97 protein-coding genes and 4 pseudogenes are annotated in these 106,830 nt (G+C 40.2%); 46 read left to right on the top strand and 55 right to left on the bottom strand.

The genetic code is table 11. From position 1 onward, the window contains the following. Window positions 1–93: 93 nt before the first annotated feature. The gene (locus tag ICL16_RS21070) at window positions 94–375 is read left to right on the top strand and encodes an Hpt domain-containing protein (RefSeq protein ID WP_238360881.1); all 282 of its coding nucleotides are present in this window, start codon (window positions 94–96) and stop codon (window positions 373–375) included. On the opposite strand, the gene ICL16_RS21065 is transcribed toward ICL16_RS21070, so the two are convergent. Further along, entirely contained in the window at window positions 324–758 is a 435-nt protein-coding gene (locus tag ICL16_RS21065; RefSeq protein WP_190831597.1) for an ATP-binding protein, read from the bottom strand. The genes ICL16_RS21070 and ICL16_RS21065 overlap by 52 nt on opposite strands. Before the next feature lie 108 nt (window positions 759–866). Between ICL16_RS21065 and ICL16_RS21060 the strand changes: the two genes are divergently transcribed. Beyond that, entirely contained in the window at window positions 867–2,030 is a 1,164-nt protein-coding gene (locus tag ICL16_RS21060) for a PP2C family protein-serine/threonine phosphatase (protein WP_190831595.1), read from the top strand. Window positions 2,031–2,048: 18 nt separating this feature from the next. Here the strand turns inward: ICL16_RS21060 and ICL16_RS21055 are convergent. Next, window positions 2,049–2,315, bottom strand: a pseudogene (locus ICL16_RS21055) (alpha-isopropylmalate synthase regulatory domain-containing protein); the annotation flags it as partial. Between the two features lie 47 nt (window positions 2,316–2,362). On the opposite strand from ICL16_RS21055, the gene ICL16_RS21050 reads away from it, so the two are divergent. Beyond that, entirely contained in the window at window positions 2,363–2,506 is a 144-nt protein-coding gene (locus ICL16_RS21050) for an FCD domain-containing protein (protein ID WP_202895648.1), read from the top strand. A gap of 58 nt (window positions 2,507–2,564) precedes the next feature. Here the strand turns inward: ICL16_RS21050 and ICL16_RS21045 are convergent, their stop codons facing one another. The 5 genes and pseudogenes from ICL16_RS21045 to ICL16_RS47770 form a co-directional block, all read right to left on the bottom strand. Further along, entirely contained in the window at window positions 2,565–4,451 is a 1,887-nt protein-coding gene (locus ICL16_RS21045) for a hybrid sensor histidine kinase/response regulator (protein WP_190831594.1), read from the bottom strand. A gap of 16 nt (window positions 4,452–4,467) precedes the next feature. Next, on the bottom strand, window positions 4,468–4,911 hold the full coding sequence (locus ICL16_RS21040) for a response regulator (protein WP_190831592.1): 444 nt from the start codon (window positions 4,909–4,911) through the stop codon (window positions 4,468–4,470). A 126-nt stretch (window positions 4,912–5,037) separates the two neighbouring features. Further along, on the bottom strand, window positions 5,038–7,059 hold the full coding sequence (locus ICL16_RS21035; protein WP_190831589.1) for a response regulator: 2,022 nt from the start codon (window positions 7,057–7,059) through the stop codon (window positions 5,038–5,040). 94 nt (window positions 7,060–7,153) lie between these two features. Further along, a pseudogene (locus ICL16_RS21030) lies at window positions 7,154–8,338 on the bottom strand (hybrid sensor histidine kinase/response regulator); the annotation flags it as partial. 45 nt (window positions 8,339–8,383) lie between these two features. After that, window positions 8,384–8,827: pseudogene (locus tag ICL16_RS47770) on the bottom strand (GAF domain-containing protein); the annotation flags it as partial. 413 nt (window positions 8,828–9,240) lie between these two features. Here ICL16_RS47770 and ICL16_RS21025 point away from each other — a divergent pair. Further along, complete coding sequence (locus ICL16_RS21025; protein ID WP_190831587.1) at window positions 9,241–9,729, top strand: molybdenum cofactor biosynthesis protein MoaE; 489 nt, start codon at window positions 9,241–9,243, stop codon at window positions 9,727–9,729. Between the two features lie 182 nt (window positions 9,730–9,911). Beyond that, window positions 9,912–10,223, top strand: a complete 312-nt coding sequence (locus ICL16_RS21020) for a hypothetical protein (RefSeq protein WP_420485291.1) — start codon at window positions 9,912–9,914, stop codon at window positions 10,221–10,223. A 4-nt stretch (window positions 10,224–10,227) separates the two neighbouring features. Here the strand turns inward: ICL16_RS21020 and ICL16_RS21015 are convergent, their stop codons facing one another. From ICL16_RS21015 to ICL16_RS21000, 4 genes are all read right to left on the bottom strand, one after another. Then, a complete protein-coding gene (locus ICL16_RS21015) occupies window positions 10,228–10,521 on the bottom strand; it encodes a DUF2103 domain-containing protein (protein ID WP_190831582.1) in 294 nt (97 codons plus the stop codon). Window positions 10,522–10,525: 4 nt separating this feature from the next. Next, the gene (gene clpS, locus ICL16_RS21010) at window positions 10,526–10,852 is read right to left on the bottom strand and encodes an ATP-dependent Clp protease adapter ClpS (RefSeq protein ID WP_190831579.1); all 327 of its coding nucleotides are present in this window, start codon (window positions 10,850–10,852) and stop codon (window positions 10,526–10,528) included. Window positions 10,853–11,005: 153 nt separating this feature from the next. Continuing rightward, window positions 11,006–11,713 (bottom strand): PstS family phosphate ABC transporter substrate-binding protein, encoded by a 708-nt coding sequence (locus ICL16_RS21005; RefSeq protein WP_190831577.1) that lies wholly within the window; start codon window positions 11,711–11,713, stop codon window positions 11,006–11,008. 141 nt (window positions 11,714–11,854) lie between these two features. Beyond that, window positions 11,855–12,586: a PstS family phosphate ABC transporter substrate-binding protein gene (locus ICL16_RS21000; protein WP_190831574.1), complete on the bottom strand. Its 732-nt coding sequence runs from the start codon at window positions 12,584–12,586 to the stop codon at window positions 11,855–11,857. Window positions 12,587–13,263: 677 nt separating this feature from the next. Here ICL16_RS21000 and ICL16_RS20995 point away from each other — a divergent pair. Together ICL16_RS20995 and ICL16_RS20990 are read left to right on the top strand one after the other, a co-directional pair. Continuing rightward, a complete protein-coding gene (locus ICL16_RS20995) occupies window positions 13,264–13,803 on the top strand; it encodes a pentapeptide repeat-containing protein (protein ID WP_190831571.1) in 540 nt (179 codons plus the stop codon). Window positions 13,804–14,005: 202 nt separating this feature from the next. Further along, window positions 14,006–17,587, top strand: coding sequence for a two-partner secretion domain-containing protein (locus ICL16_RS20990; RefSeq protein ID WP_190831568.1), 3,582 nt, complete (start codon window positions 14,006–14,008; stop codon window positions 17,585–17,587). Window positions 17,588–17,734: 147 nt separating this feature from the next. Here ICL16_RS20990 and ICL16_RS20985 read toward each other — a convergent pair whose 3' ends face one another. Together ICL16_RS20985 and ahcY are read right to left on the bottom strand one after the other, a co-directional pair. Further along, complete coding sequence (locus tag ICL16_RS20985) at window positions 17,735–19,747, bottom strand: FAD-dependent oxidoreductase (RefSeq protein ID WP_190831565.1); 2,013 nt, start codon at window positions 19,745–19,747, stop codon at window positions 17,735–17,737. A 346-nt stretch (window positions 19,748–20,093) separates the two neighbouring features. Next, window positions 20,094–21,371 (bottom strand): adenosylhomocysteinase, encoded by a 1,278-nt coding sequence (ahcY, locus tag ICL16_RS20980; RefSeq protein WP_190831563.1) that lies wholly within the window; start codon window positions 21,369–21,371, stop codon window positions 20,094–20,096. 320 nt (window positions 21,372–21,691) lie between these two features. On the opposite strand from ahcY, the gene ICL16_RS20975 reads away from it, so the two are divergent. The 5 genes from ICL16_RS20975 to ICL16_RS20955 all read left to right on the top strand — a co-directional run bounded on the left by ICL16_RS20975 (window position 21,692) and on the right by ICL16_RS20955 (window position 24,958). Next, a complete protein-coding gene (locus ICL16_RS20975) occupies window positions 21,692–23,308 on the top strand; it encodes a mechanosensitive ion channel family protein (RefSeq protein WP_190831622.1) in 1,617 nt (538 codons plus the stop codon). A gap of 90 nt (window positions 23,309–23,398) precedes the next feature. Beyond that, window positions 23,399–23,626 carry a hypothetical protein gene (locus ICL16_RS20970; protein ID WP_190831561.1) on the top strand — a complete coding sequence of 76 codons (228 nt, stop codon included), beginning with the start codon at window positions 23,399–23,401 and terminating at the stop codon, window positions 23,624–23,626. A 30-nt stretch (window positions 23,627–23,656) separates the two neighbouring features. Next, window positions 23,657–24,064, top strand: coding sequence for a PIN domain-containing protein (locus ICL16_RS20965; protein WP_190831620.1), 408 nt, complete (start codon window positions 23,657–23,659; stop codon window positions 24,062–24,064). Between the two features lie 116 nt (window positions 24,065–24,180). Next, complete coding sequence (locus ICL16_RS20960) at window positions 24,181–24,441, top strand: hypothetical protein (protein ID WP_190831559.1); 261 nt, start codon at window positions 24,181–24,183, stop codon at window positions 24,439–24,441. A gap of 145 nt (window positions 24,442–24,586) precedes the next feature. Continuing rightward, window positions 24,587–24,958: a hypothetical protein gene (locus tag ICL16_RS20955; protein WP_190831618.1), complete on the top strand. Its 372-nt coding sequence runs from the start codon at window positions 24,587–24,589 to the stop codon at window positions 24,956–24,958. Between the two features lie 5 nt (window positions 24,959–24,963). Here the strand turns inward: ICL16_RS20955 and ICL16_RS20950 are convergent, their stop codons facing one another. Further along, window positions 24,964–26,100: a glycosyltransferase family 4 protein gene (locus ICL16_RS20950; RefSeq protein ID WP_190831557.1), complete on the bottom strand. Its 1,137-nt coding sequence runs from the start codon at window positions 26,098–26,100 to the stop codon at window positions 24,964–24,966. A 108-nt stretch (window positions 26,101–26,208) separates the two neighbouring features. Beyond that, a complete protein-coding gene (locus ICL16_RS20945) occupies window positions 26,209–27,357 on the bottom strand; it encodes a glycosyltransferase family 4 protein (protein WP_190831554.1) in 1,149 nt (382 codons plus the stop codon). Window positions 27,358–27,844: 487 nt separating this feature from the next. Here ICL16_RS20945 and ICL16_RS20940 point away from each other — a divergent pair, with 487 nt between their 5' ends. From ICL16_RS20940 to ICL16_RS20920, 5 genes are all read left to right on the top strand, one after another. Beyond that, entirely contained in the window at window positions 27,845–29,998 is a 2,154-nt protein-coding gene (locus ICL16_RS20940; RefSeq protein WP_190831552.1) for an NHL repeat-containing protein, read from the top strand. Between the two features lie 19 nt (window positions 29,999–30,017). Then, window positions 30,018–30,788, top strand: coding sequence for a PIG-L deacetylase family protein (locus tag ICL16_RS20935; RefSeq protein ID WP_190831550.1), 771 nt, complete (start codon window positions 30,018–30,020; stop codon window positions 30,786–30,788). 100 nt (window positions 30,789–30,888) lie between these two features. Further along, a complete protein-coding gene (locus tag ICL16_RS20930; RefSeq protein WP_190831548.1) occupies window positions 30,889–31,953 on the top strand; it encodes a glycosyltransferase family 4 protein in 1,065 nt (354 codons plus the stop codon). A 62-nt stretch (window positions 31,954–32,015) separates the two neighbouring features. Continuing rightward, window positions 32,016–32,966: an NAD-dependent epimerase/dehydratase family protein gene (locus ICL16_RS20925; RefSeq protein ID WP_190831546.1), complete on the top strand. Its 951-nt coding sequence runs from the start codon at window positions 32,016–32,018 to the stop codon at window positions 32,964–32,966. Continuing rightward, the gene (locus ICL16_RS20920; protein WP_190831544.1) at window positions 32,966–33,910 is read left to right on the top strand and encodes a glucosamine inositolphosphorylceramide transferase family protein; all 945 of its coding nucleotides are present in this window, start codon (window positions 32,966–32,968) and stop codon (window positions 33,908–33,910) included. Before ICL16_RS20925 ends, ICL16_RS20920 begins: the two co-directional genes overlap by 1 nt. 43 nt (window positions 33,911–33,953) lie before the next feature. On the opposite strand, the gene ICL16_RS20915 is transcribed toward ICL16_RS20920, so the two are convergent. The 25 genes from ICL16_RS20915 to ICL16_RS47765 form a co-directional block, all read right to left on the bottom strand. Beyond that, window positions 33,954–34,196 carry an acyl carrier protein gene (locus tag ICL16_RS20915; RefSeq protein WP_190831541.1) on the bottom strand — a complete coding sequence of 81 codons (243 nt, stop codon included), beginning with the start codon at window positions 34,194–34,196 and terminating at the stop codon, window positions 33,954–33,956. A gap of 30 nt (window positions 34,197–34,226) precedes the next feature. After that, window positions 34,227–35,420 carry an MBOAT family protein gene (locus tag ICL16_RS20910; protein ID WP_190831539.1) on the bottom strand — a complete coding sequence of 398 codons (1,194 nt, stop codon included), beginning with the start codon at window positions 35,418–35,420 and terminating at the stop codon, window positions 34,227–34,229. A gap of 112 nt (window positions 35,421–35,532) precedes the next feature. Further along, the gene (locus tag ICL16_RS20905; RefSeq protein WP_337907098.1) at window positions 35,533–36,948 is read right to left on the bottom strand and encodes an O-antigen ligase domain-containing protein; all 1,416 of its coding nucleotides are present in this window, start codon (window positions 36,946–36,948) and stop codon (window positions 35,533–35,535) included. Then, window positions 36,938–37,909 carry a glycosyltransferase family 2 protein gene (locus ICL16_RS20900; RefSeq protein WP_190831536.1) on the bottom strand — a complete coding sequence of 324 codons (972 nt, stop codon included), beginning with the start codon at window positions 37,907–37,909 and terminating at the stop codon, window positions 36,938–36,940. The genes ICL16_RS20905 and ICL16_RS20900 overlap by 11 nt, the downstream gene beginning before the upstream one ends. Window positions 37,910–37,972: 63 nt before the next feature. Next, on the bottom strand, window positions 37,973–39,139 hold the full coding sequence (locus tag ICL16_RS20895; protein ID WP_190831533.1) for a glycosyltransferase: 1,167 nt from the start codon (window positions 39,137–39,139) through the stop codon (window positions 37,973–37,975). A 43-nt stretch (window positions 39,140–39,182) separates the two neighbouring features. Continuing rightward, window positions 39,183–40,175 carry a glycosyltransferase family 2 protein gene (locus ICL16_RS20890; RefSeq protein ID WP_190831531.1) on the bottom strand — a complete coding sequence of 331 codons (993 nt, stop codon included), beginning with the start codon at window positions 40,173–40,175 and terminating at the stop codon, window positions 39,183–39,185. A gap of 105 nt (window positions 40,176–40,280) precedes the next feature. Next, the gene (locus ICL16_RS20885; RefSeq protein WP_337907097.1) at window positions 40,281–41,432 is read right to left on the bottom strand and encodes a glycosyltransferase family 4 protein; all 1,152 of its coding nucleotides are present in this window, start codon (window positions 41,430–41,432) and stop codon (window positions 40,281–40,283) included. A 38-nt stretch (window positions 41,433–41,470) separates the two neighbouring features. After that, a complete protein-coding gene (locus ICL16_RS20880) occupies window positions 41,471–42,649 on the bottom strand; it encodes a glycosyltransferase family 4 protein (protein WP_190831528.1) in 1,179 nt (392 codons plus the stop codon). Between the two features lie 208 nt (window positions 42,650–42,857). Next, a complete protein-coding gene (gene hepA, locus ICL16_RS20875) occupies window positions 42,858–44,723 on the bottom strand; it encodes a heterocyst formation ABC transporter subunit HepA (RefSeq protein ID WP_190831525.1) in 1,866 nt (621 codons plus the stop codon). 139 nt (window positions 44,724–44,862) lie between these two features. Further along, a complete protein-coding gene (gene hepC / locus ICL16_RS20870) occupies window positions 44,863–45,603 on the bottom strand; it encodes a heterocyst development glycosyltransferase HepC (protein ID WP_190831523.1) in 741 nt (246 codons plus the stop codon). A 640-nt stretch (window positions 45,604–46,243) separates the two neighbouring features. Next, a complete protein-coding gene (locus tag ICL16_RS20865; RefSeq protein WP_190831521.1) occupies window positions 46,244–48,478 on the bottom strand; it encodes a polysaccharide biosynthesis tyrosine autokinase in 2,235 nt (744 codons plus the stop codon). A 35-nt stretch (window positions 48,479–48,513) separates the two neighbouring features. Next, the gene (locus ICL16_RS20860; protein ID WP_190831518.1) at window positions 48,514–49,602 is read right to left on the bottom strand and encodes a glycosyltransferase; all 1,089 of its coding nucleotides are present in this window, start codon (window positions 49,600–49,602) and stop codon (window positions 48,514–48,516) included. A 157-nt stretch (window positions 49,603–49,759) separates the two neighbouring features. Beyond that, window positions 49,760–51,070 (bottom strand): NAD(P)H-dependent oxidoreductase, encoded by a 1,311-nt coding sequence (locus tag ICL16_RS20855; RefSeq protein ID WP_190831515.1) that lies wholly within the window; start codon window positions 51,068–51,070, stop codon window positions 49,760–49,762. A 36-nt stretch (window positions 51,071–51,106) separates the two neighbouring features. Further along, the gene (gene rfbC, locus ICL16_RS20850; RefSeq protein ID WP_190831513.1) at window positions 51,107–51,679 is read right to left on the bottom strand and encodes a dTDP-4-dehydrorhamnose 3,5-epimerase; all 573 of its coding nucleotides are present in this window, start codon (window positions 51,677–51,679) and stop codon (window positions 51,107–51,109) included. A gap of 77 nt (window positions 51,680–51,756) precedes the next feature. Beyond that, window positions 51,757–52,599, bottom strand: coding sequence for a phytanoyl-CoA dioxygenase family protein (locus ICL16_RS20845; RefSeq protein ID WP_190831510.1), 843 nt, complete (start codon window positions 52,597–52,599; stop codon window positions 51,757–51,759). 5 nt (window positions 52,600–52,604) lie between these two features. After that, window positions 52,605–53,600, bottom strand: coding sequence for a glycosyltransferase family 2 protein (locus tag ICL16_RS20840; RefSeq protein ID WP_190831508.1), 996 nt, complete (start codon window positions 53,598–53,600; stop codon window positions 52,605–52,607). Window positions 53,601–53,612: 12 nt separating this feature from the next. Next, entirely contained in the window at window positions 53,613–54,584 is a 972-nt protein-coding gene (locus ICL16_RS20835) for a glycosyltransferase family A protein (RefSeq protein ID WP_190831506.1), read from the bottom strand. 210 nt (window positions 54,585–54,794) lie between these two features. Continuing rightward, window positions 54,795–55,826: an NAD-dependent epimerase/dehydratase family protein gene (locus tag ICL16_RS20830; RefSeq protein ID WP_190831504.1), complete on the bottom strand. Its 1,032-nt coding sequence runs from the start codon at window positions 55,824–55,826 to the stop codon at window positions 54,795–54,797. Between the two features lie 110 nt (window positions 55,827–55,936). Then, window positions 55,937–56,800 (bottom strand): glycosyltransferase, encoded by an 864-nt coding sequence (locus tag ICL16_RS20825; RefSeq protein ID WP_190831502.1) that lies wholly within the window; start codon window positions 56,798–56,800, stop codon window positions 55,937–55,939. Window positions 56,801–56,929: 129 nt separating this feature from the next. After that, window positions 56,930–58,162: an L-2-hydroxyglutarate oxidase gene (lhgO, locus tag ICL16_RS20820; RefSeq protein ID WP_190831499.1), complete on the bottom strand. Its 1,233-nt coding sequence runs from the start codon at window positions 58,160–58,162 to the stop codon at window positions 56,930–56,932. A gap of 75 nt (window positions 58,163–58,237) precedes the next feature. Next, window positions 58,238–59,011 (bottom strand): glucose-1-phosphate cytidylyltransferase, encoded by a 774-nt coding sequence (gene rfbF, locus ICL16_RS20815; protein WP_190831496.1) that lies wholly within the window; start codon window positions 59,009–59,011, stop codon window positions 58,238–58,240. Window positions 59,012–59,359: 348 nt separating this feature from the next. Further along, window positions 59,360–61,537 carry a tetratricopeptide repeat protein gene (locus tag ICL16_RS20810; RefSeq protein ID WP_190831494.1) on the bottom strand — a complete coding sequence of 726 codons (2,178 nt, stop codon included), beginning with the start codon at window positions 61,535–61,537 and terminating at the stop codon, window positions 59,360–59,362. 96 nt (window positions 61,538–61,633) lie between these two features. After that, window positions 61,634–62,416, bottom strand: coding sequence for a PP2C family serine/threonine-protein phosphatase (locus ICL16_RS20805; protein ID WP_190831492.1), 783 nt, complete (start codon window positions 62,414–62,416; stop codon window positions 61,634–61,636). A 46-nt stretch (window positions 62,417–62,462) separates the two neighbouring features. Beyond that, on the bottom strand, window positions 62,463–63,137 hold the full coding sequence (locus ICL16_RS20800; protein WP_190831490.1) for a vWA domain-containing protein: 675 nt from the start codon (window positions 63,135–63,137) through the stop codon (window positions 62,463–62,465). A gap of 120 nt (window positions 63,138–63,257) precedes the next feature. Continuing rightward, a complete protein-coding gene (locus ICL16_RS47765; RefSeq protein WP_420485290.1) occupies window positions 63,258–63,443 on the bottom strand; it encodes a hypothetical protein in 186 nt (61 codons plus the stop codon). A gap of 322 nt (window positions 63,444–63,765) precedes the next feature. On the opposite strand from ICL16_RS47765, the gene ICL16_RS20795 reads away from it, so the two are divergent. The 3 genes from ICL16_RS20795 (at window position 63,766) to ICL16_RS20785 (ending at window position 68,073) form a co-directional block, all read left to right on the top strand. Next, a complete protein-coding gene (locus tag ICL16_RS20795) occupies window positions 63,766–65,124 on the top strand; it encodes a response regulator (RefSeq protein WP_190831487.1) in 1,359 nt (452 codons plus the stop codon). 93 nt (window positions 65,125–65,217) lie between these two features. After that, a complete protein-coding gene (pheT, locus tag ICL16_RS20790) occupies window positions 65,218–67,662 on the top strand; it encodes a phenylalanine--tRNA ligase subunit beta (protein ID WP_190831485.1) in 2,445 nt (814 codons plus the stop codon). A 141-nt stretch (window positions 67,663–67,803) separates the two neighbouring features. Then, window positions 67,804–68,073 (top strand): YciI family protein, encoded by a 270-nt coding sequence (locus ICL16_RS20785; RefSeq protein ID WP_190831483.1) that lies wholly within the window; start codon window positions 67,804–67,806, stop codon window positions 68,071–68,073. Here ICL16_RS20785 and ICL16_RS20780 read toward each other — a convergent pair. The 3 genes from ICL16_RS20780 to ICL16_RS20770 all read right to left on the bottom strand — a co-directional run bounded on the left by ICL16_RS20780 (window position 68,070) and on the right by ICL16_RS20770 (window position 69,472). Beyond that, the gene (locus ICL16_RS20780) at window positions 68,070–68,507 is read right to left on the bottom strand and encodes a type II toxin-antitoxin system VapC family toxin (protein ID WP_190831481.1); all 438 of its coding nucleotides are present in this window, start codon (window positions 68,505–68,507) and stop codon (window positions 68,070–68,072) included. The genes ICL16_RS20785 and ICL16_RS20780 overlap by 4 nt on opposite strands. 9 nt (window positions 68,508–68,516) lie before the next feature. After that, window positions 68,517–68,861 (bottom strand): hypothetical protein, encoded by a 345-nt coding sequence (locus ICL16_RS20775; RefSeq protein ID WP_190831479.1) that lies wholly within the window; start codon window positions 68,859–68,861, stop codon window positions 68,517–68,519. Window positions 68,862–68,968: 107 nt separating this feature from the next. Then, window positions 68,969–69,472, bottom strand: coding sequence for a 2TM domain-containing protein (locus ICL16_RS20770; protein WP_202895646.1), 504 nt, complete (start codon window positions 69,470–69,472; stop codon window positions 68,969–68,971). Between the two features lie 198 nt (window positions 69,473–69,670). On the opposite strand from ICL16_RS20770, the gene ICL16_RS20765 reads away from it, so the two are divergent. Further along, complete coding sequence (locus ICL16_RS20765; protein WP_190831476.1) at window positions 69,671–70,375, top strand: ROK family protein; 705 nt, start codon at window positions 69,671–69,673, stop codon at window positions 70,373–70,375. Window positions 70,376–70,678: 303 nt separating this feature from the next. Continuing rightward, the gene (locus ICL16_RS20760; protein ID WP_190831473.1) at window positions 70,679–72,481 is read left to right on the top strand and encodes a serine/threonine-protein kinase; all 1,803 of its coding nucleotides are present in this window, start codon (window positions 70,679–70,681) and stop codon (window positions 72,479–72,481) included. 67 nt (window positions 72,482–72,548) lie between these two features. Here ICL16_RS20760 and ICL16_RS20755 read toward each other — a convergent pair whose 3' ends face one another. Next, a complete protein-coding gene (locus tag ICL16_RS20755; RefSeq protein WP_190831471.1) occupies window positions 72,549–74,624 on the bottom strand; it encodes a serine/threonine-protein kinase in 2,076 nt (691 codons plus the stop codon). 125 nt (window positions 74,625–74,749) lie between these two features. Between ICL16_RS20755 and ICL16_RS20750 the strand changes: the two genes are divergently transcribed. After that, window positions 74,750–75,451, top strand: a complete 702-nt coding sequence (locus tag ICL16_RS20750; RefSeq protein ID WP_190831469.1) for a rhomboid family intramembrane serine protease — start codon at window positions 74,750–74,752, stop codon at window positions 75,449–75,451. Here the strand turns inward: ICL16_RS20750 and ICL16_RS20745 are convergent. Next, window positions 75,437–75,871 (bottom strand): nuclear transport factor 2 family protein, encoded by a 435-nt coding sequence (locus ICL16_RS20745; protein ID WP_190831466.1) that lies wholly within the window; start codon window positions 75,869–75,871, stop codon window positions 75,437–75,439. The two genes, ICL16_RS20750 and ICL16_RS20745, sit on opposite strands and share 15 nt — an antisense overlap. Window positions 75,872–76,057: 186 nt before the next feature. On the opposite strand from ICL16_RS20745, the gene ICL16_RS44880 reads away from it, so the two are divergent. The 5 genes from ICL16_RS44880 to ICL16_RS20720 all read left to right on the top strand — a co-directional run bounded on the left by ICL16_RS44880 (window position 76,058) and on the right by ICL16_RS20720 (window position 79,042). Further along, window positions 76,058–76,228, top strand: a complete 171-nt coding sequence (locus ICL16_RS44880) for a hypothetical protein (protein WP_202895645.1) — start codon at window positions 76,058–76,060, stop codon at window positions 76,226–76,228. A 33-nt stretch (window positions 76,229–76,261) separates the two neighbouring features. Further along, window positions 76,262–76,720: an aspartyl protease gene (locus ICL16_RS20735; RefSeq protein ID WP_190831464.1), complete on the top strand. Its 459-nt coding sequence runs from the start codon at window positions 76,262–76,264 to the stop codon at window positions 76,718–76,720. 21 nt (window positions 76,721–76,741) lie between these two features. Beyond that, window positions 76,742–77,053 (top strand): type II toxin-antitoxin system RelE/ParE family toxin, encoded by a 312-nt coding sequence (locus ICL16_RS20730; RefSeq protein WP_190831610.1) that lies wholly within the window; start codon window positions 76,742–76,744, stop codon window positions 77,051–77,053. Beyond that, window positions 77,019–77,264, top strand: coding sequence for a type II toxin-antitoxin system Phd/YefM family antitoxin (locus ICL16_RS20725; protein ID WP_190831462.1), 246 nt, complete (start codon window positions 77,019–77,021; stop codon window positions 77,262–77,264). The genes ICL16_RS20730 and ICL16_RS20725 overlap by 35 nt, the downstream gene beginning before the upstream one ends. Before the next feature lie 626 nt (window positions 77,265–77,890). Further along, complete coding sequence (locus ICL16_RS20720) at window positions 77,891–79,042, top strand: CHAT domain-containing protein (protein WP_190831453.1); 1,152 nt, start codon at window positions 77,891–77,893, stop codon at window positions 79,040–79,042. A 131-nt stretch (window positions 79,043–79,173) separates the two neighbouring features. Here the strand turns inward: ICL16_RS20720 and ICL16_RS20715 are convergent, their stop codons facing one another. After that, a complete protein-coding gene (locus ICL16_RS20715) occupies window positions 79,174–79,674 on the bottom strand; it encodes a papain fold toxin domain-containing protein (RefSeq protein ID WP_190831450.1) in 501 nt (166 codons plus the stop codon). Between the two features lie 93 nt (window positions 79,675–79,767). On the opposite strand from ICL16_RS20715, the gene ICL16_RS20710 reads away from it, so the two are divergent. Both ICL16_RS20710 and ICL16_RS20705 read left to right on the top strand, forming a co-directional pair. After that, the gene (locus ICL16_RS20710) at window positions 79,768–80,034 is read left to right on the top strand and encodes a ribbon-helix-helix domain-containing protein (RefSeq protein WP_190831448.1); all 267 of its coding nucleotides are present in this window, start codon (window positions 79,768–79,770) and stop codon (window positions 80,032–80,034) included. Next, window positions 80,031–80,330, top strand: coding sequence for a type II toxin-antitoxin system RelE/ParE family toxin (locus ICL16_RS20705; protein WP_190831444.1), 300 nt, complete (start codon window positions 80,031–80,033; stop codon window positions 80,328–80,330). The genes ICL16_RS20710 and ICL16_RS20705 overlap by 4 nt, the downstream gene beginning before the upstream one ends. Before the next feature lie 76 nt (window positions 80,331–80,406). Here ICL16_RS20705 and glgB read toward each other — a convergent pair whose 3' ends face one another. The 3 genes from glgB to ICL16_RS20690 all read right to left on the bottom strand — a co-directional run bounded on the left by glgB (window position 80,407) and on the right by ICL16_RS20690 (window position 83,608). After that, complete coding sequence (gene glgB / locus ICL16_RS20700; protein ID WP_202895644.1) at window positions 80,407–82,698, bottom strand: 1,4-alpha-glucan branching enzyme; 2,292 nt, start codon at window positions 82,696–82,698, stop codon at window positions 80,407–80,409. Window positions 82,699–82,904: 206 nt separating this feature from the next. Then, entirely contained in the window at window positions 82,905–83,237 is a 333-nt protein-coding gene (locus ICL16_RS20695; RefSeq protein WP_190831606.1) for a hypothetical protein, read from the bottom strand. 131 nt (window positions 83,238–83,368) lie between these two features. After that, window positions 83,369–83,608: a hypothetical protein gene (locus tag ICL16_RS20690; protein WP_190831440.1), complete on the bottom strand. Its 240-nt coding sequence runs from the start codon at window positions 83,606–83,608 to the stop codon at window positions 83,369–83,371. 470 nt (window positions 83,609–84,078) lie between these two features. On the opposite strand from ICL16_RS20690, the gene ICL16_RS20685 reads away from it, so the two are divergent. From ICL16_RS20685 to obgE, 7 genes are all read left to right on the top strand, one after another. Continuing rightward, the gene (locus ICL16_RS20685; protein WP_190831437.1) at window positions 84,079–84,732 is read left to right on the top strand and encodes a hypothetical protein; all 654 of its coding nucleotides are present in this window, start codon (window positions 84,079–84,081) and stop codon (window positions 84,730–84,732) included. A 9-nt stretch (window positions 84,733–84,741) separates the two neighbouring features. Then, window positions 84,742–86,577: a peptidoglycan D,D-transpeptidase FtsI family protein gene (locus tag ICL16_RS20680; protein ID WP_190831434.1), complete on the top strand. Its 1,836-nt coding sequence runs from the start codon at window positions 84,742–84,744 to the stop codon at window positions 86,575–86,577. 171 nt (window positions 86,578–86,748) lie between these two features. Beyond that, window positions 86,749–87,858, top strand: coding sequence for an iron-containing redox enzyme family protein (locus ICL16_RS20675; RefSeq protein ID WP_190831431.1), 1,110 nt, complete (start codon window positions 86,749–86,751; stop codon window positions 87,856–87,858). 133 nt (window positions 87,859–87,991) lie between these two features. Next, a complete protein-coding gene (locus tag ICL16_RS20670; RefSeq protein ID WP_190831428.1) occupies window positions 87,992–88,687 on the top strand; it encodes a class I SAM-dependent methyltransferase in 696 nt (231 codons plus the stop codon). A gap of 138 nt (window positions 88,688–88,825) precedes the next feature. After that, entirely contained in the window at window positions 88,826–89,563 is a 738-nt protein-coding gene (locus ICL16_RS20665) for an alpha/beta fold hydrolase (protein ID WP_190831426.1), read from the top strand. A gap of 668 nt (window positions 89,564–90,231) precedes the next feature. After that, complete coding sequence (locus ICL16_RS20660) at window positions 90,232–90,921, top strand: Mo-dependent nitrogenase C-terminal domain-containing protein (RefSeq protein ID WP_190831424.1); 690 nt, start codon at window positions 90,232–90,234, stop codon at window positions 90,919–90,921. 73 nt (window positions 90,922–90,994) lie between these two features. Further along, complete coding sequence (gene obgE, locus ICL16_RS20655) at window positions 90,995–92,026, top strand: GTPase ObgE (RefSeq protein WP_190831422.1); 1,032 nt, start codon at window positions 90,995–90,997, stop codon at window positions 92,024–92,026. Between the two features lie 46 nt (window positions 92,027–92,072). On the opposite strand, the gene ICL16_RS20650 is transcribed toward obgE, so the two are convergent. Next, window positions 92,073–93,185, bottom strand: coding sequence for an acyltransferase family protein (locus ICL16_RS20650; protein WP_190831420.1), 1,113 nt, complete (start codon window positions 93,183–93,185; stop codon window positions 92,073–92,075). Window positions 93,186–93,303: 118 nt separating this feature from the next. Between ICL16_RS20650 and ICL16_RS20645 the strand changes: the two genes are divergently transcribed. Continuing rightward, window positions 93,304–93,762, top strand: coding sequence for a peroxiredoxin (locus tag ICL16_RS20645; protein ID WP_190831418.1), 459 nt, complete (start codon window positions 93,304–93,306; stop codon window positions 93,760–93,762). 49 nt (window positions 93,763–93,811) lie between these two features. Here the strand turns inward: ICL16_RS20645 and hpf are convergent, their stop codons facing one another. Next, a complete protein-coding gene (hpf, locus tag ICL16_RS20640; RefSeq protein WP_190831415.1) occupies window positions 93,812–94,471 on the bottom strand; it encodes a ribosome hibernation-promoting factor, HPF/YfiA family in 660 nt (219 codons plus the stop codon). A gap of 528 nt (window positions 94,472–94,999) precedes the next feature. Here hpf and lipB point away from each other — a divergent pair. Then, window positions 95,000–95,647, top strand: a complete 648-nt coding sequence (lipB, locus tag ICL16_RS20635) for a lipoyl(octanoyl) transferase LipB (RefSeq protein ID WP_190831405.1) — start codon at window positions 95,000–95,002, stop codon at window positions 95,645–95,647. Here the strand turns inward: lipB and ICL16_RS20630 are convergent. Beyond that, on the bottom strand, window positions 95,628–96,374 hold the full coding sequence (locus tag ICL16_RS20630) for an amino acid ABC transporter ATP-binding protein (RefSeq protein ID WP_202895643.1): 747 nt from the start codon (window positions 96,372–96,374) through the stop codon (window positions 95,628–95,630). The two genes, lipB and ICL16_RS20630, sit on opposite strands and share 20 nt — an antisense overlap. Before the next feature lie 25 nt (window positions 96,375–96,399). Here ICL16_RS20630 and ICL16_RS20625 point away from each other — a divergent pair, with 25 nt between their 5' ends. Further along, window positions 96,400–97,947 carry an ABC transporter permease subunit gene (locus tag ICL16_RS20625; RefSeq protein ID WP_202895642.1) on the top strand — a complete coding sequence of 516 codons (1,548 nt, stop codon included), beginning with the start codon at window positions 96,400–96,402 and terminating at the stop codon, window positions 97,945–97,947. 114 nt (window positions 97,948–98,061) lie between these two features. After that, entirely contained in the window at window positions 98,062–98,340 is a 279-nt protein-coding gene (locus tag ICL16_RS20620) for a type II toxin-antitoxin system Phd/YefM family antitoxin (protein ID WP_190831403.1), read from the top strand. Between the two features lie 11 nt (window positions 98,341–98,351). Here the strand turns inward: ICL16_RS20620 and ICL16_RS20615 are convergent, their stop codons facing one another. Further along, on the bottom strand, window positions 98,352–98,918 hold the full coding sequence (locus ICL16_RS20615) for a thermonuclease family protein (RefSeq protein ID WP_190831401.1): 567 nt from the start codon (window positions 98,916–98,918) through the stop codon (window positions 98,352–98,354). A gap of 120 nt (window positions 98,919–99,038) precedes the next feature. Between ICL16_RS20615 and ICL16_RS20610 the strand changes: the two genes are divergently transcribed. The 4 genes and pseudogenes from ICL16_RS20610 (at window position 99,039) to ICL16_RS20595 (ending at window position 104,725) form a co-directional block, all read left to right on the top strand. Then, window positions 99,039–101,258 carry an NACHT domain-containing protein gene (locus tag ICL16_RS20610; protein ID WP_190831391.1) on the top strand — a complete coding sequence of 740 codons (2,220 nt, stop codon included), beginning with the start codon at window positions 99,039–99,041 and terminating at the stop codon, window positions 101,256–101,258. Between the two features lie 88 nt (window positions 101,259–101,346). Next, window positions 101,347–104,271, top strand: a complete 2,925-nt coding sequence (locus ICL16_RS20605; RefSeq protein ID WP_238360879.1) for an NACHT domain-containing protein — start codon at window positions 101,347–101,349, stop codon at window positions 104,269–104,271. Between the two features lie 9 nt (window positions 104,272–104,280). Further along, a pseudogene (locus ICL16_RS20600) lies at window positions 104,281–104,507 on the top strand (type II toxin-antitoxin system HicA family toxin). Then, window positions 104,504–104,725: a type II toxin-antitoxin system HicB family antitoxin gene (locus ICL16_RS20595; protein ID WP_190831389.1), complete on the top strand. Its 222-nt coding sequence runs from the start codon at window positions 104,504–104,506 to the stop codon at window positions 104,723–104,725. Before ICL16_RS20600 ends, ICL16_RS20595 begins: the two are co-directional and overlap by 4 nt. A 114-nt stretch (window positions 104,726–104,839) precedes the next feature. On the opposite strand, the gene ICL16_RS20590 is transcribed toward ICL16_RS20595, so the two are convergent. Continuing rightward, window positions 104,840–105,196 (bottom strand): hypothetical protein, encoded by a 357-nt coding sequence (locus tag ICL16_RS20590; protein ID WP_190831387.1) that lies wholly within the window; start codon window positions 105,194–105,196, stop codon window positions 104,840–104,842. Window positions 105,197–105,381: 185 nt separating this feature from the next. Between ICL16_RS20590 and ICL16_RS20585 the strand changes: the two genes are divergently transcribed. Further along, complete coding sequence (locus ICL16_RS20585) at window positions 105,382–106,128, top strand: ferritin-like domain-containing protein (protein WP_190831385.1); 747 nt, start codon at window positions 105,382–105,384, stop codon at window positions 106,126–106,128. A 111-nt stretch (window positions 106,129–106,239) separates the two neighbouring features. Here ICL16_RS20585 and ICL16_RS20580 read toward each other — a convergent pair whose 3' ends face one another. Continuing rightward, window positions 106,240–106,719: a peroxidase family protein gene (locus ICL16_RS20580; protein WP_202895641.1), complete on the bottom strand. Its 480-nt coding sequence runs from the start codon at window positions 106,717–106,719 to the stop codon at window positions 106,240–106,242. Window positions 106,720–106,830 lie beyond the last annotated feature (111 nt).

The raw sequence follows: 106,830 nt of genomic DNA, 5'->3' as shown, positions 1-106,830 counted from the left end.
CTTCAACAATTTCCGGAATCGGTTATTAGCTTGCTTTGGTGATTAGAACAGCTTATCACCATATATACGGGAGAACCATTGGAGTTATTACAAATGTTTGTTGAAGACACTCAATCTCATTTAGAAATAACTTCATTGGCGATCGCCAATCTTGACTTTGAGCTTCTTGCGAAAGAAGCTCATCACCTTAAAGGTTCGAGTGCCAACGTCGGAGTCAATACTATGCACATAGCCGCAGAAAAACTAGAACATCTGGCTCTCAAACAAGAGCGTAGAGGTACTACTGAATTAATCTGTGAATTAGGGGAATTTATCAATCGTATTCAAGCATTTTTAACATCTTCTTCAAAATACTTACTCATAAATAAACAGTAACGATTATCCGTTGTGCGTTCATAACTGAGCTTGTCTGCCAGCACTGACATAATTTTCAAACCACGCCCACGATCAAGATCGTTTTCTTCTAACTCTGTTGTTTCTTGCAATTTCTGCTCTAAGTTAAAAGGTTCACCATAAGACCAAATGCGAATTTCTATATGATCGTTTAATCGTACTGCTTCAATTTCTACCGGAGTTTCAATGGGCAAATTTTTGTGGGCATGTTCAACAATGTTAGTAAAGCCTTCTATAATTAAAGTTTGACAATGCCACCAAATTTTCTTATTAGTCAAAGGTGGTTGGTTGATTTGCTCAAACCATGACAATATCTGAGATGAAGCAGTAATATCTGTATTAACTTTTAGATGAATTTTATTCACTTTTAACCACTAAACCTTTTGTGCAAAAAATAGTCTTGAATTTAATTTAACTGATGCGATGATTTATTGTCACCTGACTCCTGACTCCTGAATTCTTCTTTGTAATTTATGTTTAAAATCTTGATTATTGATGATGATCCGATTGTGCGGGCAGATCTGAAAAAAACTCTACAGAACCAGGGTTATGATGTTACTGTAGCTAGCAATGGTAATGAAGGAATCACACAAGCACAACAGATACGCCCCGCCCTGATTATCTGTGACTGGATGATGTCACAGCTAGATGGATTAGAAGTGTGTCGTCGAATTAAGGTAGACCCAGATTTAGCAACTACTTTTTTTATTCTGCTGACTGCTAAGGGCGCAGCTCCAGGAGAAGAGGAAGATCGAGTGAGGGGACTTGATGCCGGAGCGGATGAGTTCGTTTCTAAACCAATAGAGATGAATGAATTGAAGGCAAGGGTACGAGCAGGGCTAAGAATACACCAGCTATATCAGGATTTACACAACCAAAAGCAAGCTCTACAAACTCAAAAGCAAATTTTGGAAGCAGCAATTAAAGAAGCAGCCGATTATGTGCGATCGCTTTTACCTTCACCACTGCTGGGATCGATAACTACAGAAGCACTGTTTATTCCATCAGTACAGCTAGGGGGCGATTGCTTCGACTATTATTGGATCGATGATGATCATCTGGGAATTTACCTGTTGGATGTATCGGGACATGGGGTTGGCTCAGCTTTACTGTCTGTCTCTGTACTCAATGTCTTGCGATCACAATCTCTACCAAAAACTAACTTATGTCAACCGAGCAAAGTCTTAAATACACTTAATCAAGCCTTCCAAATGAGTAACCACAGTGATAAGTACTTTACAATTTGGTATGGAGTTTATCATCGCAACGAACGTAAGCTCGTTTACGCTAACGCTGGGCATCCACCCGCGATACTGTTATCTGGGACATCACCACCAACCCTACAGATTAGACAACTAAACTCTCTAAATCTGCCCATTGGCTTTTTACCTGAAGCTGAATTTGAGGATCAGACAATAGAAATCTCAGAAAACAGCACTTTATACATCTTTAGTGATGGTGCTTACGAAATTCATCAACCTAATGATAAAATTTGGGGTCTAAATGCTTTTATTAATTTACTCAAATCTAGTCAGGTCAATCATCACAATCTTCAGCAAGTACTAGCATATATTATGACATTAAACACCAAAGCAACTTTTGATGATGATTTATCTTTGCTAAAAATTAACTTTTAGCAAAGATAAATCCAGTGTCTAATTACCTATCTTATGAGACAAGCTCTGTGTGGAGGATTGCAAATAACGATAAAGACGATTTAGCGCGTTCATATATGCGTAAGCTGCGGCTACCACAATATCAGTGTCGCAAGCCTGTCCAGAGAAAATAGATTCCTGATGTCTCAGGCGAATTGTGACTGTTCCTAGCGCATCGATTCCTGCTGTCACAGATTGGACGGAAAACTCAATTAGTTGATTGGGAATTTGTACAAGATTAATTACTTTATACACAGCATCCACTGGACTACAGTAGCCGACAGTATCGGGAATATTGATAGTAGTTGCACGAGATGCTATCGCAAAAAGAACATTATCAAATCTTAGATGCTTGTCGTCAAAGGGATAGCAAAGCTGCTATTAAACTACTCAAACGACACATTGATACAGCAGGAAAGCAGTTAGTTGCATACTTGCAAACAAAAGTTCAAAGCTAATCTGCTACTCTTTCTCTGCGTTCTCTACACTTGGCGTGCAGAGAACGGGCTGTAATTGTTATTTTGAACTTTTAACAGCACTAATAGTTTGTAATAATTGCTTGGCGGTAAAGGGTTTGGATAAAAAGGCTTTGACACCTATATCAGTAATGGCACTAATCTTTTCGCTAGAAGCTAGTCCACTGACGGCAATAATTTTGACAGCAGGATTAATTTTTTGTAATGTGCGGATGGTAGTCATGCCATCCATAGAGGGCATAACCATATCTGTTAAGACAATCGATATTTGTTCGCGATATTCTGCATAAAGAGCGATCGCTTCAATGCCATCACTTGCAGTTATCGCTTTATAATTATGAATTTCTAGAGATGTTTTAGTTACATCGCGAATAGCATCTTCATCATCCACAACTAAAATCAATTCTCCGTTACCATTAGGCAATTCTCGTTCTTGTTCTTCAGGAATTTCTGCTGCTTCTTGAGCAGGTAAATACACTTTAAATTCGCTACCTTGTCCTACCTCACTATATACATGAACAAAACCACCGTGTCCTTTAGTAATTCCTAAAACAGTAGAAAGACCAAGTCCAGTACCTTTTCCAACTTCTTTGGTAGTATAAAAAGGTTCAAATATCCGATCTAATATGGACGCAGGAATTCCCACTCCAGTATCAGCAACAGTAATGACAACATAATGACCAACATGAGCATCAAAATTCATTCTGGCATAATGTTCATCAACGAAGAAATTTTCGGCAGAAATTTGCAAACTACCGCCATTAGGCATAGCATCACGAGCATTGACGCATAAATTCATTAGTACTTGATGCAGTTGGGTAGCATCACCAGAAACAAGATTTAGATTTGGCGCTACATTAGTGGACAATTCAATAGATTTGGGAAAAGTTTGTTTAATAATTTGCTGTATCTCTCTAATCAAATGCTTTAATTGTAGCAAAGAGCGATCGCCCTCCATCCCACGAGTAAAAGAAAGCACTTGCTTAACTAAATTTGCTCCACGTTTAGCGTTAGTAATCAAGATTGGTAGTAATCGCTTACTCCGCTCATCTTGAAGTTGAGACTCCAAAAGTTGTCCCGTCATCAAAATCGGTGCAAGCACATTGTTCAAGTCGTGAGCAATGCCACTTGCCAAAGTACCAATACTCTCCAAACGTTGAGCGCGTAAAAATTGTGCTTCCAGTTCTTTTTTTTGTGTAATATCAGTATTTACTACTAAAATTGACTGTCCTTTCTTTTCAAATTCATGTACTAACGTCCAACGGCTTTCCACAACTATTTCTTTACCTGATGTAATTTTTTGGTGCAATTCACCTTCCCAAGCACCATTTTGCAAGAGAATCTTGAGAGCTTGTTGCAATTGCTCTAAATTTTTTTCCTGCCAAAGTTGAGAAGTTTTCTTACCTAATGCTTCAGTAATTTTCCATCCATATAAACGTTCAGCTGCTTTATTCCAAAATAAAATTATATTTTCTAAATCACAGACAAAAATTGCATTAGTAGCAACATCTAGTAAAGCTGCTTGTTCGCGAATCTTTTTTTCTGAACGCTTGCGTTCGATCGCATAACGAATTGAACGTTCAAGTAAAGGCGCAGTTAACTGACTTTTTTCTAAATAATCAGAAGCGCCCGCTTTCATTGCCTCAATGTCTACTTCCCGATCTCCTTGACCGGTGAGTAAAATAATTGGGGAAGAACAACCCATAGAGATTGCTTCTCGCAACAGTTCCAATCCATTGCGCCCACCTAGACGATAATCAACCAGATAGACATCAAATTGATTTTGCGCAATTTTTTCTGTCGCTGCTTGATAGTTATCGACCCATTCTAATTTACAGCCAGCTAAGCTACTGAACCAATCACGAGTAAGAACATAATCATCTTCATCATCATCAACAAGAAGGACTCTGATTGAGTTTTTGTTCATTTCTGCCTCCCACTGCTCATAGCGGCAGTTCAACAATTTCAAACCAGTATTTTCCTATCGCCTTCATCACCTCAACTAAGCCTGCAAAGGTTACCGGCTTAATAATGAACGAATTTGCACCCAAATTGTAAGTATAATCAATATCTTCTTCTGCCTTAGAAGTTGTCAATATCACCACAGGAATTTGCCGCAGTATTGGATCGGCTTTGATCTCTTTGAGTGCTTCTCGACCATCTTTTTTCGGCATATTTAGATCTAACAAAATTAAACTAGGGCGAGGCGCATCACGATTTTCTGCATATCGACCACGCTGATAGAGATAATCCATCAACTCTTCACCATCATTAACAATGTGTAGCTTGTTAGCTAATCGACTTTCTGTTAATGCTTCACGAGCCAGCATACAGTCGTCCTCATCATCGTCAGCCATTAAAATTGTGATGGTTTGCCGACCCTTCACTCTAAATTGTCTCCTTTGTACGGATGATATAATTAACTTATTATTAAAATGCCATAAATAGCTAGGGACGTGTTAAAATTGCAAAACTTTTTATGGTAATGATAGACTTTGTCTATCAAGAAAAAATCAGGGATCAGCATTAATTGGTAGTGTAATCATAAAACGTGCGCCTTTTTCTGGTGTACTGCTAGCTGTGATATTACCGTGATGACGTTCAACGATTTTCCGACAGATAGCCAAGCCTATGCCAGTGCCATCGTATTCAGTACGACTGTGTAAACGTTGAAAAACGTTGAAAATACGATCAAGATATTTTTCATCAAACCCAATTCCATTATCCTCCACAATGATTTGGCATAATTCAGCACCATCATCCCCTTTCATAGATTTACTAGAAATTTTGACCATAGGCGGTTCTTGTTTACGGTGGAATTTTAAGGCGTTACCAACGAGGTTTTGCATCAACTGACGCATCTGTAAAGGATCGGCTTGAATAATGGGTAACTCGTTTACCTTTACACATCCTTTAGTTTGTTGAATTAGCACTTCTAAATCACACAAAACCTCTTGTGTTACTTGTTTTAAACTTACCCAAGTAAAAGGCTGCGCTCTAGTAGTAACCCGCGAAAGAGTTAACAAATCTTCAATTAAAGCTTGCATTCTCTTGGCTGCATTCTGCATTCTTTCGAGGTAATCACGTGCCTGTTCATTTAATGCGTCACCACAGGAGACTTTCAAGCGATCGCCGAAAGTCTTAATTTTACGTAGTGGCTCTTGTAAATCGTGAGAGGCGATAAAAGCAAATTGTTGTAGTTCCTCGTTGGAACGGGTTAATTCTTCGCGCTGACGAGTTTCTTGTTCCAGAAGTTGAGCTTGAGCGACAGCAATGCCCATTTGATCTGCTAGTTGTCGCAAAAGCTCAGTTTCCCAACTTTTCCATTCACGTGGACTAGTGCATTGATAAGCTATTAGCAGCCCCCAAAGTTTATTTTTGAGCAAAATAGGTACAACTAAGTAAGCTTGAACAGAAAATTGTTGCAAAAATTTTAGATAGCAAGGTTCTATGCCTGCTTGATAGATATTAGAAACACCGCTAATTCGTCCGAGGCGATATTTTTCGATGTAAGTTTCTTGAAAACAAGGATCGCAAATGTTTTTCCCGATAATAGCGGGAATGTCAGGAACTACTGCTTCTTTGACTACCTGCCCTGAGCCGTCAGAAAAGAGCCGAAAAATTAATACACGGTCTGCTTGTAGTAACTTTTGCACTTCCGCTACACTGGTTTGTAGAACTTCATCAATTTGTAAAGAAGTGCGAATTTTCAGAGTAATATCGGCAAACAATTTTGAGCGCATGGCATGAACTTCTAGCTCTTCTTCTGCTTGCTTACGTTTAGTAATGTCCATATTGACACCAGTCATCCTTACGGGAGTGCCATTTTTGTCGCGAAAGATGAACCCTTTGCAAGCTTGCCACCCAACTGTGCCGTCACGCCAAACTACCCGAAATTCAATATCATATTCTGCCCCTGTTTGGATTGTTTTCATGACACTCCGCTTCACAAACTCCCGATCTTTGGGATAAACACATCTCATGAAAGATTCCAAACTATAATCTTCTAAAAACAGCTGATCTTTGAGATTAGACGACCAAGTCACTTGATTATTGAGGATATCCCAATCCCAGGTATCCATACGGGCTGCTGCTAATGCCATGCGCAGTTGTGTCTCTTGTTTCTGTGCCTGTTCAGTTTGCTGTTTTAATTCCGCCATTGCATGGTGGGCTTCGAGGAGACGGTGTACTCTTTTAATTAATACTTGCCATTGAATTGGTTTGCTAATGTAATCTGTTGCACCAACAGCAAAAGCCTGCTCTACATATACATGGTCGTAAATACCCGTAATCATTAATATAGGTATGTTAGTACGATCAGGAAGCGATCGCAGCTGAGCGCAACAGCTGATCCCATCCATAATTGGCATGATTACGTCCAATAGCACTAGATCTGGTTTAAGCCGAGTATAAACGGCTAACGCTTGTTCGCCATTTGAAGCGGATGCCACTTGGTAACCTGCTTGTTCTAGCAGTGTGCGCAGTTGCATCCGCGTCAAATCGTCATCGTCTACAACCAAAATCAGATCAGCCATAAAATTATGAATTATTTTGAATTATAAGTTACAAAGTTTTAAACATTGTTTTAATTCATAATTCATAATCTAGCATTCTTAACTCTTAGTTAACTTATTTGTGAACGGTACTGTTAATAACTGTATGCAATGTTTTCAATAATTCTTGAGCCGTATAGGGCTTAGGCAAAAATGCTGTTACCCCAGATTTTTGATTTATAGGTAATTGTTCACTTGTTGTCAATCCACTCACAGCAATTATACTTAGTCGTGGATTCATCTTCTGCAAAGTGCTAATTGTCGTTGCACCATCCATAGTGGGCATCATCATGTCGATAATTGCCGCACTAATTTTATCTTTATTCTGAGCATATATGGCTAACGCTTCTATTCCATCACTGGCAGTAATTGCTTTATAATTATTATCCTCTAAAGAAGCTTGAGTAATATCCCTAACAGCAGGTTCGTCATCTACAACTAAAATCCACTCTCCATATCCGCTCTTGTTTTCTAACTCTTCTACTTGTTGTGTCGTGGCTGTCAAGACAGCGGGAAGGAAAACCTTAAATGTTGTACCTTGGTTTAGAATACTTGAAACGGTAATAAAACCACCATGTCCTTTAACAATACCCATGACTGTTGACAAACCCAATCCTGTACCTTTACCAAACTCTTTTGTGGTAAAAAATGGCTCAAAAATTCTATCTATGAGTTCATTTTTAATCCCCAATCCCGTATCAGAAATAGACAAAACTATATATGAACCCACTTTAGCTTCAATATGCATTTTGGCATAATGTTCATCAATATCAATATTATGAGCAGCAATTTGCAAATGTCCGCTTTTGGGCATGGCATCACGAGCATTGAGACATAAATTCATCAACACCTGATGCAGTTGAGTACTGTCGCCAGACACATGCCATAAGTTTGACTGAATCTCTGTGCTAATTACAATTGATTTGGGAAATGTTTGTTCGATAATTTGTTTCATTTCCAAAATCAGGTGTTTGATCTGTATTACTGTGCGATCGCCTTCCATGCCCCGCGCAAATGACAACACCTGCTTCACTAAATTAGCTCCGCGTTTAGCATTGTTTTCTAGTATCTTTAATATTTGACTACTACGCTGATCACGATAGGTGGATTGGAGTAACTGTACTGACATTAAAATTGGTGAAAGTACGTTATTTAAATCGTGAGCAATGCCACTTGCCAGCGTTCCGATACTCTCCATTCTTTGCGCACGGAGAAATTGATTTTCTAACTGTTGTTTTTGTGTAATGTCTTGAGCGATAACTGATATATCTTGTCTTAACTCGATTTGTTTAACTATTAAACGGCTGATTGCTAGTAGTGCTTCCACCTGTTGATCGTTAATTTCTCGTGGTACGCGATCAACAACACACAATGTCCCAATTGCCTGTTCCGACCCTACAATCAAAGGTATACCAGCATAAAATCTGACAAATGGTTCACCAGTTACAACAGGAGAATGAGCAAACTCCTCATCAGCCAAAGTGTCAGGAATAATTAAAACTTGACCCTTATGAACACAAATGGGACAAAACCCAACAATGGGCATCTCCTGTACATCTATTCCAACCTTGGCTTTAAACCACTGACGTTGAGCGTCAACAAAGTTTATAATCGCGATCGGTGCCGCACAAGTTTGTGCCGCTAAAAAAACTAGGTCGTCAAAAACTTGTTCAGGAGAAGTGTCAAGAATATGATACTGATGCAAAGCTTTAAGTCTAGCTGCTTCCTGATTACACAATAGAGTTTTCATCATAATTTCCTACTATTACTCAATTACAACTTCCCCTGTATCGTCTCAAGTTCAACAGCTAGAGGGCGTGTAAGATTTTTGCCAAACAATACTCTGTCTGCTGTAAGTCGCCATCAGAATTTCAGCAATTGATTTTCAATAACTTCATTACACCACTATAGTAATATGTCTTAAGGAGGATGACGGAGGAAATATTTAAATTCAGTAAATTTACTGAGGTATAATAAAATTCACGTAGTTAATAAGAGTTTATTCCGGTTCTAAATTTTTTTTACCAAGTCGAAATACTACGATAAGTTGATTGCAAAGTGTAATGGCTTTGTATAAATTAGTAGGGATTAACTTAACAACAGAGAATTTGGATTTACTTCTCAGTAAAAGTGTAACTTTTTATAAAAATTTGATATTATACCATGAGTTCAATTTTGATCACTACTGCCACCCCTAAAAAACCAAGCCCTAAAGATTGCTTTGCCATTACTTTTGCGCCACTATCTTTGGAGTTGGTATACGCATCAGCTGACGACTCATCCAATGGTGCAGTGGTGGTGATGAGTGGAATGGTTCGGAATCAAACTGAAGGTAAACCTGTGGTTGCCCTAGAATATCAAGCTTACGAACCGATGGCTTTGCAAGTGTTTTATCAAATTGCTGCTGATATTCGCTCAAATTGGAACCAAGTGAATCGCATCGTGATTCATCATCGGGTTGGGCGGTTGCAAGTGGGAGAAATTAGTGTGTTAGTTGCCGTGGGTTCTCCTCATCGCCGAGAAGCATTTGAAGCTTGTCAGTATGCTATTGATACTCTTAAGCATAATGCTCCTATTTGGAAAAAAGAACATTGGGCAGATGGTTCTAGTACTTGGGTAAGTATTGGTGCATGTGAGACACAAAATTGTTAATGATAGGAGTCAGGAGACAGGAGTCAGGAGTCAGGAGTCAAATAAATTATCAATTTTTTGCATTTGTTTACATAATTAGCAGTCATCTATTTCAGTTTGTAACTATTTGGATATATCACATGGCTATTCCTTTAGACTGATCTTCTATAGAAAAGTTTTTGGGATAAACACAAATGCAACCTATGAATTTAATTTGCCACGATTCTGTTGTTGCCCTGTCGTTTTTGGCTTGTATTGCAGGTCTGTTTCTACTTTGGGATTGTAAACAGAATAAAGCTAATATTGAAGAAACAGAGAGAGTTTTGTTTAGAATGAGCTTTTCTTACTGGTTGGTTTATTGCATAACTTTTGGTATTCAGAAAATGGTTGTGACAGATTGGGAAATTGCGATCTTGTCTTTGAAAATCACTACAGCTTTGTCATACTTTTTAACATTTTCTTGTATTGTTAGTTTACCGCTACACAAACTAGCAGTGCGACGTGTAGAGGATTAGTTAGCTATTTCAATAGAGCGATCGCAATTGCTTGTTCAAGTTGCTCCGATGCTAACGTAGTCAGGATAAACACCTCTTGCACCGATTTACCATGACGTGCAATTACCTTAAAACCCCCCCGAATTGGTACAGATACCCGCAATTGTAACTGTGGACAATGACCTCTGACTCTCCCAAGTACCCCTGGAGTCACAGTTTGAATTCCATCGTTTTGCACTAACCTTTCTAAAACCGGGATCAGTCCATGAATGTGGGTAGAGTGATTCCACACTAGCCTGCCCTGGGAGGGTTTACTCATATATTTAAGCCGCCTCAAGCGGAGCCATTGTTAAACCAGCACGACGTAACTGTTGATGGTAAAGTTCTGCTGGTTCTTGAGGACCTACCCAAACAATTGCTTGACCTTCGTAGTGTACCTGATTAGTCAAATCCCAAGCGCGATCGCTCGTCATCCCCGGAATATACTTCATCAAGCACTCAGCCACATGCTGAAAAGTATTAAAATCATCGTTTAAAACAATCACTTTATAATTGGGATACGGCTTTTGGGTAACTTGGGTAGACCGTTCAGGAGCCACAGTAGGTGTCGTCGCCATCCCCCAGACAACTGCTGAAAGTCTGGTATCCATAAAATACTTAGCCAATATTCAACAAAACTACATTACAAGTAACTAGTTTAGTCTATCGCCTATGAGTAGTGAGTAGCGATCTTGAAAAAACGACTTACACAACTAAATTGCATAAGTCGCTTTAATCTACTTAATTCTGAGTGAAATTTTAACCTACAGAGGGTTGTATCCTAGTGCAGAAACTAGATCGGGGGCTTCAATAATGCTGTCGATGAATGCGCTTGCTTCAGCATCATCGCTTCTGAACAATGCATAAGTAGGTCCAATAATTGGGCTACCTAAAGCAGAAGGTAGAGCAGCTATGTTCGCTTGTTCAGCATAACCAATCGCTCCTGGTGTGGATGCGACTGTATCAAGAACAGCACCGGTGCTGCCTACACCAATAGCGCCAGGAACGCTGCTGCCATCAGCACCACAAACACTATTGACGATGAATTTTGTACCACTGTTGTCAGAACGGAAGACAACGGTGATGGGTGTGCCGTTACTGAAGGTGGTAACTTCGCCTCTGATAATAGCGCAGAACTGATCTTGAGAAAGACCAGTGTCTCCACCGTTAACAGGCGCTTCAATTCTCAAATTTGCTACAGGTCTAACAGTTTCTCCTGCTTGAGGCTCTACAGGAATGTCTGTTGCACCAATCTGAACATTTCCAGATCGGAATTCATTAACGCCAGCACCACTGCCAATTGCTTGATAATCTACTACACCAAAACCTCTGTACAGTTCAGCAGCGGCGGTTGAACCTGCTGCTGTTTGTGCAGAAGCTTTTTGCGCAGGCTGAGCAACAGAAATACCAACTGTTAAAGCTGCTACAGTTGCTGCTGTAGCAAATAAGCGAGAATTTAACTTTGCTAACATGGTTAAGTACTCCGATATTCAATTAATAAAAAGGACTCACGCAAACAACTGTGTAAGTCCTTTCAATCTGCTCATGCTACCTTAACTACATAAGATTACTAGGTAGCAAGTCCAACACAACTGAAACCTAAGGTTTAATTCTTACAGTGGGCTGTATCCTAATTCTGAAACACGACCAGGTTCAGCAAAAATTCTGTTCAAAAGCTCGCCAACAGCAGTAGACTCGTAACCTTCTCTTACCAAAGCATAAGTAGGACCGATGAATCTTGCGTCTGTAGCAGAAGGTAGACCAGCTAAGTTAGCATCTTCAGTGTAGCCGATCGCACCGGGTGTGCTGCTAACTGCACTAATAACGCCGCCGGTGTTAGGTACACCAATAACACCGTCACCGGGTTGATCAACGGTTGCACCACAAGTTTGGTTAACGATGAACTTAGTACCACTGTTGTCAGTACGAACGACAATGGTGATAGGTAGGTCAGGACCACCTACTTCACTGTAGTTGGTGATTTCTCTTCTGAAAATAGCACAAACTTGATCTTGGCTAAGACCGCTAACGCCTACCCCAGGATTAATGGGAGCAGCGATTGTTAAACCTGCTACAGGTACTAGAACTTCTCCAGCTTCAGTAGCTACAGGGATATCGGTTCCAGCAAACTCAACATTTCCAGCACGAAACTCATTAATACCAGCACCACTACCAATTGGTCTATAGTCAGCACCAAAACCGCTGTATAAGTTACCAGCAGCAGAGGAACCAGCACCAACCTGTGCAGAAGCTTTTTCAGCAGGCTGAGCAACAGAAATACCGATTGTTAAAGCTGCAACAGTTGCTGCTGTAGCAAATAAGCGAGAATTTAGCTTTGCTAACATTGTTAAGTACTCCAATGTTGAAAATTTTAGACGCTACCCAGAAGACAGCTTTCATGCGCTTTCTTCTACCCGTAGTTCAGATTAAGCTGCCAATGTAAAGGTTGTTTAATAGTTGATTTATATTTCATTTATCAAATTGCTTGGTTATTTTGTATTTTCAAATACAAAATAATATATAAATTTAGCTGATTACTTAATTTTTTGTTTTTAATAAATAAATATTTGGTTTAAAGATGAAAGTTAAGTAATGTTTAAAATACTTTAGGAAAAGAGTAATAAATATTTAATCAAAATTTATTAATTTAAGAAAAGATTATCTTGAATTTATAAAAAAGTCTGATATAGACAGCTAGTAGTAGGTTATCTTTGCTTAAAATAGATTAATAAAAGGTTATAAGATGTTTATAAAATTTTTTTGGCATAAATACTATAGATGAACAGCATCTTTTAGCTAGTTATTCGCTAACTAGAGCATACTAACTCAATCTAATGGAGTACTTCTGTAGGTCAAGCTACTTGCTTCAAACTTCGTGCCATAGTAAGAAGCCGACGAAATAACCAATATGTAATGCTTGACAAAATGTAAATTTAAACAGCTTGCTCAACACTTAAGTAGCGAAGGACAACCTAAATTATTACATTATCTAAGTATAAAAAAATTCACGGAGAAAGCAAGGATGAAAGCAGAAGAACTACTGGCAGAATATCAGAAAGGCAGAAGAGACTTTACTGCAATCAACTTGAGCGAAGCATCTTTGCCGGGAGCTAATCTTAGTGGTGTCATATTAGACAGAGCTATTCTCGATGGAGCTGACTTGAGACAAGTAGATTTTAGTCAAGCCAGTTTGGTTGAAACAGATTTAAATGGCGCAAACTTAAATCAGGCAAATTTAACCGGGGCTAATTTGAGTGGAGCCATTTTGGATGGAGCTATTCTCGAAGAAGCAATTTTGGAAGATGCAAACTTGAATCAAGCGGATTTAACGATCGCCAAGTTAATTGGCGCTCAATTGCGTGATGCTGAGTTACAAGACGCCAACCTGAATGCAGTTTCATTAAAAGAAGCAGATCTTAGTCATGCCAATCTCGCATCATCAGATCTATCCCAAGCAGATTTAAGTAAAGCCCAGTTGAGCGAAACTAATCTGAACCAAGCCAATCTAGATGGTGCAAATTTGGCAGGAACAATTTTAGATGAAAATAAGGCTGGGGAATAGTATTATTTTAACGCAAAAACAAATACTCTTCTCGCACACGAGAAGAATGGAGGATGTAGTATGCATCGAATGTCAATTGCAGCTTTACTCGTACTAGCAAGTGGCAGGAAAAAACTATAAACTTTTATAAAAGCATAACTTCCAGTCAGGTGGCAGACAGTTTAATTAAGTAAGAAAAAACTGCTGTCTACTTAGGGATGCAATGCTACGAATTAGCACTAACGGTTCAATTGGCTTAACAGCGCCAAGAATTGCCAGCTTATTTACAATTGCCATAGTCGTATTGCATTCATTTGTTTGTGTTAATTGTGCTAATGCCCAAATAGTACCCGATAACACGTTACCCAGTAATACCATCGTCACTCCCTCAGGCAATACCAGCATCATTGAGGGAGGAACTAGAGCAGGAAGCAATCTTTTCCACAGCTTTGAGCAGTTTTCAGTACCCAATGGTAGTACAGCTTACTTTAACAATGCCGTTGACATTGAGAATATCATCACTCGCGTCACGGGTTCGTATATCTCTCACATTGACGGTTTAATTCGTGCGTCGGGTTCAGCAAACTTGTTTCTACTTAATCCCAATGGGATTATATTTGGTCAAGGTGCATCATTAAATATCGGTGGTTCTTTGAGCGCGACAACAGCTCATAGCTTAAAGTTTGCTGATGGTAGCCGATTCAGCACTATCCCGACTCCGACTCAAGCGCTACTGACAATTAGCGTCCCTATTGGCTTACAGTTTGGCAGCAATCAAATTGGTAATATTACTAATGCAGGCAACCTAGCTGTTAGAGAGGGGCAAAACTTAACCCTGATCGGTAGCAACTTTACCAACAATGGGCAATTATCCGCAACCGGAGGACAAGTGACGGTAGCATCTGTTCCTAGTCAGGGTATGGCAAGTTTGGGGCAAGCAGGAGAAGTTGTCAGTTTAGAAGATCAACCAACAGACATTATTCATCATAGTCGCGATCTTGGTAACACGATCATCACAGGTTCTATTGACGCCTCCAATCCCCAACCGGGAAAAACCGGAGGTAAAGTACAAATTTTGGGCGAGCGCGTCACGTTGTCCGACAATTCACAGGTAAATGTTTCTGGAGATGTTGGCGGCGGCAAAGTGCTGGTTGGAGGTGACTACCAAGGACAGCTAAAGGTTCCCCAAGCAACTGCTACCAGTATTGAGCAACAAGCAACTATTAAAGCAGATGCCCTCACCAACGGTAATGGCGGGCAAATTACCATCTGGGGAACCGAATCAACCCGTGCCTATGGCAGCTTGAGTGCTAGAGGTGGAATAAAAGCGGGTAGCGGTGGTTTAATTGAAACATCGGGTGGCAATTTTATCGATGTGGCTGACATTAGGGACGCCAATACCAGTGCTACCAACGGTACAAGCGGCACTTGGCTACTATATTCCCCTAATATCACCTTTACTAAAGATTCTTCCACAATTAATGGCAATCTAAACATTGCCCCTCAAAATCGTGACAATGCGATTGAAACGCAACTCAATGCGGGAACAAACGTCTCAATTAAGACAAGCGGCAACATCACGGCAGATGGGTTGGGCATGACTAAAAAGACTCTTCTTCCCGTGACATTAACTATGCAAGCTGACAAAGATATTACCCTGAAAAACTTTGGCATCAACTTGAATAAAGATTACCCCAACAGTCGCCTCAACGTGGTGCTGCAAGCAGGGAACGACGGTGCTGGCAAGGGAAATGTGCGCTTAACAAATGGTGGATTTGAGACAAAGGGAGGAGGATTCATCGCCACAGCGGCGGGTTCTATCTCACTAGAGAACGTTGGGATTGACAGCAACAACACTAGTACGATCGCAGCAGAACCCATCACCATCACTGGTGGCTCTGTGTCAATTAGGAATAGCGGTATCAACAGCAAGACCTCTGGCGATAGCAATGCGGGGTTAGTCTCCATCAATGCTAACTCTCTCAACCTTCAAAATGTGGGTATAAATAGCAAAACTATTGGTAATGGCAATAGCACAGGTATCAACATTAACGTCAATTCTCTTTCAGTAAAAGACGGTAATATCGGCAGCCAGACACGAGGAAATGGCAATGCTGGTAATGTCAATATTAATGCGAATTCAGTTGAGTTAGAACAAGCTGGTTTGGAAAGCATAACTACTGGCGATGGCAATGCTGGTAATGTGACTGTTACTGCCAAAACATTTTCACTGCTAAATAAAGGCGGAATCACCACTACTGCCTATGGTGATGTCACAAGTAAGGGCAATGCTGGAGCCATTAACGTCACCGCCGACAATATCTTTATTAGCAATAGTGGTTTTAATAGCGGCACAATAGGAGAGGGCAATGCAGGATCAATCACGATCAAGACTGGTTCATTCAAAATGGAAGACGGAAGCGGAGTGGGTAGTGATACCGGAATCGATAGAAGTAAAGAAAACATCACTACTATAAACAATAAAGGCAATGCCGGAAGTTTAGATATTACTGCCGATTTGATTGAGTTGCAAGAAAAAAGCGGCATTACTAGCGAAACGGGTGGTAGAGGAAATGCAGGAAAAATCAACCTCAAAGCCAGTACCCTCATACTGAGAAACAATAGCAACATCGACACGAATACGCTGCCTAACAGTACAGGCAATGCCGGATTTGTTGAGGTCAATGCTAACTCAGTTTTGTTTGAAAATAATACCAGCGGTCTGGGCAGCAACACTACAGGCTTTGGCAAAGCGGGAGCAATCATTTTCAATGCTGACAACGTTGTGCTGAGAAATAAAGCGGTAATTGGCACTGACACAAAAGGTGAGGGAAGCGCAGGTCAATTGACTTTAACTGCTTCCTCCTTGAAACTGGAAAATGACAGCAAAATCATTAGCGATACAAATGGCAGTGAAAATGGTGGAAACCTAATTCTGCAAATTAAAGGAGGGTTAACGCTGAGCGATCGCTCAAGTATATCCGTCTCTTCCACTACTGGCGTTAATGGCAGAAAATTAGGTAGAGCAGGTGATATAGAAGTGCGTGCTGGTTCTATTCTCTTGGACAACCAGAGTGCGATTAGAGGAGAAGCAGGTTCCGCAGATGGTGGTAATATTAACTTGCAGATAAGAGATTTATTACTGTTGCGTCGTCACAGTCAAATCTCCACTAATGCAGGTAATGGCAATGGCGGCAATATCACCATCAATACCCCATCTGGCTTCATTGTTGCTGTCCCAAAAGAAAATAGCGACATTACCTCTAATGCTATTGAGGGTAAAGGTGGTTTCATCGACATTACAGCTAGTGGAGTCTTAGGGCTAGAGATCCGTAAACAGCAACAAACTGTTGTATCAGACATTACCGCATTTTCAGCGCAAAACCCTTCTTTAAATGGCACTATACAAATCAACACGCCCGATGTAGATCCGAGTAGAGGATTAGTGGAACTACCCATCAGTCTGGTTGACGCTTCTAAGCTTATTGACACTAGCTGTAATCTAGGCAGCAAACAAAGAGCAAGTTCCTTTGTTTTCACTGGACGCGGCGGCTTACCGTCTAGCCCTATCAACCTTCTCGCTCCGGACGCTACAGTGGTAGAGTGGGTGTCGCTGCCAAATAGCGGCATTAATCAGGAGCAGAGTAATACAGGAGAAATACCACATAAGTTAGATTATATCAAGCCTCAAAACAATATTGTGGAAGCTTCAAGCTGGGTAGTGGACGCCGATGGTAACGTGGTTCTAGTTGCTACTGCACCCACTGTCATGCCCGGTAGTCCCTCTTGCTCAAAAAAGTCATGAGAAACCTGCTAACACCAGATCCGGTTTTGATCACCCTCTTTAAAAAGAAAATCTAATGTAGAGACGTTACATGTAACGTCTCTACAGGATAGGGGGATTTTAACTGCGGATTTAGTATGAAACCAGGTTTTTACGTGTTTAACTAGTTTATTCCCAATCGTCCCAATTTTGGTTGAAAATCGAAGTATCGGGGAAAGCGGTAGGATTACCGTTTTTCTCTAACAACTGTTTGAGGGCTTGCAGTTGAGGTTCTGGTTTAGGTAAGTCGTCTACCAATTGGTAGGGAGCAACATTATTTTTCAAAGCAAAAGCAGCTGTAGTTCCGGCGGCAGCACCAGCAGACCACTCAAAAGAGTGTACTCTGTAAGCAGCAGCAGCGATATGACTGGTAGCAATACTTTTACCACCCACTAATAAATTATCAATTTTTTGGGGAATCATGGCACGTAAAGCAATTTGGAAAGGATAAGCTCTGCCACCACCACGTCTTTCACCTTGACGTTCTGTATTACCAGGTGCTTCTGGAGGACTTTTAGTCATGCAAGGATGGAAATCTATAGCATAGTGACCAATTCCGATAGAATCTGGGAAGATAGTAGAACGACTACGCTGAATTATGTCATCGGGACTTTTTGTGCCAGCAATTACTGAAGTTGCTTCCAAACCAGCCAGTGCAGCTTTGAGGCGGCGATACATATCTGGGGGTAATGTTTTGACGTAATACGGATCTTTGTAGTTACGACGAGAAATATCAATTTCCCAAATGGTAAAACCTTCTGCCTGCCCCCAACTAGGACGTCCAATAATGCGTCTTCCTTCTCGCATATAGGGGTACTTTGACAAACCATGTACTGTCCCCATTGGAGAATTTAGCCCAGAGAGAAAGCGGTGATTGGGATAGGGCTGCTTCACACCATCTCCCAATTGAGAATCTGTAGTTCCTGCCACTAGCCAGTAGTAGTAGCCCAAAGCATTTTCTTCACCTTTGCGTAGAGTTTCTGTACGCAATCCACCCATCCATCCACCTGGTTGCAACTGCCCAGTAGATTGCAGTTGTTGGCGAGTATAAATTAAGTTATCTGCGGAAGTACCTGGACGGTAATCATTACCCCATGTCCAGTTTTGCATAGAAATGTGTCCAGGCAGAGGAGCATTAAATCCTAGCCCTCCAAATTTCATTGGTTCTCCCTGAGTGGGACTCCAAATGCGACGATAAGTGAAAACTAAGGGAAAGCTTGCCAGTCGCTGCAATTCGTAACTGTAATAAGGAGCATACTGTTGATAAAATGGAGGCATTGTTTGAGTTTGCGGTTCCTTTGTCGCCTCCATTGCAAAGGTGTAAGTGAACCCTTGTGTGCAATAAGGTTCGTTTTTAGCACTGGAAGAAGTAGGTTCTAAGTAAGAGCGTGCATCAATTCCCAATCGATAGGGAACATCAGCAAGGGCAATAATTTCTCCAGTTTCGCTAGTGTCTAAAACATACCACTTGGGAGCATTGCCACTTTTCGCTTTGGAGTGCTTGGGGGCAAATCGGACGATTGTTTTGGTAAAACGAGAAGAGTTTTCGTAGCGGTAAGAATCTTCGATGGTTTGAGAAAGTGGATAAGTGTTGAGAGGTGTGGAGCCGACTGGTTTATGTTGGATGGCGTAAGCACCATTAATCAATTTACCATCGCCACCAATTTCCAATTCCTTAATTACAGTGTTTGGGAACCATTCCAACTTGCCTCTGCCTTGTTTCTCAGCATCTTTAAGCACTTGGCTGACTATTTCATGCGCATCGCCTGGTAGAAAGCAAGACTCACTTACCCAACAGTCTCCAGGATTAAGATTACCCTTGTACTTACGTTGAATCTGCTTGCGCAATTCCAAATAGCCGCGAGAAAAGAATAATTTTTGCCGCTGAGTTTTGCGCTCATCTAAAGCAGATGTCCCTTGGGCAGAAATTTGTCCTCCTAGCCAATCAGTAATTTCTGTCAAGCAAACAGTTCGCCCTGCGTATAAACCTTCATAGGCGGCAGCGACGCCAGAAAGCCCACCACCCACAATCAACATTTCGCAATTTACCGTTTTGTCGGGATTTCTGGGTGGTGCAGCTTTAACCAAATAAGGTGTAATCAAACTCGAAATCACAGACAGACTAATCACTAAGCGCTTCATATTCAGCAAAAATCCGTTCACTCCGTTTGTCAGTTAAATAACATTTATTAAATTTCCACACAATAAAAATTAACGACTATACATACTTGTACTCAGCCGCAATTTTCCTATTGTTAGGTTAGTATTCAGTACCCCAGACGCTACCACCTGGAAAAAGTTCTTGTGAATGAAGCAAGCATAGACAAAGATCCCCGACTTCGCAGAAGTTGTCGGGGATCTTGAGCTTTGTACGCCTTGACTTATGTAAGGGCTAATAACTCAAGTCCGTTAAAACGAACCCAAAGAGTTACTCAGTCAGCTGTCTTCTGACTTGAGCTTTAAGCCAAGAAATTAATTTCTTGGCTTATCAAGTTCCAGAAGTCCAAGAGTTGGTGTACTCAATTTGATCTGGTGTGAGGGAATCGATGTGAATTCCCATCGCTTGTAACTTCAGTCGAGCAATATCTTGATCCACTTCTGTTGGAATGGAGTGAATACCTGGTTCCAATTTACCCTTGTTCTTCACCAAGTATTCGCAGCCCAGTGCTTGGTTAGCAAAGCTCATATCCATTACCGCGCTGGGGTGTCCCTCTGCTGCAGCAAGGTTAATCAAGCGTCCTTGACCGAGAACGATTACAGATTTACCATTTTGTAAGCGGTATTCTTCGGTGAAATTACGTACTGTCTTGACTTCCTTAGCTTTATCACCCAAGGATTTGAGGTCAATTTCAATGTCAAAGTGACCAGAGTTACAAACGATCGCACCGTCTTTCATCACATCGAAATGTTCAGAGCGGATTACGTGTTTGTTCCCAGTAACGGTGATAAATAAGTCGCCTTGAGCCGCAGCTTCTGCCATTGGTAACACAAGGAAACCATCCATTGCTGCTTCAATTGCTCTAATGGGGTCAATTTCTGTCACAATCACGTTAGCACCAAGTCCGCGTGCCCGCATTGCTGTACCTTTACCGCACCAGCCGTAACCTGCAACAACTACGATTTTACCTGCCAGCAGAACATTTGTAGCGCGGATAATGCCGTCGAGGGTGGATTGCCCTGTACCGTAGCGGTTGTCAAAGAAGTGTTTGGTGTCGGCATCGTTAACGTTGATTGCCGGGAAGGTGAGAACGCCATCTCTGAGCATACTGCGTAAACGCACAATACCCGTTGTGGTTTCTTCTGTAGTGCCAATGATGTCAGCTAATTGGTGTTGACGCTGTTGAACTAAGGTGGCAACTACATCGCAGCCGTCATCAATAATAATGTTAGGCCGATGATCTAGAGCGATTTGGACGTGGCGGTTATAAGTTTCGTTATCTTCACCTTTGATGGCAAAGACTGGGATGTCGTGATCGGCAACGAGGCTTGCGGCTACGTCATCTTGAGTTGAAAGGGGATTACTAGCAATCAACAAGGATTCTGCTCCACCTGCTTTGAGCGCAATCGCTAAGTGGGCTGTTTCTGTTGTTACGTGGCAGCAAGCGACAAGACGAATGCCTGCAAAGGGTTTTTCTTGGGCAAAGCGATCGCGAATTTGCTTCAATACTGGCATTTCGCGTCCAGCCCATTCAATGCGCTGTCTTCCCAAGGAAGCTAAGGCGAGGTCTTTAACCTCGTGCTTTAATCGGGGAGAAGTTGCGGTCATTAAATAGTCCTCAATTGTGTCAAAAATGTGCGTCATGATTAACGCACTTTACTAGAGTATTCCATGATCGCCAAAGTGAAAAGAGTTTTGCTTCAACTATTCACTCACTCTAAATTAGTAATTTGCTACCTGTTTAACAAAACATCTATCCCAAGACATAAATTTTTTTGTATTTTTTTGGTAAAGTTTTGTAAAAACTCAACTTTGGACAGGCACCGCTGTGCGGAAGTCAAAAGTCAAAAGTCAAAAGTCAAAAATTAAAAATCAATCATACTTAGATTATCAGTAACTATAAGGAGGTGTTAGTAGTGCGTCAATTTATGGCGATCGCCGGATCAATAGCCATATCAGTTTGGTTTGTGCCAAAAGCTGATGCCCAACTTCCCTTACTTCCCTTTTTACCCAACTTACAACCTTCTACTAGTTCAAGCAATGACTCAGACAGTAGAGTTGTATCTCATTGGGTTTATTTAGATGGTCGTCGATTGATTAAACTAGCTGGACCAAGGGCGAATCTAACGGAGCGTGTAGAAAATGTTCAAGAAAATCTCCAGCAGATTAGCCAAAATTATTTTGACTCGCCTGAACAATCCGTCAAAGTGCAGACTCGGACATCAAAAGGATTACCAGTAATTTATGTCAACAACCAATATTTGATGACCGTTACCAGAGATGATGCTCAATATCTACCAGTCGATGGAGATCCAGCACAAGCGGCAGAACAAATCAGCACAGAATTGGTTGAAGAACTTACCCGCGCAAAACAAGAAAGACAGACTTCTAGTTTAATCCGCCAAGGAGCGATCGCCGCTGGTAGCGGACTAACCATAATTTTGATTAGTTGGGGACTCTACCAGTGGCAATGCCGTTCTAGAAAGCATTCGGCACAACTTTTACAGCCGCCAACACCATTAGATCAACCGCTGACAACTCAGTTACGCAAACAGCAGGTGCGTCATCTCCACGAAGCAAAAAAACGATTGTTTCAACTCACACAAGGAACGATTTGGGGTGGCGGAACATTCTATATACTCGGTCTATTTCCTTACACGCGATCGCTACAGCTAGCAATTTTCCTTGGGTTGCAAATTCCTTTGAAAATAGGTATTGTGATCGTGGGAACTTACGTAGCTACCCGTTTCAGCTATGCCTTGATTGACCGCTTTACCTCGGCGATCGTCAACAGTAGTGCTCTATTAACTCCAGAAAATTCCGAACGTCTACAATTACGAGTTTCGACAATTTCTGGTGTGACTAAAAGTATTGTCACCATCGCTTGGGTTGCCGTCGGTATTTTAGTAGCTCTAACATTTTTGGGGATAAACATTATTCCCTTACTAGCTGGTGCTGGTTTAGTTGGTGTTGCTGTGTCTTTGGCTTCGCAAAGTTTAATCAAAGATGCAATTAACGGTTTTCTCATCATCTTAGAAGACCAGTATGCCTTGGGTGATGTGATTACTGTCGGTAATTTGGGCGGCTTAGTCGAAAACATGAATTTGCGCATTACTCAAGTGCGAGATGCAGAGGGACGTTTGATTACAATCCCTAATAGCGAAATTAAAATTGTTGCCAATCTTTCTAGTCGTTGGTCACGCGCTGACTTAAATATTCCCATCGCTTATAATGCTGATGTTAACAAAGCTTTGAAGTTAATTGAAACTGTTGCCTTGGACATGGATCGAGATCCACGATGGCAAGAACAAATTATCGAAACACCTCAAATTTTGGGCGTAGATAATTTTGGCGATCGCGGTTTAATTATTCGTGTTTGGATTAAAACACAACCGCTCAAACAATGGGAGGTAGCAAGAGAGTTTCGCCGCCGACTCAAAGTTGCTTTTGATGAAGCAGGAATTAACATTCCTCAGCTACAACCAGCAGTTTTTGTTCATGATGCTCTACCCTTGAAAGCTCACTTAGATGGCAAGGGAAATTAATGATTAGCTGATTGTCTGTTTGGTGTATCTCGTTCCCATGCTGAGCATGGGAATGCCTTATGGTATAATAAAGATAAAAAGGACAAAAAAATGAGCCAAGAACTTAGACAAAAGGTGGTTGTTAAACCAGGCGGAGTTATTGAATTTAGTTCACCAGAATTAACTCCTGGTGATTTAGTAGATGTAATTGTGATTCGGGATTTAGCTAAAAAGAGACAATCTTTACGTAGTATTATTGGAACTGGGAAAGGTTGTTTTGCCACACCACAGGAAGCGGATGACTTTATTAGTAAAGAGCGGGATGCTTGGTCATTGTAAATGCTATTCAAGGAACAAGAGTTTATTTAGATACTAAATATTTTTATCTACGCAATAGAAGGTTATCCTGATTTTGTAGATGAACTAAATGAGCTTTTTGATAGGGTAGACGTAGGTATTCTGAAAGCTTTTACCAGTGAATTGACTTTGGCAGAGGTATTAGTTAAACCTTTGATGAATTGTAATCTGCAACTACAGGCAGCTTATCAACAATCTTTGCAAAGTACGGAGGTACTTGAGGTTGTTCCGGTAAATCGAGATGTATTGATTGAAGCTGCAAGATTACGGACTATCACTAACCTTAGATTACCAGATGCGATTCATGCTGCAACTGCATTTTTGAGTGGGTGTGAAACCTTTTTAACTAATGATCGGCGATTTGCTGCATTGCCACCCACAATTAAAGTAGTTTTGCTATCTGATTTGATTGCAGGATGAACAAAAGTAATTTGTCACACTCCACTCTGCTCCTAATTACCTGTTATGGTACTAATGTACTATAATAGAAGAGCGATGTGACAGCCTTCGGGAAGATTGTTTCAACGGTTTGAAATATGATGAAGCACTATATTCTCAGCCTGAATCCCACTGCAAAGCATGAATGGGATCGATGTATCTTACGTGACCCACTGACTGCTAAACGCCCGGATATTGCTAAATTAATTGCTGAAGCCGTTGGTGCTGACACAGGCAGTTATTTGGTAAGCGTGAATATCGAAGTTCAAGTTTTAGAGCAAGCTGCAGTACCTCACGCCGAGCAGCTATCTTTGAATCTTCCAGAGGTGATGAGACCACAACTGAGGGAAGCGGCGTAGAAGAGTAGGGGAGTAGAGGAGTGAGGGAGTAGGGGAGTAGGGAAGTGGGGGAGAAAAAAACTAATCGTCTACTCACAAACTTACAAACTCACAAACTTCCCTACTGATTTTGATGAAGACTTTTACTAAGGAATGTGATTACATGATGATGCAACTGAGTCATTATCCAGGGGCAATTGCTCAAGCTGCGCAAAGAGTGAATGAAATAGATTCACAGTGGATGGCAGTTCAATTACAGATTAACCGATTTGAAGGCAATGCAGATCGGATTGCCGCCTTTGAGACGGATTTGAAAAACGATGCGCAACGCAAAGCACGTCGCTTTGAGGTGCTGCTTGTTAATCAAGAATATCAAACGGCGATCGACACTCTGAACCGATTAACAACGGAAAAAGCCAATGCTTTAGCCCATCTAGAATATCTGCGTAACCAGTTTAGCATAGCTAAATTGGAAGCCAGACTAAAAATAGCTCAACAACTCACAGACTTTGAATCCCGTGAACTTGTTGGTTTGTAGATAAACTAAAGCGCATTTAATAACTGCGCAATTTCCTGATTAATAGTTGCCACATTAAAACGCTGACTGGCGGTAATACGTGCATGATTAGCTATAGCCCCAGTCAACTCATTTTCTGTTTGACAAGTAATAATCACTTGGGCAAGTTCTTGAGGATTGCCAGGTGTAGCGAGAAAACCATTGATACCTTCTTCTACTAATTCTATTGCACCGCCAGATTTTGCGGCAACTACAGGTTTTCCACAGAGCATAGCCTCAATAATCACTCTCCCGAAAGGTTCTGGTGCGATCGAAGTATGTGCTATCAAGTCACAAGCTGCCATTAATAAGGGAATCTCTGAACGAAATCCCAGGAACTTCACTCGATTGGATAATCCCAGTGCCGCCACTTGTTGATGTAAACTTTGGACATAATCTTGTTCACCAAACAGTGCATCACCGACTAAAATTGCTGTTACTTTTTCTGGACATTGAGCCAATGCTTCGATTAATATATGCTGTCCTTTCCAAGGTGCAAGACGACTGAAGTGTCCAACTACAAATTGTCCATCTATTTTTAGTTGTTGTCTGATTTGGCTGACATCTTTCTCATTACTCTGATAAATCTTGGGGTCAAAGCCGTTATAAACTACTTTTGTCTTGTCTGCTCGCCCACCTGCGGTGATAAAGGCGGTAAGACTTGCTTGTGAATTTGCTATGACAAGAGAGGCAAAACGATTTGCGCAGTTTACTGCAATGCGACGGTTGGTTTGACTGAAATGCTCAGGAGAAAGAATATCGTGTAGATGGTAAACTAGAGGACGACGGCTAAAAAAACTAGCTAGCGCTCCAACGACTAATGCTTTTTGTGTATTGGCGTAGATTATATCATATTTACTCGCAAGTTGCACTACTTTTGTAACTAGAGGTGCAAGTTGACCGATACTGCTTAATCCTTGCGTAAGGCTGCTTTCTTTGCGAACTTTAATTGCTTGATTTGTCAGAATTTCAACTGGAATGTGATTCTGCTGTAGTAAGTTTTTGAAAGAACCATCAGCAAATAAACCTACTAAGCAATTTTCGCGGTATGGTTTGGCAATGTCCATTAAGCATAGCTCTGCGCCTCCTGGTTTACCGCTTTGATCTAGAAATAGAATTTTCATAATTGATTTTTTTTATTTTAAATTGTAGAGACGTTCCGGCGGAACGTCTCTACGGGATATTCGCCGGAACGTCTCTACGGGATATTCGCCGGAACGTCTACAGTTTTGTTATGCGAGTAAAACTTGTCGCACCTGTTGGGATATTTTAGCCCAATTAAAGTGGGTGACAGTATACTCGCGACAAGCTTCTGATGAGGGCATTGGTACTTTGCCTAATAATACCTGTTCCAATTTTTCGGCGATCGCCGAAGCTTCAGCAGAGTTGGTAATCAATTGCGGTGAGAATGGTTCTAAAATTTCTGGCATTCCACCCACAGGAGTACACACGGCTGGAGTGCCACAAGCTAGAGATTCTATTGTTGCTAATCCAAACCCTTCTAAAGATTGGCTAGGCATGACAGTAAAATCTGCGGCTTGGTATGCTACTGGTAATTGCTCATCAGGTAAAAAACCTAAAAATTTAACTTGATCGTTGAGTCCTAATTCTATCACCTGTTGTTGTAGAGCTGCTTGTTGTGGACCTCGACCGCCAATTGCTAACCAAACATCGGGAACTCTGGGCTTGATTGTCGCTAATGCATCCAGTAATTTGTCAACTCCCACTCGTTGTACTAGGCGGCGAGATGTGAATACGATTTGCCGATCGCTTGGCCATCCTAGTTGAGTTCGTGCTTCATCTGGTGATAAGTTTGGCTGAAATCTAGTTAAATCAACTCCTGCGGGGATAATATTAATTTTCTCCCAGGGAACTTGATAGTGATGGTGCAGAATCTCACCAAATGCTTTGGAAAGAACTATAAAGCGATCGCATCGCTGATAAACTCTTTTTTCGATTAGTGTTTGTTGTACAAACTCCTTAAGTTTATCAATTCCCTCTTGCTTACTTTCTAATGCCCAAGGACCATGAAAGTTAAAAGTAATTGGAACTCCCTTAGGTAGAAGATCCAAAATTGGTAAGCTGTATAAGGCAAAATGTAGATTTATGGCGTCTATTTTTCCTGTTCTTGTTTGCTTAAATTTCTGTCTGATTGACCACAAACGTTTCCACATCGCACTATCTGGCGACGCCAAATTAGTTAGTTTTATCGCTAAATTTAATTGTTCTTCTGGTAAACCTACTCCACATAGTTCTACAGAATCTTGCGCTGCTAATTGATGAGTTAATTCATATGTATACCTTTCCAGTCCTCCTGGAGTTTTGGGAAACCATCCCAAACCTAAGCAAAGAATAGACGCACTCATTGCATTTTTTGTCATTTCTTCCACAAGAATGTTCTCCCAAGCTTAATCTTTTATCTCTATTGGTCTTATAACTTATTTTTTTCTTTATTCAAATTAAATATAAGAATGCAAATCAATAAAATAATTCATTAAATCTTGAATTTTTTACCTATACGGTCATTTGCTCTAGATATGTTATTCTTATCTTACTCCATTTATTTTTTACCCCATATTTTATAAAGCTTCTGTTTTTATTTTATAAATTTTTTGTAAAGTAGTAGATGAAAAGATAATATTTCAGATAACTTATGTAAATAAGATGAGGAAAAAGTTTAGGTAATTATAACTTAAACTATTAACATTAATTATTTTTATGTAAATTTAAAATTTAAATACTGACAATCTGCCAAATTTTAGCCAAAATGGCAGGTAGCTAGTTATGTTTAAGGTTATTAAAAAATAACAGGATTATCCTTATCTGTGTAAATAACTAAATAGTTTTAAAGTATAAAAATTCAGAACCATGATTAGCAGAATAAAGTTATTTGGTGAACATTTTCGGCAGCAAAAAATTTTCAAGTATTTATTAATACTCATTACTGGATTAGTAGCCTCGATCGCGATCGCCGCATCTTTTGCGGTCAGTGAAACAGGGGCAATTACCTATAAAACATCTTGGTTAGGTAATAGTTTTGGTGGAGGAAGCAAGTGGGTACAGAATGCTGTACTAGCACTTCACGTGAGTGCAGATGGCACAGTTTATACTAACAGTGCTTGGGATGAAGGGGGAAGAGAAGCCGGAATATATAAAGATGGTAACGTAATTGGTTTAGCCGAAGACCTTCACGGATGGGAACGTGCAGGTGGTAAAGCCGTAACAGCTAATAATAAATACATTTACGTTGCCATGTCCCAGGGATCAACAGGTAGCAAGAATGAAGATTATCCCCCAGAGAAAACATCTTGGTATTGTGTAAGACGCTACAACTTGTCGGGAAAGCCTGCACCGTTTCCAAACGGGCGGGGTTGGGATAAAAGCATGTTAATTGTCAGTACCAAAAATGAAGTTACGGGACTGGCAATTGTGAAGTCGCAGTTGTACGTAAGTGAAGGCGGTGCAAACCAAATTCACGTCTACAATCTGGATACGATGAAAAAGTTACGCAGCTTTGCGATTAATAATCCTGGAAAGATAGCCGTTGATAAACAAGGTTCGTTGTGGATTCTGCAGAGCAAAGACGGTGTAGGAGCGAAGATAGTGCATTATTCTCAACAAGGTAATCAGTTGAGCGAACAAATTAGCGACGTTGCTAAAGCCACGGCGATCGCAGTGGATAATCAGAACAGACTTTTGGTGGCTGACAATGGAGTGCGTCAACAAATACTAATTTACAACATCAAAAATAAACCAAGTTTGGCAGGAACATTTGGGATCAAAGGTGGCATTTATGCAGGTACGTCGGGTGAAGTAGGAGATTTAAAACTTTACGGTTTAACTGCCATTGGGACAGATGCTGCGGGTAATATCTATGTAAATAATAACGGTTTCAATAACTCAGGAACTGATTTGCGGAAATTCTCGCCATCAGGAGCGATGCAGTGGCGGTTACTAGGTTTGCAATTTGTGGACAATGCCGACGTCGATCCAAAAACAGATGGAAAGGAGGTATACACTAAGCAAGAACAATTCGTGATGGATTATACTAAACCATCTGGCAAACAGTGGAGTTACAAAGCCTACACACTAAATCCTTTCAAATATCCTCAAGATCCCCGCTTGCACACAGGACCAACTTCAGCATTCTTTCGCCGCATTCAGGATAAACCCTTTTTATACCTTACAGACATGTATGGTATATTTATGGAAGTGTATCGTTACAACCCTAGTACGGATGGAAAAATTGCCATACCATCAGCCATGTTTGTCAGCACAGCAGAAAATGGAAAAATGATCAAAGGAAGTTGGCCTCCTTTTCAACCAGACGGAGAATGGATTTGGCGGGATAGTAACGGTAACGGTGCTTTTGATAAGAGTGAATATTTGAGCAGCAAAGATTATCCCTATGTTGGGGGATGGTGGGTAGATAGCAAAGGTGACGTGTGGAAAACTTTGCGCACATCTGATGGCATTCGCCACTATCCTTTACAAGGGTTAGATGCTAAAGGCAATCCCATCTATACTTATAGCTCAATGCGCAAGGAAAAAACTCCCAGCATATTTACTGATGTGCGACGGATTGAGTATTTTCCCAACACAGACACAATGTATTTGTCAGGCTTTACCAAAGAACATCCGGCGATTGGGGATGATTGGGGAGTAGCTGGCTCGGAAATTGTTCGATTTGATAATTGGAGTAAGGGCAATCGCACTCCGCGTTGGCGAACCGTGATTCCTTACGACACCACAGGTAAGCGAGAGTTGTCTACAGCAGCGATGAGTGTAGCAGGAGACTACTTGTTTGCTGTGACATTTAAAAAGGCAGAGGTTCACGTTTACAAAGCAGCGACAGGAAAATTAGTACAAAAGTTTAGACCTGGTCCTGAAGTAGCCAGTCAAAGTGGTTGGATTGATATACCCTATGGCATCCGGGCTTTCCGCCGTTCTAATGGAGAGTATGTGGTGTTTGTTGAAGAAGATGAAAAAGCAAAAGTGATTATGTATCAGTTACGGGGGTAAACAATCATTCAGGGAACCTATGAATGCAACACAAGTCATCAAGAAACTAGTTCCGCGTAGTTGGATTGATTCATTCAAAAATTTCCGTGCCAACTTACTATTTCAATGGTTACACACTGGAAGTAAACCACTAGCGTTGAACCAGAAATCAGCAATGGTGTTTTCTCCTCATCAAGATGATGAAACATTTGGCTGTGGTGGAATGATTGCGCTTAAACGCGAACTTGGTATACCAGTAGTAGTAACTTTTCTTACAGATGGACACATCAATGGTGGAGTGGGTTTGTCGAAAGATGAAATCATCCAAATACGTAAAAGTGAAGCTTTGAGTGCATTAGGGATTTTGGGAGTCGCACCGAGTAATGTTCACTTTTTAGCGAAGCCAGATGGTGCTTTACAAAATTTACATCAACAAGAACGACAACAGACAATTGAGCAGTTATCTGAACTGCTCAAGTTTTATCAACCAGAAGAAGTATATGTTCCCCACTGCCAAGATACCCATACAGATCATGAAGCTACCTATGAATTAGTAACGATAGCACTTTCTCAAGCAGGTATTGACGTTGAACTCCTACAGTATCCTATTTGGTTGTTATGGAGAAAGTCTTTACTTACTCTGTTGAAAATTCAAAATACAACCTCTGCTTACCGACTGTCAATTAAGTCTGTTCGAGAGAAAAAGAAACAAGCCATAGCAGCTTATTGTTCTCAACTTAAAAGTTTACCCTATGGCTTTGTTGAGAAATTTTTGATATATGATGAGGTCTTTATTCAAGTAAAATATTAGTGACAAATAATGTAGAGACGTTACAGAGAAAGTCTCTACAAAGATTCTCCACAAACATAAACTTATAAATTTACTATTAGTAAAAAATATGGAGATTTAAATGCGGATCTTACATTTAACTAATCATATACAAGAAATTGGCAATGGGATTGTCAATGTGGCAGTAGATTTAGCTTGTTTGCAAGCAAAAGATGGTCATGATGTGGCGATCGCCTCTGCCGGAGGAGAATACGAGTTATTATTACAACAACATGGTGCGAAACATTTTCCACTCAATCAATCTCGGACACCACTCAATATCATAAAAGCGGCTGGGCGTTACCGCTCAATTATCCAAGAGTTTCAGCCAGATATTGTTCATGGGCACATGATGACAGGAGTTGTACTGGCGCGGACTTTAAGATTTGGTTATCACTATGGTTTAATTGCCACAGTACATAACGCATTTCAGCGCAGTGCAGTGTTAATGGGTTTGGGAGACAGGGTAATTGTCGTTAGTAAAGCAGTAGGCGATTTAATGGCAAAACGCGGTATCCCATGGCAAAAAATGCGTGTGGTAGCTAATGGCACATTAGGTAGTCCCCGTAATCGCCGCCAATTAAAAGATTATCAGCCTTCGCCCCTACAACACCCTGCTATTACTACAGTATCAGGGATGTATCGACGCAAAGGAGTCGGGGAATTAATTGACGCTTTTGCGGAAATTGCTGAAGATTTTCCCGATGCTCATTTATACTTAGTAGGAAATGGTCCCGATCGCGAGTCATTAGAACAGCAAGCACGGAAAAAACCTAGTTACTCACGTATTCATTTTGAAGGTTTCCAATCCGAACCCAAACCCTACCTACTAGCCACTGATATTTTTGTACTAGCTTCCTACTTTGATTCCTCTCCCTTGGTAATTCCAGAAGCAAGAGAAGCAGGTTGCGCAATTATTGGCTCAAATGTAGACGGAATACCTGAAGCATTAGACGGTGGAGAAGCGGGGATACTTATACCTGCTAGAGACAGCAAAAGTTTAGCAGCCTCCTTAGCAAAATTACTGAGTAATTCTGATTTACAACAATCTTGGCGAAACCTTGCAGCGCAAAACTTAGAGCGGTTGAACGTTGCCCGCGTTCACAAAGAAACACTATTAGTATACAAAGAATTAATACTAAATTAATTTTCTTGTGCTAACCTAAAGCTGCAGCACATTGTATACTCTTACACTTTTTTAGTCGTTATATGCATTTTCTTGTTACTGGTGGCGCGGGTTTTATTGGCTCTCACCTTACAGAGCAGCTATTGGCAGAAGGACATAACGTCACTGTCTTAGATGATTTGTCTACAGGTAACTTAAAAAACCTGCCTGAACATCCTCATTTGAATATTATTCAAAAAAATGTTTTAGCTTGTCAGCCTGAAGATTTTCATCTCAAAATTGATGGCATTGCCCATTTAGCAGCTACACCATCAGTAACTCAATCCTGGATGGAACCTTTGTCCGCTCATCATAACAACTTGTCTGCAACTGTAGCTGTAATTGAACTGTGTCAAGCTTTAAAAATTCCTAAACTAGTATTTGCTAGTTCGGCTGCTGTCTACGGTGACAAAATACCAAAGTCAATTTCTGAAGAACAGCCTCCCAACCCCATCTCTCCTTACGGCTTGCAAAAATTGGTAAGTGAGCAATATGCTGATCTATTTACCAAACAATTTGAGTTATCATTTATTGGCTTACGCTTATTTAATGTATTTGGTCCCCGACAAGTACCAGGTTCTCAATACTCAGGAGTAATTTCTATATTTGTCTCAGCCATGCAACAAGGAAAACAGATTACAATTTATGGAGATGGCAGTCAAACAAGAGATTTTGTCTTTGTTAAAGATGTAGCAAATGCTTTTGCTAAGTCCTTAACAACACCTACTGCTCCTGGAGCCATCAGTTGTAATATTGGCACAGGAAAATCAACTTCTTTACTGCAACTGGTGAATATAATGAAAACCTTTTATCCTCAGTGGCAGTTAGAACCAAGCTTTGCACCTCCTCGCCCTGGAGATATTCTTCATTCTCAAGCTGATATATCCAAAGCTTCATCAGTGCTAAACTTCATACCTCAATGGTCGGTTGAATCCGGTTTACAAAATTTAGTAGAATGGCAGAAACTGAACGAGAAAAGTACAGTTAAAATCTAATGAGTCCCTTCAAAAAAATCATCAAAGAACTACGTTTGGTACTAATTAATAGTTTGCCAGTTAAAATAGCAAATCAACTACCATTCGGGGCATTGACAAATAAACAAAGATGGTCAATTGGCATTTACCAGGGTGAATCTCCGATTGATTTAGCTGCACATAAAGGAGTAAAAAATCCTGTTTTAAGCCGTCGAGATGTAACTGACGTGAGAGCAGAATTTGTTGCCGATCCTTTTATGATCAAAGTTGAGCAAACTTGGTTTATGTTCTTTGAAGTGCTAAATCAAAAAACATATCTAGGAGAAATTGGACTAGCAACTAGTGTTGATGCGCTCAATTGGCAGTATCAAAAAATTGTACTTGCTGAACCATTTCACTTATCTTATCCATACGTTTTTGAATGGATGAATGAGTACTACATGATTCCCGAAACTCATCAAGCAAGTGCAATTAGACTCTACAAAGCATCAAAATTTCCCACAGAATGGAGTTTTGTTGGTGAGCTTCTCAATGGATCGTTTTTCTTAGATGCATCTATTTTCCGTTATGCTGACAAATGGTGGCTATTTACAGAAAATAGTACGGAAAATAAATTTGACACTCTCCATCTATATTATGCAGATGAACTTTTTGGTCCTTGGTTAAAACACCCTCAAAGTCCAGTTGTCAAGGGCAATGGACATATTGCTAGACCAGGAGGTAGAGTTTTAGTGACAGGCGATCGCATTATTCGCTACACTCAAGACTGTCTGCCAGATTATGGTACTCAAGTGAGAGCATTTGAGATTACTGAGTTGACAACTACAAATTATCAAGAACGAGAAATCGATCAAAAATTAGTAGTCTCACCAAGTGGTAGTGGGTGGAATGGTGCTGGGATGCATCACGTTGATCCCCATTTGATTGACGGCAAATGGATTGCTTGCGTAGATGGTAGAGGCTAGATTCCTAGATCCCCGACTTTTAAAAGAAGTCGGGGATCTAGCATTATGTTCTAGATGAGAGATATTTCTGAATTTTGTTGACTGAATCTAAATTACCTAAATGAATATCTTGAGGAGGAATTCTGATTTTAAGTTTTTTCTCCACAAGTGAAATTAAGTCAAGCATCGCCAGAGAATCCATAATTCCACTCGAAAATAATGCTGTATCTTCTTGAAGATCAGAGGTATTATGACCTGTAGCTTCTTGGATGAGATGAAATATTTCTTGTTCTTGTAACTGAAGCATTTCTTTTCTCCTGGAATGTTGTCGTTCTATTTAATAGCTAATAAAAACTGTTTTGGCAAGCACCCGAAAACTATCAGCGACGGTTCCGATATCGACAAGTGCAGTAAAACTACCTGCTGCGACAACAAATAAAATTGTTATCACTCTACCAAAAACTTCGGCAAATCGGTGATTAGCAAATGTCCACTTTCTGCGCCGATATAAGTTATTCCATAAACGGAATATACTTACTCCTGTAGCATGATAAATTCCCCACAAAATCCACTGCCAAGAAGTAGGATGCCACAATCCCATCACTAAGAAAGTGCCGTATACCGCTAACCAAGGGTTACGTGTATGAGCAATGATGGGCATATATATGTATGTTTGACACCAGTTAGATAATGACAGATGCCAACGTCGCCAAAAATCTGATATGTCTTTTGCCAACAAGGGTAATTTAAAATTCTCCATAATTTTAATGCCAAACATCTGCGCTGAACCAATGGCGATATCAGAATAAGCACTAAAGTCTATGTAATGGATCAGCCAGTGAACACCCAAGTAGCGCCAAATTTCAATGCTGGAGATTTGGTCAAGATTTGCCAGCAAAATTTGTGGTGAGTTTACATTACCATAAAGTTGTTCTAAAACATAATGAATAATTATGAAGTTTTTGGCAAGTCCATAAAATATGCGCTTTAATCCTACAAATAAATGTTCTCGATTAAAAGTATTTTCTTGTTCATTGAGATATCTGTCAAAACGTTGAATTGGTCCGTAAATCCATATAGGGAAAAAGAAAGCGTAAGCAATAAAATCATTGATTGTGAAGGGGGGAAGTTGATTACGGCTACTCTCAATAATGTAGTGGATGAGACGGAAGGCAATAAAACTCAATCCTACTGGTATAACAATAGCAATTGCAGCACTTTTTATTCCCCATGCTGCAAGTAAAAAAGGAATATATTTGTAAAAGCAAAGAAAAAATACAATACTAATTACCGCTACTGGTACAAGCCCTTTCGTCCATTCCTTTCCTTGGGAAATTTGACGACTGAAAAAAAAGAATAAAAAAACCCAAATTGCAATCGAAAATACTCCTGTTGGTTGTATACTGAATACATAGCCAAAAGAAACACATGCTAAAAAGGGAGTACGGTATTCTTTAGGCAAAAGCCAAAACAGAAGTACTGTAAAGCTAAGAACTAGCCAGTAATGAATTGATTCAAAAGCATGAAACATTGAAATTTAATTTCCTGTTAGCAACTGATATTTTCGTCTAGGCTTTCAGCTGCACACCCGTATATTTTGTCAGTTTTGCAATACGCCCGCCCACACCATGCGCGGGTGTGGGCTACATAGTTAATTGATGATGATTGTACTTCTTGGCTGCCATCGCCAAACCTAGAAATCCCCATAAAACTACACCAGAAAGAGAAATCATCAAGCTACTAAAAATTAGCTGAAAGACGATTGCTAAAGCGATCGAACGAGAAGCATTGGCAAAAGGATCGCTGCGAGAGCTAGAATCTTGGAATAAAGTATAGATTAGTAGAATCATTCCACCTAAATAGGGAATAGCGCCAAACCACCCTAGTGCAAAAAAAGTATCGAGAATACCACTGTCTAAAACAATTTGTATTAGTTTTCCATCTTTGTCAACAAACCATGTACCACCAATGCCGTTACCTAGTACGTTAGAAAGAGCAATACCGATGTTGCGATCGTAATTTTTAGAACGATCCACATAACTTTGGTCTTCCTCAAGATTTGCGAAAGATTGAAAACGCTCGTTGATCACCTGAGCAAAAGGCTCAATAGTTGTCAATGGTATTACACATATTACCATTACCAGGATCGTCACAACCAAACGCATTTGTAGTTTCGGTTTGAGACTGCTGAGCAAGCTGAGTAAACCAACCAACCAACCTCCCCAAGCTGAGCGTACCATACTAAGTAGAAATGCTAAGTAGCCAGCTACTGAAGCAGGGATACGCAATGGGTGTTGGCTACTAAATAATAATATTAGCCCCGCCATGATTACGATCGCAAATGGACCTGGAGAGTGCATGGTACTCCAGACACGAATTTCCAACGGTGCAGGGTTACCGAAGGATGTCAATTTTGTATTGACTAACCAATTTGTATCCCATTCTGGTGCTACCAAATATTGATATATACCATAAGCACCAGTTAGCAGTACACCCCAAAGAAATACTGTCTTGGTGTTTTCGCGTAGATTAGGATAGTGACGCCAATTCACAAATATGTGAAAACCAAACAGCACAGGAGAGAGCCAGTCTAGCATTGTCCTAAAGACAAGAACTGGCGAAAAGTTAACTAGTCCAATCAGAAAGCCGTAGATAACGCTAAATATTGACAATATAAAAGGCAAACCACCCATGCGGTAAGACTTGGGTAAGTGGCGGATAAATGTATAAAAAGTAATTAATGTAACTAAGAAAGGTGCTAGTAATATGGGACTAGGATCTACCCAACCACTCCTAAAATCAATTAAACGTCGTAGCAATGCAATGAGAAACCACACCCACCAAGTGTAGCCGATGTAAAGGCAAGGATATCGAGCATAAAGGAAAACGCCTACCAAGAAACTTGCAACAGGAAATACTTGGCGTAGTAAATTCCCTGCACCGCCAAAGTAGCAAACGATAGTGAACAGTGTTAGCCCGCCAATTGCCAGCCAAGCCATACTTGTTGGCTGCGCTGCGTTGTCGGGAGAAGGTTGCCAAAGGGTTTGTTTATAAGTCACGAGAAGCTCCTACAACAAAAGACGATGTTTGAGAACCAATTGAGGAGCGATTGCACCACGTCAAAAACCCCTGCCATCGCCCACGGATTGAAGCCAGCCACTTTTTTCCCGCCAAAGTTCCCTCTGTTGGTAGTAACCTGAACAACTGTACAAAACCTAATGCTTCTCTCGTCCCGACTAATATTGCCCAGACGGCAAACACAACTTTTTGTACAGGTGATAAATGTTCTAGCACAGCGAGGGTTTCATTGTGTACTGCATTAATGAATGCAGTATGATTAAATTTGTTTCGCTGATCTTCATCAAAACGTTCTGCTGGATAGTGATTTACTGCCACAAGTGGATCGTAAATTAGCTTCCATCCGGCACGTTTGATTGTCAAACAGAATGCCAGTTCAAAATGTACCTGCGCTCCTGTGCCGCGCATACGTTCATCAAAGCGCATTCCCGTAATTGCTGCTTTTCGGTAACTTACGTTTACTCCCTTGAGGACATCTACTTCACGGGGTTCTCCTACTCCTAAGTGATGATTACCTATCGCTCGCCCAAACCATTGTAATCTTCCTACTACTGGTTGCGCTCCATCTAAAACTTGAGTGCCTCTGTGTACCCAGTCTCTTCCACCCACTGCACCAACGCGGCGATCGCTACTAAAATGTGCTTCAATACGTTGTAGCCAATCAGGATGAGGTGCAGCATCGTCATCAGTAAATGCGATAATATCCCCAATGGCAGCATCAAGACCTGCATTCATTGCTGCTATTACACCTGGAACTACTACCGTCGCGGTTTGTAGTGGTAGTCCTTTGAAGGTATTGAGGAATGCCCAAGTTTCCACATCCGTATCACGAACCACTACTACAACTTGATCGAGTTGCCTATTTTGGCGTTGTAGTGCTTCTAAGCAACGTTTTAGGTCTTGGGGACGGCGGTAGGTTGGTACAATAACAGTAATAATCATTATTTAAATGTGTTTATTACAATATTTTTATAACGAATCGTAGAGACGCGATATATCGCGTCTCTACACAATCGATGGAGCAGATTGCGCTAATACTGTATGAGAGTCATCTTGCGCCAACTCCTCAAATAGCTCCACATAAGTTTGTGCCATAGTCGCCCAGCTATATTTTTCGGCGACAGTTCGAGCAGCTTTACCCATTTGCTCGATGAGTGAGCGATCGCTTACCAATGATGATAGTGCAGTTGCCAAACCATCAAAGTCATCTGAATCTGATAATACTACCCCACATTCAGAAGTTACTAATTCTGCACCACCTGTTGCCGTTGATGTCACTACAGGAAGTCCTGATGCTAACGCTTCTAACAGTACCAAAGTACAAGCTTCGTAACGAGATGGAAACACAAATAAATCTACCGCCTGCATAATTTGTGCAATATCACGCCGATACCCCAAAAAATGCACTCGTTCACTTACCCCCAAAGAAGCCGCCAGTTGAGGAAAAGGACTACCTTTTGTCTCTCCCAAAACTGCTAAATGTAATTTTGGCACATTTACCAAAGCGCGGAGTACTGTATCTAGATTCTTCCTTGGTGTCCGAATGTCTCCTGCAAACAGTGCCATTGTGACATGTTCTGGAAGACCAAATTTACTTCTTGCAACTTTACCAGGAGAAAACTCGGACAAGTCAACTCCATTTAAAATCACACGAATTTGATTTTTTGGTACGCCAATGTCTCTTAATTCTTGTGCCACTTTCTCTGATACCGCCACCACAACTTTTGCTTTTTGGAAAGCTTGTTTTTCCCAAAAAGCATTCATTGCAGTATATAACCACTGGTACAAACCGTATAAATTTTTTTGAATCCGGGAAATATGGGCAGGCGATTGTAGCCAAGAACTATGTACAAAATGTACGGCATTGACATCTGAACTTGCACTTGTAATGGCTCCGTTAACTTTGACAAAATCAACTTGAGAGCGATTCTTGCGCAACCAATCTGCACTTTTTTGAGCAAAAATGAAATTGCGAATAAATTCAGTAGCCCATCCTTGTACCGCAATCTCTACCCAGTTTACTTGATTATTTTCTTGCAAATCTGGGGCTATTTCACTTGCCAACAATGTGAGATGATGACCTCTACGGAGAGCTTCTTTTGCCACTTCATAATTTACCCGTCCTTGCCCATCTCCTTTTTTGATTTGATGGGTGACAATACAAAGTTTCACGCACTACCTTCCCTAAAAAATATATTTCTTGCCCTGATTTTACTTACTTTGCGTATACTCCCAGCAATTGATTAGCTAAGGGGCGCGGAGTAAAACTTAAAGTAAGTGCTGCTAGAGTTCGCAAATTAAACTTTTGTTCGCTAAAAGCACGCCACAGATAGGGACGTGCTTGTGTTGTATTTTCAGTTTGTAGTAAGCCAATAGCCAGAGTCGTATTCGATTCTAACCATTTTTGCTTAAAATACAACTTAAACTTCTCTAGCTGTTCATCTTCCATAAACCGCTCATAACAGAACATTTCATTTTTTGCTTTCCGAATTTTTGCCTCTGGATTACCTCCACTTACCTTTGTATCTGTTTGCTCATGTTCGCGGTAGAATGTGAGTCTTTCTGGATAATAATAAGCTCCCCACTGAGAACGGCAACAAAGATAAGATAGGTACAAATCCCACATTCCACCTACTTCTGGTGGAATACTATCCCAATCAATCAACTGATTACGCATCACACAAGCTGCAGCAGTGGGTATAGATTTATTTATTACTGCTATTTCAGCAAAGTTTTGATAAATTCCTTCTGCTAAAAGATGACGTTTGTAAGCTTTTGTGTTTATTTCTGTAGCAGTATGATTAATATTGCTTTTGCCATCTATAATATATTGGTCGCAAAAAGCTAAAATTAAATTTGGATTTGCATCTATTAGTGGAACAAGCTTTTCGAGAAAATCTTCCTTCCACATATCATCATCATGAAGACTAGCGACGTATTTACCCCGCCCTGCCTTGAAAGCATACATTTGATTGGCAAACATCCCTAAATTTGTGGGCTGTCGCCAATATCGAATACGTGAATCTGGGAAAGATTCAACTACCGCTTGAGTATTGTCTGTACTGCAATTATCAGAAACAATAATTTCGATATTCTGGTATGTTTGTTTAACAGCACTATTCAGTGCTTCTTTGAGGTATTCTACCCGATTGTAAGTAGGTATAATAACACTGACTAAAGGCTGTGGACTATTCGTTATTTGTAACATATTTGTTAAATCCTTGTGTTTTAAATAACAAAAGCTACACCTCACTCATTTTACGCTATGCCCATACCCTGTTGATGGATATTACTTATTACAGTCTTAATCTCTTTAAGCAGAAAAGTCTAATATTGTTTTTTCATAAAGACTTAACAGATTTTTGACATGAACATCTAGTGTAAAATTATGCATATATAAGTCACGACCTTTTTCTCCCATCGTTCGGCACTTGTCGTAATTTGTTTCTAACTCGGTAATTGCCTGAGCAAGCTTTTCCAAGTCGTTGGCTGGTACGAGAATACCAGTGTGTCCATTTTGTAGGTGTTCTGGTATACCTCCTACTGCACTGGCAATTACAGGTCGATAACGGGCGCTAGCTTCTAAAGTGATTAGCCCAGCAGGTTCTGGCCAGACACTAGGAAAAATCACTGCCATACACTGTTGGTAAAGCATGTTCATTTTGTTACTATCACACCAGCCGTGCCAAGTAATGCGATCGCTCAATCCTAGTTTGTTAGCTAATGTAAGTAATCTTGGTTTATCCCATCCTTCACCTGCAATATCAAGTTTAATCAACGGTTGAGTGTGTACTAATGCTCTTAGCAACCATTCTAATCCTTTATCAGGAACAATCCTTCCAGCAAATAAAATTCTTTTTTGCTGATGGGTTTCTTTAGTAAGGGGTGCAGTGGCTACTTTCGGAATAGGAGTACCATAACGTAGTGTGACAGTTTGCTCTCTTGGAATGCCACTTTTAATCAACTGTCCTCGCACGTAGTCACTATTAGCAGCGAAGGTAACTTTTTTAAAGTTTTTACTAAAATTTAAGATCTGATGAGTATGCTGAAATTCTGAAAGCGCTCTTAAAGGTTTGCGACTACCGCAGCCATCAACGATTTTTCCCCAAGTACATCCGAACAGAGAAAAATTGCGATCGCACACTACCTGAGATCCAGCTAAATATTTTGTGCCACTAGGACAGTATACTGAGTGGTTATGTACTGTGAAGACTGCCGGACACTCTCCTGTTAGCTGCAATAGCAAATCAACACTGTGAATGTGCAGTAGTTTGCACTTACTCTGATCTACATTTTGAAGAGATTTAAGTACTTGTGAGCTAATACCGGGAATCTGGTAATCAAACAAAGAGCCTAAATAGGTTTCTACTCCGCCACCACTACCAACATTAAAACTAGAGCATTGGTAAACTAGGTCTGGAGATATTGATGTATCATTGCTCGGATGAAGCATTACAGTGTTCACTTAATTTTTCCTCCTTAGTTAGCACATATTGCTGAAAATTACAAGTTTGCTCCCAATCCTTGAGCAATTAATATTTGCTGTAACGCCTGATTATAAAACTCTTGATTATGAGCAACAGCAGTACTTCTAGCAGCGATCCCCATAGATTCACGAATAGATTCATTAGCTGCTAAAAAAGTCAATTTTTCCGCTAGAGACTTCTCATCTCTGGGTGGAATAACAAAGCCATTAACACCATCTTCCACAACATCAGCAGCACCACAGTTAGAAGTAACAATCACTGGTAATCCGCAAGCCATTGCTTCGAGAGCAACCAATCCAAAACCATCTTCAACAGAAGGTAAAACCAGTACACTGGCACGACTAAACACCGGCACTGGATCGTGAACATTAAAATTCCAACCCTCTTGTTTTACATGAGAATTTTCTGCCAGTGTTTTCTCTAATAAAAGTCGCATTACTCTGGTTGAAGCACCACCCACTAGCAATAATTCTGAATTAGCAATATTAGCTTTTAAAAAAGCTGGTATTAGATAATGTACACCTTTACGAGGTCCGATAGAACCCACATAAAGCACGCGAAAAACAGAATCATTTTTGGCTGCAGGGCGAAACCTATAACTATTAATGCTAGGAGTAAGAACAGCAACCTTCTCTGGAGGAAAACCAGCTTGAATAAAAGTTTTTTTAGCAACTTGAGAGAGAACAACAATTAAATCAGCCTCTTCACATTCCCAAGTAAAACGGCGCAGCATTTGAGGATTCATTGTTGCCACAGTAGGTTCATTCAGAAACTGCTGCTCCTCTTGAATTTGTTGCTGCATAAAAGGAAGGTAGTTATTGAGGCAATACAACCAAGCTTTAGCACCCTTCTTTTTAGCTTCCTTAAATGCGAGATGAGTTTGGGCTGCTACACCCATAATCAAATCACACTTTTGAGTTTGTAATCTTTTACTAACTTGTCGATCAAAATGTAAATCAGAAAGTAATACAGCCCAATCAGTACGACGACGCAGCACAGGAATAGAGAGCAAACGCTCCGAAGCACGAGAATAGCCAACAGTCTGAACAGAAAAATTAGCATCCGGAGCTTTGACACCAGCAGTAAATACAGTTAAATCTGCTAATTTACTAAAAGCTTCCGCTGCATTTGCTAAACAGCCTCCCTGCCCTCCTATACCTAACTCAGTATTACAAGTAAGAAAAACTTTAAACATTTTAACTATGCACCTCCTGTTAATTTTTAATTACCCAAGTAGGTTGGGGAGCCAGTGCGCCTATGAGGGTTTCCCTCCGTAGGCATCTGGCGTTTGAGGAACGAAACTCAACATTTAAACAAATGGTTGGGTTTCACAAGTTCAACCCAACCTACAATAATTCTCTGCGCTCTCTGCGTAGGAGTGCGGTTTTTAATCATTCAAAACCTCAACTCACCGAACCCATCTCCGATTGCATTTGATGATATTTCCACAGCTTACCGCGACGCTCAAGTAACTCTTGATAATTACCTTGTTCCACAATCTTCCCTTGTTCTAAAACAACAACTTTATCTGCCTTGGCAATTGTAGAAAGACGGTGAGCAATAGCAATAACTGTTCTCCCGACGGCAAGTTTCTCTAGAGATTCCTGAATTAAACGCTCTGATACTGTGTCCAAAGCGCTAGTTGCTTCGTCAAGGATAAGTATATCTGGGTTACGCAACAAAGCACGAGCGATCGCCAGTCTTTGCCGTTGCCCTCCAGATAAGCGCACACCTCGATCTCCGAGTTGTGTTTCAAAACCTTCGGGCATATCTTGAATAAATTCCAAGGCATTAGCTAGTCGAGCTGCTTCTTTAATAGAAGCTTCTGTTGCCTCTTGTGTTCCATAGGCGATATTATTCCAAACATTAGTGTTAAAGATAAATGTATCTTGACTGACTACAGCCATTTTACGCCGTAGGGAGTTGATCTCAAACTCGCGTAAATCGATGCCATCAATAAAAACGGTTCCTTCTGTAGGATCGTAAAATCGTGGGATCAAGTCAGCGAGTGTTGTTTTCCCTGCTCCAGATGCTCCCACTAGTGCTGTCATTGTTCCTCTTTCAATCGAGAGAGTAATGTTACTAAGCACTAGATTTTGGCGATCGTAACTGAAGTCAACAGAGCGCAAATCTATTGAGCGTTGAAAATCTTGAAACTGAATTTTGCCATTTTCAAAGTAAGTTTTATCTTCTGTTCTCAACAAGCTTTTAATGTTTTCTGCCGAACCATCAAGGGTGCTAATAAATGCCCAAGTACCATTAACTTCTTGGACAATCGGCACGAGGCGAAACAGCACAAAGAAAAACGTGAGCAAAGAACCTACTTGAAATGTGCCATTTGTACTACTAAAAAGAGAAAATGACAAAAGAATCATGGCGATCAGAACTGTACTAGCTATTCCTTCGGCGATGGGTTTTACTAGTGTCCAGATTTTGATCACCTTGGTAGAAGCGTTGACTACTTGGTTGCTGGCATTGTAGTAGCGCTGACGTTCAAATTCTTGAGTACTAAATGCGTGAATGGTACGAATTCCGTTAATAAACTCTATTGCTGTGGAAGTAAATTTACCATTAGCAGTGGTCATGTCAAAACTGGCTTCTCGCACTCTGCCATTTAGTGTTGACAGTCCTACGCCTAATAGTGTAAATAATAATATGGAAATTATTGTTAGTTGCCAGGATATTTTCAGCAACCACACGATGTAGACAAGAATAGTTAATCCTCTTGTTAAGAGAAATGATGCGCCGCTGAAACCTTGTCTGATTCTTTCAATTTCTGTGGTAATGGTATTGATTAGTTCACCAGAACGAGTTTGGTTAAAATAGCTGAGTGGTAGAGATTGTAACTGTTCAAAAATTTGCTTGCGCAGGCGATCGCCCAAATAAAGTTGACCTAATTCTGTATATACTTGTCCAAAGTAGTTAAATATTGCTCTAATCCAGGTACTAATTAAAATTAGAATCGATATTCGTACCAGGCGAACCATTGCCGATGCACTATCTGCTGCCAAAACCCAAGTATCAAACCAGCCCACTCCACTGCGAATTGGTTCGGCATTAGGAGTTGCTAAGTTTTGCAAAAAAGAAAGTAGAAACCCAATACTAACACCCTCAAAAGTTGCTGCTAAAAACGAAAACACTAAAGCCAAAACAGCAATTTTGCGAAAGTGTTTAAACTCTCGTAATATCAATTGATTATTACGCCAAAAGCTAGTAGTCTTAACTATATTTTTCAGTAGGCTTTGAAGCTGTTTTGATTTAAGATGCATAGGTATTTTTCAATAGTATATCGTGAGAGCCACCGCTTTTTGTACATGTTGTCAAATAAAATTTTTCATAAGTAATTAGTGCGGCAAATGAATTAAGAAGGCAGTTCAAGATAGCTGCCCTCTCTCTTTCTTCGCTCAATCACAGTATTTGGCTATTTAGGTGTAACAAATCTGTTGTTACTACCTCTGATGAGCTAATCATTCCTGGTAGCTTATTTAGCTGTTTTTGCTGTTGTAGATTCAGTTTGATAGCATCTTCTAGAGAAAAGCAATGGGAGCCAATCAAACTCATTTCACCACGTAGCACATTTAACAACTGAGGTAAATTTTCCATCCAACGATCTAGCGGTGTAATTCCCACTTGAGTGCGAAATTTAACTACCCGAAAAAGTTTACCTCTCACACCAACGTGCCACTCACGAGAAAAAATAGCCTCTGAAGAGTTAAGGCGCATCAGTAAAATTAATCCTAGAATTACCGGGCTAAGTGTCACAAGAAAAATTAAGGCAACAATCCACTCCATCAGCCGCTTTAACAGCGCTAATGGTGAGCCGTTTAATTCAGAGGCACGTGAGGGTATTTGTAGATATATTGGCTTCATTGCTTGCTCACAAGCATCTGCCCATAACCTCACCTTGGCTTCACCTAGTTTCGGATCTATACGTACCTTTGAAACTGGAGAATGCTTGAGACACTTCACTAAGGTTTCGTGTTCATCTAGTGAGGTGAGATATGGCTGTTTCACTTTTCCAAAAGGTTTCACCAACAATAAACCCCGACGCCACTGAACTGTACAGTATGTGGAAGGATTTTGTTGTAGCTGCGTTACAGTATGGTAATTAGGGTAAGTGGGAAAGCTAGTAATTATTGATGTTGTCATATGTATTTGCACTTATATAGCTGTAGACGGAAAGCCTGATGTCATAAACCTGTTAGTGCTTTAATCATCAGATTTACATCTGCTTTTCTGCTCAAAGACCGACTGAGTCTAATTATAAAAAATGAAGTGATAGCTATACTATCATCAAAGTAGGTTACATGCGCTAAGAAGTTTTTTACACTTCTTTAATTACTTTCTTTACGAAAAATCATAGCGTAGGTGCTATTAATATTTGGAAAAAAGCTAAATAAATTTCACTTTGTTTTTGATGGTAAATCTGGCTATTAATATATAGGATATAAGATTTTGTATAAATATCAGTGGTTTTTATAGATTCTTTATTTACTCTTTAAATAAAAGGGATTTTATTTAGGTAATTATTAAGTTGTTATGAATTAACTTCTTGGTGTAATTACGTAACAAAATTTTTTGTTAATTTCTGCCAGACATTCTAACACAATTAAATTACTAACTCAAAAAAGTTAATAAGGATTAATAAAATTATATCTGTATTTCTTGATATGAAATATCGCAAATAATAATGAGGACAAATAACCATTTGCCCTCTAGATAAAAAAAATTGATTTAAACTAAGAAACCCGGTTTCTTGAAGAAACCGGGTTTCTTTGAAATCAGGTATTTACTTTTCTGTCGCTTGTTGTAGTGCAAATCGGCTTTGATTTGCATAAGGTACATAGGTACTGTTGGAGTTGGATACCCCGTTGGCGACAACACCAATTAAGTTCAATTTACTTAACATAGCTGTAGCTTGAGCTAGCTGAGTTCGAGTTACCCTACCAATAGTTGCTGCGAGGATCACACTACGGCAGTAAGAGCCTGTCAACATAGCATCAACCAAGCCAATCACCGGAGGAGCATCAATTAGTACCAAATCATAATTTTCCTCAAAAGCTGCAATTAATTGCCCCATGCGTGGGGAACTCAAAAGATGAGCTGGGTCGGCGGGCTGTGGTCCGGCGGTTAAAATATCAATGTAAGATGAGCCAGAAGATTGAATGCTAATCTGATTGGGAATATTGGAGTCAGAAGCTAGTAGAGTGGAAAGCCCCTGTTCATTTGGTAGATTGAGTTGTTTGTGTAGAGTAGGATTGCGCAGGTTTGCATCAATCAGTAGTACTCTTTTATGTAAACGAGCAGCACTCATTGCTAATCCCAAAGCCAAAGCAGACTTACCATCATCTTGTAACGCTGAGGTAATCATCAAAGATTTGAGTGCAGCAACAGAATTAAGCAGTTCAATATTTTTGAAAATTAAATCCAGCGATTCCCAACGAGGTGGAGATTGCAGTACTTGAACTGTCCAAGGAGATGCCACTTCCGGCTTACCAAAAGGTAGCTGGATTACTGAGTCTCTGCCTCGAGTCATTGGTAATTTGGGAGTTGTACCCAACAATGGAATCGGAATTTGTTTTTCCAACTCAGCAGTGGTGTGAACGGCATCGTCAGCTGATTCACGCACAAAGGCAGCAATTCCGCCTAACATTAACCCAACTACTCCACCTAATAACAGGTTCTGTTGGAGATTAGGACCTGTCATCATTCCTAGTTGAGGTTCTTCAACAACTTCCCAGTTAAATCCTCCCTTGGCAAGATCTTGTCTTAGTTTTTGCTCGTTCTTCAATAGTTCTTGCAATCTTTCTTGGCTTTGTTGTACTTGTGGTTGTAAGCGACTGTACTCAGCTAACAAACCGGGAAATCGCTGTAGTTGGATACGTATATCCTGTTCTTTCTTAACCAGAACTTGATCGCGAGCGCTCAGAGCAAGTATATTTGTTTGCGTCTCTACTAACTGACCTGAAAGGGTGAGGTCAATTTGGCTCTTTTGTCCTTGTTCAAGTAAAGATTGTCCTTGGCTATTCACCGGGGGAGCGTCTGCTCCTAATGTTCGTTTCTGCTCTAGCTGCAATAATTCCTTTTGACGCTGAAGTTGGTCTACCAACTTTTGCACGCTAGGATGTTCATCTGTTAAAGTTAGACGAGATTGAGCAAGTAGCAGTTCGGTTTTTTGAATTTCATTAAGTATCCCCTGGTAACGAGTGGACTGAGTTAGTCGCGCTTCGACAAGAGCATTTTGTGGAGTACTTTTGAGTTGTTTTTGTATGGAGTTGTAACGAGCAGAAGCTTCCTCGTATTGAGAAAGGGTGGTACGGCGCTCTTGAATGATATTATTTAACTGTGTTTCTAGATCTTTTGATTGTGATTCTGGGTCAATCACATTCTGGGTGACACGGAACCTTTGGAGGTTGGCTTTTGCTTTATCAACATCCTCGCGTGCATTTCTTAACTGCTCACCAATCACCATTAGACCTTTTTTGAGGCGATCGTTTTGCTGTTTTTTGTTATATTCCAAATAAACTTGCTGAACAGCGTCCAAAACTTTTTTTGTTTTAACTGGATCTTTGTCGGTAAATTGCGCTTCAAATATCTTAGTAGCAACTTTGTCTTCTTTTGCTTTAATTTGATCTAAAACTAAAGAGCTTTTAAGTTTGCCCACAGTTATATCTGGATACGCGGGCTTCAATTTATTGACTACTTTTTGCATCAGCGGAGTACTGAGCATCAAGTTGAGTTGAGTTGCAGTATCTATCTCAACATTAGGATCAATAAATTGATTTTCTGCACTAGAACCTCCGTCTCCTCTTCTGCCTTGATAGTTGGGTTCTACCAACAACTGCATGAAGCTTTTATATGTGGGAGGTGTTTTTTTGGTAATGGCATATGCTGTACCAACAGAAGCCATTAATACTAATAGCAACCAAGGAAATCTGCGGATTAAAACCGCAAACAGTTGTCCGTAACCCGGTTCCTGCTCATTAACTGGATTTACATGAGGACTTAGACTGTTCTGAACCACGTTTAACAACCTCAGCGAATAAATAAAATGAATAATTAATGTACGCTACAAGCTTGATCAATAACTTGCTCGACTTTGCCAAAAAATGCCTGCTCTGAGAAGTTGGTTACTGCATGAGTACGGATATTTTCATAATCCCAATAGATTTCCCTGGCTTCTTGTAATGCAGCAAGCAAGGATTCGGGTGATTGCCTCTTAAAAAAGACTCCAGTTTTACCTGGTATTTGAGTGTCGATTACCCCTCCTGCTCCATAAGCGATTACTGGTGTTCCACTGGCATTTGCTTCTACGGGAACTAATCCGTAGTCTTCTAAGGCTGCAACTATGACAGACTTAGCTTGAGAAAAATACTTTGTGCGTTCTGCATCAGTTACATGTCCCAAAAACTCGATGTTACTCAATGCTTTGGATTCTAATCTGTCTCGCTCTGGACCATTTCCGCATATTTTTAACGGAAAGCCTAGCCAGTTAAAGGCTTCGACTATTATATCAAGTCGTTTGTAGCTAATCATCCGGGCTGAAGCTAAATAATAATCATCTTTTTTATCCGAGAAAATAAACTTACTGGTATTAATGGGATAATTAATAACAATTGCCTTTTTTTTGTAAATTTCTCTAATCCGACGAGCGACAACACTAGAATTAGCAATGTAAAGATCCGGCTCTTGTGCGTAGGTTAAATCTACCTTTCGCATCATTTGGAATACTTGTTCGATTAACGGAGCAAAGTATCTGTAGTCTCCGTACTCTCGTAAATAGGTTTCTGTATCCCACAAGAAACGAGTGACATTATGACAGAAGCAAATGTGGCGTGCAGATGGTTTTTTTCGTACTGCTTTGGCAAAGCTAGTGCTACTACTAATAATTAAGTCGTAGTCTTCTAAATCTAAGGCACGGAAGGCAGGAAAATAAAAGGGAGCCATTAACCTAAAATACTTTGCCGCGCCCGGAATGTTTTGCAGATACGTTGTTTGGACTATGCGATCGCCCAAGTCAATTGTTTGCTCTTGGTCGTACAACGATGTGAAAATGTCTGCTGTGGGGAAGTGCCGACAGAGCAATTCAAACACTCGCTCTGCCCCTCCCCGCTGAGTTAGATAATCATGAACTAGTGCTATTTTCATGAAGTTTCCTTAAAGATTTTCTCAAATTTATTTAAACTCTGACGAGTAATTGCCCACTAGCAACATTGATAGTGGGCAGTTAAGGGTGCATACTAGAATGTATGTAGCTTTAGTTAACTTCCCGCTGACCTCCTCACTCTCTTCTACCTGTCATTAATTACACTGCTGCAAGGGTTTTTCCTGTGGCAAAATGAGCATTTTGCTCAGCTCGCAGCTTGTCGCACAGTCTGCCTTCAGGTAATTCTACGTCATTGTAGGTAAGTACTTGGTCTTTGGGAATGTCTCGTTTCAAGCGACACCCTTCTGCTAAACCCATTGGTAAAAGATTTTGCCCAGAAACAATGTTTGAATTTTCACATTGCCCATACGTCATATAGTAGCCGATGCCATCTAGAGTGTCCCCTGCTTTTAGGTCGATTTTGGCAGTGGTGACGACATCAACTCGCGGACCGTCAATTGGACTTAAGACGTAATCTTGGAACAAGACAGCACGCGCAACGCTCAGAGGTACTTCAAAGTGACACAGGTGATAAGGAGTGTAAAAGCTATACAGTGGTCCTTCACCTAACTTGTATAAATTTAAATAATGCTGTTGTTTAGGATCATCATGAGTACCAAATACAAACACCCCCGGACCTGGTTTTGCGCCTACGACGTAATCAACAATACCACCTAACTGTTTGAGTTGTTCAACATCATACATGTGGGTCATTTCATCAACATGACCACTGAAGTTAAATCCCAGCATTCCTCTCTGGGCAACTTGCATCCCTGTGGCGTTAGCAACAATCGCTTGCTCAAAGGAAATTTTTGTTCCGTCAGCAAAGCTAGTCACCATGTGCGCCTTTTGTCCCCAACGTTTGGCAAATGCTTCTTGAGTCGTGGGGTTACGGTAGGGGTCTTGTAGACCTTTGATGTTACCACATAATAAAGGAGTTAAACCAATGCTTTTCACAAAGCGGTAGAGGTTCATTTGCACCCCTGGCTGATCCCCGTCACAGGCGCTGAGGACGACTCCGGCTTTATCGGCGTACACTTTGAGAATGGAACCGACAGTACCGTCAAGTTCTGCGTTCATCATAACTACGTGCTTATGATGAGCGATCGCCTCCATCACTACATGAGCGCCAAACTCCACTGCTCCTGTTACTTCAATCAATGCATCAATTCCCGCAGCGCGGCACAGTAACATAGCATCTTCTGTTACTGCATAACCATCATGAGCAATTGAGTCTTCTAAATCTGTAACGGTGGAAACAACTTGATAATTTTCTATTCCTGCTTCTGTATATGCTCTTTTAGCTGCTTCCACATCACGGTTGGAAATGGCGACTAACTCCATCCCTGGAACAGAATTGGCAATTTGATTAGCAATTCCTCTTCCCATGAAGCCTGCACCAATCATCCCCACTTTAATTGGGTTTCCTGCTTCGGCACGAGCTTGTAAGGCGCGATCAATAATAATCATGTCAACTCCTGTAAAGTTTTTTTAATTTATTAATTGTTAACTGTTAACTGTTATTTGGGAAGAAGTACCGCCTACTGTCATTGCCCTCATCAAAGGCCAATTCATATCTTTTTGAGATATTTCCGTTACCTCCAAAGGCCATTCAATATTAAAAAAGGGATCGTCATAGCGTAAACCCCGCTCATACCCAGGCGTGTAAAACTCGCCTACCTGATACACAACCTCAGAGTCGTCGGTAAGTGCTTGGTAGCCGTGAGCAAACATTTCCGGAACGTACAAAGCACGTCGGTTGCTTGCACTTAGTTCTACACCAATGTGCGACAGGAAAGTTGGAGATTCAGGACGCATATCTATTATTACGTCGTATATGGAGCCACTTATGCAACGAATTAATTTTGTTTCTGCTGCTGGCGCAACTTGATAGTGCATTCCTCGCAGCGTTCCCTTTTTGTAGTTGTAAGACATATTGCACTGAGCTACCGTTGGCTTCAAACCGTGCGCTTCAAATTCTTGAGCGCAGAAAGTACGAGCAAAGAAACCACGATGGTCATGCTTTTGTTCTAAGTCAATGATGAATGCGCCTTTGAGTTCAGTTTCAGTAAATATCATGGATTTTCTCACCTGTTAATAAGCACTACACAAACTACTCAGCAATTTCCGAAAAAAACCGGATAAAATTTTCTACTTCAAGAGACTTTTGTCGTTGAGAGTTTTTGCTCTGGTCTAGCAAAAGTGTCGTCCCAGTATTGCGTACACAGTTCTGGGCGCTGCGGAGGGTTGGCAGTGTAGACAAAAAATAGAGCTGATCGTTCCTCTGTACGCAAAGTACCGTGATGTAAGACGTTCTTCGCGTCTACAATTATGACTGTACCTGCTTTACCTGGGCAAGACTGCCAAGCAGATTTGGGTATAAATTGACTGAGAGTTTGATCGTCTATCCCCACGAAACCCGACTGCCACAGCTTGTAATAGATTTGGAAATATTTCCGGCTCAGTCTACCAGTTAAAGATAGTGGTACGTATTCAAAAGGTCCATGATGTTCTTCGACATCACTGAGGTAGACAAAAATTTTAATAATTCGGCGATCTTCTGAATCTTTATGCCATAAGAGTGTACCAAACTGATTAGAGTTGGGGAAGTCTTTACGTAAATGTACACCTTGAAAAGCAACAGGAAGACCAATGTAATTTTCAATGACACTGATCAGCCGAGTCTCTGTTGCCCAAGTGTAAAATTCTGGTAAGTCTGTTACTGTATAAATCTGTGGCAACTTTTGGGATGTCAAACTGTTGTCTACTTTTTTCATATTCGACAACTGATAGGAAGCCGCCGACAGAAGATTGTTTGTCGATTCTAATCCCAACTTTTGCAGGGAGGTGATGTAAACTCCCTCTTGTTTGAGTGCATCTAGAATCGGGCGATCGCGTTCTTCAATTGTCGGCAATGAAGAAGCATGATTCAACAGTGCTATTTTGTGTTCTAACTCCGACTTGAGATCGAATATTTTGCTCGTAACTGCTTTCAACATAATTTTTAGATTTTATTAACTATCAAATTACCTTCTGCCCACTGCCCACTGCCTTTTGCCTTCTTCAAGTATTCAATCGCAGATATGCCCACTAATGCTAAAAATGGCACTAATATCTTGAGGGATGACAAAGGCCATCTTCTCAATGCACCTAAAAAGACCTTCAAATTAACTTCTTTAAAGTTCTTTACAATCATCCCTCGGCAAAATCGCGGAGAATACCCACACTGTTCCAGACGCAAAAGCACCTCTGGTATGTGTTTGTATTGCATCAGCAGCGCTGATTTTGGCTCTTTTTGCCAATAACTCACTCCCACTATGCACTCCAAATAAGTATCTTTACTGACAATCATATTACCATTGGCAGCACAATACCCGGCTAAGTATGCTAGAGATATCCAGTTATCTGCAGCATCAGGCCAAATTTGTAAAGCACGTTGTACATCTTGTGTTCTATATACTGTAGCCGTGAGAAAAATTACAGCACCGACACTTTTGGCGAAACAATGTGCAAATATTGCTTTGCTATCACCATCACCATCTTCACTATCAGCATCAAACCAGCGATTACCCACAATAGTTGGTGGATGAACAGGTTCGTTAGTAATTTTATTCCGCCCAGAAAAGTTCAGAAACAACAATGACAAATTTTGGTGTTTTTTGATATTGTTGAACACATAAGAAATCGCTCTATCCTGAATGGGATCATCATCACCAATTGCCCAAACGTATTGTGTTGTCGCTGACTTGAGGCAATGGATAATATTTTTCATTACTCCCACATTCTCTGCGTGTTTGTGGGATTTAAACGTAACGTTACTGAGAATTTCTTGCCATTTCTTGATCACTTCTTGAGTATTGTCTGGTGAACAATTATCAGAAACAAAAATTTCACAGTCTGACTCAAAACCCTTCAGAGCATGAGCAAGCCACGCCAGTTGTTTGTCTAGTAATTCAGCACGATTATAAGTGGGAATCGCGATGGTAAGTAATTTGTTCATAGAGAAAAATAGTTAATGAGCTTGGCTACTAACGAACCTAAAAGTTAGGCTTTTGAAAATCAAATGTAAAAATAGTTTACCAAGACTTACGCTTACCAAGTAGAGGTATGGTATAATTATTTTAATTGTAAAGAAAGGCCATTGTCTCAAAGCACCTAAAACTACCTTCCAATTAGTTACTGCAAAATGCTGGAGAATAAATTTTCGACAAATAATTTGGCAGTAACCAATGGCTGTCAGTTTTTCATAAACTGTAGGTAGATCAGCATAACGCATCTTAAACCATAGTTCTGGCCCTGGTACTGAGTTCATTCCACAGGCATATTCTACATAAACATCTTTGGTAATTTTGACCCTTCCTTGTAATGCACAAAATGCAGTCCAATAAATTTGTGCTTCCCTGTTATTCAAACTGTCTTTCCAGTTGCTCAAGGCTTGCTGTGCTGACGAAGTGCGATAAACTTGAGCAGTCATAAATGCTAAAAGAGTCGGCTCTTGTTTTAAGTACTTCTCAATTACCGCCTTACCATTTTGATAAATCTCGTCTTGGGCAACATCAAAGCAGCGATCGCGAACTATTTGATTATTTGGTACATATAAGATGGAATAGTTAAGAATTAATAATGATAAATCAGAATGCTCTTTTAAGCTGTAGATAATGTCAGCTAGGGCATTTTCTTGAATTGGGTCATCATCGCCTATTACCCACACATATTTGCTAGTTGCCGCTTGTAAGCAATAAGCCAGATTAGGCATTAATCCTATATTCTCATTATTTATATGTGATTTGAATATAGTATTTATAAAGATGTTCTGCCATTTTTTAATGATTTCTTGAGTATTATCTGTTGAACAGTTATCAGAAATAAGAATTTCACAGTCTGACTCAAAACCATTGATTGCTTTAGATAACCAAGTAAGTTGTTGTTCAAGAAATTTAGCACGATTGAATGTAGGAATAGCGATAGTGAGTAATTTATCCATATCTTGGTTATGTAAAAAAAAGTAAAGTTGTTAGCTCAATCTAACTGGTAGAATCATGAAAATACCCTGGTTTAAATGCTCAGCATGGGAATGCGATGTGGAGGCTCTGCCTCTGTGAAGGCATTCCCAGTCGGAGACTGGGAACGAGGGGGACGAGGGACACGAGACAGGGAAAGAATCCAACGTTTTTAAGGGTGGATTCTTTCTGCCCTATGAATTTTTAGTCCAAAAGAAATTACCATCGATTTGCTGAGTGCGGATGAGGTACTCTAGCTGCTTCAAACGAGTAAAACCTCTAAATAAGAATGTGTCTTCAGTCATATCAATTTGCTTGAACAAATCATATAACTGCTGAGCGCCGCGTTGAGCATTCCAATCACACTTAAACCCAGGTAGTTTGGTGTTAATTTTCTCAAAAGATACTCTGTAACTGCGATTGTCTGCACCTTGGCTGCCAAAACTCAATTTACAGTCAGGAAAGACAGAGGCAATGATTTCAGCTACTTCTTTGACGCGATAATTGTTTGCGGTGTCTCCGACATTAAAAATTTGGTTGTGTATAATGTCACGAGGAGCTTCGATGGCACACACAATTGCCTTGCAAATATCCAGAGCGTGGACTAAAGGACGCCAAGGTGTACCGTCACTCGTCATTTTAATTTCTTTGGTAGTCCATGCCAAACCTGCTAAATTGTTTAAAACAATATCAAAGCGCATTCTGGGGGAAGCACCAAAAGCAGTAGCATTGCGCATAAAAGTAGGAGAAAAGTCATCATCAGCTAAAGGCTGAACGTCTCTTTCTACTAATGTTTTGCACTCTGCGTAAGCAGTTTGGGGATTCACGGCTGATTCTTCTGTTACGTCTCCTTCCGTTGCTACGCCATATACACTGCAAGAAGACATGTAGACAAAGCGACGTACACCTGCTTGTTTTGCCAGTTTAGCAAGGCGAACAGAACCCTGATGGTTGATTTCGTAAGTGATATGAGGTGCCAATTGCCCTGTAGGATCGTTGGATAGTTCCGCCATGTGAACTATTGCTTCTACACCTTGCAAGTCCTCAGCAGTGATATTACGGATATCTTTATTCAGAGTTTTGGCTGTCACCTCAGTACCGTTATATAGCCAACCTGCTTTATAAAAGCCTGTGTCTACACCAATTACTTCATGTCCCCGTTCGATGAGTAGGGGAGGTAATAATGAACCGAGATAGCCTTCTGTACCTGTGACGAGAGTTTTCATTTCTTTGCGTTCCTATACATTAATTAGTTCAAGGCAAGTTGTTAAGTAATTACCCAGGCGGGTAAACTAACTGTTTTTGTATTACCGTCACAATTCTGAACGAGTCATGACTATTTTTCCAACAAAATCCATTTGATAGATTCTTTTATTCTAAACATAAGATTCTCTGGACTACGTATTTTCATATCAGCTTTATACTTCCATAACAATTGCCGATGTGCTGCCTTAATCTTTTTTTGCACTTCATCTTTTATTGATGCAGGACAAGTTTCTTTAACAAAATACCAGAATTTAAGATAACCAATTGGTAAATATTCTGATTCTAGCTTTTGTCCTGTTTCTTCTAAATAAGATTGTTTCGCACAATCTTCCCACTTAAAACTCACTTCTTTCAAGTAAGCTTTCCACAATAATTGAGCATCTTCAGCACCAGTAAACCGCTCGTCATATCCTCCTAGTGATAAAAAGACATCTCTCTTCCACAACGTACCAGCCGGACGAATAACCACATTTTCTCCCCATTTGGGGAAGAGTAGAGAATAGAATTCGTTTATTTGATTTCCTTCATAAAATATATTTTTTTGGTTGTCAAGGACTGGTAATATTTTTCCTGAAGTATCTATCCGATGATGAGGGATTTTGAAGAAAATTAAATCTACTGAATTGTTTTCTAGCAACTTGGTATCTATATTTAGAGGTAAATCATCTCCATCTATATGTTCTACATACTTTGTATTTGAGATATTTACTCCATAGTTTCTCGCCGTACATCTACCCATGTTAAATGTAAATTCATGAAATTTAATATTTCTCTTTTGGAACACCTCTTTAAGTTCATATGGTAAGGGATCTGATGGACAATCATTTAATATAATCCAATTAGTAAATTCATTGAATAATTTATCTTGGTAGATCCACTTCTTAATGTAATTCCATTGCCGATAACTTGTGCAAATTCTTGTTAATAGTTTCATGATGCTTCCCTGAACCACTATTACTTGAATATAAGTACAATGATTCAGGAAAAAAAGTAAAGGAAATTACTTTACAGCAGCTTCTAATTTTTATGTATAAAAACTGCTGTAATCATATTTACACCGTGTTTACCGCAAAGAAAAATTTACATCCGTCTGTGCTGTTCCCAAGTGTGATTGTTCAGGAATTTGTGCAACGATCGCCTTACCAATTTCAATAGAAGATGTAGCCGCCGGGGAAGGAGCGTTGCAAACATGGACGGAGTTTTGACCTTGAATAATCAAAAAGTCATCCACTAACTTACCATCATTCATCAATGCTTGAGCGCGAACACCTGCATGGGTAGGAACAATATCACTTGCTTGTACTTCCGGAATTAGCTTTTGCAAACTTCTGGTGAAGGCTGCTTTACTAAAAGAGCGAATAATCTCTTTAATTCCTTCATCAGCATGTTTTGCGGCAAGTTTCCAGAAACCAGGGAAGGTCATCACTTCTGCAAAATCACGCAAGTCAAAGTCTGTTTTTTTATAACCCTCACGCTTAAGGCTAAGCACCGCATTTGGTCCAGCGTGGACAGTGCCATCAATCATGCGGGTAAAATGGACACCCAGGAAAGGAAAATCTGGATTGGGAACAGGATAAATCAAACCTTTCACTAAATAGCGTTTTTCTGGTGTGAGTTCGTAGTACTCTCCTCGGAAAGGTACAATTTTAGCGGTAGCTTCAACATTGCCCAACTTGGCAATGCGATCGCTATGCAACCCAGCACAATTGACGATAAAACGGGTGTCAAAATTCCCATTGTTAGTTTCCAGCACTAAGCGATCGCTACTTTTGACGATGCGCTCAACTTTTGTATTCAGGCGTATTTCTCCACCCTGCTGTGCAATCAGTTCAGCATATTTGTGGCAGACTTGTTTATAATTCACAATTCCAGTGGAAAATACTTGAATTCCGCCGACACAACTAACATGAGGTTCAATTTCTCTAACTTCTGCGCTGGAAATCCGCTTAACTGGAATACCATTTTCCAAACCGCGTTTGTAAAGGTTCTCTAAGCGTGGTAATTCTGCTTCATCAGTAGCAACAATTACTTTGCCGCAAACTTCATGATCTATGCCATGTTCTTGGCAAAACTCCACCATTGAGCGACTACCATCACGACTAAACTTAGCTTTGAAACTTCCTGGTTTGTAGTAAATACCAGAGTGAATCACGCCGCTGTTGTTACCAGTTTGGTGAAAGGCAAGTTTGCTCTCTTTTTCTAGTACTAAGATACGTGCATTTGGATACTTTTTACCTAAAGCCATGCCAGTGGAAAGACCAACAATTCCCCCACCGATAATTGCAAAATCGTACATGATATTTTCACCCTAACTACGCTAAATTTACAAATGAATTGTAGAGACGTTCCGCCGGAACGTCTCTACAGATACCTACCATACCTTCCAAGGTGCTTTATCCTTCTTCCACAGATCTTCTAAATAGTTTTTATCTCGCAATGTATCCATTGGTTGCCAAAAACCATGATGTTTGTATGCCGATAGCTGATCCATTTCAGCTAATTTTTCTAATGGTTTTTGCTCCCAGACAGTTGCATCATCATCAATTAAGTTAATTACATCTGGTTCTAATATAAAATAACCGCCATTAATCCAAGCTCCATCTCCTTCTGGTTTTTCTCGAAAACTAGAGATTTTAGTTTGCTCCGAGCCGAGAACGATTGCACCAAAACGTCCTGGTGGCTGTACTGCGGTTAATGTTCCTAAAGTTTTTTGTTCTTTATGAAAGTTAATTAATTCTGTAATATTGACATTACTTACACCATCACCGTAGGTGAAGCAAAAAGTTTCGTTACCAATATGCTCTCTAACTCGCTTTAAACGTCCACCTGTCATTGTGTTGTCACCTGTATTTACCAACGTGACGCGCCAAGGTTCGGCATATCCAGAATGTACATTCATTTGGTTAAATCGCATATCAAAGGTAACGTCTGACATATGTAAGAAGTAGTTAGCAAAATACTCCTTAATTACGTAACCTTTGTAACCACAGCAAACAATAAAATCATTAATGCCGTGAGCAGAGTAAGTTTTCATTATATGCCACAAAATTGGCTTGCCACCAATTTCAACCATTGGCTTTGGTTTAACGCTAGTTTCTTCACTTAGGCGTGTTCCCAGCCCGCCAGCTAAAATTACTGCTTTCATTGATTTTCTCTTAAAGTTTTAGGTAGACAAATACTTGACCTGGGTTGGAGTTATATAGAGAAAATATAATTTGTCAATTTTCTCAGTAATTAATCTAACCGTAATTTCCTACCTTAGTATGAAGACAAGATAAATTAACTTGTGTCCTATATAAAAAAATGGAGAAGCTTTGACTATATTTAATTACCGGAAATTAAGTACTTATATATAGAAATAATAAAGAGTATAAAAGATATCTAATTTATTAGCTAGATACCCAACTTCTCTAAGAAGTCGGGTATCTAGAGGATTGAGAAAGATACCCGACTTCTTAAAGAAGTCGGGTATCTTTGGATTCTATGGTAATTTTTATTTTACTTGTCCTACGGAGCTTGTGCTTTGAAAAAAATTATCACACTTATTTTCTAAAACTACACAGATACTACTAAGTGATTGTTGATAATCTTCCATATTTTCTTGTTGTAATGCTATTTTGGCTGCTGTTTGTAAATCTTCGACTGCTTTAATTTGGTTAATTTTCGATTCTCTGCCGCCATATTGTGCAAGTTCATAACGAACAATACCGCGTTTGAGATAAACTTTTGCTAACTGCGAATTGATACTTAATGCTTGATTAAAATCTAGGATTGCTTGCTTGTATTCTTGCTCAAATTCACTACTATATTGAGCAATCTGATAACGGACAAGTCCTCTTTGGAAAAAAGCTTCTGCTCTGGATGGAGTAATGCTTAATGCTTGATTGAAGTCTAAGATTGCTTTTTTGTAATCGTGTTGAGAGTCACCGCTATATTTAGCCATTTGGGAACGGACAACACCCCTTCTGATGTATGCTTCAGATTCTTGAGGGTTAAGACGTAAAGCATTATTAAAGTCGGCGATCGCCAAATTATATTCCTTATCTGGATCGCTGCTGTATTCTGCTAGTATGTAGCGAACATTGCCTCTGTTTACGTATGCTTTTACTTCATTTGGACTCAGGAGTAAAGCTTTGTTATAGTCGCTAATGGCTGAATCATACTCTTTAAGGTTGTAGTGAGCATTTCCTCGGTTAATGTATGCTTTGGCGTGTTTAGAGTCCTTTTGGATGGCGAGTGTAAATTTTTCAATTGCTTGGTTATAATCTTTTACTTGATAAGAAGCATGACCTTGCTTATAATAATCAGCAAAGGTGAGATTGGGATCTTCGTACTGACGACGACTAATTAACTTTTGTTGAGTATAAGGATTTTGTGTATCATAGGAATTGGATGTAAATTTAACCATTACGTCTAAATACCCTAAAATACCAAAACCAAGTAAGCAAATAGCCACCGCTAAAAACTTTGGTTGTTGGGATGGGCGAGAATTAATGGTATTTTGGTTGGTGATTAATGTGTTATTGTTAACTTGTGTTAATACTGGTTGTGGTGAACGTGGTGTTTGGCTAATACGGCGTTTGGATTTAATTCGTGGTTGTAGATGTTCCTTGTTAGCGATCGCCCGTGTCGATGGGAAGGGATCGCGTCCACCTAATCTAATTGTACGTTCACACCAAGGACATTTGTCTAAGTGGTTGCTATATAGATGCTGTGGGTTAACACGACAGTGAACAAGAGAATTTTCCACTTCTGCTAGTGCCAACACCCAAGTTTGAGCGCTGGGGCGAAGAAGTGGGTTGCTATGACCATCTTCAAAACAACGGACAAACAGTTCTTGTAAACTAGGATGGATCACTTCCCAAGGAGGGGCAATAGGGGTAGGAGCGTAGGGTATATGTCGTCTTTTGCTATAACTAAAATGTCCCGCAGCAATACGTACTTCATAAGGAGGAGGTTCACCTGCACCTTGAAAGATGCCGGAAAATGGGTGTGTGCCTTCCATCAATAATTGAAATATCAGTACTGCCAATCCAAATAAATCATGAGGAATAGCCCGATCAAACTCAGCAAAAGTTTTATTTTGTAATTCTGGTGGGGTAAACTCTGGTTTACCAACACTACAGCGGTAGACGACATGATTATTTGGATCGCGTACTTGGAATGAGTCAGTATCTATCACTGTTACCAACGCTGTGTCACTGACAAGAATATTTGATTCATTCACATCCCCAACACAATATCCACTGGCGTGTAAAGCAGCAAAAGCCGCCGCCAAATTACGTGCTGTACGTAGCAAATATTGATAAGTGAATAAAGGGCAGTGCTGGCGGCGAGTTCTAGGGTTATAAAAGTCAATAATTGGACGCATTCCCCGAATGCGGGGCATTAAAAAGCCGACAACCTGCTTTTCTCCATTAGCCGCCTTTAACAATTCTAAAGGCCAAGCTATAGAGATATGTCCTAAACTATCAGTGGGGTTTTCTGGGGGATGGGCAAGCATTACTTCTAACTTGCCTGCTTGAGCTGGTGTTGGTTTATGATATATCTTGGCGACTAAATCTGGATCGGTTGGCAAAGAATAAACACAAGCTTCACCTCCACGACCCAAACTTACGGTCAAGTTGAGTGTAGTAGTTTTTTGGTTGGGAAGACAACGTAGTACCTGCATTATTTTATGTAAGGAGTCAGGAGTCAGAATTTGTAGAGACGCGATGTTCCTCGCGTCTGTACCGAAAAATTAATGTCGCTGTATATTTATGTTATATTAATTGCTGAGTGCGGCTAATACTATTGTTAAATCATCATCTGTACGTTGCGTTATGCGCTCAGAGCGCAAAAACTTTACCAACTGCTCTTTGGCTATTGTCTTATCCTCAGCAGAAGCAACAAAGTCAAATAGCGGAAAAAAGAAAGGTTTATGGGGGCAACCCTCATTCATATTCATGGCGAGCATTTGTAATCCATCGGTAAGAACTCCAATATTTACTATCGGTTGACGCCAAATGTTTAACTGTGCCGAGTCTAAAGATCTCGGCGAGGTTAAAAAAATAGTTTCGTTGATATACTCCCCATTACTTGGTGTAGTGATGGCAGTGAGGTTGCCAGTTATATCCTTAGCCACTGCCATACCATCTCCGATTTGCGCTACTGCCACTAAGTGTGGCGTCGCGAGCGCAATAATTAATGTGCTGGCTAAATCTTTTTGCTGTTGATTACAGGCTACCGCCTCTTCTTCCACTGCTTTTTTCGCTGCTATCATTGCCTCAGATAGAAGCGATTGTACCACAGCATCATCTTTTTCAATGGTTCGACGAGAGATTTCCTGGATAGATAGGTTTTCTATTGCTGTTTCTGTCGCTACCATTGCCCCAATTTTTCCCAAGCTGGCAGAGCCTGCTCCATCTGCCGCTGCCACCACTAAAATATTATCTGGCAAAATTTGCCAATGATGAGCATCTTGACAAAGCTGGTTGTTTTTGACGTGGCTTGTGCCACTTACTGATGCTGCTACTACGCGCCAATGAGTTATTGGTTTTGAGGTGTTCATGTGTTATTTGACTATAGCAGTGTGAGCATGAGGCGGCGAAAGCCCATTAAACAGATCCCCAGCCGATGGGCGGTAGTGCTACCTGATCGTCCACTTTTGAATGCGAAACCGCTGTCATACTAGCAGACAACCAGACAAACATTTCCACAAAGTTTAGTCCATTGAGTTTTAGAGGAGTACGCACAGCTATTTGAGACAGACGTGTCATGTTAGCATTTTCCACTCCCACGGAAAAAAAAGCCACACGTTTATTTGCTTCATCTGTATTCAAACGACGTGATGCTTGCTCAATTACGTCCTCAAACTCACCTTGTGGCTCTCCATCGGTAATCATAAAGATCCAAGGACGATAATAAGCAATCCCATTATTGCGATACTGAGTTTTGCGATCTTGAATCAAGTCCAAAGCTTTATGAATTCCTGCCCCCATAGTTGTCAATCCTTGAGCACAGAGAACTGGTGGGTAGAATTGATCTGCAGTGACAAAGTCTTGTACTACATCTACGTTACTATTAAATGTAACTATTGCTACCTCTACTCTTCTTGCTGCCAGAGAGTTATTAATTAATTCTTCTTTAAAACTAACTAATCCCTGATTTAACGCATCAATCGGTGGACCTTGCATTGAGCCGGATGTATCCAGCAGTAGTACACAAGGACAACGCGGCTCTGGGTTTTCAGCAAACTCAACTACTTCATCAAGTCTTAATGTATCAGGCATAACTTTTTGTGTTATGTTAGAGTCCAACAAATTAGTTCCCTTTTTCTCAAAGTATATAGTTTAAAACACCAAAAAGATAATATCTGTAAGGTTTTTGGTTCTAAATAGCTTACTATTTAGTCAACTGCTCTGTGCTGCCAAAATCCCTACAAATTTTGGAAATTTTTTCTTAAGACTTATTGAACCAAAAGGGATTTCACTCTTTACTGCACTGTCCGTAACAGTGGAAATAGCAAAATTTATACATAATAAGTAGGATAATCTAAAATACCTACTTTTGTTAACACAGAATCTTAAAGATTCTATGTATAATATTCATATTTTATATGAAAGTTCAGTGAGTAAAATACCCATGATTGAATATTGTAATTTTGGCTGTAATATATCCCCAGAGAGATGCCACTAACCGAGGTGTGATTAATTGTAACAATTATAACACAGTTAAAAAAGTTACTAACATAATATGGTTTTATTTTTTTGTCATTTAATACATATATAGATAAATAGGTGAATAAGGCAGAAGTTTGAAGGTTGCCTTCTGCCTTCTGCCTTAAAAAAAATACCTCATTTCATAAACTTAAAATCAACAAATAGCCAGGTTTAATATTCGTCAAAATTCTTAAAAGAAATGAGTAACTTTGGCACATTCACCAAACTACGTCCGCCTAGCTTGTTGCGATACTTGTCTAATTGTTTTGAGAGTACAATCTTACAAGTATCTAGTAACTCTGTTTCCTGGTTTATTTATTTAGAACAGGGAAAAATAATTTATGCAACTCATTCTGTTGAACCTTTTGATCGACTCGAACGCCATCTGCGTCGCCTCAATCATCAAATACCAAATCTAACTAGTGATTCCCGCGTTCAACTACGTTTGATGTTTGAACCTGACTCTCATGAATCAGAATCAGTTTCTCTGCCTTTTGAATATCAAGCTATTTGCTGGCTTATTAGTCAAAGATATCTGCAATCAAAACAAGCAGGTTTACTAATTCAAGAATTGGTTAAAGAGGTAATTGAATCATTTTTGTTAATCAAACAAGGAACTTATGAATTAAAAAATTTTTCAGATAAATTGCCAACAATTTGCCGACTAGATGTAGAAAAAATTACAGAAAGATGTCAAGAGCGATTACGAGGATGGCAATCTTTGGGAGCAAAAATTTCTTCTCCATACCAGCGTCCATACTTATGGATTCAAAATAGCGTCAAGCCTCAGAATTTACCCGAAATTAATCAAAATTTAACATACTGGATGAAGGGCTTTAGTTTACGTCATCTAGCAGTAATTATGAATCAAGATGAAATACAGCTAGCACGCAACTTATACCCTTACATTTTAGATGGAGCAGTTTTATTACATCAACCAGATCCACCTTTTGATAAATTACCCAAAACCTCAGAAGAAACACTACAAAACGATAGTAATCCCATCGGTTTTAACTCAGTATTATCACCAAGTAATATTTATCAAAAAGCTCAACCAGTTACTCCTGTTGAAGAGAAAATACCAATTGAGCAACAACCAATAATATCTGAAAATAAAAATACATCTCAAGAATTAACAACATCAAACAATAAAAACTTAGAGCCACCAAAAGTCCCCTTAGCAACAAATCAAAAGATCTACAAAATAGTTTCTGTAGATGATAGTCCCACAATTCTTAGAGAAATTAGCCGTTTTCTCGAAGATGAAAATTTTTCTGTAGTGACAATTAACGATCCACTTAAAGCAGTAATGTCGATTATTAGACATAAGCCAGATCTAATTTTACTCGATCTGAACATGGATGGAATAGATGGTTATGAACTATGTCGAATTATTAGAAATAACTCTATGTTTAAAAATACCCCAATTATTATGGTAACAGGAAATAAGGGAATTGTAGATAAAGTCAAAGCAAGATTGGTGGGTTCATCAGGTTATTTAACTAAACCTTTCTCTCGTGCAGATTTACTCAAAATGGTGTTTATGCATCTAGTGTAGAGCTAGATACCCGACTTCTTCAAGAAGTCGGGTATCTTTAGGATTGGGGTCTTTCGTTATAATATTAATCTTGCATTCCCACCAAACAGTAAAATGCGTATTTCTCTTAAATGGTTACAGGAATTAGTCGAGTTAAAACAAAATCCTGAAGAATTAGCTCAAACCTTGACAATGGCAGGGTTTGAGGTAGAAGATATTGAAGATCGCCGTACTTGGGCATCTGGCGTTGTTGTTGGCAGAGTACTCGATCGCCAACCTCATCCCAATGCTGATAAACTAAGTGTTTGCCAAGTTGATATTGGCACGGGTGAGACTTTAAATATAGTTTGTGGTGCGTCTAATGTGCGTGCGGATATCTACGTACCAGTAGCAACAGTAGGCACTTACCTACCCAACATTGACTTAAAAATAAAACCAGCAAAATTGCGGGGTGTTCCCTCGGTAGGGATGATTTGTTCCCTGAAAGAATTGGGATTGCCCACTGATGTAGATGGAATTCATATTTTTACCCAAGAAAACCTACAACTTGGTAGCGATGTACGTCCAATGTTAGGATTAGATGATGTAATTTTAGACGTAACTACTACTGCTAACCGCGCCGACGCTTTGTGTATGGTAGGTATAGCGCGGGAAGTGGCAGCCTTAACAGGTGCAAAGCTCACCATCTCTACACCAGATAATGTGGACACGTTTCATGAAACGTCTCTACAATTAAAAATCGCAGATACACAAGCTTGCCCAGCATACATTGGCACAGTAATTGAACAAGTAAAAATTGCCCCATCACCACAATGGCTGCAACAGCGTCTACGTGCTGCTGGTGTACGTCCTATTAGTAATGTAGTAGATATTACTAATTATGTGATGTTGGAATGGGGACAACCACTACACGCATTTGATCGCGATCGCTTACAATCAATGGGGAGACGTTCCGACGGAACGTCTCTACAAATTGGGGTTCGCTTTGCCAATGCTGGGGAAACCCTCAAAACCTTAGATGGGCAAACTCGTACCCTATCAACCCAAAATTTGTTAATTACTGCTAACGACAAACCCGTTGCCATCGCCGGAGTGATGGGAGGGGAAGAAACAGAAGTACATGAGGGTACGCAAAGTTTAGTTTTAGAAGCAGCGCTATTTGATTCTGTAGCTGTGCGTCGATCCTCGCGGAGTGTAGGGTTAAGAAGTGAGTCTTCTAGTAGATACGAACGGGGAGTTAACCGTGCTGAGTTGGAAGTAGCTACACGTCGCGCCTTATCATTAATTACTGAATTGGCGCATGGAACTATAGTGACTCAGGCAATTGCCGATACCCGTCCAGATCCATCTACATGGTCACGTTCCATTGAACTACGTTTAGAGCGAGTTAATCAAGTTCTTGGACCAACCGATTTGGATGAAGAAACAGGAGAAATCCAAGCTGCTGATGTTGAGCGGATCTTAACTGCACTCTCTTGTCAACTTAGATCAACAGGAGAAGGTACATGGATAGTAACTGTACCACCCTACCGTTACCGAGACTTAGAACGGGAAATTGATTTAATTGAAGAAATTGCTCGTCTCTACGGTTATGACAACTTTTGTGATACCCTCCCAGAAGGAGCAGAAGCAGGTTATTTGCCAATAGACCAAGAAATTATCCGCAAGTTGCGAACTTGTTTTCGCGCAGTTGGTTTAACAGAATTAATGCACTACTCCTTGGTGAAACCAGGCGAAGACAGACAGGTTGTACTAGCAAATCCTCTATTTGTCGAGTACTCGGCACTGCGTACAGATTTAATCTCTGGTTTAATTGATGCTTTTGTTTACAATATCGAGCAGGGCAATGGTGCCCTCAATGGTTTTGAAATTGGGCGTATTTTCTGGCAAGAAGAAGAAGGACTGCAAGAAACTGATATAATAGCAGGCATAATGGGCGGCGACAACATCTCCAGTAAATGGAATAGAAGTGGTCGTGAACAACCAATGACTTGGTTTGAAGCTAAAGGTATTTTAGAAAGTGTATTCCAATCAATTGGGTTACAATCTGTAGAATATCAACCAGATTGTCGTGATGGACGCTTTCATCCAGGGCGCACTGCCTCACTATGGATAGGAGGTAATAGGCTAGGTGTGTTTGGACAACTACATCCCCAACTGCGACGAGAAAGAGGTTTACCAGATTCAGTATACGTATTTCAACTGGATTTAAATGTACTTTTGGATTCTTTAGATCAAGATGAAATTCTTATCCCAGCATTCAAATCTTATTCCTCCTACCCAGCAAGCGATCGCGATATTGCCTTTTTCTCCCCCATTAAGGTAACAGTTGCCGAATTGGAAAAAGCTATTACTCAAGCTGGCAAAGATTTACTAGAATCAGTGGAATTGTTTGATGAATATCGTGGTGAAAACGTACCAACCGGGCAACGCAGTTTAGCATTCCGCTTAATCTATCGAGCAAGTGATCGAACTCTCACCGACGCTGAAGTCGAACCAGTACATAACAAAGTTCGCGAAACCCTCCTAGAAAAATTCGGCGTCACCCTCAGGAGCTAGATTCCCCCGCCCCTCGTTCCCAGGCTCAGCCTGGGAATGCCATCCAGGAGGCTCCGCCTCCTCCCTCCGTAAAAAAAGTGGTACACAGCATTTCGCACCAACAATGTATAATCTGAGGAGAAAAAATCGAAACATCCAACCATGCCTAAATACGTAATGTGGGGAACCTACTGCGACGACGTTTTAGAAAAACGCGCTCCCCATCGCCAAGCACATCTCGACGGACTAGCAAAACAAAAAGAATCTGGTATATTAATTACAATAGGTCCAACAAAAGATGTAACCAAAGTTTTCGGCATTTACGAAGCTGAAGACGAAGCTACAGTAAGACAGTTAATAGAAGCCGATCCTTACTGGCAAAATGGCATTTGGACTGAATATTTTGTCAAAGAGTGGATTCAAGCTTTTTAGATATTATTCTGTGTCCAATCTTCCAACACTAAGCCAGGAACTTGCGCAAAATCGCGCTGGTTGCGAGTCACTAAAACGCCATTGACTGAGAGAGCGATGGCTGCAATCCGCACATCTTTCTGAATTCGATTTTTGCGGAGCGGGGGATGCTCCTTGAGTAGCCGCCGATATTGTGTGTCAGCAGCAGCATCAAAATTTAAGATCCTCACGCTTTGCAAAAACTCTACCGTTGCCCAGAACCTTGTGTACAGTTCGACTAAATTATTAGCAGAGGAGGGATTGTTGATATTAACAACCCACCCATTAAACAGCTCTTGAACCGTAACAATCGTAACTGTAATATTAGATGAAGATTGCGCGGCTCTAGCACTAATTGAGGAATGCCCTCGAAACCACAATGAAACATGATCCGTATCCAGAAGAAATAGACTCATAAGAAAAGGCTACTCAACCATATACATGGAAGGATCAACCTCTGAGTCATCATTTGACTCCCTTTCGGCTCGAATTGCCTCTGCAATTTGAGCAAAATATGGATCGTCTTTGAAAAAGCCTGCGAACTTAATCCAAGGATTTTCTTCGCCTGTAGCTTGAGACACCTTAATTTCTACAGGAACAATTTCTGTATTTTTAAGGTGAGTTGCTAAGAGTTGCTCAAGAGTTTTAAGTGCCAGTTCACGAGTAGCAGCTTCCACTCGATAAGAGGGTAGCTCTAGGGCAGAAGCAATTACCCGATCATTTTTATTCTCTAACAAGATATTTACTCTCAGGTTCTCCGTCTGTGGCATAGCTGTAATGTAAAAATTTATCAAGTTTTAAACGAGCACAATATACCAATCTTAACGGCTAGTAGAGAAAAGAGATTGTTCTACTGTAAGTTGATTCATTGCTGCCTCTAATAAATTTGCCAAGACTTCAGCCATCTATTCACAGTTGTGTTAAATAATTGTTTTACCTGACGTTGGCGATACCACCTTTGGAAAGCTGCTTCGTACTCCTCGCCTTCAGTTTGGTAAGCTTTCCAACCATCCAGACCTACTGGTATTCCCCAGAATAGCAAAACATACAACGCCCAGGAAAGACCACCGCCTTGGAGTAAATCTATCAGCAACAAAACACCATTTACTATGGTATAATTACCCAAGCGCTTTTTGAATTTACCTCGACGGTAAGCGTTAAAAGTTAAGTGCTGTTGCTTTTCGCCTTGTTGCACTAGCCATTCGCTTTCTGCCTGTTGCAGTGACTCTGGTGAGATTTGTAACTCAGCAGCTATTTCTAAAAGTTGTTCGTAAGAGAATTCTTTGTTTTTCTCATCAGCTTGACGTGCGATCGCGATCTGTAGTATCTGCTGCACATCTTCTTGACTATAATAATTGGTATTTTTCTGCTCAACTTTCATAATTATATCTATATATGCTGTTGTGCGATCGCCATAATTTCTAGACTAGCAAATCTCGTGCTCTTGTGTGGGTTGTGAACAGGTTTGCAATTAGTTTATAATTAGCTTCTTATGATTACGTTATTCTTGTATCATAAGATACAGATTTTCTGAACTACAGTTTGATTTTTCCCAATATTTACTATCTATTTTGACACTATGGAAAAAAATGGTCACATTCGCACCTTATCTGTAGATATTGGTGGCAGTGGCGTTAAAGTGATGGTGTTGGATCGTAACGGTAATCCTTTAACACAAAAAGCGAGAACAGAAACACCTCAACCTGCTAAACCAGATGCTGTGATTGATGCAATTGTAGCCTTAGCCGCAACACAAGGTGATTTTCACCGTGTTTCGGTAGGATTTCCTGGTGTAGTGCGCAGTGGTGTAACTCAAACAGCAGTGAATTTAGATCCTGAATGGGTAGGATTTGATTTAGCAACAGCATTATCACAACGCTTAAACACACTTGTGCGCGTAATTAATGATGCCGATATGCAAGGGTTAGGGGCAATTTCAGGCATTGGCGTGGAATTGGTAATTACTTTAGGCACAGGCTTTGGTTCCGCTTTGTTTGTTAATGGTAAACTCGTGCCTAATTTAGAAATGGGGCATCATCAATTTCGCAAAGAAGAAACTTACGAACAACAACTTGGGCGTGCAGCCTTAGAAAAGGTTGGGGAGAAAAAATGGAACCGCCGTTTATCCAAAGCAGTTGCCTCTTTACAACATCTTTTTAATTATGATTTTCTTTATATCGGTGGTGGTGAAGCAGAGAACGTGAACATCGAACTGCCGCTCAATGTGAAGATTATTTCCAATATTACTGGTTTGTTAGGTGGGATTGCACTTTGGCGAGATTAGAATCAGTGTTAATAATAGAAAACTTATTTCTGTATCCAAATTTACAATATTTCCTTCTACCCTCTGCCCTCTGGTCAAAAATCTTCTAGTTATATAAAAATATGGGCAGTTTTTGATACCTTGTGCTGGTATTGGCTATTGTGTTATAAACAAAAGTAGCATAATAAGGAAAATACGGATAAGAATTCAAAAAAAACGTTTATATCATAGACCGTAAAGCTCTATATATAAATCGATCAGGAATTCCGGAAACAGGGGGCAATGTCAGAAAACCTATATAAGCAGTGACCAAGTGACCAGCCAATGACTCACCAAATGATCGGTATTGTATTACAAGGACGTTACCAAATCGTCCAAAGCCTGGGAGCAGGGGTGTTTGGACAAACATACATTGCCGTAGATATCGAAAGCCCAAACAACCCCAAATGTGTCGTTAAACAGCTTAAGGTTACCAGTACTCATTCTAGTTACTTGGAAACCCTAAGATTGCGTTTCCTTACAGAAACCGAAACGCTCAAACATCTCGGACATCATGAACAAATTCCTCAACTTATCTCCTGTTTTGAAGAAAATGAACGCTTCTACTTAGTACAAGAGTTCATAGAAGGACATTCACTAACTGCGGAGTTGCCCATTAATCAAAGTTTTAATTATCTCTGGAGTGAAGGCGAAGTTGTCGAATTTTTACAAGATGTCTTGGGTGTGCTTGAATTTGTTCACGCTCAAGGAGTGATTCATTGTGATGTTAAGCCGGAAAATTTAATTAGACGTGCTTATGATGGCAAATTAGTTCTGATTGATTTTGGCTCCATCCAACCTGTGGATTTTGGTTTAGATTCAGTACTACCTATTTATAGAATCCCTGTTACCTCTTTGGGATATATACCACCAGAACAATTTATTGGTCAAACAAAGCCTAACAGTGATATATATGCTGTGGGAATGATTGCTATTCAAGCACTTACAGGGCTATCACCGCTGCAATTAAAAGTAGATCCTCATACCAATGAGATTATCTGGCGTTTTAACAATATACCAATCAGCGATTATTTAGCAGCGATCCTCAGCCAAATGGTTCGTTACAATTCTAAAGATCGCTATCAGTCGGTAAGTGATGTACTGCAGGCTCTTGCGCAAATGCAATTGGAAAGCCAAGCGCAGACTGTAGAAGCACATTACACTTTATTACAATCTGGAGAAGAAGGTCAGCAAAAAGAGTTAACAAATATTAATTCGGGAGAAACCTCCACATCATCACCTTTACTTACAGGGATGAAAGTAGGTTTGGCAGCTAATTCTTTGCTGTTGGGATTTGGAGTGTATTCTCTAGTTAATAGTTCTCCAGCATATTCAGAAACAGAAACAGCAACTTTATATAAAGCAACAGAAGAATATCAAGCTGGGGATTTAGAAAAAGCGATCGCTCTGGCTAAATCAATTCCCACCACAAGTGATATTTATCCTGAAGCGCAAGCAACAATTGACGAATGGCAGAATCAGTGGCAAACTGCAGCGGAAAAATACAAAGTAACTGAACAAGCTTTTAATGAGGGTAAATGGTTAGATGTACTGCGCCTTAGTCCTCAAGTTCCTGATATTTTGTACTGGCAATTAAAAACAGATAAACTGGTTGAGCAAGCACATACTTATGTAGAAGCACAATCAAAAGAGCTATTAGCTAAAGCTTACACAAAAGCAGCAGCAAGAGATTTTAGTGGTGCATTAAACTATCTCAACCAAATTCCGAAAGAAACAGATGCTGGAAGCAAAGTACAGCAAAAGATGACTGAATACAGTCACAAGCGCCAAGTTAGAGCATCTTATTTTTTACAAAAAGCCTATAATCAAGCAGCAGAACACGATTTTGATGGTGCTGTCAAATTTCTTCAACAAGTTCCCAAAGATAGTGCCGTATATGCTACAGCTCAAGCTAAGCTGGTTGAGTATGGTGAAAAGCAACGTTTACAAGCAGAAGGTAAAGCAATAGCGAAGCGATCAACTGTTGCCACTCTAGAAATGGTAGAACCATTTATAAGTAATAGTCCCCCTAAAGGTGTTCCATCGTTTGCACCTGTTAATCAATTGGAAGAGGTGAATATTAGATAGATTCTCGACATAATTGTACACACGCGCCCGGAACGCATAATTGTAGAGACGCCCCGGTAGGGCGTCTCTACGGTTTTAATTGTTGCACACCCAATAAACTCTGTGCTTGATTGTGGGCGTTGATTGCTTGTTGGTAATCTGGTTTAAGTTTAATAGCTTTGTCGTATGATGCGATCGCATCTTGGTACTGCTTCAAATTAAACAAAGCATTTCCTCTGCTGTACCAACTTTCATAGTGGTCTGGTTTGTAGCGAACTGCTCTATTATATGAGACTATTGCTTCTTGGTACTTATTTAAATTAAATAGCGCATTACCCTTATTATACCATACTTGATAATCATTGCGTTTAATTGCCGTGGCTTTATCATAAGATGCAACTGCTTCTTCATATCTTTGCATTTGGTGTAGCGACCAGCCCCGGCTATACCATGCCTTATAATTATTAGGATTGTATTTAATTACTTGATTAAAAGACTCTATTGCTTCTGGATATCGTTGCAAGTTAATCAGTACATTACCTCTGGAAAACCAGACTTGATAGTATTCAGGTTTATATTGTACCACTTTATCATAAGCATTAAATGCATCTTGATAGCGTTGTAATTTAACTAATGAATTACCTATATTGTACCAAGCTTTATCATAATCTGGTTTGAATTCAACAGCTTTATTGTAAGCCGATATTGCCTCATCGTAACGTTGAGAATTTTGTAATACTCTACCCTTATTGTACCAAGCTTCATAATAGTCTGGCTTTAATTCAATTGCTTTATCAAAAGATTTAATTGCTAGCTCGTACTCTGTTAAATTACTGAAAGCCTCTCCCTTAGCATTCCAGAGTTCTGGGTTTTTATTTTCTTTTTGTAAAGCTTTATCAAAGGAAGCTATTGCTTCTTGGTAACGCTGTAACTTATTTAAAACAAAACCACGTCCGCTCCAAGCTTCTGTATATAGTGGGTTAATTTGAATTGCTTTGTCGTAGGCAGAGAGCGCTTCTTTATATGTTTTTAATGCCAACAGTGTTTTAGCTTGACCACTCCAAGCTGGAGCATAATCAGGTCTAATTTCAACTGCTTTTTCATAGGAGGATAAAGCATCTTTATAGCGTTGCAACTCATAAAGCGTATTTGCTTGCTTGTATAATTCTCCTGCATTAGCAGAATTGATAACATTAAAAATATATATAGAAGTAGCTATGCCTATGCCTAAAATAAAAGTACCTATAATAGATTTTATGACTAAACCTTTGGGTAAATTAGTAATTTTCTGGGGAGGATTGGGTGGAACAGGAACATTTAAAGGAATTGTGTGCAAGTTAGGGTTTTGCAACTCTTTGAGTGCTTGCAATGCAGCTGCTGCCGAAGGGTAGCGTTGACGAAAGTCATAACGTACCATCTTGTCTAAAATCTTGGCAAAATCCTCGTTGACTGTATGATCCTTTAACCAGATAATTTCATTAGTCTCAGCATCTTTTTCTAATTGGTGAGGTGATAAACCAGTCAGAGCTTGGATGCCAAGTATCCCTACAGCATAAACATCACTGCTAAATTTTGGATCTCCTTGAGCTTGTTCACTGGGAATATATCCAGGAGTACCAATTGCCACCGTAAATTTAGTTTGTCCACCGGGAATAACCACCTGAGTGGTAATTTGTTTGACAGCGCCAAAGTCAATTAGAACTAATTTACCATCAAGATTACGTCTGAGCAAATTTTGCGGATTAACATCGCGGTGAATTACTTTGCGCTGATGAACAAACTGTAAGATTTCCAGGATTTCTTGTAACAAAGGAATTACTTGGTCTTGATCCATCTGTTTTTCTGGTGTAAATTCTTGACTAAGATCGTGACCAGAGATAAACTCCTGTACTAAGTAGAATTCTTCATTATCCTCAAAGTAAGCTAAAAGTTGGGGGATGCGATCGTGAGTACCTAATTGATATAGAACTTGAGCTTCCGTATCAAATAAACGTCTAGCAGTTTGCAACGTAACGGGATCAGTAGCTTGTGGTTTCAGTTTTTTCACAACACATTGAGGAGAACCAGGCAATTGAGTATCACAAGCAACATAGGTTTCGCCAAATCCCCCTCCTCCCAAGTTGCTAATAATTTGGTATCTTCCAACAAGTATGTTTCCTAGCATCTGGTTTACCTAGTTGATTGCTTCCCTTTCTCTTTCCAATCTTGCCACACGCTTAACTTAGCTCTTTTAACTCCTGTCTCCTGACTTCTGACTCCTGACTTCTGTCTCCTATCTCCTGACTCCCAATGATTCCTCTTCGTGATAACATTCTTAATTACAGAAAGCCAATAGTTATTTACTGGCTGATTGGCATAAATATTGCTTTGTTTTTATGGGAACTAAAACTAGATGTAAGTGGCGAACTAGGTAATGTAGTCACGAGTTGGGGTGTAATTCCGTCGCTTTTTGGTGCAGCCGTGAGAGATACACTGAGCGGAAACCCAGCAGCAGGGCTAGTTGTGGTAGTACGTTCGACTTCTTTACTCGTGGGAATGTTCCTGCATAGTAGTTTTAGCCAAATTGTGGGGAACTTGATATTTTTGTGGGTTTTTGGCAAATCTGTCGAAAGCCTGCTTGGGCATGGTAAATTCTTAGTGTTTTACTTAGCTTCTGGCATTTTGACAGGTTTAGTCCAAATTCTCGTGGAACCTAGTTTGACAGTACCGCTAATTGGGGCGAATGGGGCGATCGCATCTATTTTAGGGGCATACATCCTCTTGTTTCCCAAAGCCAGAATTGATACAATCATACCTATCTTAATTATATTTATAACCGTAGAAATACCAGCTTCTTTTTATCTGTTTTGGTGGTTTGTGCAACAGTTATTCTACGGAATTGGCAGTTTGAATATTCCTGGGGGTGTTAACCATGGTGGTATTGGCTATTGGGCGCACAGTGCCGGAATAATTATCGGTGTGGCTTTGATTCGACTATTACATCGACGTTGATGTATAATTGTCATTATCGCTGCGTGCAAACAAAGGCGTTGTATCTGTATAGAATCTGACAGAAGTGACCAAACCTTCTTCGTTGCGATCGGTGAAAGCAACTGCTCTAATAGTAACAGCCTTCCCATCAAGGCGTTGGTAATGATTTAAAGCTTCGAGGACAAAAGAGCGATCACTGCCATAAATGTTCAGCAAGTCGTGTTCCAAACTAGCGAAGGTAGTCCAGTAAGCAGCAAGACCCTGCATAACAACCTGTTTGCCTTGCATTGGAGGATTGTTATTAGATTGTACCGAACAATCCTGCGCAAGAAACTTGCCATATGCCTCAATGTCTAAACTATCCAACGCTTCTAAGTATTTCAGATACCACTCGTAGGTGTGAGGTGAAAGCTGATTGATTCTAAGTTGATCGGTTCTCACCACTTATTCCTCTGACGTTAACATATAGTAAATCTTCAAAATTTACACGCAATAGAGCAACAGCCATGTCAGATATTATCATAGCTGAAACCAGCGTGGCACTGCCCCCAACTCAGTTTGACCTTCCTTGTGATGACAGTATACCAATGGAAACTCAGCGACACAAATTGCAAATGGATATGCTGATTGATAGCAATAATTCAAGAAATTGCTGAACAAGAACGCCAACGTGCTGAACAAGCTATATCTCAACTTAGGCAGGTAGCTCTGAATTTATTGCAGCAAGGAATTACTGTAGAGCAGGTAGCGAGGTTAACAGGTTTAGATATTTCTGAAGTAAAAAAATTACGTAATTAAATTTTCCACTTAAAGTTTAAAAGGTTGGTTGATATGAGTAAACTAGTAATACCAAATTTTCAGAACAAGCAGATGGGGCAAGTAATCGTCACCGTCACTGTCACCAACCGTATTGATCAAGTTTTAGCTGAGCGAGGTTTCATTCCCACCGAGCAAGTTCGTTCCTGCACGTTGAATGATGTTCTGCTTGATACAGGGGCAACCTTACTGTGTTTGCCCACCGCCGTCATAACTCAATTGGGCTTAGTTTTGGGGGGAGAAGCGAATGTGGAGATGACTGCTGGAGTACAGAAGGGACGGATTTTTAGAGATGTTGAGTTGTGTATTGAAAATCGCCGAGGTACTTTTGATTGTCTAGAACTTACAGAAGTGCCGTATGCCCTGTTGGGTGTGACGCCAATGGAAATTTTGGGCTTAGAACCTGATTTAAAAAATCGCAAGTTGCGCATATTACCAATGAACTCGGAGCAAACCTACCTCAGTGTTTTGTGAGTTAAAGAAGGACCCTATGAAATCATCCTTGCACCGGAAGCTGTAGAAGACTTACGCAGTCTCAGGGCAGATGTACGTTCAAAAGTCACAGAAGCGATTGAAAGTTTTTTAAAATACGAGCAAACAAAAGTTAGTAAAAGTAGAATTAAACTTTTACTAGGGATATCTAGACCTCAATATCGCCTTCAAGTCGATGAAATACGAGTTTTTTACGATGTAACTGATGAGGCTGTAGAGATTTTGGCAATTGTGCCAAAATCAGAAGCAGAAACTTGGTTAGCAAAACAAGGAGAATTTGATGAAGGAAGTAGCCCTAGCGGAAATTCAGAGTGATTTATCTTGGTATTTAGAGTTAGCTGAAACAGAAGAAATAATTATTATCAATAATGGTAAACCAATTGGAATTTTAATTGGTTTACAATCAGATGATGATTTGTTTGATTACCGATTAGAAAATGATTCGCGTTTTTTAAAGCGTATTCAGAAATCGCGGCAAAGTTTACGTGAAGGTAAAGGTGTAAAACTAGATGATTTAGATATTTAATATTTACAAAATTAATTGTAGATTGAGTGCAGCTTTCTGAGGAACCCAACATTCTTGCTTTGTTGGTTTCCGCTTTCACCCAACCTACTAGCTACAATAATGAATGAAACCCGTAAAAATACATATAATAATAAATATAAAATGATGCTAAAATTAGCCTGATGATTACCGAAGGCAAATTACCAGGAAGATAATATACTTTCGACTCCCGCACTACCTGTATCATCGGTAGGTCAAAAGACTGCAACTCCCAATTACCAGATGATGAATACTCCGGAGGAATTGAGTTGTATGCCAATACCAATTTCATCTTTCTGAATCTCTAAAAACAATATAAGTTTTTGTTATTAATCGCAGTCTGGCTACTTACCTGTACCTATGCCGCATTTACTTAGCGATCGCCCTTCTGGAAAAACTTTGTGAACTACTGAATTTTACATAAACTTCACAACTCCTCTGTTACTGTTAACCTAGAATTTGCGGCAAGCTTTATGTAATTATATGTAATATACAGGATTTAGATTTCTAAGTAGCTCTGAGTGACAAGGTGTCTACCAAGTTAGCTCAGCGCAAGAAAACTCAACTGAAAATTTCAGTGCTAAATAGTATCTACATAACATCCTTAAATGAATAGTGGACCCCCAGTCAACAAAATCTTGATTTTGGCAGTGAATCCGAAAGGTACAAGCAGACTGCGTTTAGACGAAGAGTTGCGCGAAATAAAGAATGGGTTAAGACAATCAAAAGGACCAGACAAATTTGAAATTGAATTGGCAGCAGCAGTGCGCTATAGAGATATTCATCGAGAAATCATGTACTCCCAGCCACAGATTGTCCATTTTTCTGGACATGGCGCTCAGGAAAAAGGCTTAGTATTTGAGGATGAAACAGGCAAGGAGAAGCTAGTAGATGCAGAGGCACTAGCTGGATTGTTTGAGTTGTTTGCAGAACATGTAAAGTGTGTATTACTCAATGCTTGTTATTCAGAAATTCAAGCTCAGGCGATCGCGCAACATATTGATTACGTCATCGGCATGAGCAAAGAAATAGGTGATGAGGCAGCAATTGAATTTGCCATTGGTTTTTACGATGCTTTGGGAGCGGGAAAATCTGTTGAATATGCCCACAAACTAGGCTGTAGAGTTATCCGAGTCGCAGGTATTCCAGAGTCTTTAACTCCAAAACTGCTGAGCAAAAACCAGTTGTGGAGGGAAAACGCAAATACAACTGCTCCATTTTCTGCCGATATTGTTGCCGATCCTCAATTTAGTAGTAGCACATCTAATATCAAGCAGGAAACCTCAACTCAAGTAAATTACACGCAGCCGCAAGATTTATTAACATCTGACAACTCGAAACAAGCAAATATAGAGAATATGGAAGTTTTCTTATCTTACTCTCCAAATGATGAACCACTGCGAAAGGAACTAGAAAAGTCTTTAAGTACTTTGGAGTCACAAGGTACTATTCAAATTTGGTATGAAAGTAAAATTACCCCTGGGAGAACGAAGAAGGTTGAGATTGATCTGCATCTGAAGTCAGCCCGTATAATTCTCCTACTTATTAGTCGATATTTTCTTTCTTCGGTTGACCACCTTAACCTTGCTAAGCGAGCAATGGAAAGACGAGAATGCGAAGGAACTCTCGTTATTCCTGTACTTCTCAGTTCAGTTGCTGGTTGGCAAACCTTCAAGCTTGGTAAGTTCGAGCTTGGAGACCTCCAGCCTTTACCTAAGATCAGTAAATTTTTTTTCTTGTTCAGTCTGAGAAATGCCTAGTTCCCGACGAGCAAGAATGTAACCTGCTAAACAGGAGCGGAGGTTACTAATTGCGGGTTTACCCAGATACATGAAAGGTCTTTTCTTAATCTTCTGAATCAGTTCGTAAAAGTTACTCATGTTCCTCCTATTTAGAAATCAATTTCTGTGATTTGGAAATCTCCACCTATGTCTTTTATAGGGCAGTAGAGATTATTTATCCAATCTACTCTTAAGACTCCTTGAGGATGAATATTATCAAACACCAGTTCTTTGCCTTCTATTTCAAGCACAATTGCTTCATGGTGACCATTGGTTGAGATATTTTGGTTGAGAATTTCGTGGTAGATGTTACAAAAAGGGTCTTCTGTACTTCCCGTAAACAGTTTAATCTGTTTACCACAAATTCCTTGCTCGATCAGGAATCTTTTGATGGCTTCGGCACATTCAACCCATTCAAAGATTTGAAAACTATTAGCAATGCTAGCGATTTGTTGGCAAAGTTCTAAATCATACACATCCTTATTTATACCATAAGTCAGCGCGATCGCCCCAACCCTTCTCAGATTAATTAACTGGGCTGCGCTCGTACTCCCTCCAAAACTAACTGAGTGTGTAGGCTCTTTAACGATTTGCACGTTCCACTTGGTCATGGCTGAAAAAAGCGACGTTGGAAACCAAAAAGAGCTTGCGGGTATGTTGAGACTATTGCTATATCATGGAAAAAACTAGCAAGCTATATAAATATGGGCATTACACTAACGCCAGAACAACAGAAAATAATCCAAAATTTGCTTGCCACTGGCAATTTTAATAGCGTCGGCGAAGTAATTCAAGCCGCATTGAGCCTTCTAGAACAAGAGAGACTTTCTTATCAAGTGTGGGTTGACGAAACTCGCGCCAAGATTGATGAAGGGATAGTATCACTTGAGCGTGGTGAAGGAATTGATGGAGAAACTTTTGTGAATCAACTTTTGGCAGATTTACAGCAAGTTAAAAAGTCTCACAAATGAGTCAGTATATTATTTCGCTACCGGCATCGCGTGATTTAAGAGCGATCGCTGACTACTTTGCAGTAGAAAATGTTGAAGCTGGGGAGCATTTATTGCAAGAATTTAACCAAAAGTGCAAACAACTTGCTAGTTTTCCCAAAATGGGACGTCAATACGAAGCCTTGCGTTCTGGCTTACGAGGAGTTCCGCTAGATGGTTACATCATTTTCTATCAAATTATTGATGATGGAATCGAAATTGTGAGAGTCGTTAGTGGCAGACGTAACTTGAAATCCTTATTTGGAAGTGTTGAATAATAGTAATTATTAACACTTGTATTTTGATATTTTTGAATACCAGAATAGAGGTGGGCATTGCCCACCCTACTACATATTATTCCATCATTTGTGCTGTTTTGACCTTATCTAACTTGAGAATTAATACTCCTAAAGGTGGTAGACACAAATCAAGTGAATAGGGACGATTTTGGCAAGACCAATTATCTGTCCACTTACCGCCTAAGTTACCCATGTTGCTACCGCCATACTGACGCGCATCGCTGTTGAACAACTCAGTGTAAAATCCTGGTTCTGGTACACCAATACGATAGTGAGAATGAGGTTGAGGTGTGAAGTTGCAAACTGCGACAATGAAATCATCAGAATCTTTGTCGCGACGGATGAACGAAACTACACTATGGCGGTTGTCGCTACAATCTATCCACTCAAACCCTTCCCTAGCAAAATCCTGAGTGTATAAAGCAGGTTCACTGCGGTAGAGATGGTTTAAATCTTTGAAAAACTCTTTGAGCTGTGCATGTGGTTCGTGCTGTAATAAATGCCACTCCAAATCACCCCATACATTCCACTCACTCCACTGTCCAAACTCCATGCTCATGAACATGGTTTTCTTACCTGGGTGAGCGAACATGTAGGTAAACAAACAACGCACATTGGCAAGCTTTTGCCATCTATCCCCAGGCATTTTACCAATGATATTACTCTTCCCATGCACTACTTCATCATGGGATAAAGCCAACATGAAGTTTTCACTGTGGTTGTACCACATACTAAACGTGATGTTATTTTGATGGAACTGGCGGAACCAAGGATCCATGCTGAAGTAGTCAAGCATGTCGTGCATCCAGCCCATGTTCCACTTTAAGTTAAAACCTAGTCCTCCAGTATAAGTAGGCCAAGATACCATCGGCCATGAGGTGGATTCTTCGGCGATCGAGACTACACCGGGGAAATAACTGAAGATAGTATGATTTACCTGACGAAGAAAATCTGCTGCTTCTAAGTTTTCTCTACTCCCGTATTGGTTAGGCAGCCATTCTCCGTCTTTGCGGCAATAGTCAAGATAGAGCATTGAAGCTACAGCATCAACGCGAATACCGTCAATGTGGTACTTGTCAAACCAGAAGAGGGCATTTGCTACGAGGAAATTTCTGACTTCGTTACGTGAGTAGTTAAATACAAGAGTTCCCCATTCTTTGTGTTCGCCCTTGCGGGGATCCGCATGTTCATATAAATGAGTGCCATCAAAGAATGCTAATCCATGCCCATCTTTGGGAAAATGACCTGGAACCCAATCGACAATTACACCAATTCCATTTTGGTGACATTGATCAACGAAATACATAAAGTCCTCTGGACTACCATAACGAGAGGTGGGAGCGTAGTAACCAGTGACTTGATAACCCCACGATCCATCAAAGGGATGTTCGGCTATGGGTAGTAGTTCAATGTGAGTGTATCCTAAGTCTTTTACGTAGGGAATGAGCCGATTTGCTAGTTCCCGATAAGTGAGGAAGCGTGCGCCTGGATTGAGTTCGGAAACAGTTACTACTGGTTCTGTTTCACCGTTAGGTAATCTTGGTGGTTCTGCACTAGCAGCGTGTAACCAGGAACCTACATGTAGTTCATAGACGGAAATGGGTTGAGTGAGGGGATCGACGTGACGCCGTGCTTCTAACCAATCTTCGTCAGTCCAAGTGTAAGTACTTAAATCGGTGACAATAGATGCTGTTTTCGGACGCGGTTCCTGCTGAAAACCGTAAGGATCGGATTTTTCGTAAATGTGTCCGTCAAAGTTTTTAATTTCGTATTTGTAATGCTCTCCTACACCGAGTTCAGGAATAAATAATTCCCATACTCCAGTAAGTCCCTTACGCATTTGGTGTTTGCGCCCATCCCAGTGGTTAAAATCTCCTAGTACTGATACGTTACGCGCATTAGGTGCCCAAACGGCAAAGTAAACGCCTTGCACTCCGCCTATTTCAGTAGGGTGCGCCCCTAATTTTTCATAAATTCGGTGGTGATTACCTTCGGCAAACAGGTGTAAATCAAATTCTGTTAAGTGAGGAGAACGAAATGCGTAAGGATCGTAAACGACTCGCTCATGCTCTCCTTCTTTAATCCGTAATTGGTAGTTTGCCAACTCTTTTGTTTCGATCGCGCATTCAAAGAAATGAGGATCGTGTACCGTTTGCATTGGGTATTCTTTCCTTTCTTCCGGAATGACTACCCATACTGCACTCGCATTTGGTAGGTAAGCTCTTACCGCCCAGACGTTTTTGCCGTTTTGTTCTACGAGATGAGATCCCAATACTTCAAAGGGATCGTGATGCTGATTCCAAATGATGCGGTTAACCTGCTCAGGGGCAATCGTGGTTATAGACATGGAGCTACCTACGTTGAATAAACTGAGTAAGTAAATTTGCTTTTTTATTAACTGCTATATATATTCTTTACAATTATTTGTAAAGTTTGTCGCTAATTTCATCTTACCTAAGAGTAAAACCTTGGGAAAGCTAGGTAAACTCATATTGGTTTTGATAGTTACTACCGCTAGTTGACAATTAGCAAATTATATAATATATACGGCGATTACAAATCTAAAAATGGGAAAAGTTGAAGCAATGTTTTGCGCAAGCGCAGCAGAAAAATATTTTCCCGAATTTTCGTATTCAATGTTGGAGTAGGACGTTTTTGTAGCTGCCCTTGCAGTTGTATATATTCAGCAGCAGTTAGAGGTTTACCGTCAACAGGTGATCGCGCTGCTGTGATAATTTCTGTGCGTAATATTTCTTCTGGCGTATCTTCAGGGGGTGGTAATGCCAGCACCGAACCTGAATTGCTAGCTATCTTAACAACTAAGATACCAGCAATTGTGCTGATTTTCAGCCGTGATAAATATTTCGCTTTTTTTTCTCCAACCATCTCCTCATTTTGAATTAGGCTTTCAAGAGCTACTTTAGCAAAAAACCCGATTTCTGGAAGAAACCGGGTTTTTTCACTCATATCATACCAACTAAAGAGAATATTGCTATCACCAAACTGGTTTTAACCGATTATGGTGTAGTAGTAGCAGTAGGTGTAGGACTGGCAGTATCAGTAGTAGTTGAGGGGGCAGTGGTAGTGGTAGTAGAAGGGGGGGTAGCAGCGCCAGTATCAGTAGGTTCAGCGGCTGGGGAAGTAGTAGTAGTGGTAGTTCCTCCACCTCCAGCACCGCTATCGCCACCACCTTCACAAGCTCCGAGAACTGTTGCCAGACCTAACATTAAAACAAGACCAACGATTGTTCTTTTCATAACTCCTCTTTCACCAATTGCGGCAGGTACAATTTTAGCCTGTTGAATACGATACCTTATTTGTTGCTTTTTTTTAATGATTTTAGCTGAGGCATTTTGTAAAAACTTGCTTGGTTTGTCAAGCGTTGTGTTTTACACTTATGCCACACCCATACAATAAGGATGTTGCTCACTTACCCAAAGGGTATCACAGAAATATATATCTTGACCGTTACAGATCCAAGTTACCATAATGTGAATGCAATATTTCATCAGCTATAACTAGCAACAAAGCAAAAATACAACGCATTTAAGCCTAGTTTTTTCAGTGACTGGGTTTCCAGCTACAAGTAAATGTTAGTGCAACTACCTGTCAGAACTATTTAAATGGGAGTTGGGGTGTTATGTGTAGTTATTGCCCACGAGAGTATTCTCATCACAGCTTAAACAGACAACTAATTTGAAGTATAGTATTTTATCGCCAAAAATTTATGACTATTGTTCGTAAATCGGATGTTTCGACACCGGGGAGTTCATTCCGGACAGGAGTACAAAGACGTAGAGATCGCCGAGCGATCGCTCAAACATCGATCCCGCTCAGAAATAAGTCGGCTTCCTCCAGTTTAGATGTCATCCAACAACACCAGAAAGAAGCTTTGTCAGCCAAAAGACAACGGCGTTCCTCCACAAGACAGTTGACAAATAATTCAGTTGTGAATAAATCAACTGCGCCAACTCAACAACCAGCATCCCAGATCCCCTTGATGCCGTCTACTGGAACAACACCTTTATGGTTAATGCGTTTGTTTACCATACATCGTCATTCTTCAATTATCACTTTTGTGTTGGTAGCAGTCACGCTTCTAGTTTATGGTTGGACGGTATACTCACAACAACTTTGGAGTCAGTCTTTTCGTCGGATGCAAACCTTGCAACGGGATGAGCGAAAACTGATGACAAATAACGAAGTGCTGAAAAATAAAATGGCACAAGACGCTGAACGACCAGAAGCAGGACTAGTATCGCCATCCCCCCAAAGCATGATCTTTGCAAATCCTTCCGCAATCAGTCCTAACCCAGTACCATCCACCCCAATGCCAAACTCTGAAGTACCACAACAAACAGTTAACCCAGTGGCATATTAAATGAAGCCCATGCAGAAGTCATCAACTAGAACAAAATGGAAAAATTTTACTCAGTCACAATTGATCAAACGGCCAAAAAAAGGAACCAGACAGAGAACACAGATTCTCAATAATCATACTCAGGAGCAACCAAAGCCCACAAGACTGCGATTATTCATAGTCTGGATTATTTTAATTGCTTTTAGTGTGGGGATCGGCTTTAACTTATATCAGTTACAAATAGTACGTGGACCAAAGCTAACGTCCAAGGCGCGTAGTCAGCAAATGGTAAATTTGCGACCTTTTATGCCTCGACGCTCAGTGGTGGATCGCAATCGGGATATGTTGGCGATTGACCGTCCTGTGTATACTGTATATGCACATCCCAGGCTATTTGTCAAGACTAATAAACAAACAGCAGAATTACTCGCCCCAATCCTTCAACAAGACCAAAGTGAGCTAGAGAAAAAGTTTAACAGCAAAAGAAGCGGTATTACACTTGCTTCAAAAGCGCCAGAAGAAGTTGCCGATAGCCTAGCCTCATTACACCTCAATGGCTTAGAGTTAATTCAAAAATACTCAAGATTTTACCCACAACAAGACTCAGTTGCAGAAGTGGTAGGTTATGTTAACATCGACCGTCGCGGTCAAGCAGGAGTAGAATATAGCCAGGAAAAATTACTAGAACGTTCTGTACAAACAGTGCGGCTGAGTCGGGCAGGGAACGGAGCGCTGATGCCAGATCACGCTCCAGAAGGTTTTTTACATTTTGATGACCTCAAGTTACAATTAACCATCGATAGTCGCTTACAACGAGCTGCTCGATCTGCTCTCAAACAGCAGATGGAAAAATTTAAGGCAACACGTGGGGCAGTAATTGTGATGGACGCTTGGGATGGTTCCCTACTTGCTCTGGTTTCTCAGCCCACTTATAACTCAAATGAATACTCCAAAGCTGATATTTCTCTGTTCAAAAACTGGACAGTGGCAGATCTTTATGAACCAGGTTCAACTTTCAAGCCTTTAAATGTGGCGATCGCTTTGGAAAATGGTGTCATTAAACCCGAAGACGTATTCAACGATTCAGGAAGCATCTCTGTCGCTGATAGAGTAATCAACAATGCCGAAAACAAACGTTATGGGCGAATAAACATTGCTCAGATTCTACAGCATTCCAGCAATATCGGCATGGTACAAATCATTCAAAGAATGAAGCCAAGTGTCTACTATGGTTGGTTGGAACGATTAGGGTTAGGGCAAAGCGCTGATACAGATTTACCCTTTTCAGTGATTAGTCAACTAAAAAGTCAAGAAGAATTTGTTGCTTCGCCAATTGAACCTGCAACTACCTCTTTTGGGCAAGGCTTTTCCCTCACACCTTTACAACTAGTACAAATGCATGGAGCTTTAGCTAATGGCGGCAAATTAGTCACACCTCATGTAGTTAAAGGGCTAGTTGATAGCAAAGGTCAGGTTCATTATGTACCACCAAAACCACTACCACGGCAAATTTTTTCACCCTTGACGACTTTGACGGTGATTGAGATGATGCAAACAGTGGTTGATGAAGGAACTGGGAAAGCATCACAAATTTCTGGATATCGCATTGCGGGCAAAACTGGTACGGCGCAAAAAGCTGGTTCGGGAGGCTACATCAGTGGTGCTAAGATTACTAGTTTCGTAGGTATATTACCAGTGGAATCACCTCGCTATGTGGTGTTGGCGTTGGTAGATGAGCCAAAAGGAAAAAATGCCTACGGTTCTACTGTTGCTGCACCAGTTGTTAAGTCAGTGATGGAAGCACTGATCTCAATTGAACAAATTCCACCGAGTCCAGCAAATAACATGTCAGTGATCAAACAGTAGTGATGATTACAGAAATTATGGCGATCGTTCATCTTCTTTAGGCTGAATCTTTCCTGAAGTACTTAATTTTTCTTTACAACTCAGGAAAGATGTACACAAAGTTGCTTCAGGAGAATATTAAGTGAATAGGTAGAACAAAGTTCACGCCGCTCACCAGCACTCAAATATTCCATGATCAGCAATCAAGTTATGTTCCCAGTCACTGAAACTGAGGATAAAACTGCGCCCGAAGAAGAAATAAAAACTATAAGATACGACAAAGCTGAACAGCAATTGATCGAATTGCTAACAATAGAAAATTTAGATAAAAAGTTGGTAGCACAACCAGAACTAAAAGATGATTTTGAGCGCACACTATTTGTCGCAATTGATGAAGCATACAACAAGAAAGATGGTGAAGACGCAGCTCATCTTTTTCTCCAGCGCATACTTTATCGCATTAATCGACTAAATTTGTTTTGGTATGATGATTTGCGTAATTATACCAATGAACGCTCTTTTTACTTATATAAAGTACGTGACCAGATTGAAACAGCTTGGCAAGAGTGGGAACTTAAACAAATTGATGTAACAGCATTGCAAAAAGTGGACGTTCAACAAGCACTAGTTGAACGTGCAAATGCTGATCTAGATCCGCCTCTAACAGCGGAAAGTCGCTATATTCGAGAGCAAATGAGTGAGGCAGGCTACTGTCACTTATTGGCTATTGGCTCATTTGATGGTTTAGTAGAAGGCAGTCGTCTTTCACGCATTCTTGGTGGTGCTGCTAATGAGGTACAATGTACTCTCATACGAGTATTGCTAGAAGAATACGGCAATGGTAGGTTCTCTCGCAAACATTCAACGTTTTTTGCGCAAATGTTGAGTGAATTTGGCATGAACACTCAACCAGAAGCATATTTCAATTTAGTTCCTTGGCAGGTATTAGCTTGTGCTAATCACAATTTTTTGATGACTGAGTGCAAACGTTACTTCCTGCGTTACAGTGGTGGACTGACTTATTTTGAGGTAGCAGGTCCATCTGCTTACAAAAATTATCTTACCGCAGCGCAACGACTGGGACTATCGCATGCGGCTATGGGTTATTGGGAATTACATATTAGGGAAGATGAACGTCACGGGCGTTGGATGTTAGAAGATGTGGCTTTGCCTTTATCTCAAATGTATCCCGAACATTCGTGGGAGTTAGTACTTGGTTATGACCAAGAGAAGTTGATGGGCGATCGCGCTGCTGCAGCGGTAGTGCAATCAATTCGAGTTGTTGAGCAAGCTAGCTATTGATTTTTCTCCAATACAGCAATTTTATTCCGGACAGAAACCCGGTTTCTTAAAGGAACCGGGTTTCTCAAACCCAAATTGGCTTTTCTACCTAAACACAGCGTTACCAATATACAAGCATAGGAACCTTGGTCAAATGAAAGATATTTTTTTGTGTCCAGAGGAATCTAATTTCTACTCTAATTGTTTGGAAAACCTTGTTTTGCGCAATTGTCAAAATAAAGCCTCTGTTGTGGAATTTGGTTCAGGAGATGGTAGTCCAGTAATCAATTCATTATTAAGAACCAGATTTGATGGTCAAATACATGGCTTTGAATTAAATGCTTCGGCGTGGAAAGTTGCTAACTCAACAATTGATGAGTACAACCTGAATCATAAATACGTAATCTATAATTCCTGCCTGTTTGAGTCTTCTCAACTAGAAGCCGATTATCTGATCGCTAACCCTCCATATCTCCCTGCACCAGATAACGATATATATATGCCTCTGTTATTTGGTGGGAGCGATGGAGCTAAAGTTACTAATGAGCTTTTGTCATTGGGGTATGAAAGCGTGTTACTTTTAGTATCTAGTTACTCTAATCCTCTGAGTACAATTAACCATGCTAAAGCCAACGGTTACGACGTTAGTAGTTTTGTAGTATTGCCTTTAAAGTTTGGCTACTACAGCTCGGAGCCAAAAGTTAAGAAGCACATAGAAGAATTACGTAAGCATAAAATCGCGTTTTACTCTGGCGATTATTACTTTTTAGCTGGTGTTTTATTTCAAAAACACCAAGAATCTACTGTAGATTTATCTCAAGAGTTGTCTCAAGTAATGGCTAGTTTGTAAAATGTATAATATCCCCGACAACTTCTGTACAGTCGGGGATCTAAGCGATCGCGTCTCAAATCTTTACTCCAATTAATAAGTTTTAACTTTAATAGCATCACTTTTAAGCTATAAAGTTATATAGCTTCAGGAGTATTTATGACCCATTCATTTAATGTTCTATGGTTAAGTGCTAGCCCTAGTTTGAAGTATTTTGACCAATCATTACTTCGATACCTATCTGAGCATTTAAGTATAGCCCGGTGGGAATATCTTCAAACCAAAGACGAAGCAAGTTCTACAGATAAAGCTGTTGCGCTGCTACATGACTGTTTAAAATCATCTGCTGATCCAGTACATTTAATTGGTCATGGTATTAGCGGTGTAGTTGGCTTAATATTTGCTCGTCGATACCCAAAAATAGTACAGTCATTAACCATGCTTGCCGTAGCAGCTCGACCTGCGATGACTTGGCATACTCATTATTACGTTCAAAGACAACTTTTGCCTATAAGTCGTGAGCAAGTATTGGTAAACACAGTTCGCAGTTTGTTTGGTCATAAACCTCCTTACCCCATGAAAAAATTAGTTACTGCCTTAGCAAGAGATTTAGAGGAATCACCTTCCCTACATTCTTTATTTAAGTTAGCAGATTTACCTATGGGTAGAGTCGAAGTTCCACTGATGGTATGTGGTAGTAAAACTGACCCAGTAGTGAATCCACCTATATTATCTGAATGGCAGAGTTTTTTAAAACCGGAGGATATTATTTGGCAATGTCCTTCAGGACTTCACTTTTTCCATCACTTCTACCCTGAAGTGGTAGGCAAGCAAATATTACATTTTTGGCAACGCCATCCCCAATCAGTCTCCCATTCTGTACAGTTCTCTGTTTAATTAAGTTATTTTACTTATAGTAAGTGTTCGACAAAAATCCCTGAGCATAAATACGAGGAAAGTAATTTTGTATCAAAAATTACTTTCCTTGCTATCTCACCTTCTGCATTGCTTGAGAAAAAATATTTAATTTGATACTTGCTAATACAGTCAGTATATGTATAAGAGCTTCGGAGAATGCACATCCGGAGAAAAAATGAGAATGTTATTAAATTTTCTTTAAAGTGTAAATCGGCTACTGGAAATTATTGCTATCATTTGCCAGAATCACAAGAAAGCTGTTGTATAGATTTATAAGGGAAAGTATGGTTCTGGTAACTCCAAGTCACTCTCGTAGACAAAATCCCACAACAAGAGTGAAAATTAATCGCACTCGCCCTCTATCTAATATGTATTTAAATAAGCTTAGAGGTTTAATTAGCTCTCGTTGGGAAAGAACGTGGAGTGTAGTCAAAGATCGTACTGGTAATTAATGGCATACGGAGGTTTGCCTATGCAAAAAGCTATTATTTTTATCAGTAAATTTAATTGCTTTGTAACGGTTTATTAAGAATTTATAATAAGGTCATAACGCTCATTCCGCCTCAAAGCTTTTGCATTCGCTACCACAGTCTGTCTATGATGATGCAGGCTACTATGGACATGAGAGAAGCTTGAGGCGTGAGTGTATGACTGCTGTAAAATCTCCCTATACCAGCGAACAAGTTTCCGCTTGGTTACGTGGGCTGCTAACAATTGCTTGGGCTGATGGTGATTTCGATGCCCAAGAACAAGAGTTAATCACCTCCATCACCCAAAATGAACTAGCACCAGGGGTGAACTTAGAATCTTTAGAGACGATTGAACCAGAAGAACTAGGCGCAATACTAGGCAAAGGAACTTTAGCAGCGTCCAATTTTTTACGTACAGCGGTAATGGTGGCGATCGCTGATGGTACATATTCTTTAAGCGAAGACTACCACCTACATCAATTTTGTAAAGCACTAGATCAGCCAGAAAATTTACTGGAAGCGCTACGTTACACATTAGAAAATCCAGCTGTAGAAACGCCTTCCCAGGAAGTCTCCTCCTCTGCTGTGGCTCCGCTGACAAAACAGCAAATAGATCGACTGCGCCCCCTGCGTGACTGGCTAGACAAACTAGAAGTTCAAGACCCCAGATTAGCCAGATTTCTTTGCAAAATGATACCTTCTCATTGTCCTTTTGAGCGGGACGTAACTCTATTTAAACGTAAAATTGTACATATTCCACCATTATGTAAACTCAACCCACTTTATGAGCAACTTGTGTTCCTGCGTTTTCGCGCCTTATCTTACCTAGCAGATGAATGCGGGGAAGATGTTACTCCATATATTTAGTCATTGGTTAATAGTTAGTAGTTCATAGTAACTACTAACTATTAGCTATTAACTATTAGCTATTAACGAAATTATGCAATTTATCGATCAAGTAGAAATAGAAGTAGAAGCAGGTAAAGGTGGCGATGGAATTGTCGCCTTCCGACGAGAGAAGTACGTCCCGGCTGGTGGTCCCTCTGGTGGTAATGGAGGGCGAGGTGGTTCAGTAATTTTAGTTGCCGTGGAAAATCTGCAAACCTTGCTGGATTTTAAATACAAGCATATTTTTTCTGCAGACAACGGTGGTCGTGGCGGACCGAATAATCGTACAGGCGCAAATGGAAAAGATTTAATTATCGAAGTTCCCTGCGGTACTGTTGTTTACGATACAGAAACTGACGAAATAGTTGGAGATTTGGTAGAACCTGGGCAAACTTTACAGATTGCAGAAGGTGGTAAAGGCGGACTGGGAAACCAACATTTTTTAAGCAACCGTAATCGTGCGCCAGAATATGCCCTCCCAGGACTTCCTGGTGAACGGCGACTTTTGCGGCTAGAGTTGAAACTTTTGGCAGAAGTTGGAATTATCGGACTTCCCAACGCCGGCAAATCTACTTTAATTTCTGCCTTATCTTCGGCACGCCCGAAAATAGCTGACTATCCCTTCACCACCCTCATACCAAATTTAGGTGTAGTGCGCAAACCCAGTGGTGACGGCACAGTTTTCGCTGATATTCCCGGACTAATTGAAGGTGCTGCTCAAGGAGTAGGGTTGGGACACGATTTTTTGCGTCACATTGAGCGCACCCGCGTACTGCTACATTTAATTGATGCTACCAGTGATAATGTGATAGCAGATTATAACACAATTCAACAAGAATTACTTGCTTACGGACGAGGTTTAGCAGAGCGACCACAAATTTTGGCGTTGAACAAAATTGATGCTGTTGACAGGGAAACACAAGATTTAGAAGCGTTAGCCACCCAACTTAATCATCTCTCCTTAGCTCCTGTTTTTCTAATTTCAGCAGTAACAGGTGCTGGGTTAGAACCAATGTTACAGAAAATTTGGGAGGTGATAGATCAGAAAAATGCAAGTGAAATGGCACAGGAGAATTATGTATAATCCGTAGTTAACTTTTTTCGTGCCTTTGCCTAAGGTTAAATAACTCCTAAACTTTGATCAACCAGCGTTGCCGATACATAATAAAGGCGACAGCCAACCACAACAAGACAGTAGCGATCGCCAACAATAGCGAACCATTAAAAGTACCCGCCCAAGATGCGAACAAGTTATTGTAAATCCAATCGTAGGTACTTAATGCGTTTTCTCCACTGCCAACTTTTGTTTTCACCAAAATTTTAATCAATAGCACAGAAGCAACAAAAATGGCGATCGCATTTAACCCCATAACTTCAAAAGGTTTACCCCAACGTTGTCGCCGTACTTCAATCAGTTCATAACAAGCTGCCAGTAATAATAATGCCCACCCAGTAGTAAAAACAACATAAGAACTAGTCCACAACTTTTTATTGAGCGGAAACTCCCAACCCCATAACCAACCGATAATTAAGCAACCAATCCCAAATAATACCAAACCAACACTTGTACGTGATTTCACTGGATTATCGCGTAGCCATTGTCCAGCAAAATAACCAGCCAAGACACTGACAACAGCGGGAATGGTGCTAAAAAGTCCTTCCGGATCTCCCAAATTTTTGAAACCATCTCCTTTATATAGATGTGCTGAAGGAATGATTAATCTATCTACATAAGCACCAAAATTACCATCTCGTGTCAGCACTCCCGCTCCATAACCAGGTACAGGTACATACATCATCATCAACCAATAACCGATTAGTAATACCCCGAACAGAATCCATTGTCCTTTACGCGGTAAGTTAAGAACTGCAACGGAAGCAAGCAGGTAGGTAAGACTGATGCGCTGCAATACGCCCATGAAGCGAATGGTACTCAAATCATATTGCCAAAAACCGTTGAGTAGTAATCCTAAACCAAAGAGAATTGCCGCACGTCGAAAAATACGCCAGTAGACAGATGCAGGGGGTTTGCGATCGCCTATGTACTTAGAAAAAGAGAAAGTCATTGCCACACCAACAATAAAGAGAAAAAAGGGAAATATCAAATCAGTTGGTGTACAACCGTGCCAATCAGCATGAAGTAGCGGAGGATAAGCATTATCGCCAGCTAGACTCGCCATATTGACGAGAATCATACCCGCGATAGTGATGCCGCGAAAAACATCCAGTGAAGTTAGACGCATGAGCTAAAATTTATTGTAAATACAATCTTATTACTTCACTATGTATAGTCAATCAAGGCAAATTTTTGAATTAATATACAAGGTAAAATTTTATTAAGTAACTATTTAAAATAATTCAATGGCAATCAAAGTTGGAGATCAAGCTCCTGATTTCACCTTACCTTCGCAAAACGGTTCACCAGTTAGCTTGAAAGATTTTCAAGGCAAAGCAGTCGTCCTTTATTTTTATCCCAAAGACGACACTCCTGGATGTACCGCAGAATCTTGTGCCTTTCGCGATCAGTATGAAGTATTCAAATCAGCAGGTGCAGAAGTTATTGGTGTCAGTGGCGATTCGCCTGAATCTCATCAGCGATTCGCCACCAAGTATCAGCTACCGTTTACCCTTTTAAGTGACAAAGGCGACGCTGTGCGGAAGCAATACGGTGCATCCGCAGCCTTTGGTTTGTTTCCTGGGCGCGTTACTTATGTTATAGATCAACAGGGGGTTGTGCAGTACGTTTTTAACTCCATGTTTAATTTTAAAGGTCACGTTGAGGAAGCACTGAAAACTTTGCAACAATTTGCAGTGAACTAAGGGGGCAATGGGCATGCCCCATGCCCCTTGCTCGATTCCCTATTCTTTCTTACACCTTGTTTTGGTAAGACTTTTCTGGCATGTGAATATTACTGTAAGCTGTCTTGCCATTCTTGCCGTTACCGTTGGTATGCCCATTGCCATTGCGGGGTTGAATTACACCATAACCTCCGTGATTGCGCTCGTAAATGACATTAATCTCGCCTGTTTCTGAATTACGGAACATATAAAAATCGTGTCCCACCAATTGCAACTGTTCTAAAGCTTCTGCAGTAGTCATGGGTGGCATGGCAAAATATTTAGTCCGGACTACTTCTTCGGGTAATATGGGAGTGCGATCGCCAATTAAATCTTTGACTACAGTTTCTGGCACTGCTTCTTCAATGGTAGATTGGGCTTGAGTTTTCTTATCTTGTCGTCGTTCTTTGTATTTTCGTAGTTGACGTGCGATTTTATCTGCTACCAAGTCTATACTGGCATATAAATTCTCGCTGCTCTCCTCGGCTCTAATGACATTACCATTGGCATATATAGTCACTTCCGCAGCTTGCTTGGGATTAATTCGGGGATTGCGAGCTACGCTAAGATGGACATCCACTTCGTTTGTGATGTTCTGAAAATGATTTACTGCCTTGTCAATTTTTTGATGCACATATTCCCGGATGGCATCGGTGATTTCAATATTTTTGCCGTGGATGACAAGCTTCATGTAAACTCTCCCGCTGGTAGTTTAATGTGAATTTGGTTGGGATGAACAGGAATTGCGGTAAGGTCTATCACTGCTGCCAATAGAAATTGTGAACTAATTTTTACACACTGCTGCTGTGCCTACTCCTGCCTTGTTTTTCTCACGCCTGCCATATCTCCAATTGGTTGAAAGGCAATTGAACATTGCTGCAAACATCGTTCAATCCCAAGTTAACATTGTGGATTGCGATCGCCACAAAGAAAATACAAGTTCTAAGAGGGGATTTTATCTGGTATTTGATTTAAACAACTGATTAGGCGTCATCTTGAGCGTGCATTAGTTCCTATTTTCTTGGCGTGATGGTTATTGCAGAGAATTCCTCCCAACACCATTAAAGTTATATATTCAAACTAGCATCTTGTATTTTGTAAAACCAATTCCCTTGACTTTCCTTTAAAATCCTTTGCATAGCTTGACAATTGCCGCTTAGTTTGTAATTTGTCATACTGATTCTTCTATTTTTCGTTGATTTTTATCTAAAAATATGCTATGGAAAAACACATATACAAATGTTTACTATATAACAAAGAAGTGATACCCTACCGAGAAGCACTCGCATGGCAGCGATCGCTACTTAGTGAACGCATCAACAACTCAGTATTGGATGACGTGTTAATCTTGTTAGAGCATCCACCCGTCTACACTCTAGGACAAGGAGCGAATCCTGATTTTCTCAAATTTGACATTGATAACACTACGTATGAAGTGTGTAGAGTTGAACGCGGTGGCGAAGTAACATACCATTGTCCAGGTCAATTAGTAGGGTATCCAATTTTAAATCTGCAACGTTATCGTAAAGACCTCCACTGGTACTTAAGACAACTAGAAGAAGTAATAATTCGCACATTGACTGTTTACAATTTACAGGGAGAACGCATACCAGGTTTTACAGGTGTTTGGCTAGAAGGGCGTAAAGTAGCCGCTATTGGTATTAAAGTTAGCCGTTGGATTACCATGCACGGTTTTTCATTGAATGTTTGTCCAGATTTGACAGGGTTTGAGCGCATTGTACCCTGTGGTATTTCGGATAAGCCAGTGGGCAGTTTGCGAGAGTGGCTTCCGGGTATCACATGTGATGAGGTACGCTCTCACATAGCACAATCCTTTGCTTCTGTGTTTAACGTGAAATTCGACTGAGGAAAGTACGCAAACGCTCACTTTTAGGATTTGTGAGAACTTCATGAGCGGACCCTTGTTCTGCTACAATTCCTTTATCCATAAATATCACTTGGTTTGCGACTTCACGGGCAAATTGCATTTCGTGGGTGACAACTACCATTGTCATCCCCTCGGCAGCTAGTTGCTGCATTACTTGTAGAACTTCGCCAACAAGTTCTGGATCTAGGGCGCTGGTGGGTTCGTCGAATAACATGATCTGGGGGTTCATGCATAAGCTACGAGCGATGGCTACTCGTTGTTTTTGCCCACCGGAAAGTTGTTCGGGGTAGGCTGATGCTTTGTCAAATAGTCCTACTTTTTCAAGATAAAATCCTGCTAGTTGTGTACTTTCTTTGGGGGTTTTGTTTAGTACTTTACGGGGCGCAAGGGTGAGGTTTTCTAGTACGCTCAAATGGGGGAATAGGTTGAATTGTTGGAATACCATGCCTACTTGTGTGCGTAGTTGCCGTAGTTGATGGTTGTTTAAGTTGGGTTTTGATAAGTCTATTCCGTTGACTGTTAAGTTTCCACTATCTATGGTTTCTAGGCGGTTGAAGCAGCGTAGTAGGGTGCTTTTGCCACATCCTGAGGAACCAATTACTGCGACTACTTCTTGTTTGTTGATTTCTCCGCTGATTCCTTTGAGGACTTTTAGGGTACCGAAGTTTTTTTCGATGTTTTTGAAGGTGATTATGGGGGTTTTCATGTATGGTGTTTTAAATTTTATTTTAATGAACCGCGAAGACGCGAAGGGCGCGAAGGAAGAGAAAAAGAGTATGGGTTGGTGGCGTTGGTGTTTGGTTTTTGGGTTGTGTTGTTTGTTGGTGCTGGGTGGTTGTGGTTTGAATGGGGATGTTGGTGGTGGGAGGAGGTTGGTGGTGGCGACGGAGCCGACTTTTCCGCCTTTTGAGTTTCAGTCTGGGGATGGGAAGTTGCAGGGTTTTGATATTGATTTGATGAATGCGATCGCAAATGCTGCTGGTTTTGAGGTTAGGTATCAAAATATGCCCTTTGCGGGGATGATTCCGGCTTTGCAGGCAAGAAGTATTGATGCGGCTGTTTCGGCGATGACTATTACTGAGGAACGGGCTAAGACGATTTCTTTTTCTCGTCCTTATTTTAAGTCGGGGTTGGGGATTGTTGTTGGTGAGAATCAGGATGTTAGTAGTTTTGAGGGTTTGAGGGGTAAGCGGATTGCTGTACAAATTGGTACGACGGGCGCGAATAAGGTTAAAGAGTTGGCGGGTGCTGTAATTCGCACTTTTGATGATGCACCTACGGCTTTGCAAGAGTTACTTAATGGTAATGTTGATGCTGTGGTTCATGACCAAGCGGTTCTGCTCTATGGTATTAAGACGGGTAATCTTGGGGGACTTAAGTTGGTTGGTCAGTTGTTGACCCAGGAGTATTATGGTATTCCTATGCCCAAGAATTCGCCTAATCTGGCTTTGATTAATTCTGGTTTGACTAAGGTGTTAGGTAACGGTAGTTATGCCCAAATTTATAAGAAGTGGTTTAATAGTGAACCGCCTGCTTTACCTGAGAAATTACCTTTTCAGCAGGAAGGTAGTCAACCAGGGGTGTCTAAGATTTTTTCTGCAATTACGGTTATTTTACGATCTCTTCCTTTTTTACTGCAAGGAGCGTTAGTGACGTTACAGATTACGGCGCTGTCTGTGGTTTTGGGTTTGGTTGGGGGTTCTTTGTTGGGTATTGTCAGACTTTCTCGGGTTACTCCTGTGCGATGGGCTGCTAGGGGTTATGTGGATTTTTTCCGGGGAACGCCTTTATTGGTGCAAATTTTTATGATTTACTTTGGTATACCTGCGATCGCTCAAGAATTGGGTTTTACTTTCACTTTTAATCGTCTGGCGGCGGCGGTGATTGCTTTAAGTTTGAATAGTGCTGCGTACATTGGGGAAATTGTGCGTGGCGGTATTCAATCTATTGAAGTGGGGCAAGCTGAAGCTGCACAATCTCTTGGTTTAAGTTCTACACAAACTATGCGCTATGTAATTTTTCCTCAAGCTTTCCGCCGAATGCTTCCTCCTTTGAGTAATGAGTTTATTAGTATGCTCAAAGATACGAGTTTGGTGGCTGTGATTGGTTTTGAAGAATTGTTTCGCAAAGGACAGTTGATTGTGGCGGAAAACTATCGCGCTTTTGAAATTTACGCGGCTGTGGCTTTGGTTTACTTATTTTTGACGCTGCTTTCTTCTCAAGCGTTTAGTCGCTTGGAAGTATGGTTGAATCCAGTCAGGCGATCGCGTAAAGTGTAGTGGTTGTTCTGTAGGAGGAGAGCGTAGACGCGGAGCGGCTTGTCGTCAGACATCGCCCCCAATCGCTTTGAACATTGCATTACAATAGTGACATGTTGGCAAAAGTTGGTTTATATGCAGAGCTATTCCCTTACAGACGTGGGCGAACGTTACAAAGAAGTTTTTGAAAGTGCGACAAAAGAGCCTGTTCTCTTGACAAAGGAATCACAACCTAGTTATGTTATTATGTCGGCTAATAACTATCAGCAATTAATGCGAGCTTACGCCGAATTACAAGACCATGTTTTTGGTAAGCTTGCTCAAGCAGCACTTTCAAATTCACAAATGGTTGGTACGGAAGCCTTTACGCTAGAACTACAACGTCTAGCTAATTTTGACAGCGACGAACAGTAGAATTTTAATGATTATTTTTTATAAAGACTACGATATTCCCAAGGCTTGACAAACTTAGCATCACTCCAGACTCCCCGTCGGTTTTCTTTTGCTTCGGCTTCGGCTTGTTGAATTACGTCTTTACTAGGACACTTGTTTAAGTAGGGACGGTAGACAAGTGCTAATCCTTCACTTACCAATACTTGTTGAATTAAAGTTTTATCTGGTAGACGGATTTCTGCTACTTTTCTTCCGTATCTATCGCTGTCGGTGATAGTTAAGGTGACGCGAGAGCCTCCTTGTTTGACTAGTTGCTCCACTCTTTCTTGGGCTTTTGCACCCCAGTTAAATTGATTGCGATCGCTTGCACGTTTACTTTGTTTTTCTTTATTAGTATGGGGAACTTCTGGTGCATCTACACAAGCAAAGCGTACAGTAATATTATCGCCATTGGGTTCTTTCACAGTCATTGTATCACCATCACTAACTCGCTGCACCACGTCCCCAGAGGGAGGAAAAAGTCTATCACACCCCATTAAACATAAGATAATGATTACTGCACACAGCCAAAGTAGCGATCGTTTAATTAGTTTTTCCATCCCCTGCCACCAAATAATCCTTATGCGATGATATTAACAAACGGCAAAGTTATTCTGCCTTACTAGTGTGATAGTATACTTAATATTTACACTTAACTATATTAGCTTGAGGATAGCCTAATGATGGGAACTGAGTTATTGGTTGCTTGGGGAATAGCAAACCTTTCTGGATTTCTGTTTAAGAAAGTACTTCAACTGATGTTAACTTCAGTAGAAGACTACGTTAAAGATTTTTTTAAAGGGTATATTCAAAAGTTTGTTAATCTACCTTTCGAGCTAGCTAAACAAGAACCATTACAAAAAGCTTGCGTTCAAGGTATAGTAGAATTTTTGAACTTGGTTCAATTAGAACTAGAGGATTTAGAAATTGAACCACCTCAAATAGAAGAATATACAGAAGACTTAAACAAATTTATTCAAGATATATCTATCAGAGAAACTCTTGGTAAACCTTTTGAAGCTGCATTAGGTTTGATAGCAGAAGATGATAGCCAATTGTTGAATCAGTTACTTGCACACAGGTGGAATAACTTAAATTTAAAGACTTTACCTGACAATTTTAACTGGGAAAGGCTTGCTAAACGTTATCGAAAAAAAGTTCAAACAATTGTCAACGAGTCAAAGGAGTTGCGAGAACTCTTAAATGCAGAGAACTTAAATAAGATCCGACAAGAACTTGAACAACTTACTCCTGTTTCTCCTGATTTTGACTTGAGTCGTTATCAGGAGGGTTTGAAAACAGCTTATAGCATCTTAAGGTTAGACACCTTAGATACTAGTGGTTGGGAAAACCACTTGCGACTCTGGGAAATATTTGTGCCTCAAGATGTTGGTATATATCCTGGTGATAGTAATCAAGCGCAGCCAATCTGTTCTGTTTTAGACATTCTCAACGACGAGCAAAAATACAAATATACAGTTATTATTGGTAATCCTGGCTCTGGCAAATCTACTTTGATGCAAAGCAAAGCACTATCTTGGGCAAGAACACCAATTAGAGATATTTTATCACTAGAGTTACCTTTATTAATTGAATTACGCAATTTTCTAGATAATCGTCAATTTTGCCACAATTTTCTAGAGTATTACCATAAAGGAAGTGGTATAAATGGTGGTAATCTGGGACAAAAAGAATTGCATGATTGGTTGAAGAATAATAAATCTATTGTCATGTTTGATGGTTTGGATGAAGTGCTTGATTTGGGTGAACGTGAGAATGTAGTCACAGATATTATTAACTTCACTCACACCTATCCTAAAGTACGAGTCTTGGTTACATCTCGTGTGATTGGTTATGAGCAGCAATATCAAAAACTGCGTCATGCTAATTTTAGTCATTTCATGCTACAAGATTTGAACCAAGAACAAATTCGTAATTTTGTCACCCAATGGCATAAATTAGCATTTCAGGATAAAAATGTTGGAGAATATAGACGTCATCGCTTGCAAAATTCTATTGATAATTCCCGTGCTTTTCGAGAGTTGGCATACAATCCTCTACTACTAACCATGATGGCAGTTCTAAATAGACATGAGGAATTACCGAGAGATCGTTCTACTTTGTATGAAAATGCTTCTAAAGTTCTATTACAACGTTGGGATGGTGATAAAAATTTACCAGAAGATAGACGTTTAAACGCGGAAGTTAATAACTACATTGACTATAAAGCTAAACAGGAGATGTTACGTCAGATTGCTTATCGGATGCAATGCTCTACTATTACTCTAGCTGGTAATTTGGTTATTAGTGAGCAAGATTTAGAAGATACTCTGGCTAATTATCTACAAAGTATAGTTTCTGACAAAGCTAAGCTGGTAGCTAGAGTGTTACGGGAGCAGCTAACAACTCGGAGTTTTATTTTATGTTTCCTGGGTGACAATTCTTATGGCTTTGTTCATCGTACTTTTCTAGAATACTTTTGTGCTTGGTATTTTGTCGAACAATATGAAAGAAAGCGTAATATAACTTTGGAATACTTGAAACAAGAGATCTTTTACCCACGGTGGAAGGATACTTCTTGGCATGAGGTTCTCAGTTTAATTGTGGGCAAAATTTATGTTACTTCAGCAGGAGAAATTATTAATTATCTCATGGAGCAAGAGTGTGAAACAGATGATTGTCTAAATTTATTTTTAGCAGCAAAATGCTTGTTAGATGTAAGAGACAGTTTTTTAATTAAAGAAACAGCAAATAAATTGCTGAATAAATTAAAACTTTTAGTAGAGGAGCAAGGTAGCGTTAGTAATACGTTACGTATAGAGGTAATTAAAGTTATTAAAAAAACTTGGTATAATGATACAGAAACGTTACGATGGCTAGAAAAGGTGAGTGAAGCTTGAACATCTTTCCAATCCCTAATTTTTGTTCCCCATGAGCGCTCATCAATAGTAAATCAAGTAAATTTATCAAACAGGGAGTTTAACATCTATGATGGATTGGCTAGGTTCGGGAGTAGTAAATGCAGTCGGTTTTGTCTTTAGGACTCTCCTAATGGAACTAACGCGGGAAGATTTACAATCTTTCATTCACAGTTTCTTAACAAAGTATCGTTACAATCAAATTGTGCCACAGAAACAAGAGTTACTCAAGTTGACTCTTGGTCAAGCTTTGAAAGAATTTTTGACCTTGGTGCAGTTAGAATTAGAAGATTCTAATTTATCTGCAAAGGAAATAGAGCAATATACTAACTCGTTAAGAAAGTTTATTCATAATAAAACTGTATTGGAAGAACTGGGAAAGCCATTTGAAGATGAGCGGCAATTGCCTAGTGCGAATATATTAGAGCAGACTTGGCAAGAATGGAATTTACAGCCGCTACCAAATGATTTTAACTGGGGACAAATTACCAAGCTATATCGCCGCAAGGTAAGCACTATTCTAAGAGAATATGAGGAATTACCTGCTTTACTTAATCAGCACAATCAAGTCACAAGTTCAACATTGAATGAGTCAATCAGTATAGGTGGTGGTAGCTTTGATATAGAAGCACAATATGATGCAATAGGAATTATATCAAACCTTGATTTACTAAATTACCGGGATGCGATCGCCAAAACTTACGGTTATCTCCGACTCGATTCTTTTGATACCACAGGCTACAGCTACAACTTGAAGTTATGGAATATGTTTGTAGCTCAAAATGTACGTGAAGTAATTGAGGTATCACAATTTCGTGAGCTACCAAAAGAGTATTTAGAACGATTGAAAAAAACTGAACAAGTAGAAGATACAGATATTCCACAGGAAGTTTTAGAACGCTACAAACAAGTTTATCATCAACAATCAACCCACTCTGTCCTGGATGTTACTCAAAGCGTTAATTACCAATACATAATGATTTTAGGCGATCCTGGTTCGGGAAAGTCTAGTTTACTCCATTATTTAGCGCTAAAATGGGCAGAAACACTAGTTCCAGATTTGCCTTCACAGCCAATTCCGTTATTGATTGAATTACGCACTTATGCTCGAAGTCGAAACAATCAAGAAAGTGAAAACTTCATAGAATTATTTCAGCAAGGAAGTGGCTTTATCTGTCCTTTAAATCCGCAGCAAATACATCAATTACTCAGACAAAGCAAGGCTTTTGTTATGTTTGATGGATTAGATGAAGTATTTGAACCAAGTAAACGAGAAGAAGCAATTACAGATATTATTAATTTCACCAAAACCTATCCTCATGTACGGGTGTTAGTAACATCTCGCGTAATTGGCTATAAGCCGCAACGCTTGCAAGATGCTAAATTTCGCCATTTCATGTTACAAGATTTAGAGTTAGAACAAATTTATACTTTTATCGATAAATGGCATGATTTAGCTTTTGGTAATAGTCCCGAAAAGGGAAGAAAACGCGATCGCTTGTGTACAGCGATTAATACTTATTCGCCAATTAGGCAACTTGCCGGAAATCCCTTGCTGCTCACAATGATGGCAATTCTTAATCGTAATCAAGAACTACCAAGAGATCGTGCTGAACTTTACAATCAAGCGTCACGAGTTTTGTTACAGCAATGGGATGTAGAAAAAGCATTAGTGAATGACACTATCACAATTGATTATAAAGATAAGCAAGCGATGTTGCGTAAAGTTGCTTATTACATGCAGACAAATGAAAAAGGCTTGACAGGTAACTTGATTTATGCAGCAGATTTAGAAGATATTCTTACTCGCTATTTAACAACTATCGAAATAAATCATCCTAATTATATAGCAAAGTTATTGATTAATCAACTTCGAGAACGTAACTTTATTTTATGCTTCCTTGGTGCAGATTATTATGCTTTTGTGCATAGAACATTTTTGGAATACTTCTGTGCTTGGGAGTTTGTAAGGCAATTTGAAAAAGAACGAGTAATTTCACTAAATTATCTCAAAACAGAGGTTTTTGGCAGGCACTGGCATGATGAGTCTTGGCATGAAGTTCTACGCCTAATCGCCGGAATGATTGATGCCAAATTTACAGGTGAGATTATTGATTATCTCATGGCACAAGAGGGCGAAGCAAAAAAATTTAGTAACCTATTTTTAGCAGCTAAATGTCTTTCAGAGGTGAGGAATAGAACGATAATATCGTCAATCGATAGCAACTTATTTGACTGCCTAAAAGCCTTAACTCAGTACAAACATGACTCTTACGCTTCAAATGCAGAAGAATTCAATTTAATTAGTAAAATTTGTGTTAAAGCCGTTTTAGCGATCGCAACTACTTGGCAAGGGAATCCAAAAACCCTACCTTTTCTCAAAATTGTGGCTGATTCCACCCACTATTGGGCTGTGAAACAGGCGGTGGTAAATGAACTAGTCAAAGAACTCGTTGCAAATGAATCTGATCCTCTACCCATTCTCAAGATGCACGCTCAATTTAATAATGATTCGGATTTGCGAATAGGAGCAATACAAGAACTAGCCAGTAGATGGAAGGAAGACCCGGATACATTAGCTATCATTAAAGATCGTGTTCAAATAGATAATGATTTGAATGTACGACGGATAGCAGTACACGCACTAGCCGAAGGATGGAAAGAAGATATTGATACATTATCCATTCTCAAATCCCGCGCTCAATTTGATAATGCTTGGCAAGTGCGACGAGCAGCTGTACTAGAGTTAAGTAGGCGCTGGAAAGATGAACCGGGGATATTTGAATTTTTGTGCGCTCGCGCTGTCTGCGATCCCTGTAAGACTCAGCAATATTGGTTGAACCCCCGAAAAGTGGCACTTGAGGCAATTATTAAACAATATCCTGAGCATCCCCAGACTTTACAGCTTTTACATGACAGAGCAGAAAATGATCCAGATGAAAAGCTACGGGAGTTTGCTCAACAGAAATTGAACGAGCGGAGAGTGACAATGTAAGCTAAGAATATGCCTAAGAAAATTAGAGAATTGAAAAGCTTGTTGCAGCAAGCAGGGTTTACTTACCGTCCTGGCAAGGGTAGTCACACTAATTGGTTTCACCCTTTACTATCTGGGAAAGTACTTTGTCAGGCAAAGACGGATCGGATGCTAAACCTTACCAAGAGAAAGATGTTAGTGATGCACTTAAGAAGATAGAAAAAATTAGAAAGGTTCAGGAGGAAGAACAAGAATGAATCGATATACTATAACTATTCAGTGGTCTGATGAAGATAAGTGTTTTGTTGTTAGCCTTCCTGAATGGGGAGAGTTTTGCCATACTCACGGAGATTCTTACGAAGAAGCTCTAAAAAATGCTCAGGAAGTATTAGAAATGCTGATAGAGTCATCATTGGAAGATGGTCAACCTTTGCCAAAACCTATGACTTTCGGTCACTCATTGCAAGTAGCATGAAGCTTTGCGCAGTTCCGGAGGCAGGATCTCCAATTCTCATTACAAGAGGCAGAGCCTCTCACGCTAGCATTACCAGGCTCCTGCCTGGTAACGAGGAGCACGAGGAGGAACTGCTTACTTGTGGATAACTAATTGTTCTGGTTCTGACTGCTCAACTTCTGGTAGTGAAGGGGGAAATTCTAAAGCTTGGTAAGTTTCTGCTTGATTATCGGTAGTATTTTTATCTTTTTGATCGCGACGGAACCAGTAAACACCGCCTACTATCAAACTGCCTAAAATGGCAGATAAACCTAGTGTTTTGGCAAGATTTGCCGAATTGGAGGAATCAGGTGGTGAGTTATCTAATCTTGGGAAAGAGTTTCGTGTGCCGCTAAAAGGACAAGCATCGGCGGAACCGATGAAATATGTCAATGTGCCACCTGTAATGGCAGCAGCAGACACAATGGCAACCAGAAATTGATTGGGTTTCATAGTTGTAATGATTGTAAATAAAAATTTACAAGATTCTGGGCAAGTGTTGAGAAATATTACTAGTTCTCAACTTTAACTCAGTATAGTCTTGGTAGTCAAGCTTAGCAACTAAATATTTGGATACTGAATCATCAGAAAAATTAACGTCTAAGATAATAAATGTAAACTTCTCACACGTTCAAGTAATGAACTTTTTCACTTACCTGATGCATCTAGCTGGTTCTGGTGTCTCAGCATACTACTATGCTACTCAGATCCGTGACATCAAAACTCGCCCCAATATCCTCGCGGGGTTTCAGCTAGCGGAATCAGGTTCCGTACCTTTTCTGACAGCACTGAGCGATCGCGCTGCCACAGAAGGTGACACTTGGCTGGCGCAAAAACTAGCAAAACACGCTTCAGACGAAACAAAGCATGGTCAAATTTTTGCCCACGCCTTAAAACAACTTAACAAAGAAGTCATAGATTTTAAAAATCAACCACAAAACACAAAAGAGAACAAATCTCAACAACGTCGTAGTCCCTTCTTTGCTACGTTTTTTGAAGGTTACTCCCAAGAACAGTTAAAACCTGCTGTAATTGACTGGAATGTATTTATGGGTAGCACCTACATTCTGGAGTTAGATGCCAGCAGAGATTTTGAGCAAATGGCACATGTACTACCAGAGAACGATCCAGCAAGTCGCAACCTTAAGTTGGGGATGTTGAGTATCGCCAAAGATGAAACCGGTCATGCTGCCTATCTTTATGAAGCAATGACACGGCGGATGTCTGCGGTAGATGTGCAAAAACTTGTGGATGAATGGCGCACTCGCAAAGTGAACGCTTTGTTAGCATTTGCCGGTGGGATGTTGCAACGTCAGGATAATACTCCAAAGCTGGTACAGGATAGTACGCCAACAAAAAGCCAACCTGAGTTAGTGGTAGCTTAAGCTAAAGCAGGGGGAGATCGGGAAGTAAGGAATTGTCATGTTTAGACACGCGATATATGTCTCTATATGTTCTTCCTTATCTTCCCCCACTTTGTGGTAATCGTAGATGATTTAGCGATCGCCAATCGGATTAATGTCTCCAACGAATTGCAGTAAGTCCACCATTGTGAATCTTCCTGGGTGTTGGGCGGGCAATACTGGTTTCCAATCAGGGCAACGTGCCAAGAAAGAGCTACTATCAGTTTCCAAAAGACCAACAAACACTTCAGCAAGAATACGACTTCCCACTTGACCTAAACGCAATCCTTCTCCCTGAATTTGTGCTTCTTTGAGGATGTAGTACCATAGGGGTGATTCAATGTGGAAGTTATGTTTAGCAGCAACTTCTCCATCCGGTCCTGTAGCTATTTCCGACTCACTCAACGGGTTGAATTGCATTAAGTTAGCTACACTTTGACCAGATGGTAAGCCTAGACTGCGACCGCGAAGCAAGTTTCTCACAGCTAGTGACTTAGGTTCTGGAACATTTGGCAAATCCTTCAGAGGATCAACCAAGAATGGATCTAGCTTGCGGCTGGGATTAACTAGCACACCAGGGTCAATTTCAAAAAATCTTCTCCAGTCACAATACCTTTGCCAAAAAAAGAGGATGAAGAGAGAGGGCAGATGTAGTAGAGTTATGGTCTCTCACAACGACAACTC

Source organism: Iningainema tapete BLCC-T55 (assembly GCF_014698965.1).
Lineage (GTDB): Bacteria > Cyanobacteriota > Cyanobacteriia > Cyanobacteriales > Nostocaceae > Iningainema > Iningainema tapete.
This window is presented reverse-complemented; position numbering and strand designations above follow the sequence as displayed.

Excerpts from the sequence above, each read along its gene's own strand:
- ICL16_RS21070 (WP_238360881.1), top strand. The coding sequence starts at position 94 with ATGTTTGTTGAAGACACTCAATCTCATTTAGAAATAACTTCATTGGCG.
- ICL16_RS21060 (WP_190831595.1), top strand. The coding sequence starts at position 867 with ATGTTTAAAATCTTGATTATTGATGATGATCCGATTGTGCGGGCAGAT.
- ICL16_RS21050 (WP_202895648.1), top strand. The coding sequence starts at position 2,363 with ATGCTATCGCAAAAAGAACATTATCAAATCTTAGATGCTTGTCGTCAA.
- ICL16_RS21045 (WP_190831594.1), bottom strand. The coding sequence starts at position 4,451 with ATGAACAAAAACTCAATCAGAGTCCTTCTTGTTGATGATGATGAAGAT.
- ICL16_RS21035 (WP_190831589.1), bottom strand. The coding sequence starts at position 7,059 with ATGGCTGATCTGATTTTGGTTGTAGACGATGACGATTTGACGCGGATG.
- ICL16_RS21025 (WP_190831587.1), top strand. The coding sequence starts at position 9,241 with ATGAGTTCAATTTTGATCACTACTGCCACCCCTAAAAAACCAAGCCCT.
- ICL16_RS21020 (WP_420485291.1), top strand. The coding sequence starts at position 9,912 with ATGAATTTAATTTGCCACGATTCTGTTGTTGCCCTGTCGTTTTTGGCT.
- ICL16_RS21015 (WP_190831582.1), bottom strand. The coding sequence starts at position 10,521 with ATGAGTAAACCCTCCCAGGGCAGGCTAGTGTGGAATCACTCTACCCAC.
- clpS (WP_190831579.1), bottom strand. The coding sequence starts at position 10,852 with ATGGATACCAGACTTTCAGCAGTTGTCTGGGGGATGGCGACGACACCT.
- ICL16_RS21005 (WP_190831577.1), bottom strand. The coding sequence starts at position 11,713 with ATGTTAGCAAAGTTAAATTCTCGCTTATTTGCTACAGCAGCAACTGTA.
- ICL16_RS21000 (WP_190831574.1), bottom strand. The coding sequence starts at position 12,586 with ATGTTAGCAAAGCTAAATTCTCGCTTATTTGCTACAGCAGCAACTGTT.
- ICL16_RS20995 (WP_190831571.1), top strand. The coding sequence starts at position 13,264 with ATGAAAGCAGAAGAACTACTGGCAGAATATCAGAAAGGCAGAAGAGAC.
- ICL16_RS20990 (WP_190831568.1), top strand. The coding sequence starts at position 14,006 with ATGCTACGAATTAGCACTAACGGTTCAATTGGCTTAACAGCGCCAAGA.
- ICL16_RS20985 (WP_190831565.1), bottom strand. The coding sequence starts at position 19,747 with ATGAAGCGCTTAGTGATTAGTCTGTCTGTGATTTCGAGTTTGATTACA.
- ahcY (WP_190831563.1), bottom strand. The coding sequence starts at position 21,371 with ATGACCGCAACTTCTCCCCGATTAAAGCACGAGGTTAAAGACCTCGCC.
- ICL16_RS20975 (WP_190831622.1), top strand. The coding sequence starts at position 21,692 with ATGGCGATCGCCGGATCAATAGCCATATCAGTTTGGTTTGTGCCAAAA.
- ICL16_RS20970 (WP_190831561.1), top strand. The coding sequence starts at position 23,399 with ATGAGCCAAGAACTTAGACAAAAGGTGGTTGTTAAACCAGGCGGAGTT.
- ICL16_RS20960 (WP_190831559.1), top strand. The coding sequence starts at position 24,181 with ATGATGAAGCACTATATTCTCAGCCTGAATCCCACTGCAAAGCATGAA.
- ICL16_RS20955 (WP_190831618.1), top strand. The coding sequence starts at position 24,587 with ATGATGCAACTGAGTCATTATCCAGGGGCAATTGCTCAAGCTGCGCAA.
- ICL16_RS20950 (WP_190831557.1), bottom strand. The coding sequence starts at position 26,100 with ATGAAAATTCTATTTCTAGATCAAAGCGGTAAACCAGGAGGCGCAGAG.
- ICL16_RS20945 (WP_190831554.1), bottom strand. The coding sequence starts at position 27,357 with ATGACAAAAAATGCAATGAGTGCGTCTATTCTTTGCTTAGGTTTGGGA.
- ICL16_RS20940 (WP_190831552.1), top strand. The coding sequence starts at position 27,845 with ATGATTAGCAGAATAAAGTTATTTGGTGAACATTTTCGGCAGCAAAAA.
- ICL16_RS20935 (WP_190831550.1), top strand. The coding sequence starts at position 30,018 with ATGAATGCAACACAAGTCATCAAGAAACTAGTTCCGCGTAGTTGGATT.
- ICL16_RS20930 (WP_190831548.1), top strand. The coding sequence starts at position 30,889 with ATGCGGATCTTACATTTAACTAATCATATACAAGAAATTGGCAATGGG.
- ICL16_RS20925 (WP_190831546.1), top strand. The coding sequence starts at position 32,016 with ATGCATTTTCTTGTTACTGGTGGCGCGGGTTTTATTGGCTCTCACCTT.
- ICL16_RS20920 (WP_190831544.1), top strand. The coding sequence starts at position 32,966 with ATGAGTCCCTTCAAAAAAATCATCAAAGAACTACGTTTGGTACTAATT.
- ICL16_RS20915 (WP_190831541.1), bottom strand. The coding sequence starts at position 34,196 with ATGCTTCAGTTACAAGAACAAGAAATATTTCATCTCATCCAAGAAGCT.
- ICL16_RS20910 (WP_190831539.1), bottom strand. The coding sequence starts at position 35,420 with ATGTTTCATGCTTTTGAATCAATTCATTACTGGCTAGTTCTTAGCTTT.
- ICL16_RS20900 (WP_190831536.1), bottom strand. The coding sequence starts at position 37,909 with ATGATTATTACTGTTATTGTACCAACCTACCGCCGTCCCCAAGACCTA.
- ICL16_RS20890 (WP_190831531.1), bottom strand. The coding sequence starts at position 40,175 with ATGTTACAAATAACGAATAGTCCACAGCCTTTAGTCAGTGTTATTATA.
- ICL16_RS20880 (WP_190831528.1), bottom strand. The coding sequence starts at position 42,649 with ATGTTTAAAGTTTTTCTTACTTGTAATACTGAGTTAGGTATAGGAGGG.
- hepA (WP_190831525.1), bottom strand. The coding sequence starts at position 44,723 with ATGCATCTTAAATCAAAACAGCTTCAAAGCCTACTGAAAAATATAGTT.
- hepC (WP_190831523.1), bottom strand. The coding sequence starts at position 45,603 with ATGACAACATCAATAATTACTAGCTTTCCCACTTACCCTAATTACCAT.
- ICL16_RS20860 (WP_190831518.1), bottom strand. The coding sequence starts at position 49,602 with ATGAAAATAGCACTAGTTCATGATTATCTAACTCAGCGGGGAGGGGCA.
- ICL16_RS20855 (WP_190831515.1), bottom strand. The coding sequence starts at position 51,070 with ATGATTATTATTGATCGCGCCTTACAAGCTCGTGCCGAAGCAGGAAAC.
- rfbC (WP_190831513.1), bottom strand. The coding sequence starts at position 51,679 with ATGATATTTACTGAAACTGAACTCAAAGGCGCATTCATCATTGACTTA.
- ICL16_RS20845 (WP_190831510.1), bottom strand. The coding sequence starts at position 52,599 with ATGTTGAAAGCAGTTACGAGCAAAATATTCGATCTCAAGTCGGAGTTA.
- ICL16_RS20840 (WP_190831508.1), bottom strand. The coding sequence starts at position 53,600 with ATGAACAAATTACTTACCATCGCGATTCCCACTTATAATCGTGCTGAA.
- ICL16_RS20835 (WP_190831506.1), bottom strand. The coding sequence starts at position 54,584 with ATGGATAAATTACTCACTATCGCTATTCCTACATTCAATCGTGCTAAA.
- ICL16_RS20830 (WP_190831504.1), bottom strand. The coding sequence starts at position 55,826 with ATGAAAACTCTCGTCACAGGTACAGAAGGCTATCTCGGTTCATTATTA.
- ICL16_RS20825 (WP_190831502.1), bottom strand. The coding sequence starts at position 56,800 with ATGAAACTATTAACAAGAATTTGCACAAGTTATCGGCAATGGAATTAC.
- lhgO (WP_190831499.1), bottom strand. The coding sequence starts at position 58,162 with ATGTACGATTTTGCAATTATCGGTGGGGGAATTGTTGGTCTTTCCACT.
- rfbF (WP_190831496.1), bottom strand. The coding sequence starts at position 59,011 with ATGAAAGCAGTAATTTTAGCTGGCGGGCTGGGAACACGCCTAAGTGAA.
- ICL16_RS20810 (WP_190831494.1), bottom strand. The coding sequence starts at position 61,537 with ATGCAGGTACTACGTTGTCTTCCCAACCAAAAAACTACTACACTCAAC.
- ICL16_RS20805 (WP_190831492.1), bottom strand. The coding sequence starts at position 62,416 with ATGAACACCTCAAAACCAATAACTCATTGGCGCGTAGTAGCAGCATCA.
- ICL16_RS20800 (WP_190831490.1), bottom strand. The coding sequence starts at position 63,137 with ATGCCTGATACATTAAGACTTGATGAAGTAGTTGAGTTTGCTGAAAAC.
- ICL16_RS20795 (WP_190831487.1), top strand. The coding sequence starts at position 63,766 with ATGAGTAACTTTGGCACATTCACCAAACTACGTCCGCCTAGCTTGTTG.
- pheT (WP_190831485.1), top strand. The coding sequence starts at position 65,218 with ATGCGTATTTCTCTTAAATGGTTACAGGAATTAGTCGAGTTAAAACAA.
- ICL16_RS20785 (WP_190831483.1), top strand. The coding sequence starts at position 67,804 with ATGCCTAAATACGTAATGTGGGGAACCTACTGCGACGACGTTTTAGAA.
- ICL16_RS20780 (WP_190831481.1), bottom strand. The coding sequence starts at position 68,507 with ATGAGTCTATTTCTTCTGGATACGGATCATGTTTCATTGTGGTTTCGA.
- ICL16_RS20775 (WP_190831479.1), bottom strand. The coding sequence starts at position 68,861 with ATGCCACAGACGGAGAACCTGAGAGTAAATATCTTGTTAGAGAATAAA.
- ICL16_RS20770 (WP_202895646.1), bottom strand. The coding sequence starts at position 69,472 with ATGAAAGTTGAGCAGAAAAATACCAATTATTATAGTCAAGAAGATGTG.
- ICL16_RS20765 (WP_190831476.1), top strand. The coding sequence starts at position 69,671 with ATGGAAAAAAATGGTCACATTCGCACCTTATCTGTAGATATTGGTGGC.
- ICL16_RS20760 (WP_190831473.1), top strand. The coding sequence starts at position 70,679 with ATGACTCACCAAATGATCGGTATTGTATTACAAGGACGTTACCAAATC.
- ICL16_RS20755 (WP_190831471.1), bottom strand. The coding sequence starts at position 74,624 with ATGCTAGGAAACATACTTGTTGGAAGATACCAAATTATTAGCAACTTG.
- ICL16_RS20750 (WP_190831469.1), top strand. The coding sequence starts at position 74,750 with ATGATTCCTCTTCGTGATAACATTCTTAATTACAGAAAGCCAATAGTT.
- ICL16_RS20735 (WP_190831464.1), top strand. The coding sequence starts at position 76,262 with ATGAGTAAACTAGTAATACCAAATTTTCAGAACAAGCAGATGGGGCAA.
- ICL16_RS20725 (WP_190831462.1), top strand. The coding sequence starts at position 77,019 with ATGAAGGAAGTAGCCCTAGCGGAAATTCAGAGTGATTTATCTTGGTAT.
- ICL16_RS20720 (WP_190831453.1), top strand. The coding sequence starts at position 77,891 with ATGAATAGTGGACCCCCAGTCAACAAAATCTTGATTTTGGCAGTGAAT.
- ICL16_RS20715 (WP_190831450.1), bottom strand. The coding sequence starts at position 79,674 with ATGACCAAGTGGAACGTGCAAATCGTTAAAGAGCCTACACACTCAGTT.
- ICL16_RS20710 (WP_190831448.1), top strand. The coding sequence starts at position 79,768 with ATGGGCATTACACTAACGCCAGAACAACAGAAAATAATCCAAAATTTG.
- ICL16_RS20705 (WP_190831444.1), top strand. The coding sequence starts at position 80,031 with ATGAGTCAGTATATTATTTCGCTACCGGCATCGCGTGATTTAAGAGCG.
- glgB (WP_202895644.1), bottom strand. The coding sequence starts at position 82,698 with ATGTCTATAACCACGATTGCCCCTGAGCAGGTTAACCGCATCATTTGG.
- ICL16_RS20695 (WP_190831606.1), bottom strand. The coding sequence starts at position 83,237 with ATGGTTGGAGAAAAAAAAGCGAAATATTTATCACGGCTGAAAATCAGC.
- ICL16_RS20690 (WP_190831440.1), bottom strand. The coding sequence starts at position 83,608 with ATGAAAAGAACAATCGTTGGTCTTGTTTTAATGTTAGGTCTGGCAACA.
- ICL16_RS20685 (WP_190831437.1), top strand. The coding sequence starts at position 84,079 with ATGACTATTGTTCGTAAATCGGATGTTTCGACACCGGGGAGTTCATTC.
- ICL16_RS20680 (WP_190831434.1), top strand. The coding sequence starts at position 84,742 with ATGCAGAAGTCATCAACTAGAACAAAATGGAAAAATTTTACTCAGTCA.
- ICL16_RS20675 (WP_190831431.1), top strand. The coding sequence starts at position 86,749 with ATGATCAGCAATCAAGTTATGTTCCCAGTCACTGAAACTGAGGATAAA.
- ICL16_RS20670 (WP_190831428.1), top strand. The coding sequence starts at position 87,992 with ATGAAAGATATTTTTTTGTGTCCAGAGGAATCTAATTTCTACTCTAAT.
- ICL16_RS20665 (WP_190831426.1), top strand. The coding sequence starts at position 88,826 with ATGACCCATTCATTTAATGTTCTATGGTTAAGTGCTAGCCCTAGTTTG.
- ICL16_RS20660 (WP_190831424.1), top strand. The coding sequence starts at position 90,232 with ATGACTGCTGTAAAATCTCCCTATACCAGCGAACAAGTTTCCGCTTGG.
- obgE (WP_190831422.1), top strand. The coding sequence starts at position 90,995 with ATGCAATTTATCGATCAAGTAGAAATAGAAGTAGAAGCAGGTAAAGGT.
- ICL16_RS20650 (WP_190831420.1), bottom strand. The coding sequence starts at position 93,185 with ATGCGTCTAACTTCACTGGATGTTTTTCGCGGCATCACTATCGCGGGT.
- ICL16_RS20645 (WP_190831418.1), top strand. The coding sequence starts at position 93,304 with ATGGCAATCAAAGTTGGAGATCAAGCTCCTGATTTCACCTTACCTTCG.
- hpf (WP_190831415.1), bottom strand. The coding sequence starts at position 94,471 with ATGAAGCTTGTCATCCACGGCAAAAATATTGAAATCACCGATGCCATC.
- lipB (WP_190831405.1), top strand. The coding sequence starts at position 95,000 with ATGGAAAAACACATATACAAATGTTTACTATATAACAAAGAAGTGATA.
- ICL16_RS20630 (WP_202895643.1), bottom strand. The coding sequence starts at position 96,374 with ATGAAAACCCCCATAATCACCTTCAAAAACATCGAAAAAAACTTCGGT.
- ICL16_RS20625 (WP_202895642.1), top strand. The coding sequence starts at position 96,400 with ATGAACCGCGAAGACGCGAAGGGCGCGAAGGAAGAGAAAAAGAGTATG.
- ICL16_RS20620 (WP_190831403.1), top strand. The coding sequence starts at position 98,062 with ATGCAGAGCTATTCCCTTACAGACGTGGGCGAACGTTACAAAGAAGTT.
- ICL16_RS20615 (WP_190831401.1), bottom strand. The coding sequence starts at position 98,918 with ATGGAAAAACTAATTAAACGATCGCTACTTTGGCTGTGTGCAGTAATC.
- ICL16_RS20610 (WP_190831391.1), top strand. The coding sequence starts at position 99,039 with ATGATGGGAACTGAGTTATTGGTTGCTTGGGGAATAGCAAACCTTTCT.
- ICL16_RS20605 (WP_238360879.1), top strand. The coding sequence starts at position 101,347 with ATGATGGATTGGCTAGGTTCGGGAGTAGTAAATGCAGTCGGTTTTGTC.
- ICL16_RS20595 (WP_190831389.1), top strand. The coding sequence starts at position 104,504 with ATGAATCGATATACTATAACTATTCAGTGGTCTGATGAAGATAAGTGT.
- ICL16_RS20590 (WP_190831387.1), bottom strand. The coding sequence starts at position 105,196 with ATGAAACCCAATCAATTTCTGGTTGCCATTGTGTCTGCTGCTGCCATT.
- ICL16_RS20585 (WP_190831385.1), top strand. The coding sequence starts at position 105,382 with ATGAACTTTTTCACTTACCTGATGCATCTAGCTGGTTCTGGTGTCTCA.